This window comes from Paenibacillus sp. JT22N12 (genome assembly GCF_056269365.1).
The window spans coordinates 57,672-173,014 of record NZ_JBWDNU010000004.1; the positions used below are offsets into that span (position 1 = coordinate 57,672).

Genomic DNA, 115,343 nt, shown 5'->3' on the forward strand with positions numbered 1-115,343 from the left:
TGCTCTTTTTTAAACGCTGCCTTTTTCAGTTCCATATCCTTTTCAGCTTCAGCAATGGCCGTTTCTTTTGTGATCTCTGCACGACGCGCATGTTCATCATTTTGCGCTCTTTTTACAGCAGCTTCTTTATTGGCCTCCGCTTCGGCGATCTGTGCATCACGTTTGACAGCTGCAATACGGGGTTTACCAAGGGCATCAAGATAGCCGTTTTTGTCCCGTACATCCTTAATTGTGAAAGAGACAATGGTAAGACCCATTTTTTTCAAGTCGATGTGGGCTACCTCTTGCACCTCAGAAGCAAACTTCTTGCGGTCTTTGTAGATCTCCTCGACAGTCATGGATCCAAGAATCGAGCGAAGATGGCCCTCTAGAACTTCTTGTGCTTCAAGTCTGAGTGACTCAACGGGTTTACCAAGATACTGCTCGGCCGCCGAGAAGATATCTTCCATTGTCCCGCCGACTTTAATGATAGCGGTTGCATCCGCCATGATCGGTACCCCTTCCTCCGTGTAGACTTCAGGAGTCGAAACATCGATTTTATGCGAAAGCAGACTTATCGCCTGTGCCCGCTGGAAAATCGGTAAGACGAAGGTTCCGCCGCCACTTATGATCTTCACCCTACGTGGATTTGTAGAATCGGGATCAGATGAAATAACATTCCTATTGCCGAGATAGCTACCTGTTACGATCAGAGCCTGGTCTGGAGAGACTGTTTTGTATTTTGAAATAAAAGTCAAAAAACCCACAACAAGAATTAGAACCACTAACCCGCCACCAATAAGAATGGGCATCGACATTAAAAAACCTCCTCATAATCAATTTAATTTACTTACTTGATAGACACCTTCACTAGTGATAGTTACAACCACTACTCTCGTATTTACGGGTAAGTCTTCACCGTCAAAACTCGACGCTATCTGGTTGGACCGGGCAAGCTTCGCATTCATAAGAATCTCACCAAATCCTTTGGCAGGTACAAGAGAAACTACTGTAGCAATACTACCCACATGACTTGTACGAGAGATTGATGTGGAACTTTGTACCTTTCTCAATGGGACTATAACCAGAAAATGGATTATAATAGTGAAGCCAAACGATATTGTCGAAGTTAATATCCAATTTTCTATTATCAATCCCAGCCCTCCGAAGGTGACAAAGAGACAAGCGAGAGAGAATGTTTCCACCCCGATGTGACTTCCTAATTCAAACCCGAATAAGCCTAAGGCCACCAGAAGCACACCTATGACGAGACAAATAACATATAAGTCAATGATAACCACCCCTCAACTAAACTTTTAATTTATTCCCTATAATGTAAAATAAGAACATTCCTTTAATCTTCTCATAAAGTTGAGGTAAATGGCTTTCCAGAAAGCCCCCAGTTCCTTTACAGAAAACCTTATCATTAAAGATCTATTCTGGCATTAGGGGAGGTATGTATTTGTCCGAGTGGGAATCCATGATAATAAATCCAGACAACGATCAAATCCCATCACTGTTTCGCCCAACAAGATCATCGAGCAGTTGAAGGATGAACGTAAAAAAACCAGAATGAGCCCAGCCATTTGTAAGAAGGCTGGGCTCATTTGTTATTTACACTTGCGGGCTAAAACTTTATTTACACGCGTGTTGTCATGTGTGAGAGGAAGGGGCTGCGCCCCCTCCTGCTTGATCAGCTTTCTTGGCTGCGATTACAGATTCCAGATGCGGTACAGGATAACCGCCGCTTCAGCGCGGGTGAGCGATTCGTTTGGCGCAATCATGCCGTTCCTGCCGTTCACAACTCCGGATTTTACCAGACCTGCAGCGCTGTCTTTGGCGTAATCGGAAATGCTTGCCGCGTCAGGATAAGCGCCTAAGGTTCCGTTGGCATCGAGCTGCTTGCCGGCTGCCGCCAGCGCGCGTGTCGTCAGCACCATCATATCTTGACGGGAGATATTGCGGTTTGGTTTAAACGAATTGTCTTCAAAGCCAGTGGCGATTTCCAGCTCCTTTGCAATGACCAGCTCTTTATAATAATAGGCGGTTTTCTGGACATCGCTGAAGATCGCTTCGTTCTTGCCTGTACCTTGCAATTCAAGCGCTCTTACAAGGAGGGCGATGAAGTCCGCTCTCTTGATGGAAGCTGCAGGAGAGAAGATGTCCGCGGATGTTCCCTTGATGACCTCGCGGGCTGCCATGGCGTCAATCGCTTGCTTTGCCCATGGGACATTCTTCAGGTCTCCGAAGGATTTGATGACGGAGGTCACAGCATAGGTGCTGAAGTGGGTCGTTTGGAATACAACTGTTCCGGTTGCTGCCTCATATCGGCCGTTCGGGACCGATGTCACTTCGCCATTGTCAGCGATGTACCAAACGACAATCGAATCCGGTTTGCTGAGCTCTTCTGCTGTCGGCGTGTAAGGAACGGAGATCGTTACAGGCGCATTCGGGTTGTTCCAAGCGATGACTTTGTCACCGGCTACCACGCTCAGATCCAGTACCGGACGGTCACCGATCCGTTCTCGGACAACTGCATCCAGATTGACTGTCGAAGCCTTGGCTACGCGGATGGATACTTGCTCCGGATTCTCTGTCACATTGGACAGCATGTCGCCTGGAATTTCAATCGTTGCATGTTCTGTCTTCATCAACAGCACGAAGTTTTCTTGACCCTTCAAGCTTTGAGATGGCAATTGCACTTCATATGAATTTGCGTCCGCTTGCTTCGGCACTTCGATTACGATATGTTTCCTGCCGTTTGCTGCTGGAGCAGCCTGTTCAAGCGCGCTTTTCAGATTTTCGGCGAAAACGACGCCTGTTACTCGTCCGCCAACGTTCTTCACTTCAGGGTGGATCGTAACATTGCCATCTTTCGCCTCAACGCTTCCTGTTGATCGGTTAGATCCGTAGCCAATTGTGCCGCCCGGATTAACGGGATCAACCGGGTCAACGGGGTCAACGGGGTCAACGGGGTCAACGGGATCAACCGGATCAACGGGATTGCCGGGATTGCCAGTGAGGGTCAGTACGCCGTACACGGAAGTGTCCATATAACCATTGCCTGTCGTATCGTTCCATGCGGCAACGCTTTGACGGGCGCCGTCCTTGGCGTCATTGATCTGTAAGTCAAAACCCAGTTTCTTATCGGTTCCTGGCGTTGCCCTTTTGAACGGAATCTTCACTTCAACCGTGTAATTTGTACCGGAAACCTTGGTTGCCGATACGAAACCGTCTGCGATGCTTGTCGGATTGAATGAAGTCTCGTTGTCGAAGTTAACTCTGTATTGTCCATCGTCATCCTGATAGAACGATGTCTTTGCATTGTTTTCGTCCAGGAAAATTTCGATGGAATCCTGTTCATAGGCAGCTGCGTTAGTTTTGTCAAGCTGCGCGTCGCTAACCTGGATCAGTACATACAGGTTTTGATTATCCCAGAGAGCTTTTGCTGCTCCGGTCGCACCTTGCCACGCCATTTGATAGCGATTAACCGGTATTTCGGCCGCTTCGCTCCAAACAGCGTCAACAGAACCGTCAATTGAAGGCGTAGCAAAATTAGCGGTGGATTGTTTGGCTTCTGCCAATACAGGCGGATGCTCCTCCATAAATTTAACCGGATCGATTACACCGTAATAAGCCGGTTTGGCCTGCAGGTCCTTATTAAACAGCAGCGGATTGTTAGCAGCTCTCCAGCTTGAACTGTCGTCCAGCCCCCAGAAGGTCACACGCTTGATACTTGCCGCGTGGGCCTTGAAGACGTCAAACAGCTGAGCGTACAAGTAGCCCTGGGCATTCGCAAGCTGCTCGGGGAGCTGGTTGCTGCTGCCTGCCTGAATGTCAAGCTCGGTTATGCTTACTTCTACACCCAAGGAAATAAACTTCTCCAGGGACAATTTAACATTGTCCGGGTTCGTGTTTACATTGTAGTGCCCCTGCATGCCGACGCCGTCGATGAGGAGTTTGCCAGGGTGAGACAGCGCATACTTATCATTGATTTCTTTGACCATGCTGTAAATGGCCTGAGATTTACTTTGATTATCTTCGTTATAATCATTGTAATAAAGCTTGATATCCCATTCCGGATGCGCGTCCAGCACCTCTCTTGCCGCCAGAAACGCCTGCTCCACATAATCGGATCCGATGGCAGTAAACCAAGGGGATTGACGCAGCGAGGCTTTCCAATCCGATGGGTTGGACGGGTTATCATTCATCGCCTCGTTGACGACGTCCCAGGAGATCATCTTATTGCCGAAATGCTCCATGACCGTCTTGATATGGGTCCTCAAATTGACGAGAGCTTCATCCCTTCCCAAGGGGGAACCGTTGGATGTATTCATCCATGCAGGCGTCTGCTGATGCCATACCAGCACATGCCCATGCATCTGCAGTCCCTCGGTCAGAGCTGTATTCACCAACGCATCCGCGGAGGTAAAGGTAAAGTTGTCCTTCACAGACTGCAGCTGGTCCGGTTTCATCGCATTTTCTGCTGTGGCGGCATTGTGATGCATCTTGAGAAGCTCAAGTCTAACGCCTTCCAGATCATCCGACGATATCGCGTTTCCGATCAGGAACTCGTTTTGATAAGCATTCTTGATCGGAGTTAGATCTTTCTGTATGGCAATTGGGTCCGAGCCTGTACGTTCAAAGCTGATATCGTCGATATAGAAGGATGCTGTTCTATTATTGGAGCTTTCCACATAGATGGTCAAAAATTCGTTGCCTGCATTTGTATAACGGTATGTTCCTTCGAACTGAACCCAGCCGTCGCTGGTGCTGATTGTTTTTGGTGTAAGGTTAATATAACTGGGGCTGTTTTGACCAACCTGGGTGGACAGCTGGAGCTGCGAACTGGTAGGGGCGATCAGCTTAACCCAGAATGAAATTTTATATTCGGAGCCTATGTCGACATAATTCTCCACATGCAGTGTCGGCCCATGCCAGGCATCGGATCTGTTCTCTACTTTCAAAGCGTATGAACCGCCGTCGGTATGGTTGGCTTCATTAGTGACGGTAAGCGTTTCGGTGCCTGCACGGCCTTCAAAGCCATTTGCTGTTTGATCCTCGAAATTTATTGTGGCGAAGTCTAGAGCCGGTGGTCTGGGAGGTTCTTCTTCACCGCCGCCTGAGGATGCCTTCTCGGTGATTAATACATCTCCAATGTAAAACGGAACAGCGGCCCCGGCAGAGTTGGATTGAACGCGCAGGCTCGTATCTTTGCCGGTATCAACCGTAAACTCTTTAGTTAGGGTAAAAGCTTCTCCGGCTGCAAAATCTGCGCCCGCCAACCAGCCGTAGCTGCTCACCGTTTGAAGATAAGCTTGCGCGCCCTCAGGCACGACCACATCAGCGTCAACATAGCCGGTAACGGTTACCGTGTAGGTTTTACCGTGGGCCAGACCGATGTCGGCGAATTTGAAATCAGCCGCATCGTAGTCGTTGCTCCTATTGCTTACAGATAAAGCCGCTCCGTCCGCATTGCCGGCAAATACTTTACCAGTGGCCTGCGTCAGGCTGGCACTGCCTGATTGCGCAGCAGCTCCCGTGGCGCTTGCAAAGGTTTCGTGATATACCGTATCTGATTGTTCTTGCGGTGCAGGTCCGCCAACCATTGCAGCGAATTGGCTCAGGGTCGTGCTTTTCATCATATAGTGGCGGCCCATAGCGTAGTTCCCTTGATTCGGATAACCTACTTTAAAGGCATATTTGATGCTGTTCTCCTGTGCTGCTGCCTCTGCGTTCGCATTGAAGGCACCGTAGGGGTAAGCCAAAAGAACAGGGTCCTTGCCCGTGATATTCTTCAAATATGCATTCGCGGCGGCGATCTCGCCTGCAGCCTGCTTCTTGGTGATATTGCCCGTCCAAATCTCTCCGGATGCGCTATCCTCGCTGCCGTTATGCGTCTGGGAATGGTTCTGAAGACTGACACCGGGCTCTGCCGAAAGCGCTTGCAATTGCGCTGTCGTCATGCTGTAATCGCCGTTGATCCAATCGCTGACCACGAATTGAACGGATTTCATTCCGTATTGCCTCAACACCGGGAGTGCATGGGTAATGAAGTCAGGAGTCGCGTCATCGAATGTCAGCAGGATCGGCTTATCCGGGGACGGTTCTGTTCCTTCGAGGATATTGACATACTGTTCTGCAGACAAAGTGTCATAACCATTGTCGCTCAGGTATTTCATCTGTTTTGTGAAATGATCCACACTTGTATGAGTCCAGTCGTCCGTAGCATTATCGATAATCCGATGATACAATATTACGGGTATTTCCGGCGCTGCGGCTTCCGCGACCGGCGCGAGCCAGCCTGAAGGGACGAGCAAGGTTGCAGCGAGTAAGATCGAGAAGACCTGTTTGAGCTTTCTACTCATTGGATTACATTCCCCCTACAATAATTATTTAAGCATGTTAAGCGCTTACATTTCTTGGTCTGGTTCTCCTTTCCAGAGCTTTATTATATCGTGTATGTTTAAAACCTTTTACCAGAAGAACTATAGAATATACTGTACTTTTTAAATATTGAGTTGAAATGCCTTATAAAATAAGGTGAATTTGCTGATCCACGGCTCGTTGCCGCAGAGTATCTTCTGTGATGGCTGCTTTTTCATTTTTTGGAGGCCCTGAGCAGCTTGCACCAGATACATTCCTGTCAGACGATTATCAAGAGCTCAGTTATCAATCCAAATTAAATCGAGGAACCCCTCTGCAAACTGAAGGATAGAAAAAAGCAGCCTCTGTCCAAAAGGACAGAGGCTGCTTGGCTTCAAGGCTTAGGCCTGTATGTTTAAGGAAGCACATTGCCTGCCGCACGATAGATTTCGTACCATTCTTCGCGCGTCAGATAAATCTCGCTTGCTCTGCAGCAATCGATCAGCCGCTCTATGTTCATCGTACCGGTGACCGGCTGCATGTGTGCCGGATGACGCAGAAGCCACGCGATTGCGATGGTTGTATTGCTGACATCATATTTGCCTGCGATTTCATCGATCTTCTTATTCAACTCCGGGAACTTCTCGCTTCCGAGGAATACACCCTCAAAGAATCCGTATTGGAAAGGCGACCAAGGCTGGATGGTGATATCGTTCAGCCGGCAGAAATCAAGTATGCTGCCATCGCGGTTTATAGCTGAATCATTTTCCATGTTCACATTCACGCCATTGGAGATCATGTTGGCGTTGGTGATGCTGAGCTGCAGCTGGTTGGCCACAAGCGGCTGCTTCACAAACTTCTTCAGCAGCTGGATCTGTGTCGGGTTTTGATTGGAAACGCCGAAATGACGGACTTTACCCGAGCTTTCCAGAATATCGAAAGCCTTTGCCACCTCTTCCGGTTCCACCAGCGCGTCGGGGCGGTGAAGAAGCAGAATGTCCAGGTAATCGGTTTTGAGCCGCTTCAAGGCACCGTCCACCGATTCCAAAATATGCTCAAGGGAGAAGTCGAACGACCCCTTGCGAATGCCGCACTTGGACTGCAGGATGATTTTCTCGCGAATATCATCGTTCATATGGATGGCATCCGCGAATATTTCCTCGCATGCTCCACCGCCGTAAATATCCGCATGGTCGAAGAAATTCGCACCTTCTTCCAATGCTTTTTGGACAAAGCGTTCCGCCTCGGGCTTGTCCAGTGAATTAATACGCATGCAGCCGACTGCTACGACCGGCACCTCCAGAGTGCTGGTTCCCAGTTTCATTGTTTTCATGAATGAATTTCCTCCTCATTTTGCATGGTGACTCGCGTCCGGGATCTATGTAAGCTTCACGCGGATATTCTGCGTATCCTTTATTGATTGTGACACATTAGAACGGTAGTTATCAAGGGTGTGGGGATATTTTTAGCTGATGGGATGCCAACCGCTAGCGAAATTACAAACAATTCCATTACCTGGCGGGTAAATGGGGGTTTATTCAATTCCGATTGGTCTACCCGATCACCCTGTTCCTTGAAGGTAAGCCCCTGCGGCGGGAAAGAATGTTTGGTGAGGGCGGTACTTCTCTGCCAACTCCGAGAGAGTACCGTGTCCGGTGTTCTTTTTATTATGCTTCAAGCAGTTGGGCTGACTCCGATTGACAATCTGCCAGGGGAGTTATACATTAGTTTGGTGTAACGTTACACAAAAGTGGGAGGATGCATATGACTTTGCACATGGGATTGGACCAGGGGGGAAGCAAGACGGTTGCAGTCATCTTCGATACGCTGGGCCAGTTGATCTCCAAGGGGACGGGCTACGGCTCCTGCTTTTACTTCGATGGCCTGGAGCATGCGACGGAAGCTATTCGTCAAGCCGTCGAGGCGGCGTTGGAGCAGGCAGGCTGCAAGCTGGAAGATATCGATAGCGTGACGGCAGGCATTGCCGGCGTCAATTGGCTGGAGGAAGAGACGCTGATCCGATCCATGCTGGAGAGGGAATTGGACTGCTCCAAAGTAAAGGTGAGCAACGATTGTCTGATCGCGCTGCGGGCGGGAACGGATACGCCTGATTGCGCGATTATATGCGCCGGAACCGGTCTGAATGTGGCTATACGCAGCAGGGCAGGGGCGGAGCGGGTGTACAGCAGCTACATCGATGAAGACGATCAAGGCGGCAGGGGTCTGGGAAAACGTATCCATCGGGCGCTCTTCGATGCGGAGATCGGCAGGCTTCCTCCGACCGGCCTGACGCAGCGGGTGCTGGACTTTTATCAGCGCGAATCAGCCGAGCAGATTCTTTACGACCTGCCCCGGAACCGGTTGGGCAGGAGTGCCAAGGACATGACCTATCTGCTCTTTGAGCTTGCCGATCAGGGAGATGGAGTCGCTGTCGGTTTGGTAAGCAGCTTTGCCAGAAGCATCAGCCGGTATGTTACAGCGGGAATTATGCAATACGGCATGCAGGGGACCGGGCTGGATGTGGTTTTATCCGGCGGTCTGTTCAAGTCGAAATACCCGCTGCTCCTGGAAACAGTTATTGCGGAAATTAAAGCTGCCGCTCCGCAGGCGCAGATTGTGAATGCCGTCTATGAGCCGGTAATTGGTGCGGTTAAGGGCAGCCTGGAAGCCTTGTACCCTTCAGGCATTCCCTTCGGGGTGCTGGACAATTGTCACCAATCGGCGGAGCTATTCGGGCTGATTCGCCGCATTGAAGGGCAGTAGTATTTGACAATGGTTAAGGAGTTCTGCTAATTTAAATGTGAAACGTTACACACAGAAAAATATATAGAGAGGCGGCGTTTGTCATAACGATACGCGAAAATCAGGTCGTGCGTTTTATAGAGAAGCAGCAAGCCGCGCTTGTTTCATGCGATTGGGATTCCAGCCCGCCAGGCCCTCATGAGGTAATCGGCCGCACGTTGGTTTCTTTGATTTCCTCAGGCTCGGAGCGCGGGGCTTATATGGATTATTTCGGAGGCGCCGTCTATCCGGTGGATACCGGCTATGCTGTGGTGATGGAGGTTCTGGAGACCGGAAGCGAAGTGACGAATGTCCGGGCAGGCGATTCAGTTCTCGCTTTTACGCCACATCGCGCTTATAACCGGGTAAACGACGACGAGCTAATACCAATTCCTGCGGGAATGCTGCCTGAGCATGCGGTAATTGGCCGTTTTCCGGCGGTATCGATGACCTCGATGGTTCATACCCGGATCCGCCCGACGGAATCGGTGCTGGTGACGGGGCTCGGGGTAGTCGGTCTCATGTGCGCCCAGGTGATGCAGCATTGCGGCTATAAGGTCTATGCATTCGATCCCAATGAGAAGCGTAGGAATGTCGCATTGTCCTGTGGGCTGCGCCATGTGCATGCTTCCCTGGAGGACGTGCCTGAAGTGAAGGGGACGGCCGGTCTTGCCATGGAGTGCTCCGGCCGGGAAGAAGCGGTCTTTTCTCTGGTATCCAATCTGCGCAAAGGCGGGGAGCTGTACATTATAGGAGTGCCTTGGTATCGCTCCACCGATACATTCGCGCATGAACTGCTATTGAATATTTTTTATGGTTATATTCATGTATTCTCAGGCTGGGAGTGGTCGCTTCCGCGTAAGTCCCGGGAATTCGAGCCGAACAGCAATCATGGCAATATGGCGAAGGCGATGGAGTGGATCAGGGATGGCCTCATCAAGGTTGAAGGTATTTACAGCATGGAATCCCCTTCGAACTGCGCTGAGGTGTATGAACGTATTGTAAGCGGAACATTAAGCAGGACCTGTGTTGTTTTTGACTGGAGATAGAGGTAAGTCAGGGAACTCTATTTATTAGTTTTGCAAATGAATGGTAAAATAGGCAAAGGGAGATATCTATGACTCGCAAAGTAAAGGTAACGGTATGGTGCGAGCATAATCAAGATCGGTACGAGCCGGTAAGCCGGGTCTATCCGGATGGCATGCACCAGGCGATTGCCGAAGGCTTCTTGGAAGAGCATGCATTTGAGGTGCGCACGGCAACCCAGGATGAGCCGGAAAACGGTTTAAGCAGAGAGATTCTGGATCAGACCGATGTGCTCGTATGGTGGAGTCATCTGGATAACAACGAGCTGGACGACCGCCTGGCGTTTCCCCGTCTATTATCAGAAGGAAATCAGACTTGTTCTGCGCAATGCGGCGCATTGGCTGGCGCCGCAGCCGAATGCAGTCCACCGGCCGCCTGCGGGTGGATACCGGGAAGGCGCGCCGAAGGAGAATTTATCCCATAGAATATAGCTTTTATGCAAAGGGCAGCGATGCCTTGGCATAGAGACCGGAGGTAACATAATGGCAACAATTAAAGATGTGGCGGAAAGAGCGGGGCTGTCCGTAACGCTCGTGTCGCGTACTCTTAACAATCGCAAAGGAGTGAAGCCGGAGTCCAGAGCCAAAATTCTTCAGGCTATGCGTGAGCTCAATTACGTGCCTAACGGCTTGGCGCGGTCGCTTGTGCTGCAGAAGACCAACACTATCGGAATCGTGCTGGACAACCTGTTCTCGCCTTTCGTCGGGAAGCTGATTAAGGGATTGGAGAAAGGAGCCGCAGACTTTGACAAAGAGAACGCTTATAACGTCATGTACTGCAGCTCGAACGGGGATATCCAGAAGAAGCAAAGGCATCTCTCGTTTCTGACCCAAGGAAGGGTGGACGGGATTCTGATCTACGGAAGCCTTGTGTCCGATGACGAGATCATTATGAATTTGTCGCAGTCGGGCTTCCCCTTCATCCTGATCGAAAACGATCTGGAGGGAGTCGATGTCAACAAGGTTGTTATCGACAACGTCGATGGCGCTTATCAGGCGACTCAGCATCTCATTGAGCTTGGCCACCGCCGGATCGCCCATGTGACAGGAAACATCAACCTCAAAATCACGCTGGACCGGCTGAACGGCTACATGAGGGCACTTCAGGATGCTCAAATTCCGATTGATCCGTCTCTGATCGTCTATCCGGATTTCAGTGTGCCCTTCGAAGGCGAGACGTCCAGTGAAGCGCATGACGTATGGAGCACGAATACCTTCTTCAAATGCGGCTACGACAGCATCAAGGAGCTGGCGGGCCGCGCGGAGCGGCCGGATGCGGTGTTCTTCGCGACGGACATCTCCGCTTTCGGCGCGATCAAGGCGCTGGGGGAGATGGGCTTGTCCGTACCCGACGATATATCCATTATCGGATTTGACGATGAGCGGCCGGCGGATTTCGATTGTTATTTCGAGCCGATCAGCACGGTCAGACAGCCGCTGGAGCAAGCGGGATATACGGGGATCAAGCAAATGATCCATAGTTTGCTGCATCCGGAGGCGCCGAAGGAAAGAACCGTACTGAAAACGGAGCTGGTTATCCGCAACAGCTGCAAGGCGAAGCAGGCTTAAAGCCCGGTGAAAAAGAGTAAAACATCGACAATATACGCACCCGCCAGGCCCGTAAAAGGGGCAGGCGGGATTTTTCGCTGCCGTTTGTGTAACGTTTTCTAAAAAGGAATGATTATAAACGATGGTCCCTTGTGAAGAATTAATGCCGTTCAATGGGATTTCCCTGGGGCAGCAGAAAGTAACATAAGCTGATAATTACTAAGGATTCCCAGCCTTATTTCCGTTTAACACTGGCAAATGCCGCAGAAGAAACCGGAGAATAATTTTGATTTCATGTAAAAGTAAAGATTGACAAGGACCAACGAACCTGTTAATTTGAATGTGTAACGTTACACATTAGGAGATAAAGCGTCTCCATTACAGATTGTGACTGATTCAATATCACAGCTATGAGGTGCGAAATGAATGACAAATTGAGAAGAGCGATAGAAGAGAGCAACTACATACATGCTCCGATTCCATTTGATCCTTCAGAAGCGGCTGAAGTTCGTTTGGCCGCCAAGCCTGCCGTGACGAGCCGTCCGCTGAATATCACGGAATCGTTGAGTGGCTGGGAGCTGCAGGGGAAGTACGGGAATCTGGAGCTCAGCAGCGACTATAGCGGGAATGGCAAACAGACCTTATTGATGACAAGTCCCACCCGTATTGATACATGGGAACATGATTACGCGAGAATTTATGCCACTCCATCGATACTGCACCGCTTTGACCGCGAGGATTGGACGGCATACAACAGGATTTCATTCCAGGTCAGGCCTGAGTTGCCGGGCTTCAAGTTCGTCAGTCTCCATTTGCAGCTGATCAACAAGGGAGAGTTCCCGGTTCCGGATTTCTATTACCGCGAAGGCTGCCACAATATGAACCTGATCAACCATACATGGAATCAGGTCGTACTGGAAATCCCCAATATCGACCGCGATTGTATCACAGGCTTGTACTTTGGCTACGACATTGTCGGGAATGAGAACGAAGCAGCGACAACCGCCCGCTTTTACATCAAGGATATCGCCCTTGAAGTCATAGAAGCAGCGGATCCTTATAAAGGCTGGGAGGTTGAATCCGGGCGGATCTCCATATGCGGGAGCGGCTATCAGACAGGATCATCCAAGACGGCGATCGCCGGTAAAATGAAAACGGATACCTTCAAGCTTGTACAAGCCGGCACGGGAAAGGTCGTCCTGGAGAAGGAAATCCGGAAAGTTGCGAATGGAATGGCCGAATTCAGTGTCCTGGATTTCTCGGAGGTTCGGGAAAACGGGAACTATCTCATCGTAGCCGGGGACGAGGTGACGCGCGTTTTCCCGATCGGGGACCATGTCTGGGAGGACAGCGTCTGGAAGACGATCAATGTGTTCTTCTGCGAGCGGTGCGGCTTCGAGGTGCCGGGCGTGCACAAGTACTGCCACGGCAATGTGGTCAACAAGCACGGAGACAAAAGCGTGGTGGCCAATGGAGGCTGGCATGACGCGGCGGACATGTCACAGAACCTGACGAATACGGGCGAGGCGGTATATGCCTTCTTCGCAGCGGCCTTGAAATTCCGGGAGGATAAGCCTTTGTTCACAAGGCTTGTGGAGGAAGGCAAGTGGGGCCTGGAGTGGATGCTGAAGACACGGTTCGGGGACGGCTTCCGCACGATGGGAAGCGGGACCTCCGTTTGGACCAGCGGCATTCTGGGTGCGGAGGATCAGATTAATTCCGAAGCGCAGGATTTGGCGATCGAGAATTTCATGGCGGCGGGCGCCGAGGCATTGGCAGCGAAAGTGCTGAAGGACATCGATCCGCAGCAAAGCGCCTATTTGATCCGGGTTGCGGGCGAAGACTGGCAGAGTGCCTACGCGAAGATTGATCAGGAGCAGTACGTGGAAGCGATGGACCCTGCCCGGGTATCGTCGCCGCTGCTGCTATATGCGGCAGGCTGCTGGGCGGCCTGCGATTTGTATGAGGCGGGCGGAGATCCGTTCTACAAAGAGAAAGCGATTGAACTGGCTGCTCTCATTCTGAGCTGCCAGCAGCAGGAAATTCCGGACTGGGATATCCCGCTTACGGGCTTCTTCTACCGGGACACGGCTAAGCGGATCATTCAGCATTATAATCACCGCTCTCACGAGAATGAGCCGATTATGGCGCTGACGAAGTTGTGCGGGCTATTTCCGGAGGATCTGAACTGGATGAATTGGTATCACGCCGTTGTGCTGTACAGTGAATATTTGAAGCAGATATGCGGGCTGATGGAGCCCTACTTTGTAACACCGGCTTCCATCTATCATGAAGACGAAGCGATCGACGACCCGGAGCTGTTCCTGAAGCAGCAGCCTCATGCGGAGCAGCAGATGTTCGATGACTACCGCGAGCAGGTGCAGCAGGGAATCCGGCTGGGCGGAGGCTACTATCTCAGACGGATGCCGGTCTGGTTCAGCTTCCGGGGCAGCAATGCCATCGTGCTTGCAGGCGGCCATGCGGCAGCGCTCTCCGCGCATCTGCGCAATGACGGACAGCTCGCAGAGATTGCGCAGCGGCAGCTCGAATGGATTGTCGGCAAGAACCCGTTCAGACAGTCGATGATGATTGGAGAAGGGTATGATTACGCACAGCAGTACGTCTGCCTGCCCGGTGAATTAACCGGCTCGATGTGCGTTGGCATTCAAAGCTACCGCAATGAGGATATACCGTATTGGCCACATGCAAACAATGCCGTATACCGGGAGCTGTGGGTTCATCCCAGCATCCGGCATCTGCTCCTCGTTTCGCAAATTTCCGGTCCGGCGCGCGTTACCGGGTATCTGACATGGGAAGAGGGCGCGGAGGTATCGTTTCGGCATATTCAGAGCGGCAGCGTAACGACGGTTATGCCTGAATACCGCACAGGCAAGGTGGTTGTGAAGCTTCCGGCGGGCGAATACGAGACTTCCTATCAGGGGAAAAGCAAGCGCATAACCCTTCTGAGCGGCAAGGATTATGAATTGACGGCTCCATTCTACACGATTCAGTCCTCCTATACTGTGGAGGAAAACAAGGTTCACATCCATCTGACGGCAAGCGGGGCGGAGGCTGCCCGATTGGAGCTGAGGACCTCTAATGTGAAGCTTGCAGAATATGAGCTGCAGGTAAGCGCGGGAGCGTCAGTGACAATAACCGCTGAAATTATAAATCGCAAACAGCCTTGGCTGGCTCTGGTTATACCGGAGGGGCGCTTGGCGGATAAAGTGGAAATCCAGGGAGGCCAACCATGAAAATAACCATTATGCCGGATGAACAGCAATTCGATACCGCCAGCGCATGGAGAATCATCGCCCAAATCCTGCAGAAGCCCGATTCGGTTATCGGGCTCTCTACCGGCCAGACAACCGGGGGCATGCATCATATCGTATCCGAAATCTACCGGCAGTTCCCATTCGATGTGTCGCGTGTAACCTTCTTCAACGTAGATGAGCTGACGAACCTGGAACGGGAATACGCGGGAAGCTGCTACACAATGATTTATGAGCAGCTGGTCAAGCATCTGGGTATACCGGAGGACAACTTCATCATGCCTCCGACGCTGTCGGATAATTTTGAGGAAGAGTGCCGGATATTCGAGAACAGGCTGGCCAGCCGGGGCGGCGCGGATTTGCAGATGCTCGGAATCGGAATGAACGGCCATATCGGCATCAATCAACCGGGAACTCCATTTGAGAGCGATACCTGGGTATCGCCGATGGACCCTGATTTTGAAGCCCGTGTCCGCAGGGAAACAGGAGTATCCGCCGAGCACGAACTGGGCGGCCTGACCCGCGGGATAAAAAACATTATGCACACCCGCAAGCTGATTCTCATCGCCAAAGGGGCGCGGAAAGCGGAAATCATCGAGCAGGCCCTGCTCGGCCCGGTGACGACGGATATCCCCGCTTCGGTTGTGCAGCTTCATCCTAACTGCGAAGTGCTGCTGGACTCTGATGCGGCTTCCCGGATCCGGCGTGTATTTAACTAGGAGGAGATTGATATGGGCAAAACGGCTTATCTGATTCGGGATGATTACTATCACCCGAAGGAAATCATCGATCCGGCCATGGAGGCGGTATTGGACGAATCGCGATGGAATATCGTTCGAACCGACCGGGTACGCGACTTGTTCGATACGGAAGAGCCGATCGATCTGGTGCTGTTCTTCACGAACGGAAGACCGGCGGGAGAGACGGACTTATCCTATGAAGAGCAGGATCGGATTGTGGCTATGGTTGAAGAGGGCATGGGCGTTATGTTCGTCCATGCGGGCCTGGTATTAATCGAAGCCGACAGCCCCTTCTATCTTAAGCTTGGCTCCGGGCGCTTCATCGAGCACTCGCCCGACCATGTGCCGGTTACCACGATTCCCATCCGCAATGTGTCGCATCCGATATTGGAGGGGATAGACGCATTTACGGTCAGTGACGAGCATTATTACTGCCAGGTCGATACCTCCCGTACGGATATGCTTATGATGAGCACGTCCAAATATGTGACGACAGCTGGCGCATGGGCCCATACAGTAGGGTCCGGGCGAGTGGCGGGACTGATACCCGGACACACAAAGGAAGCGCTTACAAACCAACAAATGGTTAAACTGCTTATCAATGCCACGGAATGGTGCAGGCGTCAATCAGCACGCGGCCAATAAGGGGAGGTGAAGCTATCCATGCGTATTGCACTAGGTCTGTACTCTGTATTCCATGAGCTTCAATCCGATCTGGAATGGACGCTTGAGCGCGTTAAGGAGCTTGGATATGAAGGTGTGGAATTTTACGGCGAATTCACCCACCCGCCGGAGCGGATCAGGGAGCTTCTGAATCGTTATGAATTGACCCATTGCGGCTGGCATACGGAATGGAAGCTGCTTCAACCGGAAACTCTGCCTGCAACGGTCGATTACCATCTGAAAGCCGGTACACCCGCGGTAATCATACCCGCTCTCGGCGGGCCTTGGGAAATCGCCCATACGCTTGAGGAAGACAGTCCCGAGGTCTGGATTAAGCATGCGGAAGCCATGAATGCCCTGCATATTCAATTGCGGGAGCACGGCCTGCAGCTCGGCTATCATACGCATGCGCATGAATTTGCCACCAGTTATGGAGAAACGACGCCATGGGATTTGCTGCGCCGCTTTACGGATTCCGGCATTATTCTTGAAGTGGATACCGGCAATTGCGCGGAGGCGGGTGCGGATACGCCTCAGGTGCTGTCCGCCATCGCCGGGCGGCCGAAGCTCCTCCACTGTAAGCCGTTCTCCAGGAAAACGGGACTGGAGAGCTATATCGGGGAAGACGGCGATATGAACGATTGGCCGGCTATCCTGCGCGAAAGCGAACAGGCAGGCACGGAGTGGCTCATCGTCGAGCATGAATCCGAGCTTATGTACCCGCAATTGGATGGCGCCAGACGCTGCCTGGAAGGACTCCGGCGCTTTATCTAAAGGCAGGTGATCATCCGGCGGCGCAGGCGACAATAGTCTGGTGAAGCGTAAGCTGAAAGCTTCTTCTCAGAAGTACCCGGCAATGATGATAGATGAAGGTTCACCGCCTTGAGAGAATCGTCATTTATACATAAAAAATAAGGGGATGAAGTCGAACATGAAAAAAACACTGGTCGTACTATTAACATTCGTACTGGCAATTGCGCTTACGGCTTGTGGAGGATCAAGCGATAACGGGAACAATGCTTCCTCCGGGGCCAATAATCCTGCCAATGCCGGCACAAACGGATCTGATACGACGGAACCGGAAGCAAGCGCGGAACCGATCACACTGGAGTTCTGGACCTTGTCGCTCAAGCCGACATTTACGGATTATATCCAGGGCGTCATCGACAAATTCACGGAGCAGCATCCGAACATCACCATCGACTGGCAGGATCTGCCCCAGGATGCGATCCAGAATAAGCTGATTGCGGCAACAGCTGGCGGTAAAGCGCCGGATGTCGTGAACATCTGGTCCCAATTGGCGCTCACGTTGGCAGGCAAAGGTGCATTGGTCGATCTGAACAAGGAAGCGACTGATGATCAGAAGAGCATTTATGCTCCGACATTGCTGGATACGGCCAAGCTGGGAGACGGCATCTATGCCTTCCCATGGTACACGACGCCGTCCATTCAAATGTACAACAAAGAGCTCTACGATAAGGCGGGTCTTCAGCCTCCGAAAACATATGAAGACATGTTTGCGACTGCGAAGCAGATGAAAGATGCGACTGGCGCTTATATGGTTCTTCCGGATTCGCTGACGCAAATTCTGCTGATGAACAACATTCCGGTGCTTTCTGCCGACAAGAAGACGGCGGCCTTTAACACGCCTGAAACGCTTGCGCTGTTGAACAAATACAAAGAAGGAATTGATGGCGGTTATATCTCGAAGACGGGCTGGGATAGCTGGGACAGCCAAATCCAGCAGTTCTCTACAGGCAAGCTGGCATCCATCAGTACGGGTCCGCAAACGGTGAAAAGAATTAAAGACGAAGCGCCGAATATCTACAGTAACATGGGCATTGCAGACGCTATCGTAGGTTCCGCCAACATTACGCTCGGACCGGTGCAGGATCTGGTTGTGCCGACAGGCAGCAAGCATGTGCAGGAAGCGATCGCTTTCGCCAATTTCCTGACGAATGACGAGAATCAACTTGCCTTCTGCAAGCTGGTTCCGATTTTCCCAAGTACGATCAAAGCAGCCGCCGATCCATTCTTTACTTCGGATACCCAAACGATCGAAGGTCAGGCGAACGCGGCGGCAGCCAAATCCAGCGCGCATATGAGCGATGCGACGCTCGGCGTTGCCAATGACGACGAAGTGAAGAAAGAGATCGACACGATCTCGGAAGCGATATTCATGGCTAATGTGGAACCGCAGGTTGCGCTCGACAAGGCGGAGAAAAAAGTCAACGAGATGCTTGCTAAAAACAATAAATAAGGCAGCGGCGGAATTTGCCGGCGATCCCCGGATTTCCTTCCCTATCCTTCTCTTGGGATGGGGAAGCGGGGAGCTTGAATAGGGGAGAGGATCATTATGGGTTTCAGGCTCTCGAAACGAAAATGGAAGGAGACCGGCAAGGCTTATTTATTCATGGCTCCGGCTCTGATTCTGCTTGCCGTTTTCGTATTTTACCCAATCGTGTACAGCATACCATTGTCATTCTATGACTACTCCATCATCGGAGAGAAGAAATTCGTGGGCCTCGATAATTTCGAGAGAGCATTTCGCGATAGCGACTTTATCAAATCGTTATATAATTCAGCCATATTCGTATTGGTCGTTCCGCCGCTTCAAATTTTGTCGATTATCGTAGCCTCGATGGTTAACCGCAAAATAAAGGGAGTAAAGACGTTCCGGGTATTATTCTATCTCCCTGTCGTCACCTCCATGATGGCTGTAGGCATCATATGGAAGTTTATTTTGAATCCCGATGGCATCATTAATACGTTCCTGATCCATAATCATGTGATCGACGAACCCATCTATTTCCTGAACGATTCCCGTCTGGCGATGATTACGATTATGTTCGTTACCATCTGGCAGGGACTGGGTTACTATATGATGCTTTATTTGGCGGGACTGCAGTCGATCCCCGAGGATCTGGAGGAGGCGGCAACCATCGACGGGGCGAGCAAGCTCGTCAGCTTCATCCGGATCAAGGTTCCTTTGCTTAAGCCTTATATCTGGTTCTGTACGCTGACTTCCGTTATGGCGGCGGTTGGAGTGTTCGATGTGGTATTTGTTATGACTGGCGGCGGGCCTGACAAGGCGACGCTGGTGACCAATCTTTATTCTTACAACCAGGCGTTCCAGAATTTCGATTTCGGGTATTCCTCGGCGGTTGGTCTTGTTTTGGCGGTCGTTACATCCATCTTTAGCGCCATCGTGTTTGTGTACGGGAATAAAGGAGGTATGAGCCACAATGACTAACTCCACGACGGGCAAGCTGCAAAGCGGCAGGCGTGTAAGCCCATCATTCAAGGTCAGGGCGGGCAGCGCCGTTCTTTATCTCATTCTTATTCTGCTTGCGGTGCTGTGCGTAGGTCCGTTCCTGTGGCTGCTGAGCGCTTCGTTCAAGGTGAATGAGAATATTTACGAGCTGAATCTGTTCAGTCACATCACTCTCTCCAACTATACGGGCGTTATTACCTTTATGGGACTGCAAAAGTTTTTCTTCAACTCGGTCATTATCACGTTTGGCGGCATTTTCATTGATGTTGTTTGTTCCGCTTTATGCGCCTATGCGCTTGCCAAAATGGATTTCTACGGCAAGAAGATTGTGTTTACGGCACTCATCAGCGCCATGATTCTCCCCGCGGCGGCAGGACTTGTCGTCAACTATTTGACCATTTCAAGCCTGGGCATGCTGGGCACCTATATGGGTGTGATCCTGCCGGGAGGCGTGAGCGTATTCAGCATCATTCTGCTGCGGCAATCCTACCTGGGAGTGCCGCGTGAATTGATGGAGGCTTCCCGGATCGATGGGGCATCCGAGCTGCGGACCTGGGCAAGCGTTATGATTCCGGCGATCATGCCGTCCATCTCGACTGTCATTATCTTCGACTTTATTAACAAATGGAACGCGTTCCTGTGGCCAATGATCGTATTGGATGCCAAGCAGTATCCCATCGCGGCGGCGCTGCAGACGCTGAGCGGACAATTCAATTACAAATTTGGTTACGTGGCGGCGAGCACCTTTCTATCTATTGTTCCGGTCGTCATTATCTTTCTGATATTCCAGAAGTATTATCTCAATACGATTGCGGGAGCGATTAAATCCTAATGTATACGACAAATAAAAAGCTGGGCATTCATCATATTTGCCTGAAGACGCCGGATCTTGCCCGGACGGTGAAGTTCTATATGGAAGGTCTGGACGCCCGGTTTGTGGTGGAGTGGGGGAAGGATGGGGCTTCCGACCATGCTATTCTGGTTGATTTGGGGGATGGAGACTTTCTGGAGATATTCGAGTCGTCCGAGGATTTTGGAGAAGGCAAATGGCAGCATGTTGCCCTGCGAACCGAAGATATCGAGGAATCGGTGCGCAAAGCGGTGGAGGCCGGCGGCGTGGCCCGCTTTGCTCCGCAAGATGCCGACATTCATGCCCGTTCGGGCGAAATCGTCCGCATGCGGTTTTGCTTCGTTGATGCTCCTGGCGGGGAAGTGATCGAATTTATCCAGGACAAATAGTCCGGAGGCTGACGTCCGGCAATGCCGCGCTGTTTGCCCTCGAAGGCATTCTGGCGACGCTGTTCGTCCAGTTGGGCAACAATAACTCGAATCTGTTCGCGACCCGGATCGGAGCGACCGACTTTCAGATCAGCTTGGTTTCATCGCTTCCTCCGATTATGGGCATTCTCGTCCTTATTCCGAGCGCGCTCTTGATCGACCGGCTGGCTAACAAGCGGCCGGTGGTTATGTGGACCGCTTTTTTATTTGGACTCGTCTACTTTCTGATCGGACTGTCGCCGTTTATCGGGAATCACGCCATTATCATGTATTTATGCCTGCTGCCGCTGGCCAGTATTCCGCTCTCCATCTATATGTCCTCCTGGCAGGCCTACTTCTCGGATGTAATTCCAGAGGCAGGCAGAAACGCGGCCTATACGCTGAGAACCAAGCTGACCTTTGCGGTGGGGATTGTCGTTCCGCTGCTTGCGGGGTTTATTTTGTCCCAGGCGGCAGGGCAGCAGAAGATTCTCGTTCATCAAGCTTATTGCATGCTGTGCTTTCTCTTCGCCATTGGCCAGGTGCTCGTTCTTCGGCGAATTACCGGTGGGGATACAAGGCGGCAGGGTGTGCTGAAGTTCAAGGATTTCATGGATGCCTTCCGCAAGAGCCTTGCCAGTCGGCGGTTTATCGGTTTTCTGGTCGTGGCAGTCATTTTTCATATGGGTTGGCATTTGCAGTGGTCTTTATCTTTTCTGTCGCAAATCCGCTATCTTCAGGCTAACGAGGCTTGGTTGAGTTCGATCAACGTCGCCTCCGCGGCGGCCCAGTTTCTGTCGATCGGCTTGTGGAGCAGGCTGAATACGCGCAAAGGAATACGGTATACGCTTATTTACGGCATTGGTGGTTATATATTGGCTTCTGTTGCGATGATGCTGGCCTTGCAGCTGGACCCCGCGGTCGCGCGTCCTTTCTTCCTGATCGGCAATGCGATTGCCGGCTTTATCATTGGGGCCATGCAGTTGGCGCTGGTTCAGTGCCTGCTCGAAGCGATCCCGTCCGGCAACAGTACGATGAATATCTCCATCTATCATACGCTGATTATGCTAAGCAACGGTGTTATGCCGATTCTCGGCGTGAAAATATACGGAGCCCTGGGCTCGGATCGTCATGCGATGATACTCACCTTCGGTATTGCTTGTTCAGTGCTTCTGGCAGCCGCCGTGAGCGCATGGCTCAGGTGGCATCGGATGCGGTTTGTTCAAGCGCGGGCATAGGAGAAGAGAGTAGCTGGACAAGGTTATGCTTCGCTTCTTTTTGAGGCGGGGCGTTTTTTATTTGAATGACCCTTATACCCTTACGGAGTTGAAAAAATCAGAAGAGGCTATGACGGTTCCCCAGAAGGAGGATTGTCATAGCCTCTTCTGATTGCCACATATTAGTTGGTGCAGCTCATGTAACATTAAGGCTACTATTGTGTCAGATTAAATGTCAAAAAGGATAAACCTAACATGAAACGTGAAATAATATTTTATAAATCGATTGATATTTATGAAATAATCATTTATCATGTGATCAAGAGTTGTTACCGGTAAACAACGATTGTCATTTTTATCAATATTTAACACGCAGTTACTGAAAGTGGGGGTTTATATGCATGGTGGACTTGTAAGCATTAAGGAGGCTCTTCATTTGTTAAAGCCTCAGGAGCAGATAGTGGCCGATTTCATACTGGAGCATCCGGAACAAATCGTGAATCTCTCTGTTCAGAAGCTTGCAGAGCTTACGGGTGTCAGCGAGGCTACCATTGTCAGATTGTCACGTTCATTGCAATTCAAAGGGTTTCAGGATTTGAAAATGCGGATTGTGGCGGACCTGGCTCAAACCGCGCAGGCTTCAAAGGAAACAGATACTTATCAGGAAATTCAACCTAATAGCTCTGTATCCGCTTTAATTGACTCTATTTCACACAACAATGCCCAGTCCATTCAGGATACGCTGTCGGTACTGTCGGTCCAGGAAGTGGAGAAGGCTATAGAGTCCATCGGCAAGACGAGAAAAATTTGCATCTTCGGCGTTGGAGCATCAGCTGTAATTGCGCAGGATTTTATGCAAAAACTGACTCGTATCGACCGATGGTGCGAGGCTGCGTATGATTTTAACTCGCAGGCGACTTTGGCGGCAAATTTGAGGGCGGGGGATGTGGCGTTCGGTATCTCGTATTCGGGGCAGACGGAAGATATTATCGGCTCGCTCTCGATTGCACGGCAGAACGGAGCTACGATTATTACGCTAACCAAGTTCGGCAGCAATCCCGTATCTGATCTGGCGGATGTCCGGCTGTTTACCAGTTCATTAGAGAAGAGCATACGAAGCGGAGCGATGGCGTCTCGAATTACGCAATTAAATGTCATCGATATCCTGTTTGTGGGGATCGCTCAGCTGCAGTATGACGAAACGGTAGAATTGCTGGAGAGAACGAGAAAAGCGGTGAGCCGCTCTAAGCGCAATGGAAACAATAAATAAATTAATCAACCGGTGGGTTCAGGACAACCGGATTCCAGGCGCTGTACTGGATATCCGGTTCAAGGGCAGGCAGCGGGTTCAGGCTTCTTATGGAAGCGCTGAATTAACGACACTGTACGATGTGGCTTCGCTAACGAAAGTAGTCGTTACCCTGCCGGCTGTTATGAACCTGCTCCAAGCATCAAAGCTGTCGCTGAGTGATCCGGTACAGAAGTATATTCCGGAGTTCCGGCATGAGAAGGTTACAATCGGCCACTGTCTGCAGCATACTTCAGGGCTGCCTTCATCGCTGCCGGGTTACCGGGAGCGGTATGCCGCAAGAGATGTCAGGCAGGAAATTTTGTCTCAAGCACTTGATTTTGAACCAGGCGAACGTGTGCAATACAGCGATCTCGGAATGATACTCGCCGGATGGATGATCTCTCGCATATCCGGAAAAAGCCTGGATGTATTTGCAAAAGACGAAATATTCAAAAAATTAGGCATGGCTGATAGCTGCTTTAATCCGCCAGCGGCCTGGAAGGATCGGATTGCTCCAACGGAATGGGACGGCAGCAAGTACATCGCAGGTGAAGTGCATGATGAAACTTGTTATCGTCTCGGGGGAGTATCCGGAAGCGCAGGGTTATTCTCGTCAGCCGGGGATTTATCGCTTTATGCCCAGTGCTGGCTTTATCCTGAACGCTATTCGTTATTAACCAGGGGTTGGGTAGAATCTTGTACGAAATCTCCATTTGAGGGGCGGGGCATTGGCTGGCAGGTCCATGACGGCCGGGATTCGACGCTTGCTTGCGGACCGGGCTGGCCGATCGGGAGCTTCGGGCACACGGGTTTTACCGGAACCAGCCTTTGGATTGATCCTGTTCGGGAGATTACCGTTGTATTTCTTACAAATGCGGTTCATTACGGCAGGGATAATCCAATTAAACAGCTGAGACCCATCCTTCATGAAGCAGTAATGGCCTCATTAATAGATTAGGTAGCGGGAGAGGAAGCATGAAGATGAAACATTTATTTAGCCTGATAACCCTATTATTCATTACCACGTCTGTTGTTCTATCCGGTTGCGGCAGCAGCAATAACGCAAATAGCCCATCGTCCGAGAATTCTGCGGCAACTTCGGGATCATCCAATGGCGAAAAAGTGAAGCTGACCATGGGAAGCTGGCGAACAGAAGACAAGGCTGTTTATGAGAAAGTATTTGCGGAATTCAACAAACAGAATCCGAATATTGAAATTGAATTCGCTCCAACGAAAAGCACGGAATACAATACGGTGTTGAGCACTGCCTTGCAAACCGGCGAAGGTCCGGACATCATTCATCTGCGTCCATATGCGGCCGGAACATCGCTCGGCGATTCCGGTTTCATTGAGCCGATAAACGGCCTTCCTGGCCTGGATGCGTTCCCGGCTGATGTACTGACGGCATCTACGGGGAAAGACGGCAATATCTATGGTGTGCCCATGGCGCTAAACACAGTCGCAATTATGTACAACAAGAAGATCTTTAAAGACAATAGCGTTGAAGTGCCGACAACTTGGGATGATCTGATTAAGGTTTCCCAAACCCTGAAGGACAAGAAAGTAATTCCGTTCGGCTTCGGCGGGAAGGATGGCTGGATTCTCTCGATTACACAAGGTGTAATGGGTCCTGCAGGATATGGCGGTAACGACTTTACAAGCAAGCTGCTCAAAGGCGAGAAGAAATTTACGGATCCGGAATATGTGCAATCCCTGCAGCTAATGAAAGACTTGACCCCGTTTTTCCCTGATAAATTCATGGGTATAAGCTACGAGGATATGAGAACCCTGTTCGTAACGGAGCAGGCAGCTATGTATATTATGGGTGATTTTGACGTAGCGGTAATCCAATCGATGAATCCTGATCTGGAATTAGGGGTGTTTCCGGTTCCTCCCAAAGCGGCCGGCGGTAAACCAACCGTATCGACTTATGTAGATGGCTCCTATGCGGTCAATGCGAAATCAAAGCATAAAGAGGAAGCGAAAAAATTCCTCGAATTTGCAACAAGCAGCGAATTTGGCAATTTGTTCGCAAATGAAATGAAACGCGTGAGTCCGATTCCCGGGGTAACTGCCGATGATCCGATCATCGCCCAGTTCGCTGAATATGCCGGTACAATTTCGACTCCGTATTTGATGGTTACAAATTTCAACAGCGGCAACCCGACAACCAAGGTTACGCTTGAGAATTCTATGCAGGCCTTATATCTGAATAAGTTGAATGCAGAGCAAGTAGCGGAAGAGCTTCAGAAGAACGCGGATACCTGGTTTAAACCGTAAACCGGACCATCTGATTCGACATTGACGGCAAGCCCCGGAAGATAAAGTCCCGACATGTGGGGATATAAGTCCGCTGGCGGTGCTTACTTTTCGGGGCTGCCGCTTGTTCTATTCATGTTAGCGAGGTGTAAGCTTTTCTATGGCCGACAAACCGAAACGACTTCAACGAAACAGATGGTCCATTCATCTGTTCCCGATTCCAGCCCTCGCCATTTATTTGCTGTTCATTATTTATCCTATATGCGCAGCGTTCTCGTACAGCTTGTATGACTGGAAAGGCATTCAGCGGCTTGGTTTTATCGGACTTCAGAACTTTAAAAACTTATTTACGCTTGAGCCTTTCAATACGATGTTTTGGAATGCGATTGAACATAATGTCATCTATTTTGTCGTACAGATGGTTGTCCAGAACGGTATTGCCTTCCTTCTTGCCTATCTTGTGTTTCAGAAGATTAAAGGCTCGGGCTTTCTCAAAGTGGCTTATTTTCTGCCAAGGCTGTTATCCGTCATTGTGGTGGGGTTTTTATGGAAATTGATTTTAAATCCGACATATGGAACGGTTAACGTTCTTCTTGATAAATTGGGTTTGGATTCATGGACAATGGCCTGGCTGGGCGATCCGGGCACCGCTCTGCTCTCGATTATTTTCGTAAACTCCTGGTTCGGAGTCGGGTTGTCTCTGCTTATTTTTCTGGCGGGCCTGCAATCGATTCCTGTCGAGGTGATGGAAGCGTCCCGTCTGGACGGCGTCAGAGGACTCAAAATGATTCGCACCATCGTTCTTCCTTTGATGATTCAGCCCATTATTATGATTACGGTGCTTACCTTTATTCAATCCTTCGAGGCCTTTGAGCTTATCTATGCGATGCAGGGCTCGATGGGAGAACCGTACTATTCAACCGATACAATGGCTGTGTTCTTCTACCGTACGGCATTCGGGGGCTCATCCAGCGACTCGGTTGCTATCGGACTTGGTTCAGCGCTTGCTGTTGTCATGTTCGCAATTATTTCTATTATTTCAGCCGCTTTCCTGGCTCTGACAAGGAAGGTGAACCAGGTATGAGACCAAGCGTATCGCTTCGAGTTGTACAGTACGGAATCGGCTATCTGTTTGCTTTCCTGAGTCTGTATCCGGTGTTTCTTATGGTTTCCTCCTCATTAAAGACTACTATTGAGATATTCAAGAAACCTTTGGCATTTCCCGGGAAGCTGTCTTTTGCCGCTTATGCGAATCTGCTTGACCAGCTTCCATTCGGCAGGTTTTTATGGAACAGTATTTTCGTTTCGGGAATCAGTGTCCTTATTATTCTGATTTCATGCTCGTTGGCCTCCTATTATATTGCGCGAACGTTGTTTAAATGGAACGGGGCGCTAATGTTTATTTTTCTGCTGGGCATGATGATTCCCATCAAATTAGGAATTGTACCTTTATTTTTATTGATGCGGGATATCGGCTTCATCGATTCATCCTGGTCGCTCATCTCGATTTACAGCGCTATGGGAATTCCGCTTGGCGTTATGATTCTAACGGGATTCTTCCGAACGCTGCCCAGGGAGCTGGAGGAAGCGGCCAAGATCGATGGTTGTACCGATATGCAAATTCTGGGGCGTATTATCCTGCCGTTAATGCGTCCGGCACTGGGCACCGTCATGATAATTAATTTTGTAACCGCCTGGAATGATTTCTTCTTCCCGCTCATCTTTATCCAAAGTGAGATCAAGAAGACGATTCCTGTGGGAATGATGTCCCTGTTCGGTGAATATGCTTCCGATTGGAGCACTTTATTCGCAGGGCTTACGCTTGCTTCGCTGCCGATGATTGTCATATTCATCATTGCATCCAAGCAATTCATGGACGGGATGACGGCTGGTGCGGTCAAGTAAACACAACGACAGGGAAAGACTACAGGAGGAATGTTTTATGGACACATTGCAGCATCTTGTGACCGAGCAGCGCAATGAACGAACGCTTGACTTAAGCGAACTAAGCATCAAAGAGATTATTCATATCATGAATGATGAAGATGGCAAGGTTGCTGAAGCGGTTCGGCAAGCACTGCCTGAGATAGAGGCCGTTATCGCCAAGATTGTGAAGGCTTTGGAGCAGGGCGGCAGACTGGTCTATATTGGAGCCGGAACAAGCGGGAGATTGGGCGTACTTGACGCTTCCGAGATTCCGCCTACCTTTGGCGTCGATCCTCAAACCGTTGAGGCGTTGATTGCCGGCGGAGAAGGGGCATTCGTGACTGCCGTCGAAGGGGCCGAGGACGATGAGCATCAAGGCGCGCTTGATTTAGAGAGCAGACAATTGAATGCAAAAGATATTCTGGTCGGATTGGCCGCGAGCGGGAGAACGCCCTATGTCAAAGGTGCCTTGCAATATGCCAGGCAAATTGGTGCGTTTACCGCAGCGGTGGCCTGCAACAAGAATTCAATCCTGGGCAAGTATGCGGATATAGCCATTGAAGTGGAGGTCGGGCCTGAGGTCCTGACCGGCTCCACGCGGCTCAAGGCGGCAACCGCTCAGAAAATGATTCTTAATATGCTGACGACGACATCGATGATCAAAAGAGGCAAGGTTTATCAGAATTTAATGATTGATCTTCATGTGAGCAACCAGAAGCTGCAAGAGAGGGCGCGCAATATCTTGATGCAGGCAACAGGCGCAACGGCCGAAGAGGCGGAGCGCAAGCTGCTTGATGCCGGCAATCATGTGAAGACCGCAATCGTGATGATAGAAACGGGTTTAAGCAAGTCGGAGGCGTCTCGGTATCTTGAGGAGGCGAATGGCTTTGTCACCAAAGCAATTGCAGGAGCCCGGTCGGCGCAGGGCAGGTAGGTGGATGGACAAATGAAATACGTCATTGGAATTGATGGCGGAGGGACCAAGAGCATTTTGCATATGATGGATTTGGACGGCAATCAGCTGTTTGAGCTGCAGGGCGGGCCGACTAATATATATGCGACCAGCGTGGAAGAGGTTGAGCGGGAGCTGAGCGAGCTGCTTGACCATACGGCGGAGATCTCGGGACGGAGTATAGCTGATTGTGCCGCGCTTTGTCTTGGCAGTGCCGGTGTCGACCGCCCCTATGAGAAGCAGGTATTGAGCGGCGTGTTTGAAAAATGTGGGGTGACGGGCAGTCTTACCATTACTCATGACGCAGAGGCTGTGCTTGTTGCCGGAAGCGGGAAGCAAGAGGGAATCACGCTCGTATCAGGAACGGGATCGTTTGGATTCGCCCGGGATTTGAGCGGCAACCGCGCGCGTGCCGGCGGCTGGGGGCATCTGATCGGAGATGAAGGCGGCGGCTATGACATTGGCATTAATGCCATTAAAGCAGCTATCCGCAGCTATGATGGCCGTGAGGCTCCGACCCTGCTGCTCCCGATGATTATGAAGGAGATTGGCATCGAGCGGCCAGAGCTGTTCCTTCAATATGTGTATAAGACCGCAGGCAAGCCGCAGATTGCCTCGTTGGCCAAAGTTGTGTCCGAGGCTCATCTGGCGGGGGACGGCAGGGCGAAGCGGATTTTGGATGATGCGGTGAACGAGCTTTATTTGATGTCGGCAACACTCATTCATACGCTCCATTTTAAGAATCGGGACATAACGCTTGTGGCAAACGGGAGTGTTTTCACTCATATTCATTATGTGTATGAGAGGCTTGCGGAGCTCGTCCAGGCGGAGTTTCCCCGGATCACGGTCCTTAAGCCTGCCCGCAATGCGGCCTATGGGGCGGCGCTGATTGCCCTGCAATCGCTGCAGAAGTGCTAGGTTAGACATGGTATCGAATATAAACGGTGAAAAAACGGAGTCCTGTGATAGTGCAGCTCCGTTTTTTGCTGTGTATATATGAGCTGGCAGGCTGGGGTCAGGATGCTGTCCTACAGCTATTCAAGAAACGGGCCGTATTTCATTTCCAAAAGAGGAGCATATTTTACGTTGACAGACTTCTCACCCAGTGATAGCATCTATCAGAGGAAAAAGCGTGCGAGGGTCACGCATCGATATTTATATCATTCCTGCATATTGCCTAAAAGCGCAGCTCTTCTACGTGAAGGGTTTTTTTAAATATAAGCACGTATCACGAGGGAAGAAAGTGCAAAGCGGCCCAGAACGGGCACGGGCGCCAGCAAGCTTCTTCTTAATCCAACAAAAAGAATGTGATGAGTTGAATCAAGCCCAATTGAAAATCCGGACGCAGGGCTTCCTGGAGAAGCATTTGTCCGGAGAATCAATCGATTATCGTCAAATTATTGCCCTTTTCATTCCGATTCTGATTGATCAGGCCTTCATCGTATCTCTGAGCCTGGTGAATACCGCTATGATCAGCTCGTCAGGCGTGGCGGCGATCAGCGCGGTCAATATGATTGATTCGCTCAATATGTTTCTGATCGGGGTCTTCGTCGCCGTATCGACCGGAGGAACGGTTGTGGTTGCGCAGTATAAAGGAAACGGCAATGATTTGATGGTTTCCAAAGCTGCAGCCAGCTCCGTGTCCTCGGTTTCGTTGTTGGCCTTGACCATCAGTCTGTTTATCATCGTGTTTCACCATCCGGTTCTGAATCTGCTGTTCGGAGCGGCTTCAGAGGATGTATTCGCCAATGCCAAGGTTTATCTGGTCGGAAGCAGTATGTCCTATGTTGGAATTGCCATCGTGGAGGCGGTCTGCGGCGCGCTCAGGGGGATCGGGAAGAGCAGGGCTTCGCTGGGCCTTTCCTTGTTCATGAACTTAACTTACGTGCTGCTCAACATTGTTTTTATCAACTTCCTGCATATGGGTGTGCATGGAATGGTCATTGCGGTGAACATTGCCCGTTATCTGGCCGCAGTCTGCGCGATCCTCTTCTTGTTGAAGATGAGCACCACCCTGCACATTCAAATTCGGGATATGCTTCATGTGAATGCGGTCATGCTCAAGAGGATCCTGTTCGTCGGTCTTCCCTTTGCGGCGGAGCAGATGTTTTTCAATGGCGGAAAAATTTTAACCCAGGTATTCACTGTCGGTCTCGGCACTTTCGCCATCGCGACCAATGCCATCAGCGCTTCATTCGCCGGCTTGTCCCAAATTCCCTCCAATGCCTTGACCATTACGCTGATCACAGTGGTCGGTCAATGCATGGGGAGACGCAATATCGAGGACGCCCGCAAATTTACAAAATCGTTCCTCTGGCTGTCGTCTTTTGCCTTTATCCTGATGGGTTTAATCATTCTCCCCTTGTTTGGGCCGCTTGTCAGTTTGTTTCATCCGCCTGCCGAGATCGTGGACGATATCTTTACGATCGTGCTGATCAATATCATTGCCCAAATCCCGCTCTGGTCGATCAGCTTCATCATGCCGTCAGCGCTTCGGGCAGCAGGCGACTCAAGATTCACATCTATCGTCGCCATGCTGTCCATGTGGTTGTTCCGGATTGTGCTCGGTTATATTCTGGGCATTGTGCTGGACTTTGGAATTATCGGCATCTGGCTTGCTATGAACTGTGAATGGGGAGTGCGCGGTTCCATCTTCCTGTGGCGGTTTGCCGGGAAGAAGTGGTATCAGCACCGGTTGATCGACTGAGCCTCTCTCTTCATTATAAGAAGATAAAGTCCAGCTGAACGCTGGCGTCCATAACAAGCAGATGCCCGCTGTCCTGGCATAGTTCTTGGGGATTGCATCAAATGTACGCTGCCGCCGATTGATCGAAAGGGATGCCGAACAGGCGTCCCTTTTTTTGCAGCTTATAGAGTTTATAAGCTTCACTCCTATACTTGTTCTATAAAGTCTAAGGGAAGAAACCAACGGGGCCTTCAGAGGGCGGCGGAGCCGGTTCTTCTTGCTTATTATTCTGTCTCAAGTCTTTATTTTACACATATAGTAAGACGGAAGAGGTAAGCAAGCAGGGCGTGCACATAAATTCAATACGGTAAGGAAGAGGGGACGACAATGAAACAGGTCAGGGACACAATCTCCATTACGGAGCGTCTTGGAGCTCATAATTATCATCCGCTGCCAATCGTCATTGCCGAAGCGGAGGGCGTATGGGTCGAGGATCAGCAAGGGCGGCGGTATATGGATATGCTGAGCGGCTACTCCGCGCTGAATCAGGGACACAGGCATCCGCGGATTATCGAAGCTTTGAAGCGTCAGGCTGATCTCGTTACATTAACGTCGCGTGCCTTCTATAATGAGCCGCTGGCAGAGCTGATGGAGCTGGTGACAGAGCTGACCGGCAAAAATACGATGCTGCCGATGAACACGGGAGTGGAGGCGGTTGAGACTGCCGTCAAGGCAGCCCGCCGCTGGGGATACCGGGTGAAGGGGATTCCTGATAACCAGGCGGAAATTATCGTGTGCGAGGGCAACTTCCACGGACGTACGCTCGCCGCCACTTCGTTCTCCTCGGAGCCTGCATATCGCGAGCACTTCGGTCCGTTCCTTCCCGGCTTCAAGATCATTCCTTACGGGGATCTGGAGGCGCTTGAGAAGGCGATCACGCCGAATACGGCTGCGTTTCTGGTCGAGCCCATCCAAGGGGAAGCGGGGATCGTTATTCCGCCGGACGGCTATTTGCGGGGAGCGGCAGTGCTGTGCCGGGAGCGGGGCGTACTATTGATGGCCGACGAGATCCAGACAGGCTTCGGCCGCACCGGCAAGCGGTTCGCATGCGATTGGGAAGAGGTCGTTCCCGACGTTTACATCTTGGGCAAAGCTCTCGGAGGAGGCGTGTTCCCGGTATCGGCCGTTGCTGCGGACAGCAGCATCCTCGGCGTATTCGAGCCGGGCTCGCACGGCTCGACCTTCGGCGGCAATCCGCTTGCCAGCGCGGTTGCGGTTGCGGCACTGCGGGTAACGGAGGAAGAGCAGCTGGCGGATAGATCCTTGTCGCTCGGTGCAGATCTGCTTGCAAAGCTGAGACAGCTTCACCACCCCGACATCATCGATATCCGAGGCAGGGGCTTGTTCGTTGCGATTGAGACAGCCGGACCTGCGCGTCCCTATTGCGAGAGGCTGAAGCAGGCCGGGCTGCTGTGCAAGGAGACGCATGAGAAGGTTATCCGTCTCGCGCCTCCGCTTGTGATTTCGGAGGCTGATTTGCAATGGGCGGTGGAACGCATACGGCATGTTTTCGCTTCTTAAGGATTAGAGTTGCGGGATGGTTTCTTCAAGCATATCGGGTTGGAATTGATTTCCCTTCTGTGATAAGTTAATAAAGAGAGTCACGAAGGAAAGGATACTATCGAACATGTTCAATTTTGAACAGTTGTATATTGATTCGTCTTTTGTCCTGATCGAGAAGGAGATCTCCTTGACGGAAGTGCAGGTGCTGCTGGAACAAAACCGTTTTGTCGTCTTTATAGATAAGCTCGCGTATGTTGTAGCCGACAGTGAATCCGTACTGCTGGAACTATCGGATCCAAAGATGCAGCTGCGGGAATGGATCAAATTCACGAAATCTCCCGGATCGCCCATTTGTCCGTTGAATCGCCTTATGGAACTGGAACTGACTTCGGACAGGCCTGTCCTGATAGGAGAAAATCCGTCGGAGATTCGGGGCGTGACAACTGCCCGCAGGATCGCAGAATGCCTGATAGATGAGAAGCGGCGGTTAACCTCTTATTTTATCGCATTGGTCGAGACGGTCAATGAAGCTGTAACGGCAGTTGACCAAAAAGGAAAAGTGATCTATTGGAATCAGGCGGCAGAACAGGTTTACGGGATTCGCAAGGAAACGATCATCGGCAGGAAGATCGGCGAGCATTTTGACCAGGAGTCGATTATGCTCCAACGGGTATTGGATGAGGGGCGCCCCGTCCGGCAGGTTTATCATCAGCCGACCCCCGATACCCATGTGCTGATCAGCGCTTCCCCTATCATGGAAAACGGCAGGATCATTGGCGGTATCGCCACGGAACAGGACATTACCCGGATTGTCCGTTTGAACGAAGAGCTTTATTCCGCTGTTCCCGCAATGGTTGAGCAGGACCGGTCTTTTGCCGCCATTATCGGTTCGGGGATTATGTTTAAACGCGTTTTGGAGCTTGCGAAGAAATTCACCCGCGTTCATACGCCCGTTCTTTTGACAGGCGAAGCGGGATCTGGCAAAGAAATGCTGGCGCAGGCGATCCATGACGGAGCAGGGGGGAAGGACGCTTCCTTCCTTACGATTCATTGCGGAGCGCTTCCGGGAGGACTTCTGGAAACCGAATTGTTCGGTTATCAGGGAGGAGCGTTTACCAGTCAAGGCGACCAAGGGAAAGCGGGCAAGCTCGAACTGGCGGCGGGAGGTACCCTCCTGCTGAAGGATATCGACAAGATGCCGCCTCACATGCAGCTGAAGCTGCTGCAATTTATAAAAAGCGGCTCCTTCCTCCGGATCGGCGGGGAGGAAGCCGTTCGAGCGGATACCCGAATCATTGCGACGGCATCCGCCTCCTTGCAATCCCGGATGGAGGAGGGTTATTTTCTGGAGGAGCTGTATTATAAATTAAATGTGATGGGGATTGAAATGCCGCCCCTGCGTGAACGAATGGAGGACATTCCCGAGCTTGTCCAAGCGTTCTTGCGGGAATTTTCATTGCAGTACAATAAACTTATTCCCAAACCCGACAAGGATGTCATGACTGCGCTGATGAATTACGATTGGCCCGGAAACATAAGGGAACTGCGCAATGTCGTAGAACGAATTGTTGTACTCGGCGATGGCGGCGCCATATCGATAGAACATCTACCTCAAGGTTTGGTCTCGGAGCTCCAGCACGATAACGGCAGGATTGAAGAGGGAGATATTTTCCTGAAAGCGAGACTGACCGATCAGGAAGAGAATGCGATCATTTACGAAGCGCTGCACAAGGCTTACGGGAATAAAAGCGCAGCCGCCAAGCTGCTTGGTATTTCCAGAGGAACGCTTTATAACAAAATGAAGGAATACGGAATCAAGTTTTGAATGTAAGCTTGTGCTTGTTCCGGCAAAGAAGCCTGCCCCAAAAAGGGGGCAGGCTTCTTTGCGCTTGGCAGGGCATAGACTAAAGGATGGAAGTCTAATTATGCCGCGGAAAGACAGCATAGCGGCCGCGGTTTTATAGAAAGCGGTCAAACAAACTCATATACAAATATTGTATGACAATGTACAATAAAGATACAAAAGTGTTCAATATAGGACATATACTGAACAGTCTATAGTCGGACGGCATAATCTGATTTATCCTAATCATTTTGTTTGTACAATCCTCAAAAATAGGAGCGTGGGAAGATGAAAAACAGCATGAGTACTTCTTTTGTCAACGAACCGTTTACCGATTTCTCATTAGAGGAGAATCACCGTGCGATGAAAGCCGCCCTGGACAAAGTCAGGGGGCAGCTGGGCGGCGAATATCCGCTGTTCATCGGTGCCGAAAAGGTGATGACAGCAGAAAAAAACATCTCGATAAATCCGGGCAATCTGGATGAGGTCATCGGGCATGTGAGCAAAGCTTCGGTGGAATTGGTCGAGCGTGCTATGAACGCTGCGGTTGCGGCGTTCGAAAGCTGGAAAAAGACGCCTGCCGTCGAGCGTGCGCAATACCTTTTTGACGCAGCGGATTTAATGCGCCTGAGAAAACATGAATTTTCGGCTTTAATGGTATTGGAGGCGGGGAAGAACTGGCCGGAAGCCGATGCCGATACGGCGGAAGCCATCGATTTTCTGGATTTTTACGCAAGAGAAATGATTCGCTTGAGTGAAATCAATACGCTTCGGCCCTTGACGAAGCTCAGCGGGGAAACAAACAGGTTAACGTATATTCCGCTGGGGGTCGGCGCCATTATCCCTCCATGGAACTTTCCTTTGGCCATCCTGGCAGGGATGACATCCGCGGCAGTCGTATGCGGCAACACCGTCCTGCTGAAACCGGCAAGTCCTACCGCGGTTATTGCGCACAAGTTTGTGGCTTTAATGGAAGAGGTCGGATTGCCTGCGGGCGTCATCAATTTCGTTCCGGGCAGCGGGGCGGAAGTGGGCGATTATATCACCTCTCATCCGCAAACGCGATTCATTAATTTTACGGGCTCCAAGGAAGTTGGCTTGCGAATCAATCATATTGCTTCGGGGACGGCAGAAGGTCAAATCTGGATTAAACGCGTCGTAGCCGAGCTGGGCGGGAAGGACGGTATCGTTGTGGATGAGACGGCGGATTTGGATCAAGCCGCCTCCGCTATCGTCGCTTCGGCTTTCGGCTTCCAGGGACAGAAATGTTCGGCAGGCTCGCGCGCCATCGTCGTCAAATCCGTTTATGATCAAGTTTTGGAGAAAGTAGCCGATTTGACGAGAAAGCTGCAAATCGGGCTTCCGGAAGAGAATTACCCCGCAGGTCCGGTTATCGACCGCAAATCCTATGACAAGATTTTGGAATATATTGAAATCGGCAAGCAAGAAGGGCGGCTGGTCGTCGGCGGAGAAAAGGCGGAAGGCAACGGATTCTATATTCAACCGACCGTGTTCGCGGACGTCAAATCCGAAGCGCGTATCATGCAGGAGGAGATATTCGGTCCCGTTCTGGCGATTGCGGCAGCGGAGGATTGGAAAGAAGCGATCAACATGTATAACGATACGGAATACGGTTTGACAGGCTCTTTCTTTTCACGCGAAGAGCAGAGGATTTCCTGTGCGCTTGAAGAAATGCATTGCGGAAATTTGTATATCAACCGCAAATGCACGGGCGCTTTGGTAGGCGTTCACCCGTTCGGCGGCTTTAACATGTCGGGAACGGATTCCAAGGCGGGCGGCTATGATTATTTGCTTCAATTTACTCAGTCCAAACTGACATCCAGAAAAAACGAAGCTTAAATTCATCGGGTCTCCGGTGCGCCGAGACGAGTATGTGCGAAATGGCTATTATATTATTTTTATCTTCCCGGAACCATTAGCAAAGAAAGGCTGTTCTCCAGTGTTCGCAAGAACGCCGTGAGGGCAGCCTTTTTCATGGGGATATGGTTGTATCCCGGCGGGCCACAAAAATAAATTCATGAAATGGGTATTGGATTAGATCGACTTCTATTAAACAGGAATATCTTGGTTTAAAAGGAGTTGATAGATTTGGAGAAATTAACTCTCAGCTTGCTTGGCAGCGCCGGAGGTGTGGCCAAATCCATTCTTGCTATATTGGACAAATCGTTTCAGGACGCCGATGATCCCATCCACTCGTTTATCGGCAGTGTTCATATTCATTTGATCGATCTGAAGCAAAAGGAAATGGAGTACTACGAGCAATTCATTCCTCATCTGAAACACGCGGTTACCCTGCATCAGTTCGATTTGAAGGATTTGAGTCTGTTCCGTCAGCATTTGATCCAGACGAAGACGACGCTCGTCGTTGATATTTCCTGGGCAGACACAGTCGAAATGCTGGATTGCTGCAATGAAATGGGCATTCGATATATCAACACCGCGCTTGAAAATACAATGGTGGACGATAGCGAAGAGCTTGAAGGATTTACACTGTTGGAGCGGTATCGTATTTTTCAGGACAATAGAGAGCGTTTCACCAATACGAAGGCGATCATCGGCTCCGGAATGAATCCCGGCGTGGTGCAGTGGATGGCCCTCGAGATGATGAAACAGAATCCTGGCGAAGTGCCTCTCGGCTGCTATATCGTTGAGCATGACAACTCGTTCTTTAGCGATTTGACTCAGGTGAAGAAGAAGACGGTTTATACCACATGGTCCCCCGAATGTTTTTTGGATGAGGCGATATTGAACTATCCGATGTTTATGAAGCAGCATATGCCCCTTATTCTCTATAACGCTGTTTACGAGCTGGAGTTTAAAGTGGCGCTTGGAAGCAAGCAGTTTTACGGCTGTTTGATGCCGCATGAAGAGGTGATCACGCTTGGGAAAGCCTATGACATGGAGGTTGGCTTTATTTACCGGGTGAATGACCACACGACGGACCTGATCCGTGCCAATCTCGACAATGCGAACGATTTATGGAATTGGAACCATAAGGTGCTGGACCCTTTGGATGCCGCGCTGGAGGGTGAGGATCTGGTAGGCGTGCTGCTTGTTTATAAGGATAAGGAACAATACATGTACAATGTCATGAGCAATGCCGGCATTTTTTCCGAATACAAGACTAATGCCACTTATTTTCAGGTAGCATGCGGGATTTATGGGGCCATATCCGCGATGCTGCTTGATGATATTCCTGATGGTGTTTATTTTGTGGACGAACTGCTGCATCAAACAGATACCGGATATGGCACATACCTTTCGTATTATATGAAGGACTTTGTTACGGGTGAAAACAACGGATCGGACGGGCTTTTGCTGGATCGCATGAAAAAATGAGAGGGGTGAGATGAAAGAATGACGAATCATAAGTATTCGCTGACCGGCTATCACAAAGAAGAGAATGAGGAGCTGTGGTTATGGGACGATCTTCCCGAGCTCGATATGGAAATCGGATATAAAGTCGGATCGCTGCTCCACTATGAGCATTCCCCGTTTCAAGAAATCAGTATCGTCGAGACGAAGGCATTCGGACGTATGCTCGTTCTGGACGGGACCCCACAGGTTACCGCCAAAGACGGGTTTATCTATAACGAAATGATTACGCATATCGCGATGGCCGCTCATCCTAAACCCCAAAAAGTGGCCATGATTGGAGGCGGAGATTGCGGGCCGGCCCGCGAAGCGCTGAAGTATGAAAGTGTGCAGCAGATCGATGTGGTCGAAATTGACCCGAGAGTGATTGAAGTCTGCCGGACATGGATGACAAAAGAGACTGACCAGGAGCGGGAAGGGCTTATTCGAACGGTATTAAAGGACGGATATAAGTGGATTCAGGAGCAAAAAAATATGTATGACGTGCTTCTGGTGGACAGATCGGACCCCTATGGCCCGGCAGTCAGTCTATACAAGCCGCAATTTTATCAATATGTTTATGACAGCTTGACTGATGACGGGATTGCCGTATTTCAGTCCGGTTCTCCCTACTATTCGGGGATTCTAAAGAAGACAAGCAGCAGTCTGAAGAAGCTGTTCCCCATCGTGCACACGTATATCTGCTCGATCCCCTCGTTTCCCGGCGGAATTTGGAGCTTCACGATCGCTTCAAAAAAATGGGATCCCCTGGAGGCGGATTTGAGCGGGCTGCAGTGGCAGGATGCGAAATATATAAATCCTGAGATTTTCCAGGCGTCCTTTGCATTGCCCCAATATATAAAAAGTGCATTGGAAGAAAAATGAAAAGTCGGCTCTTCCATGAAGGAATAAACAAAGCCAGCCTGACTCCAGGCATGGCTTTTGCTTTCCCTGATCCGTCTTCTTCCGCCTTATCCGCCCATCCAGTCCCGCCGCAGCGTGAACAAATCCTTCAGCGCATCGGTAGACAGCTCGGTGATCCAGCCTTCGGAGGTCGTGATCACATTATCGCTAAGCTGCTGCTTGTTCTCCAGCATTTCGTCGATGCGCTCCTCCAGCGTTCCCAAAGAGATGAACTTGTGCACCTGGACATCCCTGGTCTGGCCCATCCGGTAGGCGCGGTCCGTAGCCTGATTCTCAACGGCGGGGTTCCACCAGCGGTCAAAATGAAAGACATGATTCGCCGCCGTCAGATTAAGGCCGACCCCGCCCGCCTTGATCGATAAAATAAACACATTGGGCTGTTCTTCAACCGGCAGTGTCCGGGACTGGAACTGGTCAATCATGCGGTCGCGGGCGGTTTTGGACGTGCTTCCGTTCAAATAGAGCACCGGCTCCTGAAGCTCCTGCATCAGCACCATTTGCATCAGCTGCCCCATGCCGACATATTGGGAGAAAATCAGGCAGCGCTCGCCCTCCTCCCTAACCTCCCTCACCATGGCGAGCAGGCGCTCCAGCTTGGAAGAACGGCTGATCAAGGTCTCCGTGTCCAATTGTCCGGCTTTGGCGGCAGACAGCTCCGGAAGCGTCTCCTTCGTCAGCAGCATCGGATGGTCGCAGAGCTGCTTGAGCTGCGTCAGCGCGGCGAGAATGGCGCCTTTGCGTTCAATTCCCTCCAGCTCCTTCATGCGTTCCATCAGCTGGTTCACGGTTTGGTCATACAGCGCCCCCTGTTCGGTGGTCAGGTGGATGTAAGTCTTCATCTCGTTCTTATCCGGCAGATCCAGCTGGATGGCCGGGTCCTTCTTCTTCCGGCGGAGCATGAAGGGCTTGACCAGCTTCTGCAGCTCCACGGTGCGCTGCTCATCCCGCTCCTTCTCGATGGGATTGCCGAACCGGTCGTTAAAGCTCCGCGGACTGCCCAGATAACCCGGGTTGATAAAATCATAAATCGACCAGAGCTCCGACAGCCGGTTCTCGATCGGCGTCCCGGTGAGCGCAATGCGGTGACGGGCCGGGAAGCTCCGGACGGCCGAGGACTGCTTGGTCTGGGCGTTCTTGATATTCTGGGCCTCATCCAGACAGATCGTCGACCAGGTGAAGGATTGCAGCAGCTCCTGATCCAGCGTTGACGTGGCGTAGGAGGTCAATACGATATCCGCCGCTCTGACTTCTTCATGAAACTCATCGCCGCCAAGCCGCCTGCCCCCATAATGGAGCACGACCTGCAGAGACGGAGCAAAGCGGCTTAATTCCTTCTGCCAGTTGCCGATTACCGAGGTGGGGCAAATAAGCAGAGACGGCCTGTAGTCGGCAGGATCGGCCGTCGTTTCCTTGAAATGCAGCAGATAAGCGATGAACTGCACGGTTTTACCCAGGCCCATGTCGTCCGCCAGACAGGCGCCAAGCCCGAAGCGCCGCAGAAAAGCAAGCCAGGCGTAGCCCTCATGCTGGTAGGGCCGCAGCTCCGCCCGTAAGCCCGCAGGCACGGCGAGCGTCGGCCACTGCGACTGCCGGCTGATTTGACTGATCAGCTTAATAAGATGCTCATTAAGCTCAACCTCAAGCTGAACCCGCTCCGCATGCCCTGGCTGATCCTCCGCTTCGCCGTCCTGCTCCCCGCCGACGCTTCCCAATAGATGCAGCTGCATGACATCCTGGAAGGACAAGCCCTGCTTGCCGTCCACACCCGCCATGAGCTTGCGGATTTGGGCCAGCAGAGCCGGATCCAGCGGGACCCATTGTCCGCGGAAGCGGACCAGCCGTTCATTGCGGGCGACGAGCTCGGCGAACTCCGCCTCGGTGAGGTCGGCGTCGCCGATCGCGATGCGCCAGTCAAAATCGACAAGCGAGTCCAGACCGAACAAGGAGCCGCCTGCACTTCCTGCACCGGAGCGGACCTTGGCACGGAGCCGGGGCTTATTCCGCCTGGCCGCTTCCCACCAGGCGGGAAGCAGCACCTGCCATCCGGCGTCGAGCAGCTGCTGGCTCTCCGCCGTCAGGAACTGCCAGGCCGCTTCATCGGCAAGCGGGCTGTTCAACAGGTCATCGCTGCTGCCAGATAGCCGATCCGCAGGCAGGATAACGCTTAGACGCGCCAGCCAGCCGGCCGAGCGGTCAGAGACATGAGCCGACCAGACAGCCGGCCAGGATCCGAGCGCTTCGCCATCCCGGGTCAGCCGCACTTGCGCGAGTATCGACGGATCCTCCTTGTCCTGCAGGACAAGCTTGAGACTCCATGAGGCGTCGTCCATGTCATCCTCCGGCTCAAGCAGCTGCAATAAAGGCCGGAATGGCGCGGTATCCGCCTTCCATCCGATGGCAATCAGCCACGCCCGTTCGTCCAGACCGGAGCCGGCCGCGCGGTCTTTGGCGAACAGAAGCGGGAATTCCCTGCGCAAATCGGCCGCAGTCGTTTCGGTTCCATAATAACGGTTAAATACCGCGGAAGAGAACGATGCGCGCAGTCCGTCCCTGAAGCCGTTATCGGCGCTGATCTGCCCAAGCGCCGACTGCGTCTCCTCATCCAATGCTTCCCGATCCCAGGTCCAATTGAGTTTTCCGGCCTGGAAGGCGGATAAGCCCGGTATATATTTCCTCTCCTCGATGCAGGCGGCAAGCATCGGGGCAAGCTCAATCAGCTGCGCCGCATCGCCCTCCCATACCCACTCGATATGCGCGAGCAGCTCGCGTTCGGCAAAGAAGGGAATGACAAACTCGGAGGGAAGGAGCACAAGCTCGATCCCCTGAACGGTCTGGACGGACAGCTCCGTTCCATAGAAGGAAGCCTCATGCCAGGCGAACAAGCGCTGTTTCAGGGATAAACCGGATATAAAATCATGATTGCCGCTTGATCCGTAAATAACCGCATCTCCATACGCGCTCAAGCTGATCTGGATGGTGATGGTGTCCATATAGATGCTCATGGAATCAGTTTTCCTTTCCGAAGCTCCTCCTGCAGCGCCCGAAGACGGCTGTGGCGGTCGGTGAATGCGCCCAGAAACAGTTCCCAGCGCGATTCCTGCTTCGTTTTTTTGTACAGCTTGAACAGTCTCTTGAGCAGCTTCACCGCTGCCTTGTAGCTGTCTCTGTTCTTCTGGATAATATATCGCTCCACAGCCTGATGGTAGAAGGGCAGGAGCATCTCCGGGGCATGCTTCTCAATAGGCTGAAACACGCTGACGCGAAAATCCAGCGGCTCCCTGCCGGCGCTGAGGTGATAATCCATCCACTCCCGCCATTTGGCATGCGCAAGCAGAGCTTCTTCATAGATATCCCGCGAATACGGAAGCATGCCGGCAAGCGTCTGCCACATCAACGGCTCCGAATCGGGCAGCTGCTCAAGAGCCGTCTCCCAGTAGACCGCATACTGCGTCAGGCCATCCCTGCGATAGCCGGTCAGCAGCGGGCTGATTTCGGCCAGCCAATCCACCAGGCGCTGCCACTGCTCCGCTTCGGCCAGATCGCTCAGGAAAGGATACAAATCATCGGGACGGACATCGAAGCCGGCGGCTGCCTCACGCAGCAGCTCCCAAGCCTCCTGATCCTGGCTCATCAGGAAATGCATCCGGCATCGAGCCAGCATCCAGGGAAGCTTGGAGAGGGCAGCGCCCAGCTCGGGAGCGGCAGTCTGGAGGGCATCTAATTCCTCTGCATACATTTTCGTATCGCCCCGGGCCGGGTGGAGCCAGTTCCTCCACAGCAGATCGTAGAGTCTGGAATAGTAATGGAGCTTCGGGGATTCCGTCAGCATCTGCCTGCGCAGATAGGCCAGCGTCCCTGCCATTCCACTCTGCGGCTCCTGCCCGGCCGTGCCGGCAAGCTCGCCTGACAGGATGCGCACAATCGCTTCCTGCACATCATCAGCGGCAACATGAGTGTGAAATCCCATATAGTAGGCGGACCACTGGCTCTGCGACTGCTTGATCAGCTTTCCAAGCACGAACAAGTGGGCATGCAATCCGAACAGCTGCTCCACAAGAGGGGGGAGCGGGGGCTTTATTTTACGGATAGAAGCCAATGCATCCTTCACATATTGACTGGTGTAGGTGTTGTCGGACAGCTCCGCGGTACATAGCTCAAACAGCTCATGCCACTCCGGAACGGACATGCTGTCAATTCGGCTTGCCTGCTCCATTAACTTGGCTTTGGCCTGGGCTTTTCTGTCATCGGAGGGATTCGGTTTGCGGCCGGCTGCAGCGGCAGAAGCTTTCCCTGGTTGTGCGGACGCTGCCGACGATCTCGCATTCGCGAGCGCCGGGATCGGCCTTTCCTGCAGGTCGGCATATTGCAGAAGCACGGCTACCATATGCTTGCAGCTGCCGTTGACCGGACAATCGCAGCGGCTTTCCGACAAGCTGTCCAGGTTGATTTTGACGTAATAATCCTCAGTTCCCTCAACTACGGCTTGAATATGCACGGCGTCGGGCATTTTAAAATCAAGGACGCGCTGCTGTTTGAAATATTGGAAACCGCGTTTGATCGTGATATCATCAAAATATTTGGCGGTGTTCTGAATGAGCTGCTCCCATTGCAGGTCATCTATGGTACCGGTTGGTTTCATGGTCGATTAATCTCCTGATAGAGTATAGTCTGGTAGGTAACTATTTTCTCTATTATATCAGGTACCCTTGGAAAATAAGAGCGATGCCGCATATTGGACGGTTGCGAAGCTAATACTTTGGAAATGCGGCAAGGTGGGCAGTTTAAAATCCATATGGTAAGGGAGGCGCCGGAATGGATCAAATGGGTCATCGGGATGTGCAGGGGAGGAAATTGGCTGCAGCTGCTTCGCATGAGGATATCCGGACTGCAACGCTTGCAATGGGATGCTTTTGGGGTCCGGAAGCCTTATTCGGCCATATGCCCGGCGTCGTCAGGACGCGCGTTGGCTATGCCGGAGGCACTTCGGAGTATCCATCGTACCGCCAGATGGGGGATCATACCGAAACGCTGCAAATTGATTATGATCCTGTTATTCTCCCGTTCGGAGAAATCCTGGATACGTTCTGGAACAACCATAATCCGATGAATATTAACGATTATAAAGGCCGCCAGTACATGTCCCTCTTATTCTATAACGATGAGAATGAGAGACAAACGATCCGGCAAGTCCTTGAGAAGCGCGGGGGACAGGGAAAAGGCGAGCCAGATACCGGGATTGCCCCATATTCCGGGTTTCACCTTGCTGAGGACAGACATCAGAAATATTATTTGAAAAGGTACCCGGATGCCATGGAAAAGCTGGGCACGCTCTATCCTTCCGGGACGGATCTGGCCAACTCGACGCTTGCGGCCCGCTTGAACGGATTGGCCAAAGGATATACGAATCTGGAACGGATCATCAGCGAGATCCGGGAGTGGCCTGACTATCCTGACGATAGGGAATTAATGATTAAGCTGATTAAGCATATACGATGGTAAATAAGGAAGAGCGCCGTGACAGATGGCGCTCTTTTTTATTTAAATAAGGGATGGTCAAATTTGTCCATGATATGTTCGTTTCGTTCTATCGACAGTGCGGGGCCGACTTTGGCATCATTAGATTCATCAATGATATCCGTATCACGGAAGGGGAGCTGGGATGTGATCAAGTTTGCCGGAATTGCCAATCCATATCGTGTGGGCGCTTACAGCGTGGAACGAAATGCAGCCGTGCTTCAGCGGTACCGCTATCTGCATGAAGGGCTGCTGCGGACCGCCGCGGGACAGCTGCCGGGCCGCGAGGACTGGAACTTGCGCATGGGCATGTGCAAGCATTTATACGAGGACGCCGAGGCGGCGGATCTGCTCCGCCGGCGCATTCCCGAGCTGCGGACATCCTCCGCCGTGCTGAGCAAGGAGCCTGATCCGCGGCTGACGCTGCTGATGGAGGAGCTCGTCCAGGCCAGGACCGATCTGGAGTGGGCAAGCGCGGTTTATGAGGTGATTAAGCCGGCGATGCTTGAGGCATTCCGCTTCCATCTGGACAATACGCAGCAGATCGTAGATCAGCCTACGATCCGGCTTCTACGTCAGGCGGCTGCCGATCTGGAAGCCCAGCTGGAATGGGCCGCTGCTCTTCTGGCAGATCTGCGCGCTCAAGCGGAGCAGGAAGGGGAGGAGCGGGAATTTTGCGGCGTCCTGCGCACCATGCTCCTGGCAGCCGGCGGAGTAGCAGGCGATTTGCCACGCTCTGCAGATGTGCCCAGACGCTGGCGCTCGGGCACCCCGTATGCGATTCCGGACAAGTCCAGAAGGGACCCGCGCCGGATGGGGCCGACCACCCTGGTCCGCACTGGCGTCGAGAATCCTCCTGCCGATCCCGTTCTGAACGAGCTGGTCATCAAAATGCGCGTCAGGCAGGAAGAGATGACGGCTTGCGATCTGATTGCCGGCGTGCTCTACACCCAGAGCAGCATGCCGTGGAGCTTCTATTATGATCTTGCCCGTCATATTTGGGACGAGGCCCGTCATGCGATGTTTGGCCAGGCTGCGCTGGAGGAGGACGGCTATGAATGGATGACCCGCCCGCAGTATACCTCCGACTATGACATCAATGCCGAGAAAATCCCTGCCGCCAAGTACGCCTGGCTCAGCATCGGGATTGAGGAGGGGGCCATGATTAGCCTTGGGAAGAAAAAGGAATACGAATGGTGCCGCGATGAGGCCAAGCATCCGCTGATGACGCAATTTCAGGATTACGACTGGGCAGACGAAGTCGTGCATGCCAATCTGGGCCGCAAATGGGCGCCTGATCTGATGGGCGAGCCCCTTGGCTTTGTGCGCGAAATCGCCCAGAAGGAGCTGGACCACTTCTGGGCAGAGGTCAGAAAGGCGGAGCAGCAGGCATGAACATCTATAGGATGCAAACATCCAGGATCGGATCTTTTGTAGCGGATCGGGTTCAGGAGCTTCTCGCAGCCAAGCCGGATGCCGTCATTGGCTTAACCACCGGAAATACCCCGCTTACAACGGGGATATATCAGGAGCTGGTCCGCAGAGAAAATGCGGGCAGCCTGGATTTTCAGCCATGCGTATTTGTGAATCCTGACGAGCAGATCGGCATTGCCCAGAATCATCCCGAGAGCTACAGCACATATATGAACCGGCATTTTTTTGACTCGATCACGCATACAGCCAAGAAGCGCTTCATTCCGGACGGAACGGCAGCGGACCCCGATGAGGAGTGTGAGAGGATGGAACGGTTTATCCAATCCTCCGGCGGCATTGACTACCAATTGATCGGCCTTGGCATCAACGGTCATATCTGCTTTATTGAGCCGGCTCCTTCCCTTCCTTCGCATAGCTTCGTGACACCGATCGCTCCAGTGAACCGGGAGCTGTACGCACCGCTGTTTGGTTCACTCGAAGCCGTACCAACGCATGCCGTAACATTCGGCTGGGGCACGGTCATGCGCTCGCGCAAGCTTTGTCTTGTCGCGGTCGGCGAGGGCAAAGCGGATATTGTCGCAAGGTCGCTCCTTGGGCCCATCACAACGGAGCTTCCGGCCACATTGGTGCAGCTGCATCCGGATGTTGATATTGTGCTGGACCACGCGGCCGCGAAGGTATTTGAGGAGCAGTATCAGTCGCGCGATATTTCAAATATACAAATTCGGCATCTGGGCTGAAACGGTTAAAATTTAATGCAAAGAGTTGAAACTTTTACGATGCAAAGAGTCATCCGGTAGTTTCATGTTAAGGTCAGTCCTGTCGTGGACTGGCCTTCTTTTATAGCTGCGCGCTCTTCTGATATTTCAAGCAGAGGGGCTTTGAAACAATGCCCGAAATACGGTGCAGCCGGTTATTCAAATTCAGAATGGATAAGCTTTCGTCTGATCCATAATTTATTATTTCAGAGGGTATTAATTTACGCTGAATTTAGTTAAAATGATTCAGACCAAAGTGATAACTGTACGGGCTTGAATATATGGAAATCAGGATGATCTTGCGTGAATACAAGACAGGATTGAGATTCAGCCGTACTTTGTTTAATGAATAAAGTAACTCGTTTACATCATCCGGGGGCGCTCCGCCACTGCTCCAGTAAGGTTATTCGGTGTTGGAGCGTCTGAAAAGCGGCGGTGAAGCGGTGCAAGCGGGTAAAACCCGCTTGGAACTAACTTCGAGCGGGTTGGGTGAGTACAGCGGCTGCTGTAGTCAGGTATATCCGTGCTGGAGCGTCAGAAAAGCGGTGGTGACTCGCTGCAAGCGGGTAAGACCCGCTTAGGACTCTTCGAGCGAGTGGATGTGTACAGCCAGCACTGTAGTCAAGGAAAGGCTGCATTATGTTTTCAGGAAAGCAAATCGTCATGAAGGATGGCTTACACATCACGCTATTTTTAAGGCAGGGAGAATGATCGTGGACAAACAGCTCGGGACACTTCGGGGACTGCAATTTTGGCTGTATGCGGCAAGCGGCGTGGCAACGCCGTTCCTGCCACTTTATTTTGCGGAGAAGGGCTACTCCTCTTCCCAGATCGGGGCGATGCTGATGGCGGGGCCGCTGATCGCTATTTTCTTTCAACCGATTTGGGGTTATGTCAGCGACCGGATGCAGACCGTTAAGAAGGTGGTCTTCCTGCTCTGGATTCTGACAATTCTCTTCAGCATCGGCCTGTTCGTCTCCGAGGCCTATGCCATGACGTTCATGTTCATTATACTGATGTATGTGTTCTTCCAGCCCTCCTTCCCGCTGCTGGACAGCATCACGATACAGGCGGTCGAACGGCGGGGAGCGACATACGGCTCGATTCGTCTGTTCGGTTCGCTGGGCTTCACGGCGATCGCGGTGGCAGGGGGCTATATATTGGAGGCTATGGGTGGAATTCAGCAGCTGGGCTACCTTTTCTGGGGAGTCTGGATTATCCCCATTCTGCTGCTGTTTCGTCTGAAGGACGAGCCCGCCGAGGGAGAACGTATGACGCTGCGTTCGATCCAGGGAATCTTCGGAAACAAGTCGTTTCTCTTATTCCTGCTTCTGGTCTTTGTCATTACAATTCCCCATCGCATGAACGATGCCATGTTTGGGTTGTACATGAAAGAAAATGGCGCTTCGGATACGCAGGTCGGCTGGGGGTTCGCGCTCTCCGCCATCGTGGAGCTCCCTGCCTTCCTGCTGCTCAGCCGGTACCTGAAGCGTATTCATGAATTTGTGCTTATTGGAATTGTCGGCATTCTCTATTCCATCCGCTGGCTGTTCTACGCCTGGGCTTCGGAGCCGTGGCAGATCCTGCTGCTGCAGGCGGGTGCTTCCGTAACCTTTGCGATTTTCTGGATATCCGCAGTACATTATACGGTGCGCGTGCTGCCCAGACAGCTGGGCGCCACCGGCCAATCGCTGCTGGCGATGGTCTTTCTCGGTCTGGCCGGCATGACGGGCGCTACCGTAGGGGGTTGGCTGAACGACAACTATGGCGGCTCCAGCATGTATTATTTTGCCGCTGTGGTGTCATTAATCGGCGGACTCGGCTTCCTCGCGGCCGAATATGCGGCAAGAATGAAGAAGCCTGCCCGAGCATAAAAGCTGTGCAGCTGCGATGTGAGTCTGCCATTGAGATGAGTGTTCGTTGAACGGGCTTCCTGAATGGAATCGCAGCAGGTAAAGACGCCTCCAAAACCACTAATGTCAGTAGGTGCGGGGGTGTCTTTTTTGCATATAAATTCAGCTCAGAGGGCGGTTCGAAATTGCAATTGTTCCTCAAGCCTCATAGAGCGCATGATGTTTAGCTCCAATAAATCTATATTGGGTTTGAAGGAAGAAATTCACCTGGTCGCCAGGGGAAGGCAGGAGCCGTTTTATCTTTTGCATGGTTCTGATTCAGTAGAATCGGTATCCGGTCTCTTATTTTTTATAGACAATCAAGGAGAACCGTCTCTGGCGAAAAAGCCTGTCATTATGCGGGATTTTCTTGGATGTGCGCAAGCGCGGGGGGAGAGGAATCAGTCTGCTGACCGCAGGTTTATCGATTTGCCAATCGCCTTAAGGCATATAACTTGTATATAATGATTTAAAGAAACGAATGCAGGGGCTGACCGCCCAGAGAAAGCTGACAACGAGGCAATGGTGGAATGACGCTGGAAAAACGACTGGATAAGTGAAGAGTTCATAATTTGGCGGAGGAACACGGCATGACCAACATTTTGCGTTTTTTGGGGAAATACAGGCTGGCAGCCGGCATGGCTGTCGTTATGGTGCTGGTTGAGCTGGCGGTGGAGCTGATTCAGCCTTATCTGATTTCGGTCATTATTGATGAAGGTATTTCGCAAAAGGATACGTCGGTGGTGCTGCTGTGGGGCGGAATATTGGTTGGAGGCTCGGTTGCCGCATTCATCGCAGGTATTCTGAGCTCTTTTTTTGCCTCGCATGCCAGTCAGGGGTTTGCGTTCGATGTCCGGGAGGCTCTCTACACCAAGGTGCAGGGATTCGCTTATCCGGTTTTTAACCGCTTTGCCACTTCTTCCCTCATTACCCGGTTAACGAATGATGTCACGCAGCTTCAGGATACGGTATTCATGGGACTAAGATTCATGCTGCGCATGCCGCTTGTGGTCATCGGGAGCATCATTATGGCGCTTGTCGTGCATGTACAGCTGGGATTCCTGCTCACCTTGACCGTTCCCGCGCTGCTCGTATTCGTCATCTGGATCATGAAGAGAGCTTCCGTTTTATTCAAAAGAGTCCAGATGAGACTGGATACGCTGAACCGCGTGATGCAGGAGAATTTGACCGGCATGCGGCTGATCCGTGTGTTTGTCCGGCGTAAGGAAGAGGCAGGCCGTTTTGCACGGCTGAGCCAGGAATTAATGGGGAGCACGGTCTCCGCTTTGCGTCTGACGGAGATTACCATGCCTTTTATTCTGCTGATCATGAACGCCGGCATTATTGCCGTGCTGTGGTTCGGGCATAAGCAAATAAGCATGGGGACGGCGACTGCGGGCGAGGTGGTGGCGGTAGTGAATTATTCGCTCCGAACGGCAGGTGCCCTGTCGGCCTTCTCCATGATTGTGGCGGCTTTCTCCAGAGCCCGGGCGTCTGCCCAGCGGGTTGATGAAGCGCTTAATACGGACAGCGAAGCGCCGGTCAGGTCGGGCCGAAAGCCCGAAGGGCTGTGTGAGGGGGGCGTGGAGTTCGAAAATGTCTCCTTCCAATACCCGCAATCGGAGGCTCGCGTGCTGGTGGACATTTCCTTCAAGGTGCGTCCGGGCGACACCGTAGCAATCCTGGGGGCTACAGGCTCGGGCAAATCCTCGCTGATGCAGCTTGTTCTGCGCCTTTATGAGGAAACCTCCGGGGTCGTCCGCATCGACGGCCGGGATGCCCGCGAGCTGGATATGGAATATTTGCACCGCTCCATCGGCTATGTGTCCCAGGAGGTGCTGCTGTTCTCGGGCACGATACGCGATAATATCGCTTGGGGCCTGGAGGACGCCAGTATGGAGCAGGTGATGGAGGCGGCCAGGCTGGCGCAAATTCACGAGACGATCGAGAGGCTGCCGGAACAGTACGATACCCTGCTCGGACAGAGAGGCATCAATCTCTCCGGAGGGCAAAAGCAAAGGCTGTCCATCGCCCGCGCCCTGATCCGCATGCCGGCTATTCTGCTCCTGGATGACAGCACCAGCGCCCTTGATGTAAGAACGGAAGCCGCCTTGCTGCAGGCGCTCAAAGGGATGTCCTGCACGACGCTCCTGATTACGCAGAAGATCAGCTCCACGATTGGGGCGGATCTGATTCTGCTGCTGGACGAGGGCAGTCTCATTGCGCAGGGAACCCACGGGCAGCTGATGGCCTGCGACTACTTGTACCGGCGTATTTATGAATCCCAATTCGGGAAGGAGGGGGCAGCCCATGTGGGAAGCTTTAAGTGAACCCTTCAGGTACCCCAGGCCGCGCGTGAAAGATGCCGTTCCCGACGCTTCTCCAGCGGGCAAGCGGGCCAAAGCCCAGGCAAAAGACTGGCAGGGAACGCTCAGTCGGATATGGCATTATCTGTCCCACCGCAGGGGACGGTTGTCACTGGTCATGCTGCTGGTTATTGCAAGCTGCGGGCTTACTCTGCTTGGTCCGTATCTGATCGGCATGGCGATTGACGATTATCTGGAGGGGCCGGGAGGCAGGCCATGGCTGCTGTTTCTGCTTGGATTGACCTGTGTCTACGTGCTTCAGTCCATTGTGGGCTGGCTGCAAAATATCTGGATGATCCAGATCGCCCAGGAAACCGTGCTGCGGATGCGCACCGATCTCTTCGCACAGCTGCACCGACTGCCGATTCCGTTCTTCGGGAGAAACCGGCAGGGCGATCTCATGAGCCGCATGACCAATGATATCGACAGCGTGAGCTCAACGCTCAACAGCTCGGCGATCCAGCTGTTATCCAGCGTGCTGATGCTGGCGGGCACGGTCATTGTCATGCTGCTGCTCAGTCCGCTGCTTACGCTGCTCACCTTTTTGGTGGTTCCGCTGATGGCGCTTGGCATGCGGTGGATTACGCGGCGGACAGGCGCGCTTTTCAGGGAGCGGCAGCGGAATTTGGGAGAATTGAACGGGTTTGTGGAAGAAACGCTGTCCGGCCAGCGGATTATCAAAGCGTTCTCCCAGGAAGAGCGGGTAATTCAAGAGTTCCATGAACGCAATGTGCGCATCAAGCATTCGGGTTTCTGGGCGCAGACCATATCGGGCTTCATTCCCAAGCTGATGAACGGGCTCAACAATCTAAGCTTTGCGATTATTGCCTGTGTCGGCGGAATATTGGCCATTCGGGGGGCGATAACCGTTGGGGTTATTATCGTTTTTGTCGAGTATGCCCGGCAGTTTACCAGACCTCTTAATGATCTGGCGAACCAGTGGAATACCCTCTTGTCCGCCATTGCAGGAGCAGAGCGGGTATTCGAAATCGTGGATGAACAGGAAGAAGATGTGGACGAGAGTACGGCGGTAGCGCTTGATGCGGTGGCAGGCGCGGTCGTCTTCCATAAGGTGTCCTTCGCTTATGAGGAGGGGAGAAATACGCTTAAGGAGATCAGCTTTGAAGCGAAGCCTGGCGAAACGATAGCGATCATCGGTCCCACCGGAGCCGGCAAGACGTCGCTTATTCAGCTGCTCTCCCGTTTCTATGATGCGAATGCGGGCACGATCACGCTAGACGGGCGGGATATCCGGACGATCCGGCGGGAAAGCCTCCGCTCCCATATGGCCTTTGTGCTGCAGGATTCCTTTCTGTTCGAAGGCACGATCCGCGACAATATACGGTATGGCAAGCTGGATGCCACCGACAGCCAGGTGGAGGAAGCCGCCAGACTCGCCAATGCCCATTCATTCATTATGCGGCTGTCCGGCGGATATGACCGGGTGCTGATTGCCGATGGCAGCGGCATTAGTCAGGGACAGCGCCAATTGCTTGCCATCGCACGCGCCATTCTGGCGGATCCGGCCATTCTCGTGCTGGATGAGGCGACCAGCAGCATCGATACCGTTTCCGAGATCAAAATCCAGGAGGGCTTGAAGCGGTTGATGGAGGGGCGAACGAGCTTCGTCATTGCCCACAGGCTGAACACGATCCGCGAGGCTGACCGCATCCTGGTGCTCAAGGATGGACGTCTGGTGGAGCAGGGACCTCATGAAGAGCTGCTGGGCCAGGAGGGGCTGTACAGCGAGCTGTTTCATGGACAGCTGGAGCAGTAAGCTGTGAGCAATGGATCCGGATATCACTGTTTGAAAAGAAGAGCGTCTTCCTGTCGGGGGGCGCTCCTTTTTGCGTGCAGTATCATAGCTAAGAAGTTGGTTGACGTTAGCTGCATGGCCAACAAGCCAAGTATACTCCGCCAGGATATGTGTGTAGGGCCCGGGAGGCAGCGTCCTGACTGGCTCTGCAAAAGATGTGTGTTCTAAAAAAGTTGTGGCTTGTGGGCATCCCCCGCCTGCTTTAGCATGGGAGTTGGCTGCAGCCGAAAGAGATTTGCATAAAGGCGGTAACGAAAAATGGAAAATACACTGGCCCGGAGGCGCGCGAAAGACCGCCGAAGACTGTTCGACCGAAAACGTCTTCTCATAAACGTCCCTTTATTCGTGATGTTTATCCCGATCATCGCGTACTTCCTCGTATTCAGGTACATCCCGATGCTCGGGCTCGTGATCGCCTTCAAAGACTATAATTTCACCGACGGGATATGGGGAAGTCCCTGGGTGGGACTGGACCATTTCAAGCTGCTGTTCTCCAATCCGAATATGCAGAACATCCTGCGCAATACGTTTATCCTCAGTCTTCTGCAAATCGTCGTCGGCTTCCCGTTTCCCATTCTGACGGCGCTGCTCATTCATGAGGCCCGTAAGCTGTGGTTCAAGAAAGCGGTCCAGACCGCGGTCTTTCTCCCGCACTTTCTGAACTGGGTTATCGTGGGGCAGATCGTGATTACGATTTTCTCCCAGCAGACGGGCATCGTCAACACGATGGTGGAGGCGCTGTTCGGCGAACCCTACGCCTTCCTGTACAATGAAGGCTCCTGGATCTCGATCTTCGTCGGGGCCGGTATCTGGAAGGGAGCCGGCTGGGGAGCGATTATTTATCTGGCGGCGCTCGCGGCCATCGATACGTCCCTGTATGAGGCGGCAAGTATGGATGGTGCCGGTAAATGGCGGCATATCTGGCATATTTCGCTTCCTTCGATCATCCCGACCATCGTGATCCAGCTGATCCTGACGATCGGCGGCGTGATGGAGGTCGGCTTTGATCAGGTGTACGTGCTTCAGAACTCGGTCGTATCCAGCATATCGGAGGTTATCTCCACCTGGAGCTACAAATCCGGAATCAACGGGGGGCAATTTAGCCTGGCGACGGCTCTTGGCCTGTTCGAATCACTCATTGGGCTGACACTGGTGCTGGTAACGAACTGGGTCGCCCGGCGCTACAATCAAGGATTATGGTAAGGCAGGTGGGACATAGATGAGAGATTCACGAGGAGAGAAACTATTTTATTCACTGAATGCCATTATTCTGTCGTTGTTTGCCCTCAGCTGCATTCTGCCGATGGTGCATCTGCTTGCCCTGTCGTTCAGCAATCAGGATGCGATTGTGTCGGGGCTGGTATCGCTGTGGCCGGTCGGCTTTACGGCTGTCGCCTACGACAAGCTGGTGAATGGTACCCAGATTGTGAAAGCACTCGGAAACAGCATTCAGATTACGCTGGTCGGCACGTTCCTGAATCTGCTGTTTACGCTGCTCTGCGCATACCCGCTGTCGCGGGGTTATATGTACGGCAGACGCTTCTTCACCCTGGCTATCGTCTTCACCATGCTGTTCTCCGGCGGTTTGATCCCGGGTTATCTGCTGGTCAAGTCGCTGGGACTGATCAATACCTACGGGGCGCTCTGGCTGCCGGGCCTGGTCAGCGTATACAATATGCTTGTCATGCGCACCTTCTTCATGGGGATTCCCGAGGAACTGGTGGAGGCAGCGCGAATCGACGGCTGCGGGGAGTGGAGGCTGCTGTTTCGGGTATTCCTTCCGCTGTCGCTGCCTGTCATCGTGGCGCTCGGTCTGTTCTATGGCGTCGGCCATTGGAACTCCTTCTTCAATGTCATGATGTTCATCAATTCGCCGGAAAAATTCAATCTCGCCGTGCTCGTCCAGCAGATGATTCAAAGTCAGTCGCTGCTTCAGGAGATCGGCACCATGTCTCCAGAGGATTTCGCTTCGATTACGCCGGAGTCCATCAAATCGGCGGGAGTTGTGGTCATGATTGTGCCGATGCTGATCCTTTATCCTTTCCTGCAAAGGTATTTCATCAAAGGGATTTTAATCGGGGCTATTAAAGGATAAAACCTTTTAACAGGAGAATTCATTGAATAGGGAGAGTGTCTCATGAAAGGTTATATGAGAAAAACGGCAGGCTGCACATTGTCGGGTCTGCTTGCTTTGACGGTCATCCTATCCGGCTGCTCCAGGGATGAGCCGGCATCTTCCGCCTCGGGCGAAACCGGCGGGGCCGGGAAATCGAAACCGTCGATTACCGTGTCGATGTATGACCGCGGCAATATTCCGCAGGATATCGGTACGGTGGATAATAATCTGTGGACCAAGTGGGTCAACGAAAACTCGGGAGTCAACGTGAAGTTCATTCCGGTGCCCAGATCCGACTCCGTTAAGAAATTCAACACACTGCTGGCCGCAGGCCAGGCGCCAGACCTGATACTGGATTACGACACGAACTTCCTCAACCAGCTGTACACACAGAAGCAGATTATGCCGCTCGATGATCTTATCGATCAATACAGCACGGACTACAAGCAGCTGCTGGAGCAATATCCGCTGCTTCGGACGCTCGGAACGAAGCCGGACGGCAAGCTTTATGGAATCGGGCGGGTTCTTGGCTACATTCCCGGCAACTTTCTGTTCATCCGTCAGGACTGGCTGGACAAGCTGGGTCTGAAGGTGCCGGAGACCGATGAAGAAGCTTTCGATATCATGAAAGCGTTTTCTGACAAGGATCCGGATGGCAACGGAAAAGCGGATACATTCGGTGCCAATCTGAGCGGCGCCGGCGGCGGCTGGGTCGACACCATGTTCCAGAATGTTTCCTGGGTTATCAATGACGGCAGTCTGGTGAGGGACTGGGAGCGGGCCGAAGCGGCAGCTTCCTACAAGAAGAGGATGTTCGAAGAAGGACTCGTTGACAAGGACTATCTGACGGACAATGTCGGCAAGAAATCGGAGCAGGATTTCCTCCAGGGCAAGACCGGGATCTACGGAGCGACGGGTAACGTGCATCTGATTTATACCCAGTATCAGACGCTCAAAAGCAATAATCCCGATGCCAGACTGATGGTTATCGCCGTTCCGCGCAGCAAATACGGCCAGTTCAGCCCCGGCTTCAATGCGCCGATACAAATGTCCGGTGTTGTGAATGCCAAAGCGGCTTCCCCCGAGGGGGTGATACAGCTTGTTGATTTCCTGAGCAGCGCATCCACAGTCAAAACGATGAAGTACGGCCTCGAGGGCGTTCATTACAAAATGGAGAATGGCAAGGAAGTCACCCTCGACAAAGATAAATATGATAAGGAGATCAGCTGGCTGGGCGATTTCCGGATGATCGGATCGCAGCATCTGATCAATGAATTTACCAAATATCTGGAGGATCTCGACCAGTCCAAGCCGCTGGACAAGGATGTTTATGACATGATGAAAAAAGCCTACAGTCTCTACATCTCCAAGGATCAGCCTATACCGGCGATTACGATGGACGGTTATATGCCGGGTCTGCCCGCAGACATGCTGTTCATCGCCAACAACGTGAACCAGCCGGTAACCGACCTGTGGAACAAGGCGATTGTCAGTGGCAAAGGTTATACGGTGGAGCAGGCCGCCGCCGATGCGAAATCGCTGTGGAAAAAGTCCGACGGCGAGAAGCTGGAGAAGTGGTATGCCGACTGGTATGCGGCCAATAAAGACAGTTGGGTATTCACCAAAGATCTTTACGATATGAAATTTTAATGGAATGAAAGACCTTCCCTACCGGCTGCGTATGACGCGATACCGGTAGGATCTTCGCCTTTACCGGAGATTGGCTCGGAAGGAAGGGGGATGCCGATGAAAACAAAATCGTGGTTTCAACGGCTGCTGTCCACGTATTTGCCGATATTTTATCTGGTCATTTTCTTCCTGATCTTCGTATTCTTCATGACCGTCAGCCAGATGTCGCGCCAGCAAACGGCCAAAGCCAACGACAGCTATGCCAAATATGTCATGCAGGCGCTGGAGTCTGCCCTGCAGAATATCGACCGGGTATTCTACAGGGAACTCGATACTGATCCCGATATCCAGGCATTCCTGTTCCGCAAAGACGACACTGGCGAAAGCGAATACCTGCTCAACAGCCGGCTGGCGAACAAGTTTAAAACCATGGGAGTCAGCTACCCGCTGATCCACTCCATCTATCTGTACCGGGACTCGGACCGCCGGGTACTGACCTCCAATGCGATTATGTCCAGCGACAACTTCGGTGATCACGAGTTCGCGGAGGAGCTGGCAGGCGGAGAAGCTCCCTATACATGGACGGGAGTGCGCGATTACAGGCTTTTCAGCTTCGATCCCCTCACTCCGGTTGTCTCGCTGGTCCGCAAGGTGCCTTTGCAGTACGAGAGCCGGGGGTTTCTCGTCATCAATGTCTCGGTCAGTGGAATTCGGGGCATGGTGGATGAGATGACAACTCAGAATGTCGGCTCAACGGCGGTATATGATGCTTCGGGCCGGGCGATCGTCGGTTCGGTGAACGGCAACCTGCAGGGTATGTCTTTGGTGAAATCCTCCTACATGATGTGGGAGGTGCGGACCGGCCTGATCGGCGGGTCGGCATACGGGGTAATTCTGAATTTCTTCTATGGCTGGATTGCGCTCGGCTTTGCGGTGATTCTGCTCGGAACGGTCGGGATCGTGTTCGTTACCCGGCGTTATACCTCGCCACTTGACGCCATAGTCCGGCGCATCAAGTCCTACTCCAAATCCAGATCGAAGGAGCTGGCGGTGATGGCCAGCGGCCAGCCGCAGTTCTTCGAGACGGCATTCGATCATCTGCTGGAAATGGCGAATTTGTACACCGATGTTCATCATGAGAATCTGGTTTACCGCAGAAAAACCTTCTTCATCGAGCTGGTTGGCGGGGAACGGAGAATCGACGCTTCTGCCTGGGAGGAAGAGACCGGAAGATTCGGAATGACGGCCGGTTTCCGGGAGCTTGGGATCGGCATTCTGGATATCGATAAATATCCCGGCTTCTGCGGAGCGTACAGCTATCAGGATCAGAATCTGATCAAGTTCGTCATCTCAAGCGTCGTGAAGGAAACGGCTGCCGAGATGCAAGTAGCTGTTTGGTCGGAATGGCTGGAGAACGAGCGGCTGACCGTGCTGTTCCGCACGGAAGAGCCAGAGCCTGGACTCCGCTCGGAGGTTGCCGTCTTGTGCGACAGAATCCGGCTCTGGATTCAGGATAATCTGGAGTATACGGTGACAATCGGGATCGGGTCAGTTGTGGAGGAGCTGGGAGACGTTCCGCGCTCCTTCGATGAAGCCGAGGAGGCACTGACTTATAAATCCTCTGCGGGTATGAACCGGATCATTGCTTATAGCGATACTGAGCGCGGTTTTCAACTGGATTCGTTTGTTTATTTGCAGCTGATCCGCAGCATTGCAGATTCTTTCAAGCTGAGAGATGCAGACTGGAAGATCAAGTTTGCCGAGCTGGTGGATCATATGCGAAGCCGGCTGTTTTTGCGCCAGGATATGGTCAATCTGCTGCAATACATGATTTTTCATATCTCCAAGGAGGTAGGGGACCTCCCCGTTCCTTACAAAGAGGCATGGGACCGGGTGACCCCGGAGCTGAGCGGCGTGCTGAAGGACTTCGACACGCTGGAGGACGTCCGGGAGCGGCTTGAAGCTCTGCTGGACGAGGCCGCCGCACGGTTTGAACAACTCCGTCCCGGCAAGCAAAATCAGGAACTGATTCGCAATGTCAAAGCTTACATCGAAGCTCATTATCACAGTCCTGATTTATCTCTGGGCTTGCTCAGCTCCGAATATGGCATCCATCAGAGCAATTTGAGCCGTTTGTTCAAGGAGGAAATCGGCGAGAATTTCGTCGACTATTTGGCCCGCATCCGGATTTTGCGGGCGAAGGAGCTGCTGCAGACGACCGTTGATTCCATCCAGGATATCGCGGGACGGGTGGGGTATCTGCATTACTTTTCCTTTAACCGGGTATTCAAAAAATTAATGGGCCTGACGCCGGGCGAATACCGCAGAAGCGCAGCGTCGGAACTGGAAGGCCGATAGGAGGCATACATGAATAAACATTGGCAGGCGCACTGGATCCGGCATCCGGAGTTTCAGGGCATGGCCCCGATCGGGCTGCTGCACAAGGAGGCAGATCCACAGCCTGGAAGCGTGCACCCTCCGGAGCTGAAGCATCATCATACCCTGTTCCGCAAAGAGATTGACCTGGCAGCGGGGCAACTGGAGAAGCTGGCGCTGGATATCAGCGCGGACGATTATTATAAGCTTTATATCAATGGAATATTTGTCGCGCAGGGTCCGGCCCAGGGATATCCGTTCCATTATCATTACAACCGGCTGGATGTCACTCCTTACATGGCGGTCGGGCGCAATGTCATCGCCGTCCATATATATTACCAGGGGCTGGTGAACCGGGCCTACAACAGCGGGGATTTGCGGCAGGGATTGATTGCCGAGCTGACGACGGCGGGCGAACCAGAGCCGCTTGCGGAAACGGACGAAAGCTGGCGCTGTGCGCGCACGATGGAATATGGCGCCGGGGACGCAGCCACGACCGGCTACGACACCCAATATATCGAGCATATCGACAGCCGCCTTGCCTTCCATGGCTGGCGCGCGGCGGGTTATGACGACTCCGGCTGGCTGGCGCCAGCCGCGCTCGGGCTGGAGCATACCGGTTACATGCTCTTCGAGCAGCCTACGCCTCCCGTGGAGGTATACCGGAAGAATCCAGCCCGGTTGCAGCGGATCGGGGCTGATCATTATCTGGTAGATTTCGGAGAGGAGATTACCGGCCAATTCACGATGAAGGCCCGCGGCGAAGCAGGAACGGTCGTTGAAATACGCTGCGGAGAAGAACAGGATGATGAGGGACATGTACGTTATGAAATGCGCTGCAGCTGCAATTACCGGGAACAATGGACCTTGTCCGGGCACGAGGACGAGCTGGAGCCTTTCGAATATAAGGCGTTCCGCTATGTGGAGGTCATCGGGCCGGACGGGGCTCTGGACGAGCAGACGTTCGCGGCTGTCGTGCGCCATTATCCGCTGAAAGACGCGCAGAGTGGCAGCTTCCGCTCGGAGGACCGCTTGTTAAGCGGCATCTGGGATATTTGCGGCCGGGCCGTCCGCAACTGCGCTCAGGAATCCTACGTGGATTGTCCAAGCCGGGAGAAGGGGCAGTATCTCGGGGACAATACCATTACCGGCCATGCGCATCTGTATGTGAGCGGCGATTCGCGTCTGGTCCGGAAGGCGCTTCGCGACTTTGCCTTAAGCACGGCGGTATGTCCGGGTATGATGGCGGTGGCGCCGGGGAACTTCATGCAGGAAATCGCAGACTTCTCCTGCCAATGGCCGATGCAGCTGCTCACCTATTACCGGCATACAGGGGATGCCGAATTCTTACGGGAGATGCTGCCTTATGCCGAAGGCATCGTCGAATATTTCCGGAAGTACCGCCGTGCGGACGGTCTGCTGGCCGATGTCAAGGACAAATGGAACCTCGTCGATTGGCCGGATAATCTGCGGGATGGCTACGACTTTCCGTTGACGCGTCCGGCAGGAGACGGCTGCCATAATGTGATCAACGCGCTCTATTACGGCTGCATGAAGACGGTGCAGGAGATCAAGGATGAGCTGCAGATGGATTATGAGGACTCGCTCCCGGCATTCAAAACCGCGTTTCTCGCAGCTTTCTACCGGCCGGAGAGCAGGCTGTTCGCGGATGCAGTGAACAGCGGGCACAGCTCGCTGCATGCGGTTGTGTTCCCTCTGCTGTTCGGACTGGCGCCGGAGGAAGCAGTGACTGCGCTCGTTGCCGAAATCCGCCGCAAACGGTTCAGCTGCGGCGTCTATATGGCCTATTTTGTACTGAAGGCGCTGGCCGGCGTGAGAGAATACCCTTTGATCTATGAGCTGATTACCGGAGATGACGAGCATTCCTGGAGCCAGATGCTTCGTGAGGGAGCGACCAGCTGCTTTGAGGCCTGGGGCAAGGACCAGAAATGGAATACCAGTCTGTGCCATGCCTGGGGCAGCGCGCCGATCCCCGTGGTCATCGAGGATATCATCGGCCTGAAGCCGGCGCGGCCGGGATGGGGAGAGGTTTCGTTTGAGCCGCAGCTGCCTCCGGGTATGAAGCCGTTTCATCTGCGCATCGCTGTCCCCGGAGGCACGGTAGAGGTGCGCTACGATGGCAAGGCTGCGGAGCTTGTACTCCCTGATCAAGCGGTGAGACGGCCGGCGGGCCGGTAAAGCCATAGATGTTTAAAGGTGAATATTCAAAGAATAAGGACGGGATGCCGACAGCCATGCGCTGGTCGGGTCACGTCCTTATCTTAGGGATGCTTGTTTCCTTTCCCACCCCGGAAGGTATCTTGGCTCATCATAACCAAAAACCAAAAAATTCTTGACGAATCGGAAAAAATAACCGTTATTTGATTTCCATTTTCTGCATAATCTCATCCGGTTCCCCGGCAATGAAATTACCGGAATGGGTTATGATTTGATCGTTCTGTTCCTTATTCTTGTTCAATGTATTTGGCTTGCAATGAGTATGAGGCTGCAGTCTGCTGCTCAGTCTCAATTATCCTGAATCCCGAGCGACAACGGAACATGATAACAAACGTACGTTGACGCTATCCCTCATAGGAATGGCAGCGGCAGTCCCGGAGCACTTGCATGCCCTGGGCGCTGCCGCTAATGCCACAATGCAACCCGTTTATGCCTGCAGACTGCACCGCACGGTCTTAACCTCGAATGGAGTGAACTTCAAGGAAATAGAGCAGTCGGCTCTTTGGAAGAGCCTTTCCGCAGTCAAGAATAAACAGCTCTATTTTATTGATACGGACAAGTACTACGGATCAGATATAACGACCATCCGCGAGACGATGAAAGAAGCTGCCGGTATGTTAACCAAGGGGCAGGCCCACTAAGGAGCCGGCAGCTCCTCCGGTGCGGGGAGGTTTTGTCGGCGGGGAGAGGCAGGAAACCACATTGCATAATCTGAGCAGAACGATCCGTGAGCGGAGAACCATACGTGACTTCAACGGCAAGAAGCTGGAGAAGGAAGTGGTGATGGAGCTGTTACGCGAAGCGGGCTGGGCACCTTTTCATTCCAGGAAGGAGCCCTGGCGGTTTATCCTTTTCCTGGGGGAGGGGCGCAAGAAATTTGCCGAAGCGGTGAAGCTGACCTATTCGAAGGAGTTTGTGGACCAATACGGAGAATGGGCCAAGAAGCAGTACTGCCATCTGATGCAGGCTCATCTGCTGGTTGTCATTAAAGCCGATCTCCGGCAAAAATACTGGGAAGACGCATTTTCAGCCGCGGCCGCGCTTATCCAGAACATCCAGCTGCTGGCATGGGAGCGGGAAATCGGTGTCGTCTGGAAAACGAATGAATACAATTGGGATCCCCAATTCCATAAAGCGGTTGGCCTCATGCCGGTGGAAAGAATCGTAGGCACGCTGCATCTGGGTTATTTCGACAAAATCCCCCGTCCCAAGCCCAGAACGCCCCTGGAGCAGCTGCTGACAGTTATTCAGGATTGACGGATATTAAAGTCCCAATTACTCGGCTATCAACCGGCCCCCATTCGTATAATTTCCACCCATGCAGAAGAACCTAATCCATAAATAATGGAAAAGGTGGTATCTCTCGCATGCTTCGCAAACAATCGTCATTCCGGGCCGCCCTGGCTGTCAGCATGACAATCCTGATCGCGTGGGGGACAGGCTGTGCCAAAGAGCATCTGGGGATGGATACCGCCAGTGCGCCGGGGCTGACCGTCCGGGCAGCCAATCTGAGGGTGGCGAATCATTCCACCTTCACGCATGTTCCTGTTTACAGAGAAACCGGCGGGCTGGTCTGGGTTCCCTTGAAGGAAAGCGCAGCCTCCATGAGTCTTGACGTGCATAAACTGGGCGGCCGCCTGGCGCTGGGGAATACGGATGCTGCCTATTGGCTGAAGGTGAATGACAAACAAGCTTTCTCTGGAGACAACATCATCACGCTGCCGCAGGCTCCCAAATTATTCAATGGCAAGCCGTATGTCACGACAGAGGCGTTATCATCATTGCTGGAAACTCCGGTGAATTGGAATGAAAAGGGATCGCAGATCATCATCACACCCATCGACGACCGCACCCGAATTCCACTCAAGCAGGTTGCCCCGCGGCGGGAGCAGATCAAGAGCTTCTCCGTATCGGTCGATAAAAGCGATTTAATTGAATATGCCAAAAAATATATGGGTACGCCTTACGATTTTGGCTCCAGCAGCTACAGCGAAACCCATAAATTCGATTGCTCTTCCTTCGTCCAGTATGTATACGGCCATTTTGGCGTCGATTTGCCAAGGACGGCAAAGGAGCAGTCGGAGATTGGGCAGACCGTGCCGGCCAGTCAGCTGCAGCAGGGGGATTTGATGTTCTTCTATACGCCCGGGAGGTTCGACACGAACCGTATCGTAGGACATGTGGGCATTTATATGGGCGGCGACCGGATTATCCAGACCTATGGCGATCCTGGGGTGACGATATCGGAGTTCGATAATTCTTGGAAGGAACGTTTTTTATTTGCCAAACGTGTCAGCGGCTAGCGCGGCGTACGGGAAATGAAGTCAGTGTTGAAATGAGAAGAGGGCTTAAGAGTAATTGCCGGGCTTCTGATGTGGATTTGCTTACAAAAAAGACGCCTCCATCTCCACCTGTACAGTGGTTATGGAGGCGTCTTTGCATGTTGTGGACGGTTCTCGGCCGGCTGGCTCCTTATTGTTTGCGGACAGCCTTATTCATGGAAGGTCTGTCGGTATTCTGATCTGAACGCAATTGAGCCGCAGGTTTTCCGGTTGACCGTACACGTGCAGAGAATAAACGCCGTTCGGACGTTATTGTTACGCAATTTCATTCGGTTTGTTCACCAGTCCGTTGTATCTTGCGATCGCTTCCTGCCATTTATCGGCCTCGGCCGGCTCGTAAGATTGCAGCGGAAAGGATCGTTTGACCAATTCCTTGCCCTCTTCAATGCTCCCGATTTCGCCGCCAGCCTGGAACTGAACGAGCAGATTGCCGATGGCGCTGGCTTCGACCGGACCTGCCCATACCGGGCGGCCGATGGCATTGGCAGTCAGCTGGCAGAGCAGCTCATTCTGAATGCCGCCGCCAACCATGTGCAGCCCGGAGAAATGCCTGCCGGTCAGCCGCTCGCATTGCTCCAGCACGATGTGATACCGCAAAGCAAGGCTCTCGAGAATACAGCGCGCCGTCTCGCCCTTGTCCCGGGGGACAGGCTGATCCGTTTCCTGACAGAAACGGTGGATTTCCAGCTCCATGTCCTTCGGATTCATGAAGCGAAGATCATCGGGATTGATCAGGCTGCGAAAAGCCTCTGCATTCCCGGCTTCCTTCGTCAGCTCCGCGAATGAAATATCCGAGCCAGTTTTGATCCATTTGCGCCTGCATTCCTGCAGAATCCACAGGCCCATAATGTTTTTGAGCAGCTGGAACGTATGGCCGACTCCGCCTTCGTTGGAAAATTCCAGCTCCCTGACCTCAGGCGTGAGCAGGGCGTCCGGAAGCTCCGTGCCAAGCAGGGACCATGTCCCACAGATCAGATATGCGAATGACGCTGAATCGGAGGGAACAGCCGCCGCGGCGGCTTCCGTATCATGTGAGCCGACCGCAATCGCCCGCATGGATGGAACGCCAAGCTCCTCGCAGATCGCGTCCGTCAATCGGCCAATCTCCGTACCCGGATGAACAGGGTCCAGAAACAGGTCCGACGGGATGCCTAGACGCTCCATCAGCGGCGTATTCCACGCACGCTCAGCCGGCCGGAACAGCTGGGTTGTCGTGGCCATGGTGAACTCGCAAGCCTTCTGTCCGGTCAGAAAATAGTTCAGCAGATCCGGCGTCAGCAGCAGCGTCTCTGCATGCTCCAGAGCGACAGACCCTGCCTTCTTCATCGCGTACAGCTGGTAAATCGTATTGAAAGGCATCAGCTGCAGTCCGCTCTCGCGGAACAGCTTATCTTCCCCGATCAATCCGCATACTTCCTCAATCAGTCCGGTCGTGTGCGGATCGCGGTAATGGTATGGGTTGGCCAGCAGCTCTCCATTGCGGTCCAGCAGGCCAAAGTCCACACCCCATGTGTCGATTCCGAAGCTTGCCGGCTCAAAGCCCTGCTGGCGGGCTTTGAGTATGCCGGTTTTGAGCTCTTTCAGGAGCATTAAAATATCCCAGTGCAGATGGGGGCCAACCTCCACCGGTTCATTGACGAACCGGTGGATCTCCGTAATCCGCAGCTGCTGGAGGCCGTTCTCCCCGGTGACCAGCTCACCGACAAGCGCTCTGCCGCTGCTCGCACCCAGATCAAAGGCCAACGCCGCAGGGGGCTTCTTCATACAAGGTCACCGCCTTCTTCAAGAGTAACTGACCGATTCATGCTTATTTCATCTGCTGAAGCAGCTTGATGCGGTAGTCCTCGCTCTCAAGCGAGGCAATTTCCTTGAATTCTTCATCCGTCAATACTTTCAGAGGACCGACGGCTCTTGCGCTCATGTAGATTTTGGCGCTTTCGTCGACGACCTGCGTCCGGTAGTAAGCCTCCCGCAGATTGCGTCCGGTTGTGACCAGTCCATGATTGCCTAGCAGAATGGAGCTTGCCTCGTTCACCTTATCGGCAACGGCAACAGCGAGCAGATCCGTTGTCGGCAGGACATAAGGAACATAAGCGGTTTTGCCGACAAGCGCCGCCTGGTCGGGGAACATGATCGGCAGCTCGGTCTCCACCAGGGTGAAGGCGATGCAGGAAGAAGGGTGTGTGTGCACAATAGCGCCGATGTCCGGATTCTTGCGGTAGCAGAACAGATGCATCAGCACCTCGGAGGACGGACGCAGTCCATTGTCTGTAATCTCCCCGGTCGGAATATCCACTTCGACCCACTGCTCCGGCGTGATTTCCTCAATGGCGAAGCCGCTCGGGGACAAATACATCTTGTCCCCGGCGCGCGCGCTGATATTTCCGCCCGGTCCTACAACCAGTCCGTTTACAACCGTTTTGACGGCATATTTGCAAAGCTCATTGCGTGTTTCCATGTTCTGCATGTTGGAATTCCCCTATCCGTGCTTATTTATAAAGCGGTCCAAAAGTTGCACACGCTCTGAAATCGGCGCTTTCCACACTTTCGGTGCCGAACATGCCCCATGTACGAGGACGGAAAATCTGATCCCCCGATACATTGTGCATGCTGACCGGGATGCGCAGCATCGAAGCAAGCGTCAGCAGGTCGGCGCCGATGTGGCCGTACGAGATCGATCCATGGTTCGCTCCCCAATGATCCATTACGGAATAAACGCTGGTGAACGCGCCCTCGCCGGTCAGGTTCGGCGCAAACCAGGTGGTCGGCCAGGTCGGGTCTGTACGGTCATCCAACGTTTTGTGAACATCTTCAGGCAGATCGACGGAGTAGCCTTCCGCGATTTGCAGTACAGGTCCGAGGCCCTTGACCAGATTAAGCCGCGACATCGTCATCGGCATGCCGCCGCGCGTCAGGAAGTCGCTGGAATACCCGCCTCCGCGGAAATATTCAACCGACGCCGGCCGCCAGGATGTAGCTTCCAGACACTTCTGCGCTTCTTCCTCGCTGATTTCCCAGTGCGGCTTCATGACAGGCTGGCCGTCCCGCTGCTGCTCCCCGGTTCCATCAAGCGTAGCAGAACCCGAGTTGATCAGGTGAAGCAGACCGCCAGCGGCTTTGCCATCCAGATCATGGCCGGTTACGCGTTTGACGGCGTCCGGACTCCAATAGGTGCGGACATCCGCAAAAATTTGCGCCGTATTGGTGAGCAGATAGCCAAACAGCATATTGACGCCGTTCAGGCTGTCGTTCTCCGTAGCGACCATAAATGGCGAGCGGATGCCGTTCCAGTCGAAGGAGCTGTTCAGGATCGCTTCCAGGAAGTCGCCATTAGGGAAATGGTCGGTCCATTGACGCTGGCCCTGGAATCCGGAGACAAGGGCATTATGTCCATTGGCTTCCTCGCCAAAGCCAAGCTCTGCAAGCTTCGGATTGCCGATCATCAGGTCTCTTGCGATAATCGTCATTTTGACGACCGTTTCCCAGTCCTGATCCTTCTGCTCGCGCGAGGTGCGGATGGCCTCAGGGTTGTTGTCCGGGCCTTCAATACAGTTCTCTTTGGTCCAGGCAAGCGCTTTCGCAAATTCCTCTTTATCATAGATCTCTTCATTGATGCGGCGCACGAATTCCGTCATGTCGATATATTCGTTTCTCATGCCAAGGTATTCCTGGAAGAAGCGGTCATCCACAATGGAGCCGGCGATGCCCATCGATACCGAGCCCATGGACAGATAGGATTTTCCGCGGATATTCGCGACGGTAAGTCCCGCTTTGGCAAAACGAATCAATTTTTCCTTCACGTCTTCCGGAATGACCGAATCGCCTTCGTCCTGAACGTCTTTCCCGTAAATGCCGAAAGCGGGGAGGCCCTTCTGCGCATGGGCGGACAATACAGCTGCCAGATAGACGGCTCCAGGACGTCCCGTTCCGTTGAAGCCCCATACCGCTTTGGGCAGCGAAGGGTCCGTATCCATCGTTTCGGTGCCATAACACCAGCATGGTGTAACGGTTATCGATAACCCTACACCGGCCTTTTTGAATTTATCCGCAGCTGCAGCCGCTTCTGCTACGCCACCGATGCAGGTATCGGCAATGACACATTCAACCGGCTCGCCGTTCGGATAACGGAGCTCGGACGAGAGCAGCTCTGCAACCGTTTTCGCTAAATTCATGGTTTGATCCTCAAGGGATTCGCGAACCCCTCTGCGTCTTCCGTCGATCGTCGGGCGAATGCCTATTTTAGGGAATCCATCTTTCCATCTGTGATCCAAAGTCATGATTAAACCATTCCTCTCCAGAATAAAATTGTTAAGGTTACCGATAACCTTAAATTAGCAACAAGCTTACTTGCTGTCAACCCTTTTCTTCGTTATGATAAAAATAGACAACGTAAAAAAAAGAGTTCGAAAAGTCCGCATTTCAGGATCGAGAAGGTTGGAAGAAGCTAGAGAATGGGGAGCGCAGCGTAGGCAAAACCTGCGTGAGCACCGGAATTCTCGGCTGAATTCAAAATTCGATGTGAGTTACTTCCTGAAATAGCTTCATCATCAAAAGTGGATTTTTTGAACAACCTCTTAAAGGAGTAAAGAAGCTTGACGACCATATATGATATAGCCAAGAAAGCCAATGTCTCGGCCATGACCGTTTCCAAGGTCATTAACAATACGGGAAGCATCAGCCAGAAGACGAAAGCCCGGATCAAGCGGGTGATGGAAGAGCTCAATTATGTGCCGAATCAGATGGCGAGGGGTCTTGTGCTCCAGCAGACGCGGCAGCTGTTCCTGCTAATTACAGACATCAACAATCCGTTCTATACAACGCTTTCCAGAGGAGCGGAGGATGCCGCCAAGGAGAAGGGGTACCGCCTTTCTTTTGGAAACAGCGATGAGAATATCGAGAAAGAGGGCGAGTACCTGGAGATTATTCTCGGTAATCGGGTCGCCGGGGTCTTGTTCTCGCCCGCGGGGGACCAGTCTGCCTCCCATCTGGAGACGCTTCAGCGACACAAGGTTCCCTTTGTCCTGCTGGACCGGGAAGTGCCGGGAATCGAGAGCGATGCGGTGATCGGGGACAGCCGGGAAGGGGCCAGGCGCATTGTTGAGCATTTTATCGAGAACGGGCACCGCCACATCGCGCTTATTAACGGCTCTCCCAGCATATCCAGCGCGCGCCTGCGGCATCAAGGCTACATCGAGGCTCATAAGCTGAATGATCTTCCCTTGCACGAAAACTATCACCTGGCTTTCGGCTACGGCTCCCGGACGGATCTGTCGGGGATAATGGATTGGCTCGACAGCTTGAATCCGCGTCCCACAGCCATTATGGCTGGCAATAACGTGCTTGCCGTCGAAGCGATTCGGGCGATTCAGGAAAGCGGCCTGCGGGTGCCGGAGGATATTTCGGTCGCCTGCTTCGACGATCTCGGGCCTTTCTGGCAGATCTCCCCGTTCCTGACCGTGGTTGCCCAGCAAGCCTATGAATTCGGGTATCTCGGGACCCAGCTGCTGATCGAACGCATCGAGAAGAAGGAAGAGGACCGTCCTTTCCGCAGAATCAATCTGCCAGTCGAGCTGATTTCCAGGAAGTCCGTTGCGAAGCTGGATGCAGGAACTTAGAGAGGTTTTGCAGTTAGTATCCGGGCGGCTGTAATAACCAACGTTCATGAGGGAGAGTTCGAAGCAATAAAGGAGCAGCCCAAGGCAGCTCCTTCTCTATTTCATGCATCGGTTCAACTGCTCATAAAAGTTTTCACGAATACCGGCCAGGATAATTCTATGATCGCATCCAGTATTTTTTTATGGTTTCTCCACCAGTTTTCCGAAGTACCTGGCAGCTGGAGAAGATATCCGACAACTTGAATGCTACAACTACCAAAAGAGACCGTCCCTTGACCATTTTTATGGCTTAAGGGACGGTCCTTTGTTCAAAATTTAGGAAAGGTTAGATTGATCTACGCTTTCCAGGCCTGCGGGTGATCATCCGATACATAGTCAACGGCAGCCGCATTGGCAATGACCTGATCAGCATCCTTGCAGCCGGGAATAACCGTTGTCACCGCAGGATGCTCCAGGCACCAGGCCAGAGCCCAGGATGCCATATTCACATGGGCGGGAACTTCATTCTTGCGGATTTCCTCCACTTCGCGGAGCAGACGCTCGCGATTCTCGACATCATGCCGATTGCGCACGTCATTGTCTGCAAACGAGGCCCCAGGCTTGTATTTGCCGCTCAGGTAGCCGCTTGCGAGCGGGACGCGGGCCAATACGCCGAGATCCTGCTGGATGCAGGAAGGGAATACTTCTTCCTCCGGCGCGCGATCCAGACGGTTGTAAACAACCTGAATGGCGCTTGATCCGACTCCGGTTGCCCGGGAGGTCTGATGAATGTTTTTATTGCTGCCTATAGAAATGCCAAGATGGCGGATTTTGCCTGCCTGCACCTGCTTGTCCAGGGTCGTCCAAAGCTCGTCGTTATCGAATTTGTCATCCGGTCCGGAATGGAATTGATACAGGTCGATATAGTCGGTTTGCAGCGACCGCAGCGACTCCTCCAGCTGCTTCAGCACATCGCCGACGGACCATTTGTCATCGCGGTCGAAATTCCGGTTGAAATGATGTCCGAATTTTGTCGCGACAATCCAGTCCTCCCGCCGGTGATCAGCCAGATATTGACCAATAAACCGTTCCGACGTATGGTCGCCGTAGCATTCAGCGGTATCGATCAGATTGATTCCGACCTCGCCTGCTTTGTCGAGAATGGAGTTAGCTTCATTCTGGTCATAGTTACGGCCCCATTCGCCTCCGAACTGCCATGTGCCCACGCCAACTACCGATACGCGCAAATCTGTCTTGCCCAGTCTTCTGTATTTCATCGTGTGCATCTCCTCCTACATAATCATGAAAGAACGGCTCTGTAATCGAACAAAACATACAGCTGGACTGCCTACAGTTATTCTAGACTTTGGAAAGAGAATAGGCAAGACACTAAGCAGGTCACAATGTTTTACCCTTTCTTCCGGGCCAGCGAAACCGCTGCACATGCTTCACCATCGTATCGTATATGATCGCCCACTGCCGCTCGTTCAACCGGCATACCGGCATGCCGCGGTCAACGCCGAGTCTCGCGGCCAGTTGCTTCAGCTGCGGCGGCGTGAAGATGCCGGTCAGCGCATCGTAAATGGGCCGCTCCGGATGCTTAAGCCCATATTCCGCAAACGCCGCAAATCGGCCGCAATGCTGGTGGTGAAGACATGGCTCCGGTTTCCGCCGAATGCTGAAGATGACCGAGTCTACGCTTGGCGGCGGCGAGAAATAACTTCTGGGCACGATCCTCACAAGCTCCATCTCATACCACATTCTCCAGGTCAGAACCCGCGGATGGCGGATCGTCTGCGCAGTTAATCCCTTGGCTGCCCCTTTATCCATAATAAGCACGGCTCTTTGCAGGGAGCTGCTCTGCGGATCAAGCAGCAGCTTCAATATGGGAGTCGTGAGAAAAAAAGGGATATTCGCCACAACCTGATAAGGCTCCCGCGGAAGCCGCATTTGCAGGAAGTCTTTCTCAATGACCGTTATATGAATGTGATTCTGTAATCTTCTGCGGAGGACCTGTGCAAGCCGGGGGTCATTCTCAACCGCCAGAATTCTGCGGGCTTGCTCCGCCAGCTGTATCGTGATGGCTCCAGCTCCAGCTCCGATATCCACCACTGTATCGCCGGCCCCTATCTTCGCCACTGCGATCATTTCTCCGATTACCCGTTTGTCCTGCAGAAAATGCTGCCCGTGAGCCTTGGGGACTGCCTTCTCCTGCAGCACTCCGGGATGCCTTTCGGTTCGTCTGTTCATTGTCATCCTCCGTTACCGTATAAAATAAAAAACACAGGCTGACTGCTGCCTGTGTTCTCGGTAACCGAAAGGTCATATGACGGCAGAATAAGCGCAAGGCTATTAGCGCCTGGCCTGCCGTATTCTGGTCTTTTACGAGGAGAACGGATAAGATGATGCCGGGAAGAAGGCGGGTCATGCCAGCTTTCCGGGCCTTATAGAATTTATTGCATTCCACTTCTTATAAATTTCCCTAAAATTCGAGTAAAGAGCTTGCTGCAGCCGCCAGAGGACGGCATCAGGGCAGCTTCTTCCCTCAGAAATACAGAGATTTATAAAGATGAAATTCATAAATCCGATAAGTTTATCGTTTCCATATCAATTCTCGTCTCATTAAAAAGGCGCACTGTACCGCCTTATTAGGGCGTACAGGTTCCTTCCCTCTAATCGTACCGGGAAAGAAACATCAACCGCCGCCCATGGCGGCTGGACATGCTTCTTCCCCAGAACCTGAAAATAGGGCAGACCACTTTCGAGTCCTCTGCACACAGGCAGAGCCTTTGGCATATTCAATTAGCCGCGCAAGGTTCGAACTCGAAAGTATTGGTCTACCACACGTAACCCTCCGTTCTTCTGGTTTCATTGATCAGGGCGCAGGAATGCCGATGCTTCTAAAGCGGCCTGCTATCGGGATAAGAAAGGACTGCCATATTTCTCAAAGTCGGCTGTTGTGCATTCCAGCTTAAGCCGCGTTCCCTCTTCCTCATAGCTCGTCGATTGAACCCATGCATGCTCATTAAAGTAGGAAACGACCTGACCTTGATCGAAAGGGATCAGCACCTCGCATTGAATATAATCCGTCAGCACATGGCCGCGGATGAGCGCAATGAGCTCGTCAATCCCGCTTTTTTGTTTCACGGAGAGGTACACGGCATCCTTTTGATCGGGGTAGGGAGTGCCTCCAATAGTCAGATCGGTCTTGTTGTAGGCGTAAATAACAGGAATATGATCTGCATCCAGTGCCTTCAATGTATCCTCTGTAACGGCAATCTGTTCGGGATAGGAAGGATTCGCATAATCCACCACATGAATGAGCAGATCCGCTTCGGCCACTTCCTCCAGTGTAGAACGGAACGCTTTGACCAGGTGATGGGGAAGACGGCTGACGAAGCCTACTGTATCCGTCAGCAGGAAAGCCCGGTGATCCGGCAGCTCGATGCGCCTTACGGACGTTTCCAGTGTGGCAAACAGCATATTTTGGGCGAGCACCAGTTTATCCGATTGCGGATTGTAGCGTTCCAGCAGGGCATTCATCAAGCTTGATTTGCCCGTATTGGTGTAACCGACCAGACAGACGACAGGAAGCTCGTTCTTCTGCCGCTTCTTGCGCTGCGTCTTGCGGCGGGCGACCAGCTTCGCAAGCTCCAGCTGCAGGGCGGTAATTCTGTCCTCAATGCTTCGGCGGTCAAGCTCCAGCTTGGTTTCACCGGAGCCTCTGTTTTTGAGTCCCGAGCCGCCGCCCTGCCTGCCCAGCGATTCCCGCATTCCGCTGAGGCGCGGAAGCATGTACTGCAGATGGGCGATTTCCACCTGAAGCTGGGCTTCCCGCGTTTTTGCGCGTTTCGCGAAAATATCCAGGATGAGCATGGTGCGGTCAAGTACTCTCCGCGACAAAGCCGCTTCCAGATTGCGAATCTGGGAGGGCGACAGCTCATCATTGCAGATGACGATAGCATTCTCATACCCGGCAATCAGAGCGGACAGCTCCTCCAGCTTGCCCTTTCCCATATAGTGGGAGGGGTTCGGGCGGGCGGCCTTCTGGTTCAGCTCCCCGACCACCTCAATCCCGCATGCGGCAGCAAGGCTGCCCAGTTCTTCCATAGCCGCTGCAAAATCCGGCTGGTTCTGCAAATGGATGCCGATTATGACGGCTTCTTGTTCGTATCGTTTCATTTTTCATCATCCTCCAAATTGAAAACAAAATAAAAACACAGGCATAAAGCTGCCTGTGTTTTCGGTAATTGGAAGAGAACTCCGGTAAGCCTGCAGGGAGACGAAGCTCCCCGCCTGATGGATTACTGGTCTTCGGGTAGGGTGAAAGGGGGACCTCTCATCGTGGAAACAAAAAATGTCTTATATCCACGAACAGCAGTCACGCCGCCATCCATTACCTATGAAGTTTTTTCCAAGGTAGCGCAAGGAAGGGGATCCCGCCGCCGATAAGACGGCATCAGCCGGCCTTTGCTTCTCCGATGTTCAAAAAAAGCCAACGCTCGCAAGCAGCTTTTTCTGAATGTATCGGGCAAAGGGCTGCCATCATCCCAGCGAATGGTATATCGCTGTATGAAGGCGGCCAGCCTTATGCCGCAGCAGGCGGCACGGGGCAGATCCTTCCTTGTGCCGTATATAGGGGTTACCTTGAAAAAAAGACAGACCTATCCGGAGTTCTCTGCACACAGGCAGAGCCTTTGGCACTATTCAATTCCAGCTGCGCCTAAAGACCAAATCCGGATAAAATCTATCACACGTAACCCTCCGTTCCATTTTAAGTAAGTTGATTCTAACATAAGAATGCAGTATTGACAAATGGTGGACCAGCCCGAAATACGGGTATTAATGATTTGTGGAGGCGGATAGGACTATAATGTAGGGAGTCAGACTGGCATAAGAGGTATTCAAAGGAGGCATATCAGGATGGATTTAGGATTAAACGGCAAAGTCGCTCTCGTCGCGGCATCCAGCAAAGGGCTGGGAAAAGCTTGTGCGGTGGAGCTTGCGCGTGAAGGGGCGCATGTCATGATCACCGGGCGCAAGGAGGCGGAGTTGCAGAAGGCCAAGCAGGAAATGGCGGGACTTGCGGGAGAGGTGGAATATCTCGTATGCGATATTACCAAAAGCGAAGATATTACCCGTACCGTTGAAGCTGCCGTTCAAAGATTCGGCAGGATCGATATCCTGATTAACAATGCAGGAGGGCCGCCTCCGGGCAGTGTAGAGTCGCTGACCGATGAGCAGTGGTACAAGTCGTTTGAATTGAATTTGCTCAGCTACATCCGTTTTATCCGTGAGGTTCTTCCTTATATGAAGGAACAGAAGAGCGGCAGAATCATCAATCTGGCCTCATCCTCGGTCAAACAGCCGATCCCGGGACTGCTATTATCCAATACATTCAGAACAGGCATTGTCGGACTCGCCAAAACCTTGTCTCTGGAGCTTGCTCCCTACAATATTCTGGTCAACACCGTGTCGCCCGGCAGGATCGCAACCGATCGGATCAAAGAGCTGGATGAAGACAAGGCGAAGAAGACGGGGAAGACGGTCGATCAGGTTGCGGAGGAAGCGCATAAAGGCATCCCTCTGGGGAGGGACGGTCAGGTGGAGGAGTTCGGCCGGACGGTCGCTTTTCTCGCTTCCGCCGCTTCCTCGTATACAACGGGTGTTTCCCTGTTGATCGATGGCGGGTCGGTCAAAGGCATTTAATGCTCACGGAGCCGACTCCAAATAAACAGAAGAAAAGCACCTTTCGTGCCACTATTCATGCGTGGAGACGAAGGTGCTTTTTCATAATGCAATGATGCGTATAATGAGGGGCTGAAATTCCCGGGATGATGCCTGGAATTCAGTACTTTGTTGTTTTAGAGCGTGAACACTTCTTATAGATAGGGTCTGGAAAACCCGGCTTCGCCCAACGCCGGCTATACGCCGCTTCTCTCGGCGGATATTTGAGCCGCCGCTTCGGGTTTGGCGGCTGATACGGGCGAATACGAAGAACGCTTGAAGGGTTTTTGCGACAGATAGAACAGCACGCCGGTGAACAGCACGCCGCCCACAAGATTGCCGACCAGCACCGGGATCTGATTCCATAGCCACCAATCCGCCATGCTTACATGGGCGCCCAGCATCATCCCTGCGGGGATGACGAACATATTGACCACCGCATGCTCAAAGCCCTGCGCGAAGAAGGTCAATACAGGCAGCCACATGGCCGCTATTTTGCCGATGGTGGATTTTGAGGTCATGGCCATCACTACGCCGAGCGTCACCATCCAGTTGCAGAGGACCGCTTTTACCGCCACCAGAATCATGCCTTGAGCGCCCATGCTTTTATAGCCAAGCGTCTTGGTTTCACTCGTTTTAATGAGCAGCTGGACAAGTGGATTGCCCATATCCGTCCCCATCTTGGTGGCCGACATGCCGTACAAAGCGGCATACACGGCGCACCCGATCAGATGGCCGGCGATGACCCAGCCGTAGTTGGCCAGCATACGGGGGAAGGTTGTCCTGCGCTCGATAACGGATAACGGAATGAGTGCGAAGCTGCCTGTCACAAGCTCCAGTCCAAGCAGCACGATAATCACGAAACCAACCGGGAAGACCAGAGCGCCCACAAGGCCCAGTGACGTTTGAGTTGTAGCTGTATAAGCCAATGTCGTGGCAAATGCCAGTATGGCGCCTCCGAGAAAGCCGCGGATGAGCATTTGCATCACAGTCAAATCTGCTTTGGCTGTACCGGAATCAATCATTGCCTCGAGAACTTCAGCGGGTTTAATGTAAGCCATTCCTGTTGTCCTCCTAAACCGTGATATAAACGGCTCCGCTCGCTTGATCGATTTCAGTCGGGTACGTGGTGACGCAGCCATCATCGGGCTCGCTCACCAATCCGCTGTTCAGATCGATTTTCCAATCATGAAGAGGGCAATGTACGACCGCGCCGCAAACCATTCCCTCCGACAGCAATCCGCCCTTGTGCGGGCAGCGGTTCTCTACAGCCAGCACGCTGCCGTCCGTCAGCTTGAATACTGCAATTTCCGTATCCTCCACCTTGATCGTGCGTGAGCCTCTCTCATCAATATCCGATACCTGGCCAATCAGCACCTTTGTCATATATGAACCTCCCTAATGTTTATGTGAGTTATGCAAACATGCAGCTGGCCGTACAAAGAGAGCGTCAGCGGCAGCAAGCCTGACGCTCTGAGCTTGCATCAGCGGCCGGGCCTTTTATTGCACCGGCTGTACACTGGAAATCGGCTCGAAATTTTTACGCAGATGATCGTTTTCAACAATTTCCTTCCATGGATCGGTAGTCAGGCTGAGCGTCTTCTCGATGCGCTCCACAAGCGCAAGCCGGTCTTCTTTGCTCTCCAGCGCTTTCTTGATGGACGCCAAGCCGACACGCTCCAGCCAGCCAGCCGTCCGCTCATTCCACTGGGCATTCTCGCGGTAATACTGCAGGTAAGCGCCAGTCCATTCCATGACCTCGTCTTCAGTCTTCACGGTGCCGAGCAGATCGCAGGCTCTTACCTTAACGCCTCCGTTGCCGCCGACATACAGCTCCCAGCCGCCGTCGATGGCCACAACCCCGAGATCCTTGATCGTCGCTTCCGCGCAGTTGCGGGGGCAGCCGGATACGGCGAGCTTCACCTTGGCCGGCGTATTCAAACGCTCAAAAGCCTTCTCCAGGCGGATGCCCATGCCGATGGCGTCCTGCGTGCCGAAGCGGCAGAAGGTCGAGCCGACGCAGGTTTTGACCGTCCGCAGCGTCTTGCCGTAGGCATGGCCTGATGCCATGTCCAGCTCCTCCCAGATCTTCGGGAGATCTTCCTTCTTCACGCCCAGCAGATCCAGGCGCTGACCGCCAGTGAATTTCACCATCGGCACGTCATATTTCTCGGCAACGGTGGCGATTTTCTTCAAGTCCGCCGGAGAAGTAACGCCTCCATAGATACGGGGGACAACGGAATACGTGCCGTCCTTCTGGATGTTGGCGTGGTAACGCTCATTGGTAAAACGGGATTCCTTCTCATCCACATATTCCTCAGGCCAGAGCATGCCCAGATAATAGTTCAGCGACGGCCGGCACTTGGAGCAGCCGTCCTTGTTATCCCAATCCAGCACATGCATCACTTCCTTGACGCTCATGAGCCGCATCGTTTTGATTCCCTCAACGATCTCGTCGCGGCTCAGCGTGGTGCAGCCGCAAATGCCTTCCTTGACAGGCTCGCCGATAGCGTCGCCTGCGTACAGATGCAGCAGTCCTTCGACCTCCGGCTTGCAGCCGCCGCAGGAAGCGGAAGCTTTGGTGCAGGCTTTGATTTGGCCCACGGTGCTGCAGCCCTTCGTTTGAATCGCCGCGGCGATGGTTCCCTTGGATACACCATTGCAGCCGCAGACGATTTCGTCGTCGGCCATGTCCGCAAGCCTGCTTCCGCCGCCAGACGACTGTCCCAGCATATCCGAAGAAATACCGAGCAGCAGCTCCTTCTCCCGGCCTGCAACAGACTCGCCCTTCTTAATGGAAGCGAATAAAGAAGCGCCGTCCGCAATGTCGCCGAATAATACCGCACCAACGAGCTTGCCGTCCTCAATGACAATCTTCTTGTAGGTGCCGGCCAAATCATCCTGTATCCGCAGCGCCCGCGTTCCCGGCGTCTCCGCAAAACGGCCTGCCGAGAATACGTCGACACCGGAAACCTTCAGCTTGGTGGATGTGACCGAGCCTGCATATCCTGAGGTTTCTACTCCCGCCAGGTGCTTGGCAAGCACGGCTCCCTGCTCATACAGAGGTGCAACAAGACCATAGGCAATGCCTCTATGCTCCGCGCATTCCCCGAGAGCATAGACATCGGGGATATTGGTCCGCATGTAATCATCCACGACAATGCCGCGGTTGATCTCGATGCCCGAGGCTTTGGCCAGGGCAATGTTGGGCCGGATGCCAACTGCCATGACAACCAGATCGGCGTCGACGCTGCTGCCGTCCGTGAACTGCAGCTCCTTCACCCGGCGTCTGCCTGTGATGGATGCCGAATGCTTATGCAGCAGAAACTTCATTCCCTGCGCTTCCAGCTCGCGCTGCAGCATTCTCGAGGCCGGCTCATCCAGCTGCCGCTCCATCAGGTATTTGTGAATATGGATAACCGATACATCCATTCCCAGATGCAGCAGGCCTCTGGCGGCTTCCAGTCCCAGCAGGCCTCCGCCGATGACGGCGGCTTTCCTATACTTCCTGGAAGCATCAAGCATCATTTCACAGTCGCGGATATCCCGGAACGCGATCACGCCTTCTTTGTCCGCTCCGGGAATCGGCAGCATGAAGGGATTTGAGCCAGTGGCGACCACAACGGCGTCATAATCCGTCTCCAAGCCCTTATCCGTTATTATTTTTTTGCGCTGCGTGTCGATCCTCGTTACTTTATGGCCGGTATGCAGCTGAATATGATTGTCCTTGTACCAGTCCCAGTCGTTGATAATGATTTCCTTCATATCCGCGCCGCCTGCCAGTACGGAGGACAGCATAATCCTGTTATAATTAGGATGGGGCTCTGCACCGAAAATCGTTATTTCATAGGCTTCCGGAGCAAGCTTCAGCAGATGCTCGATAGCGCGGACTCCTGCCATTCCGTTTCCGATAAGCACTAATTTTTTTGGAGTGGTCATCTGTGCCGCTCTCCTCTCAGTCTTGGTCTAAGGGTTAAAAAATCAGAAAAAGCCTGCTCCGCTCCAAAGGACATACGTACGCTCCTTTGAAAAACGAAGACAGGCTTCATTGCCGCTTCAACCGAATACATCGTTGTATCCGGGAATAATTTTAGGTTGTCGATAATCTAAATATACAACGGTCTTGATCTTCATGTCAATATACCTGACATAAAATATTGGCACATATTCATTATCGACATTTCCATCGAGGTTATGTTATAAATATTCACAATAACCTTGAAGAAGCTGATAATCGTCAAGTGTCGCATAGAAAGGAGCATTCATGCATGCGTTCTTTGCTGCTGATTAATAACCAGGCGATGCCGGTTGTGCCGGATCAATTGGATACGGCCATCGGCGAGCCTCTTCCCGATACGGTGTTGGAAGCGAACGGCTATTATATTCTGCATGCGCGCATTGAAGAACAAGCCATGCGGCAGATGGCGGATGCCGATGCCATTGTTCTGCATATCCCGCTGGGAGATATCAAAGCTTGTTTCCCAAAGCTGTCCGCTTCCAGGAAATTGCCAACATTCTGGTGGTGCGGCGCTTCTACCTCTTTTTTGTCCGCGGCATTCTGCGAGGACGATGTGCCGGTTGACGGCATTCTGACGCCCTCCATGAGCGAGCGCGAGCTGCACTGGGCGCTGCATTTCGGCTCCAAGCAGTGCATCGAGCGGCAGCAGTGGCAAAGCGAACGCAAGCAGCTGGAGGCCAGGCTTGAGGAACGCAAATGGATCGACATGGCGAAGGGAATTCTGTGCGACATCAAAAAAGTATCCGAGGCGGAAGCCTATGAACTGCTGCGCAAACAGGCCATGAATGAACGCAAACGATTGGTCGACGTTGCGACATCGATCGTCAAGGTCTATCAACTTTTGCAGGAGCAAAAATAAGGGGGCTTTACTTATGATCACAAAATTGCTGAAGGAAGTCGGACGGGGAAAACGTGGAGCCCGCGATTTAACCTATGATGAGGCTTATCAGGCAGCGGAGTGGATTATGAACCGTGAGGCTACTCCTGCGCAGATTGGCGCATTTTTCATGGCAGAGCGCATCAAGATGGAGAGCGTGGAGGAAATGGAAGCCTTCGTGGCCGTGTGCCGCAATCATGCTTACCGCTCGCCGGTCCAGCAGGGAATTGATTGTGCCGGTCCCTATGATGGACGGAAGAAGACCTTCTTCGCCACCTTCCCTGCCGCATTCGTTCTTGCTGCGGCCGGTCTGCCGGTCACACTGCACGGCGCAGCTTCTCTCCCTCCCAAATGGGGCGCAACCCTTCAGGATCTTCTCCTCGAAGCGGGGATTGATGCCGCTGCGTTGTCGCGTGAGCATATTACGCAGGCAGCCTCTCTTACCGGGATCCTGTTCGTGCCAGCGGAACAGTGGTGCCCGCCGCTCAAGGCGCTGCGTCCGCTGCGCGAAGAACTTGGCATGCGCACGGTGCTCAATACGGCCGAGAAGCTTGTTGATTACGCCTGCTCCCCCTTTTTGGTCTATGGAGTTTACCACAATACGGTCTTCGAGCGGATGTCGAAGCTGCTGCTTCATCTCGACTACAGCAAGGCCCTCATTGTACAGGGCTGCGAGGGCTCCGAGGATCTTTTTATCGAGCGGCCTACCCGCACTTACCTCGTCGAAAACGGGGAAGCTCACCTTCATGTCATCGATCCCGAAACCTATGGTCTTGACACCCCTGTTCCTGATGTGGAATGGACGGCTGCCGGGCAGCTCCATGCCGCTGAAGCGGTCCTCCAGGGCGGAGCTCATCTCGCCTTTTTCAATCAAGTCTTGCTCAATTCCGCCGTCAGACTTCAGCTCGCAGGCCGCTGCGAATCGGTAGAAGAAGGGTTGTATACATGCAAATCCATATTGGATAATGGGGCGGCATGGGATCTGTACAAATCGTGGAAAAATGCGATGAGGTCAAATAAAAATAGCGAGTCTGCTGAGGCAGTAACTTTTAAGTGAATGTCCAATAAATTAGTTGTGAATATGCAAATGTTTTAATTGCATCGGATTATATGCCGACTATTATTTTTATCTGGAATCACATAAGGCGACAAAAAAGAATTTTATCCAATTATGGGTATAATATCGAGGCTGGAAGGGGAAATTGATTGAAACGCCGAATAAGCTTTAAGGAAAGCTCAAGGAGGTGACAATTTTGGGAGAGAAAATGACGCACCGTATTATTGTCCATTTTAACGGCGGAGACAAAGTTGTGATCGGAACGAATGATGTGGATGACACGCTCGCTCAAATCCAGAAGCAAACCAGCGGCTGGCTGGAGCTGGATGGCAAAATCATTTATTTGAATAATGTGACCTATGTTGAAACGGATGAGCAGCGCGACCGCTCTGTATTGGGTTTTACTTAAATGAAACGTTAGACCAGGATTCGGATTGATCGGCATGAATATATGAAACCATAATAAAAGGCACCCTGCGGGTGTCTTTTTAAATATAAATAAATTTGGTCTGCGCCTGGTTCTCAAAAAATATCGTTTGACCCTGACATTAATGGCAGGGTTTATAATAATGCCAGCAGGTTATACAGGAGGTGTTTCCTTGAAGATAGGCGAGCTGTCGAAAGAGACCGGGGCGAGTATAAGGTCCATCCGGTATTATGAGCAGCAGGGTCTGATGGCGCCGGCGAGACTGCAGAACGGGTACCGGGAATACAACCGCTTGGCTGTCGAACAAGTGCAAACGATTCAGTTATACCTGTCGCTTGGTTTAAGTACGGAGCAGGTTGCGGGCTTTCTGCATTGTGTGATGAAGAATAAAGAAGAATTTTGCCGGGAAGTGCTGCCTGTCTATAAGGAGAAGCTCGCAGAAATTGATGAGCAGATCAAGCAGCTCACAGCAATCCGCTCAAATCTGGCGGAGCGGATTGCGTCCATTCACAAAGAAAATACGGAGGTGTCGATCGATCATGAGTCTGCAGACGATCAATAAAGTGGAATATGAGGAAATGATGGCGAAGAAAGGGGTAGTGGCCATCGAATTTGGAACGGCGTGGTGCCCTCCGTGCAAAACCTTGCTGCCCATATTGGATCAGCTGGCGGCCGGTTACGGGTCATCCGCTTCGATTGTGAAGGTCGATTGCGAGGAATCCCCGGAGCTTGCTGCTTCCTTCGGCATCATGGGCATGCCGACAGTCATTGTCTTCCGTGACGGAGAACCGGTTGACAAGCTGGTGGGGCTACGTCCGGGAGAAGCCTACAAAAGCATCATTGACCGTCTGCTGCAGGATCAGGCGGTATAAAGAAGAAATGTAATGCGCCCCGTTATGTTTCCTGTTATTCTATAAGCAAATGCATAAGATGAGGCGGATGAATCACGATGAATACCCAGGAAGTAATCAGTGCCGTTCTGGTAGGTCTTGTTGCGCTTATTCATATCTACATCCTGTATCTGGAGATGTTCTTATGGAATACGCCCAAGGGACTCAAGACCTTCGGGATGACCCAGCAGGTTGCGGATCATACGAAGCAGCTTGCGACCAATCAAGGCTTGTACAACGGCTTTTTGGCGGCAGGCTTGATATGGGGCTTATGCTATCCGGATGAAGCGGCGGGACGGCATATCCAAATGTTCTTCCTGATTTGCGTGCTTGCTGCGGGACTATTCGGGGGCATTACGGTGAAGCGCTCCATACTTGTTTTCCAGGCGCTGCCTGCTTTAGTGGCGCTGATTGTTCTTATTGCCGTGGCGTAAAACTCCTCTTTGCGGAGCTGGGTGCCGTTTGCTCCATGGAGAACGCAGCCTTTGCCCGCAATTGGATCCCTGTGGGCGATGTCCTCCTTGTTCATGAAATTAAGAACCGTCGGGCGGCTGCTTCGTCAGGAAGCGTGCCTGCCCCGGTGTCAGAAGCCCATCCGGCTGCTATTGCTGGCTGGGCTTCTTTTTATTTCTTTGTATGCATAAGGGGCATCCTGCGGGGATGTCTCTTTTTGTTTGCGGAGGTATAATAGCATATATAGAAAATGGATGACGTAGACCGGAAGGAGCCATGACATGTCCATCGGGGAATTGCGGGAGGATGAGCTGCTGCAGCGCCTGAGCGGGAATAGCGGCTATGAAGCGGTGCTGTTTCATACGGTGTTTTGCGGAACCTGCAAGCTTGCGGAGCGGATGCTGGAAATCGTCCAGGCGGTCGGGACAACCGTCCCTGTTCATAAGGTCAATATTAATTATGCGCCCGGACTGCGCGACAGCTGGAAAATATCAAGCGTCCCATGTCTGGTTCTGCTGCGCGGGGGAGAGCCGGTCCGTTTTGAATATACGATGAGGTCCGTTGATCATCTGTATGCTCTGCTGAAAGAGCTCGAAAGCAGCGCCGCGGAAAAAGAATAGGTTATCCAGACCGGAACAGGGCCAAGGTCGACGAGAAAACCATAGCCAAAGCCAATGCGGTTAGAATGAGGAAGCGTTAACGGCTGCCTTGGGTAAAGAGGTATCCATTGCGGTAATAATACGCATGAACCTGGAAAGATTCAAATAGGACGGAGGCGATTGCAAGTGAGGGAAACAGTGATGGAAGGCAATAGTTTTGTCGTGAGGGATGATGGCGCATCCGTAGCGGAAATCACATTCGTGCCAAGCGGAGATTCGTATATTATCGATCATACCTATGTATCCGAAGCTCTGCGCGGTCAGAAGATTGCGGAGGATCTGGTCAAACGGGTCGTGGAGCATGCCCGGGAAAATCATAAAATGATTGTTCCCGCCTGCTCTTATGCATTGGCCCAGTTCAAGCGGCGTAAGGAATATCAGGATATCTGGAAGCGGTAGCGATAACCTGGATAAACAGGGAAACTTTGATTGACATGAGCACCTCTTCTGCGGGTGCTTTTTGCGTGGACGATGATTTCAAGGAAAAACAAGGGTTTCCGCCTGCAGGGTGGAAATTATTATATCGTAGGGAGAGGGTATCAGGCATGGAAGGTTCAGCACAGGAAGCGGCGCAGTGGATGATCGAGGAAATTAAATTCAAAGGCAGTCTCCGGCAGGAGGATGCGATAACCCATGTCCGGACCCATTTTGGCGAGGAGCATGTTTTTGTGAATGAGCAGGGCAACGCCTCGCTCTCCAAGGATGTGAAGAAAGCCTTCCGCAAGCTGCACGGCGGCAAGGTGGCGTGGGATAGGGACGGTTTTTTCTGGGCGTGGACTTAAAAAGGTCATGACGCTAGCGAGCCTGTCCGAAGATAAGGGTTGCGCGAAGCAGTAACGTCCGAAAAAATTGTGGTAAAATAATGATTCTTCTGTAACCCGATAAAAACGTCTCCCGCCAAGGAGACATAAGGAGTACATAGATGGCAAAACAAAAATTTTACGTCGTCTGGGTTGGAAGAAAACCAGGCGTGTATACAAGCTGGACCGATTGTCAGAATCAGATCAATCAGTTTGAGGATGCAAAATATAAATCCTTCGAGACGAAGGCTTCGGCCGAGGAGGCCTTCAAAGCCGGCTGGAAGAAGCATTGGGGCCAAGGGAAGTCGGCGGGAAGCGGCAAGGGCTCATCTGCCCCCCGTACAGCGTATGCCGGAGGCGAGATTGACTATAACAGCATCTCGGTAGATGTCGGTACAAGCGGCAATCCCGGCCCGGTGGAGTATAAAGGGGTGGACACGCAGACAGGCGAGGTTATTTTCTCCTACGGTCCCATCAAGCGGGGAACGAACAACCTTGGCGAGTTTCTGGCTATTGTCCATGGCCTGGCTTATCTGCAGAAGCTTGGCAGCAGCAAGGTCGTGTACAGCGACTCGGTGAACGCGATCAAATGGGTGAAGCAGAAGGAAGTGTCTTCCACACTTGTGAGAGATGAGTCCACAGCGGAAATATGGACGTTGGTGGACCGGGCGGTCAGCTGGCTCAAAACCAATAAATACGACAATAAAGTGCTCAAATGGCAGACGAAGGAGTGGGGCGAGATTAAAGCGGATTACGGCAGGAAGTAGAGGCATTTGATAATCGACAGGATTTGGGGGATGCGTGATGTCAAAGGCTAACGGAGATGACCGGGATTTGTCGGGAAAATTCGATGCCGGGGAAGGCGTGCGGCTGAAGGACGGGACCGTGCTTCCGAAGCTCGGTCAGGGAACCTGGCATATGGGGGATCAGCCATCCCGGAGGAAAGAGGAGCTCCGCAGCTTAAGGCTGGGCGTGGAGCTTGGAATGAAGATGATCGATACGGCTGAAATGTACGGGGACGGACGCTCCGAATCCCTGATCGGTGAAGCGATTCAGGGAATCCGGGAGCAGGTATTTCTGGTATCCAAAGTGTATCCGCATCATGCCGGTCTGAGGCATATCGCCAGAAGCTGCGACAGCAGCCTCAAGAGGCTCGGAACAGATTCATTGGATCTGTATCTCCTTCACTGGAGGGGAAATGTCCGCTTGGCGAGACGATTGAAGGGATGGAGCGCTTAAAGGAAGCCGGGAAAATCCGCCGATGGGGCGTTTCCAATTTCGACACCCGTGATATGAAGGAGCTGCTGTCACTGGAGAACGGTGGTGAGTGCGCCGTGAATCAGGTGCTCTATCATCTGGGCTCGCGGGGGATCGAGTTTGATCTGCTGCCGCATGCGCAGAATAACGGAATACCGGTTACGGCCTATTGCCCTCTGGCTCAAGCGGGCACACTGAGGGATGGCTTGCTCCGCAGCGAGGCGGTTCGGGACATCGCGGACCAACATGGCATCAAGCCCTTTCAGCTGCTGCTTGCGTGGTGCATTCGGCATGATCACGTAATCGCTATACCCAAAGCCTCAACCGAGGAGCATGTACGGGAGAATGCGGCTGCGGCACTGGTAAAGCTCACGGATGAGGATCTGGCAAGGCTGGACCGTGCATTCCCGCCGCCTTCCCGCAAAATGCCTCTCGATATTGTGTAGCGGCTTGCATAGATGAGCTTTTCCTCATATACGGCATCGATTTGTGGTATAATAAGAATAACTATGCAAATTGATCATGAATGTAGAGAGGTTGCCAGCACATGAATGGATTTGAAGATCATAATATGAAAGTGAAGCGGACATTCAATGCAACAAGCAATGAAGTCGTGCTCACGCTTACGGAAGCTGGAAATACGTTAGGTCTTTCCAAGGACCAAATGAAGGTGTATGTCGACAAAAATAAGCTGACCAAGGTTCCGATCATGCGAAGCGTTCATAGGTATCTTCTGCTGAAAAGTGAAATAGATGAAATTATTGGCAATGGTTAGTTTCTACATGCGGATTATGTACCGGCATGCAGAATAAGATAGGAAAAAAGGCGCCTCTTTCCGAGGCGCCTTCTTTATTGAACTTATGGCATTATAAGGTTTAAAGGGAGAAGCTGACTTAGCCGCCTGAGGACGGGGAAGTTAGTTTTTCTTATTTGCGGCAGCTCTGCTGCTTTCGAAGAGAGCGAAGTAGAAATGGAGCTAGTTCCTGACGGCCGCGATCAGGAGGAAGATAGGGCGGCGGGTCTCATCCTGCATAGCAGGGTTATGGGCCAGCATTTCTTGAGTCGGTTGCGGCTCGGACAGTCTCATAATGCTGAAGCCTGCGTCTATCAGGGCGTTGATATGAGTGGCGATGGTCCGATGGTATTTGACGATATCGTTGTCCAGAAATCTGGCCTGCCGCAGTCCTTCATTCTGATAGTTGTCGACAGGCCAATGCATTCTCTCGCCCTGCGGACCGTAGTGCCAGTCTTGCGCCGCAAGCGCAGTGAAGACCGGATGTTCGACCGAAAGGATGAAAGCTCCTCCCGGCACAAGGCAGTGATGAATCCTCCGGCAGACGTTGTCGAAACGCTCGACATAATGGAGTGCAAGCGAGCTGATCACCACGTCGAATTCCCCTTCGGCAAAATCGATGTCTTCAATTGCGAGGCGGCGATACTCGATCCCTGGATCGCTGGTGCTGGCTCTTGCCTTCGCCAGCATATTCTCCGAAAGATCTACACCCACTACCGAGCGGGCATGCTGCTCGCGCGCATATCTGCTGTGCCAGCCAAACCCGCAGCCCAGATCGAGTACTCTCTTGTTCTGAAGCTCGGGCAGCATGGCGCGAAAAGCCGGCCATTCCCCTGCGGCCTCCAGTCCGCCAATGGAACGGGACATTTGACTGTATTTTGCATAGAATGATGAATCATCGTATTTGTTCTGCTTCATGATAGCTGATGCCTCCTCCGCTTTCCCTCAGTGTAACACTTCATTTTTCCGTCAAACAACAGTTTTCGCTAAGAAGATATCATGATGTCGGGACGGAGATGAAGGAGCTGTAGTTGACAATCATTATCAACAATTCTATAATAAATATTATACTAATTATAAATTAATAATAATTATTATTTATTCGATGCTCCTCATACTAATGGAGGTGTAAGTCTCATGACCAACAACAATTTGAATTCAGCGCTCAAGAAGCTCGAACAGCAAAACATTCATTTGTCCCCGCAGCGTCTGGCCGTTCTCGAATATTTATACTCCGCCGAAGGCTATCCCGGGGTAGAGGATATTTCAAGATCACTTGCTGGCAAGTATCGCAATTTGAATGCTTCAACAGTATATAATCATCTTCGGGTATTCAACAGGCTGGGGCTCGTCAAGGAAGTGACGATGGGAGATTCTTCGCGTCGTTACAGTTCAGCCAGCTAAATATGAGAGTAAGAAGAAACTAACTTCGCCGCCCGTTGGGGGCAAGGTGAGTTTCTTTCCATAAAAATATCAGAAAGGTGAGGCCAAGTATTACCCTTTCTGATATTTAAAAAAAAGCGTCTATCCGTATGTTGCGGATAGACGCCTTTTTCAATTAAACGCTGCTCAATCGAAATCCTTGTGATGCCATTCATCATCGGGGATATTCAAATCCTCGCCGGAGAAACGCTGTTCTGCAAAGGGCTCCGCCTCATTGTGAAATCCAAGCCGCTCCCAGTAGCCATGGCGGTCTTCGGTTATATATTCAATGCCGCGGATCCATTTGGCGCTTTTCCAGAAATAGAGAGAAGGGATAACAAGCCGCAGCGGCCAGCCGTGCTTGGGCGTAAGCGGTGCCCCTTGAAAGCTGTAGGCCAGCAGGGCGTTATCGGCCAATAGGGTTTGGGCAGGAAGGTTGGTTTCATAGTCATGGTCGGCGTGTATCATGGCAAATTCCGCCTGTGGCTTCACGTCAAGCGCCTTTAATAAGTCGCGGACAGAGATGCCCTCCCATTCCGTATCAAATTTCGACCAGCGTGTGACGCAATGAATATCTGCCTTGATCTGCGTTTTGGGCAGCTTCATCAGCTCGGCGTACGATATTTCCTTGACCTCATTCACTTCTCCGAAGATGCGCAGCGTCCAGGTGTCCAAGTCATAGCTTGGAACATCCCCTTCATGCAAAATGGGAAACCGGTCGGTCAGCACCTGACCTGGCGGCAGACGGTGGGCCAGCTCGGGCGGGACAGGCGGAAGCTGCATTTTCTTGATGCGATTTACTTTGTCGTGCATGTTGATCCTCCTTGGGGCAGGGTGCTGCAATCAGCTTACAGTAAGCCCTCCCTTGATAGTACAATAACCTTCTGTGAATGGGAAGAGGCCCGTCCAGTGAGAGCAGGCAGCAGGGCAGCAGCACAAAAACAGCCATCCTTTCGGATTGGAAAGGATGGCTGTTCCGCTTGTTATATGTGTCCGTGCACGCTGTTTGCGATGATTTCCGGAAGCTCCTGCTTCTGTGCGTGATAGGCTGCAGGCGTGAGACTTCCACGCTCCAGGCGGGCATCCAATTGCTCCGTCAGCTCGGCGATTTGCAGATCGATGATGCGCTGAACGTCTGCATCGTGGGCTGCTGCTATGTCGGCCAGCGAATTTCCATTGTATAAGGCTTCGTAGATTTCCTCATCGGAGGTCGCTCCTAGAAGCTTGCGAAAGTGATCGTCTGCTGCTGACGCCGGCTTGGGCGCTGCCAGCGGGGGGTACTTCATTTTGGTGCCGATCGCTCCGAGGGGGTCTGCACTGCTGGTATCGCTGCTCCAGAGGCTGCTTCCAACGGAGATGGCGAATGCCATGGTGCCCACTAAGATAAAACGTTTCGGACTCATTTGATTATCCTCGTTTCCAGCTCTTCTTGATGAAAGAGCTATAAAGGTGACAAGATCATTGTAGTCCCCATACCTTAAGACAAGCTGAACAATTATTTAAAGTTACCTAAAAGATTCATTAACATCATACTTTATATTCATGCTATACGCATACAGTTGAAGTATGATTACAGTAGATGAAATGCAGCCTGCGATTATGCTGCTTTTTTATTTTCGCGACCCGGCTAATCCTGTGATTCAAGACAGGCAGGCGGGCGTTATAACTTATCAGTATGAATCAAGAACGAGTCAAAAACCAATGATAAAGTGGGAGTGAACGATTTTGAAAATGAAGAAACTGCTTGTTTCCGTGCTGGGCTTATCCCTTCTGCTGCCTGCAATTACAAGTAACGCGGCCGCTCCGGTTACCCCTGTGAAGGCATCGGTCAACACGCCGGCAGCCGAGCTCCGGGCAACCCTGGATTACCTGCTCTCCGAACATTTCACTCTGGCGGTCAATGCATTGACCAAAGGCTATAGCAAATCCAAGGACGCGGCAGAGGCTTATCAAGCGCTGGACCAGAACGTGACGGATATGAAGCCTGTGATTGCTTCGATCTATGGGGCTGCCCGGGCGGCTGAATTCGTACGCATCTTCCGTGAACATAATACATACACCAATGACCTGATTAAATCCTCCCGTAATAATGACAAAGCGCTTCGCGGCAAGGTGGAAGGAGAAACGGCGAAGTTTGTTAAGGAATTTGCCGCTTTCCTGAACGCGGTCACTGCCGCCAAGCTCCCGAGAAAGACCGCGGAAGAGATGCTCCAGCTTCATGAGAATAAGGTTCAGAAAGCCTTTGATGAGTATGCGGCAGGAGATTACCAGGATGCTTACAAGGCATACCGTGAAGGCATTTATGAGGTGTTCAAGCTCAGCAAAGTCCTGTCCTCTGCGATCGCAGCCCAAATGCCGGATAAATATCAGCAGACTCGTGCAGACACAGAAGCAGCAGATCTGAGATCCCTGCTCAGCCGCTTGTTATCCGAGCATTTTGCGCTGTCTGCGTTGCAAATGCAGGAGCAGTTCGATACAAGAGGCGCATCCGATGCTTTACTTATTGCGGAAGCCGCCAATACCGAGGACTTGAACGTGGCCATGGCATCTGTATATGGTGCCGCTGACGGCATTGCATTTAAGAAAATTTGGGTCATTAATCATCTTAATGCCCAAAGCGATTATGTGAACGCTGTGAAAAACAAAAATACTCCGAATCTGGAGAATATAAAGTCGCGAATCGATGACAGCACGACCGAATTGGCTGCCTTCCTGGATACCGCCACCAATAAGAATCTGCCATTGGCTGCGGGACAGGCGGCGCTGCGCAAGCATGAAGGCCAGGTACAGCAGGTGTTCGATCAATATGCGGCAGGCAATTATAAAGGTGCCGCCAAAACAAGCCGCGAAGGGTTCAAATTCATGTTTGGCATAGGCAAGTCGCTCAGCAGTGCGATTGTTCTCCAATTTAATGAAAAGTATGCTGAAAATATGCCTGTCACTCCTCCGGATCCAAACCCTGTGCCGTCGTCACCTGCCGCGACTACGATCTGGATGAAGGTAAACAGTAAACAACTGAAGCTGAATGGTATCGTCTCGCAGATGGATACGACTCCCTTCGTATGGAACGGCCTTACATTCATCCCGCTCCGTTTTCTAAGCGACGGGATCGGCGCCGAAGCGGTATTCGATGCCAAAACCGGAATGATTACAGTGAAAGCCGACAAGGACGTGCTGAAGTTCTGGGTCGGCAAGGATTATATGACCGTTAACGGCGTTAATAAATCAGTTGGCACGAAAGTCATTGTGAAGGATGGCCGTACAGCCATTCCTCTCCGCTTCATTGGCGAACTGCTCGGTTGGGATGTCCATTATCAAAAATCGGACCAATCGATCACGTTGACCAAACCGATGAGCTGAACAACCCCAATAACGCATGCTAGAGAAGACCGCCGGTTCACGGCGGTCTTCTCTCCTCGCGTCCGCTTGTCCGGCACCAGATTTACCAAAGCTGAAACAATGAGCGCAGAAGGCTGCGTTTTTTGCGGTGGGATTGAAGATCCGGCAGATGGATCTCCTTGTCCAACGGGCGAGATCTGGTCCATTTATTCTCCAATTGTTGAACAGATTCCATGAGCTGATTTACAACCCGGTTCAGATCCTCAAGTTCCTTGCGGTGCTGCAGTACCTGTATGGACACGACATCATCGGCTTTCTGCGAAAGCAGGTGCTCCACCTGCTGAATGCGGAGCAGCACCTCATCGCTATACCCGGCCGCGCTGTCCATAACGGATTCGGGTTCAACAGCTTCCTTACAGGCCGCACTTTCCAGTTCAAGCTGATCGAGATTTTCCCCCTGATCGATCCTCTCCTTCATATAACGCAACCGTGAGATATCCTGATCGGTAAAAATATAATGTCCAAACCGGTCTTTTATGAAATGGGCAGGGAACATGGAGACCCATCGTTTCACGGTCGTCTGGCTGACTCCGAGCGCTGATGCTGCATCCTTCGTCTTTAAAACATCCATTACGATCACCCCGTTTTCGCTTAGTTATAGGGTATTCGTGTTGTGTACAGGTTCTCCCTGCATGGACGACAAAGGTAGTGTCCGTTCGATAAACAAAGTGCTTTTGCGAGCCAATCTGTGAAAGGGAGCGGATTATGGCTTGGGAATTTGCCCTTTGGCTTTGGCGATCACGTCGGATACTTTCTTCTCCAGATCGAGAATTTTTTTGTTCTGCTCCCCGAGCTGGCGCGCTGTCGTGACCATGGAATTAAGCGAAGCCAGCACGCCGCCTGCTGATTTTTGTTTGATCGCCTGGTTCAGGTTTTTGCCAAATTCGGTGATCAGCTTCTTGGGGGTGGACATGGCGCTTTTCTCCGCTGAGATGCGCGCTCTCAGGGGATCCGCCTCATCGAGGGTGGCGCGGATTTTTTTTGCTGTCTGCGAGGTGCTGTCCTTGACGGCCTTCAACGCGGATTCCTTGATTTTGATATCGGCGCGGGCAAGCTGTACGGCGGATTGAACGATATCAGCCTGGGAGCGGAGGATGGAGCTGTATGTTTTGCTGTTCAAGGCGCGTGCCGCTGAGATTTGTTTGTTGAGGGCCGTATACATGGTGAAGAGCGGCTCATATTTATCCCGGGTCTGCTTCACCTGCTCCTCCAGCTGGCTTCGTTTAACGGCGTTGATAGCCGTGATCTGCTTGCGGACCAGCGCTTCCGCGTCGCTGTTGGCCTTGTGCAAAAGGGTAACCGCGCTCTCGGTCTTGCTTGTTTCCGCCTGCACCTTCAGCAGCTCATTGTATTGGCTGGTTATTTTACCGCCTGATGTTTTGTCCGAGGCGGCAAGCTTATCCATTGCGGTCTTGGCGGTGGCGGACAATTTGAAGGCTGCTGCCATGACGGCATTGGGCACGGCTAATAGAAGCCCTGCGGTTAATAACAGAATCAGCATTTTCTTTAACATGATTAATACAATACCCCCTAAAATTTTATGGCCAAGGAGCCAGAATAGTCCCTCGGCAGGCATGCTTGCTTGCGCTTATAGCGGTGACAGCGCCCATAAGGACAACAAAAAAAAGCACCAGCAAGAAAGGCTGAACGCCTTTTCTTACCGGTGCTTCCGCTGTAAGAGTGACACTTCATAAAAGTTGTAGTTCGACTATACGTTAAGTCCGCGGCGCGTGTCAAGCTCTTAATTGGAGCGAATTCCTCATGCCGCTGCCCCGCGTGAATACCAGTCGATGACTAGAATGAAGGAGTCAAGGAGCCATAAGCGGCTTGATTTTGCTCCTATCCGGTTCATGGTGAGCCGTTTTTTCCTGAGCTCCAGGATGCAACAAAATTTGGAAAGAACACGTTTTTAACATGAATAATAAACACCCGATTTGCCATTATAAAGGGGGCGCAAGTATATGCGAATAGGAATGCTTATATTGCTTTCACTTGTCTTATTGATGTCCGGATGCGGGAATAACATGATCGACGTTGGAACAGCTCCCGACCCTGCTCCGCCGTCGAACGCCGGCAGTGTGAAGGCAGATCAAAAACAATCTGGCAGCCAGGCTTCGGAAGCGGAGCCTGAGGCACAATCCGGGCAAGCTCCCAAAGAGGAGGATTTCGAGGTAACAGTAAAAGTGATGGACGAAACGTTGAAAATCAACAAGAATATTGAGGTTGTTGCGGAATTGACAAATAAGTCCAGGCATAATATAAAGCTCCTGCACGCTTCGCCACTGATTCAGGTCCAAATCTATGATGAACAGAACAAACCGCTTATTAATGCCTTGCTTACAAATGATATCGGCATAATGGGCATATTAAAGCCAGGAGCCGTTTACAACCCCGACAGCAGCGCGTTTAATGGCGGGAAGAGGTTGATCAAGATCGACACTCCTGGAAGTTATAAACTGGTAGGAACAGCGTCTTTTTCGGTTGAGTTAAGCGGCGGAGAGCGAGAAGACTTCAAGCTCTCGTCAGAGCCCTTTGAATTCAATGTACCCCGGGAAGCTGCTGAAAGAGGATTAAAAAGCGAAGCAGGAGCTAGCGGAACAAACTGACCACCAGCGATATAATCATCATGCACACAAGTATTCCAAAAAAACAGTAGCCGATTATTCGTATGGGAACCGGCAGGTTCTGCATCCTAACCTGTTTGGGCGGCCCGCCTCCTTCAATTCTTTGGATGGGCAGCAATTTCTCGTCCACATATCCTTCTTGATAGAGGATCTCAGGGGCTGCCTGCGTTTCGTGGATCTGTTGAGGTGATTTTTCCATGGGCTTGCTCCTCTCGGATTTTCGGAAAATTCAGCTTTGTTTTATTATACCTGATTGTTGCTGTTTCCAAAGACAACAATAAAATCTCTGATAGCACCTCTCCGGGAGGTGCTATTTTTTATGAAAAGTTCCACCGTATACATTTTCAATCACACAATGAACATTTCGGCAAAACAGACATGTTAGAATAAAACAGAAAGCGCTATCATGAACAGCAAATGCAAGGGAGGCATATCGAATGTCCAAGATAGAGCCCGAGACGGGGAGAGCCGCGATCGCAGCACCGGCAGCGCAACCGGCAGGCGCCAAGCTTGCAGGGGGCCGGCTTAAAACCTCATTGTGGAAACGCATACAGCAGCATCGGACACTATACCTGCTGTTCATCCCCGTGTTCGCCTATTTCGTCGTATTCAAATACTGGCCGATACTACTCGCCTGGGTGGTAGCGTTCAAGGATCTGCAGCTGGGCTCGGGCGTCTTCGCCAGTCCCTGGATCGGCCTGCAGAATTTCAAGGATATCTTCCTGTCGCAGGAAATTCCCGGTGTCATCCGCAACACGGTCGAAATTAGTGTATTGCGGCTGGTCATTGGCTTTCTCCCTCCGATTATACTGGCCATTATGTTCCACGACATGATGAGCAAGCGGCTGAAAAAATGGCTGCAGACTCTGATTTATATTCCGCATTTCTTCTCGTGGGTCATCGTGTTTGGCGTCGTATTCGGTTTCTTCTCGGTAGGATACGGCTTCATTAACAATATGCTGCAGGCCTTCGGCTTCGAGCGTCATGAGTTTCTGCTGGATTCCTCCTGGTTCCGGCCCATTCTGATCAGCTCCGCGCTGTGGAAGGAAATCGGCTGGAGCACCATCATCTATCTGGCTGCGCTGTCGACTGTCGATGCCCAGCTGTATGAAGCGGCGGTTATCGATGGAGCGGGTCCGCTCAAGCGCATGCGGCATATCACCCTACCAAGCATTATGCCGGTCATGACCTTCGTGCTGTGCATCAATCTCGGGTTTCTGCTCAATGCCGGAGGGGAGCAAATCCTGCTGTTCTACAATGATGCCGTATTCGATACGGCGGATGTCATCGATACCTGGGTGTATCGTGAAGGTTTGGCGAGACTCCAGTTCAGTCTGGCTACCGCTGTCGGATTATTCCAATCGGTGATTGGGCTTGCGCTGGTTGTGATTTGCAATTATTTTGCCAAAAAGCTGTCCGGGCGCGGCATATGGTAGTCCTTAAACAAGCCGGATTGCTGCTGATTCCGCCCGTCTGCCGCCGCAGATATACAAACTGCCCTGCAAGCTCTGCACCAATCCTGAGGAGGACGAAGCATGTATAAATCCAAGGCGGAGAGAACCTATCAGATCATAATCCATGTCATCGTCATTCTCATCGTGGCATCGGCGGTATTTCCGCTCCTGTATGTGCTTGGCATGTCGCTCACCGGTCAGGTGGAAATGATGCGGCGCAACTACTTTGTAATCATTCCGCATGATCCGACATTCGCCGCTTATGAGCGTATTCTTTCGTCGCCGCTGATCTGGAAGTCCTTCGGGGTATCCATCTTCCGCAGCGTGGCAGGCACCGGTCTGATGCTTCTTCTGACGGTCGTCGGCGCTTATGTGTTGTCGGTCCGCACGCTGCCCGGCCGCACCATTATGCTGTTCCTCGTCGTTTCGACGATTCTCTTCAATGCCGGGCTGATCCCGACCTATCTGGTCGTCAAGCAGCTGGGGCTGATCGATTCCTTGTGGTCGCTTGTTCTGCTTTATCTGGTTGACAGCTTCGGCCTGCTGGTGATCAAGATCTTCATCGAGAACCTGCCGGATGGGCTGATCGAGGCCGGCAAGATTGACGGGGCTGGCGACCTGCAGATGCTTGTGCGCATCGTCATTCCGCTTGCTGCGCCTGCACTGGCCGCCATCGGCCTGTTCAATATCGTCTTCCACTGGAACAGCTGGTTTGACGCGATGGTCTATTTGAATGACGCAAGCCTGTTCCCGATGCAGCTTATTCTCAAAAATATGCTGACAGCCGCTTCAGGCGATGCGATGCAGTCGCTGATAATCAACGGAAGCGCCGTAACGCCGGAGTCGATGAAAATGGCTACGGTTATCGTGGGAACGCTGCCCATCCTGATGGTGTATCCGTTTCTGCAGAAGTATTTTGTGAAAGGTGTTTACATGGGGGCCGTTAAAGGCTGATTTGCGAAGGCGCCCATTCATATAATTAGTTGCTGGTGAAGCACCGCGGGCTTCTTGGCATAGATGACAACCACTATTTTACGAATGAAAAGGGGATATGGCATGTTCAGAAAAACAACCGCCATCACGATCTCGCTGCTGCTTGTTCTGACGCTGCTGCTGGCAGCATGCAGCAGCAATTCGAATAACGGTTCGACATCTACTGGCACGACCGACGAAACCACTGGAAACGGCGATAAACCGGAAAATGAAACAGGCAATGAGGGCGCGGCAGGCGGCGCTTCTGAAGAAGGTATAGTCAAGCCGGAGGACCTCAAGTATCCCGAAGCATTCCCGGATGTCCCCACTCCGGTCGATTACGACAAGAGCTATGCGTATGACGATATGAGCAAATCCTATACGATCGACATTATGCTTCAGGGCTTTATTAATCAGCCGGCTACCAAGGATATGATCAAGGAATTCTACGAGAAAACCTTCAATGTGAAGATTAATTTCACGAATCTGGCGCAGGAGGATCTGGTCAACAAGACCAATGTCCGCTTCGCGTCGGGCGACGCGCCGGACGTGGTGCTGCTGGGCGACAGACCGGTCGCCCAGGCGCTTTTCAAACAGGATCAGCTGCTTGACGCTACGCAGATGCTTCCCTACATGCCGCAAATGATGAAATATGTGACGGAGGAATACAGAAAATGGGCAACCGACGACGGCAAAATGATCGGGATCCCGCGTCTGCCGACGTTCCCGGATGTATGGGGCAACTTTATCCGCCAGGATTGGCTCGCCAAGCTGGGCATGCAAATGCCGAAGACGGCGGATGAGCTGTTCTCTTACGCCAAGGCGGTCACCGAGCAGGATCCGGACGGCAACGGCAAGGCGGACACCTGGTTCATGGGCGCTGCCGGCGCGGGACAGGGCTGGGGCATGATGGCCGGTCTCATCGACATGTTCGGTCATCGCAGCTGGAATGTGAAGGATGGCAAAATCAATCATCCGATGCTTGACGGAACAACGAAGGCATTCCTGGAATATGCCAAGAAGCTCAATGACAATAAGCTGCTGGCGCCGGATTGGTATACGATTCAATGGGAGCAGTTCAAGTCGTATACCCTCCAGAACAAAATCGGCATGGTCAACTATCCAGGCTGGAACCTGCTGCAGGAGCAGTACTCCGCTTCGCAGAACAATGCGGATACGATGAAGAACTGGGCGCCGATTCCGCCGCTCACCTCAGACATGAATGCTGAAGGCAAGCTCGGACCGGGCGGTACGCCAGGAGGCATTATCATTGTCTCGAAGAAGGTTGGCGACGACCCCGGCAAAATGAAACGAATTGCGCATTTCCTGGATGCGGTGCAGTATCCGAACAAATATTATTGGGTCGGCAACCAGGGAGGCGGACCGGAAATTTGGCCGGATTACACCAAGGTGACCAAGAATGACGACGGCACTTATTTCTATGATTCCGATATGGTGAAGCTGCAGAACGAAATGAAGCCTGAGCTCAAGGGCATGATGGATTGGCAATCGGTCGGTTATACGCTCATCTGGGAGCGTCACAAGTATTCCGCCGAATTCCCGTATAACGAACCGGGCGACAAATACCAGGATGAAGTCCGGGCATATCCGCGTGTGACCAATTACGATATGCTGCTCAATTTGGATGGGCCAACCACGAACCGGTTGCAGGATTTTGTGCAGAAAAATGAGATTTCCTTCGTGCTGGGCAAACGGAGCTTTGATGACTGGGATCAATATGTGGAGGAATGGAAGAAGGCAGGCGGCCAGATGCTGATTGATCAGGCTGCCGGGCAGCTGGGGGTAGAGAAGCCGTAGTCTGAAGTCTTATCGGACCAGGCACAATCAGTGCATACTTTAAACGTCCGATGAAAAAATCCGGCTGCTCATGCATTTCCCCCTGCTCCGCCAGTTAATCACCGGACTTTCAGAGGACTGGTGCTTGACCGGTTCCTCCTGCAAAGCTGACTCTATCATCGGACTTCTATGGATACCTGCCAACGCCTTGACCACCGGGCGGCGGCAGGTATACTTTGATTGTACGGCGGTGTCAGTCTGAAGGAAAGAAGGTGCAGGCCATGCGGCGAAGCGGACGAATCGGGGCGCGGACCAAGCTGCTCATCTGGCTGATTATGCCGAGTCTCATTCTGGAGGCGGCAGTCATCCTGCTCGCGCAGTCCAATACAACGTCCTTTCTGCGTCAGACGCAGGACAGCGCTCTGAACGGTATGGTCGTGCAGTCGGTAAGGTTAATGGAGAGCCAGATGAATGATCTGGTGCTCAATGTGCTTGGCATTGAGAATGACATCCTGTATGGGGAGAAGGGGCCGGCGGACTGGATCCGATCTATGGAGGCTGCTGCACAGACAAGGCCGGAGCTGGTCCGGGGCGTTGTCTATCTTCGCCATGACGGATTGATTGCCGGATATCCGGAGTATTTCTGGGACAGCTTCGGACAGAAGGAAATTGGCGTTATCCGGGGACAAAGCACGGATTCCAGGAATGGCGTCGTCTGGTCGGAGCCGTTCACATCAACCATGGGTTCAACGGGGCCGAACAGCCTCGTCAGCATCGTAACCAAGCAGGTTATTGATGAGGACGGCAAACAGGAAGGGGTATTGGCTTTTGTTACCGACGTGACCAGCATCGTGCAGCGGAGCGCCGCTTTTGCCGGCAGCTATGACACGCGCACGCTGCTTTATGACCGCAATGACAGGCTGATTTATTCCATCACGATTGTAGCGCGCAACAGCTATGAAACGCTGGAATACGCAGAACGAAATACGCAAACGCTTTCAACGGCCAAGGCGAACTTTGAGCAAAACGGGGAATATTACGTCATCTCCGACATGAATCAGGCTCCGTTCTGGAAGGTTGTCATCGTCGGCGATGTGAAGACGCTCGAAAATAAATACAGGCCGATCGTTCAATTCGCGATCATGATTCTGCTGCTTGGCTCGGCAGGACTTATTTTTCTATATATCGGCGTCTCCTGGTGGTTTACGAAACCCATTACTTCGCTTACCAAGGGCATCCGGCATATTGCCACAGGCCATCTGGATCATCAATTCGAGGTTGCGCGGCAGGATGAATTCGGGGAAATGGCGCGGGAATTCAACCGGATGATGCGCACCATTCAAGAGCTGATCGTGACGCTGAAGCAGACGGAGGAGCAGAAGAGGCAGGCAGATTTTCAAATGCTGCTCTCCCAGATCAACCCTCATTTTCTGTACAACACGCTCAATACGATCGATATTATGGTTGATTTCAAAAGCAGGGACGATATCCACCGCGTCATGGCGGTCCTGATCCGCCTGCTCAAATACGGACTGGACCGCACCCATGTTCTGCGGCGGCTGGACGAAGAGCTGACCTATGTGAAGGATTACCTGTACATCCAGTCCGTCCGTTACGAGGACCGCTTCGAATTCGCGGTGGAAGATCCGTCCCGGGAGCTTGCCGCTGTACCGGTATTGAAGCTGGTGCTGCAGCCGATTGTGGAAAATGCGGTTTTTCACGGTTTGCGCCCTCTCGTGGACAGGAAGGGAAAGCTGTCGGTCACGGTCAGACAATCGGGCAAGGATCTGGAAATCATCGTCGCGGATAATGGTGTAGGGATGAGCAAGGAGAAGATCGACGGTCTGCTGAGAAAAGGAGTCGGGGCAGACGGCGCTTCTCAAAGCAGCAGCAATCATATCGGGTTCCGCAATGTGCACGAACGGGTACAGCTGTACTATGGCCACGGATACGGATTATGGATCGAGAGCGATTCAGCAGCAGGCACGATCGTGACCGTCAGACTGAGGATGATTGAAACGGAGGATGGACCAGGTGGACCAAACCGTCAAATTACTGCTGGTTGATGATGAACCGCTTGCGCTCCGCCGGATTCGCGGATTTGAACTGGCCTCGCGCGGCTTCGAAATTGTGGGTGAAGCGGAGAACGGGCTTCAGGCGCTCCAATGTGTGAAACGGCTGAAACCGGATATTGTCGTTACGGATATTGGCATGCCTGTTATGGACGGACTGGAGCTGCTCCGGCAGCTTCAGCAGCAGCCCTCCCCGCCGAAGGTGGTGCTGCTGACCTGTTATGAGGATTTTGACAAGGTACAGCTGGCGCTGAGGTTTGGGGCGGGGGATTATTTGACGAAGGTGATGCTCAGCGAGGAAGAGTTTGTGGGTACCCTCCAGCGGACAGCTGCTTTGCTTCGCAAAGAGCATGTAGAGACCGAGCTTATTGTACGCATCCAGCTGCAGGAGCTGTTGTTGTTCCCTTCGGAGCATATGCTGCTGAGCCTGAAGCAGGCGGGCTTTGTCCATCCCGTTTATGCGCTTGCCGTTATCCGGACGGCGCTGCCGCTTCAGGAGGCGTGGTCAGAGGAGCTGTTCGGGCATGAGGAGGGGGAGGGGGATCAAGAGAGGAGGTACCTTCCGGTTCGGATGACACCGGACACTTGGTGCTTGTATTTCTATTCCACGCAGCGTGAAAATGATGCTTCCTTCTACGGATGGTACAGCAGGCAGTGCAGCCGGATCGAAGAAAAGCTTCACAGCAGCCCGGGTTTCGGCGATTATGTGGTCGCTGCCGGTCCGGTTTATCACAGGCCATGTGAATTGCCCCGCGCGTATCAGCAGGGGCTGGCACTATGCGACAGGGGCTTCTATGTTCCTTCAAGAGAAATTGTCAGGGAAGAGGAGGCTGTTGGTTTCACATGTTTTCCGCAGGAGCGCTTCCGTGTGCTGCTGGCGGAAATGGGCAATGCCGCCCGCCAGGTTGACGGCCCTCAGGCCGGAAATTTGCTAAGAGAGTGGGCGGACCAGATCGGTACAACGTGCCGGCCTGCGCCAGGCCAGGTCAGACAGATGGCACAGGCCATTCATGCGCAGCTGGAAGCCTTCGGGTGGGAGCAGCTTGGGGAGACTGGCAGCGAAGCGCTGCCGGAGAGATTCAAGCAGGCGGCCGAGACGGCGCTTCATGCTTCCGCTTTAATTGGTGCAGCAAGACAAACCGCCGACAGGCTGCTTCAGTGCCGCCCCTCTTCTTCATCTCCCGGACATATGCGCACGGAGATCCGTAAGGCCATTTCCTTGATAGCAAGCGATTATGCCCAGATCGAACTGGCGGAGACCGCGAGGCGCGTGAGTCTGAGCCCCAGCTGGTTCGCCGCGCTCTTCCGCACGGAAACCGGGCAAAGCTTCCATGACTATGTCCAGGAGGTCCGTCTGAATCAGGCGAGAGGGCTGTTGAGAACGACGGATTTGAAGGTGTATGAGGTTGCTGAGCGCGTTGGTATTCCGAATTCGCGATACTTCTCCCGGCTGTTCTCGGAGCATGTCGGCTTAACGCCGCTCGATTACCGCAAGAATGACCGGACAGTCCGTCTGGAGGGAAGGTGAATTTAGGAAGTCAGCCCGCCAGAATATGGTATAGTTATGGACGGATATGCAATTTTAAAAAGGCGGGGTAAAAGTGAATTTGTTTCCTGCGGCTACATAGCGGACACGATAAAGATGAAGTGGAAGGGCTTTGGGAGGCCTTTTTAAACGGCTACAGAGACATCAGGCCAATCAGTGGGAATGACGTGAAAGCCGTCCCGATATTTGTTGCGCTTCGACAGCTCTGGCTCTTTGGCTTATGCTTCAGTGAATCGAAATTTATAGGAGCGGCCGACTTTGACAATGGATTCATTAATAGCAAAATGGAATATTTCAGGAAGCTGGATTTCTCTTAAGAGTGGCGTCACAGCTTCTGATCCACGCTGACATCCTTGACATAAGTACGGATATCCAATAAAATTTACTCATTGGTACAAAAATAAAATCAGTGAGGGGGAGCTTGCAATGGCCAAGGGACGTCCCCGCGCGTTTAATATGCAGGAAGCGTTGGAACAAGCTATGCATTTGTTCTGGGAGAAGGGCTACGAGGGCACGACGTTATCTGATCTGACGTCAGCTATGGGGATCAACCGCCCCAGTTTGTACGCCGCTTTTGGCAACAAAGAGGAACTGTTTTATAAAGTTGTTGATCTTTATGTGGATGAAACATCGGGTGATTTTCTGGTGGCGCTTCGTGAAGCGAAAGGGCGAGATGCCATAGAGAAAGCATTGTACGGTGCGATTGTAACGTTTACGGAGGACAGCCACCCGCCAGGTTGTTTGACTGTTCACGGTGCGCTTTCCTGCGGAGAGGAAGCGGAGCCGATCCGTAAGGAACTGATTCAGCGCCGTGCGGCAACTGAGGCTGTGATCCGGCTGCGCATTGAGCGTGCTGAGGATGAAGGCGAATTGCCGGACGGCACCGATACTGCAGATCTGGGCCATTACTTTTCAACGGTACTCTTTGGTTTGGCTGTAGAAGCAGCCAGCGGGGCTTCCCGCGAGAAGCTGAACCGGGTTGTAGGACATGCGATGAAAGCCTGGCCGGCATCAGATTAGGAGCCTTACCTGGTGGTAATGATACCCGGGAGCCGCTATCGGAGAAAAGAAAACGCAGCCCTCTCTGCGCAAGAGAGGCTGCGTTTTCGATTTTTTTATCCGGAATAAGGGATTAGATCAAGTCCCGATCATCACAGCATATCAGTATCGATAATGCGCCAGTGGTATTTCAGGGTGCATTCCAGCTGCTCCTTATCCTTGAGGCGGAGCAGCTCGACGATTTTGCGGTGCTCGGAGTTTACCTCATTCATTACCGCAGCAAGCTTCTTCTTGTCTTCGCTGGAGTATGATTGCCGGACGAAGCCGTTCTTCAGGGATACCAGCATATCGATCAATATTGGATTGTCGGATTTATGGGTGTAGATTTCATGAAATTGGTATTGGTCCGCATGGTAATCGGTGAAATCAAGCCGGTTGATGTCATGATCCATTTTATTCACGAGCTTCTCCATCTCAATAAGTTCGGATTCCTGCAGATGATCTACGGCAAGTGTGGCGGCAAGTGCATCCAGGGTGCCGATAATGCGCGAGAAATCCAGCTTTTTTTTGGAATCAAAGGCTTTTACCGTAAAGCCCCTGCGGGGCAGATACTCCAGCAGATTATCGGAAGTCAGCTGAAATAAAGCTTCCCGTGTCGGAGTACGGCTGATATCCAGCTTCTTGCAGATCTCCGCTTCATTGATTTTTTGGTTGGGGAGCAGCGTGCCGTCCTGTATTTTTTGGGCAATGTAATTGTACACATGATCTTTGAGTGATTGATATTTTGGCGCTTGCATGCCAGTCTCCTTTTCGACCGAGATAAGTCTCTCCACAAGATTTCATCCAACAGTCTAGGTTATTATGGATATCATTTAGCAGAGATTTTCTATGGAAAACGCACATGGATCTGCAAGAACCAATTATGCTGTCAAGAAGCAATATACCCAATTCCCGCTAAAGGAGCATTTAATCGAATTATAGGTAATTGGGTCGAAAGATGGAAGGGATGAAACAATATTTACCTATATCTTATCATTGCTTTCCTAGTTGTTCAAGCAACCTTGCCCCCGCTATATGTAAGGTATCATAACATTGTAAGCGTTGTAAATCCTGCTAATGGGAGGGGTGAAAAATTATCTTGTGGACATAAAAGACTGGTGTTATAATAGTTTACGTAAACAGCGTATATTGTGCAATGTATATTGTATACAAATTTAATTGTTGAGCCTGACGGGGGACATATCGAGCAGAGCCAAACAAAGATTGGGAGAGATGAGAGAATGAAGAAGATGCTGTTATTGCTGGTTACGGTCATGGTAGTTCTAACCGCTTGCGGACAGAACGGAAATGGAACCGGGAACGGAAATACTTCCGGAAATGCTTCCGGAGAGACCAATGCCAGCGGTGGTAATGCCGCTCCTGCCCCAACAGAAGAGAAAACGAAGATTGTACTCGGAACAAGCGCCGACTATGCCCCATATGAATTTCATAAAACGATTGACGGCAAAGATACCATTGTCGGATTCGATATCTCCATTGCCAACGAAATTGCCAAGGATATGAATGCGGAGCTGGAAATCTCGGATATGGATTTTGACGGTTTGCTGCTGGCTCTGGACACAGGCAAGGTGGACATGGTTATCTCAGGTATGACGCCAACGGAAGAGCGTAAGAAGAATGTGGACTTCTCTGATCTTTACTATTTGGCCGAGCAAGGCATTCTGGTGAAAAAGGATCAGGCCGAGCAATATAAAACGCTGGATAACTTGAAAAACAAAAAAATCGGCGTTCAAAAAGGATCTATTCAAGAAGGGATCGCCCAAGAGATTGAGGGAGCAAAGCTTACATCATTGGCCAAAATTCCGGAAATTATTCTTGAATTGACGAGCGGACGCGTAGACGCGGTTATCCTTGAGAAACCCGTTGCGGACCAATATGTTCTGACACAATCCGACATAATCGTCTCTGACGTGAAGATTGAACAGTCTGCGGAAGAAGCCGGAGCGGCAATCGCGGTTAAGAAAGGCAACCAAGAGCTTGTTGACAGCATTAACGCTACGATTAAACGTTTGAAGGATGGCGGCGATATTGATCGTTTCGTCGTTGAAGCGAATGAGCTTGTCGGGGAATAACGAACGGACGGAGTCGAAGTTAAATGGATTTTGACTTTTCATTTCTGGCGGACCACTGGCGGACTTATCTGCATGGCGCCTGGTATACCCTCCAGCTGTCGTTCTTCGGCGTTCTCCTCGGAACCTTTCTTGGCGTGGGCTTTGCTCTGATGCGCATTTCGCGCATTTGGTCGCTGAAGTTCGTGGCATCGGCTTACATTGAAATTATCCGGGGAACGCCGATGCTGGTGCAGGTATTTATCATCTATTATGGTCTGACGGAATTCGGTATAAACCTGTCTCCCTTTATTGCCGGTATTGTTACTTTGACCATCAACAGTGCCGCCTATATGGCGGAGGTCTTCCGGGCGGGTATTGAGGCGATTGACAAAGGACAGACGGAGGCGGCACGGTCGCTTGGAATGACGCGGAGCATGACGATGCGTCTGATCGTGCTCCCCCAGGCTTTTCGCAATATGCTGCCGGCGATCGGCAATGAATTTATTGTCATCATTAAGGATTCTTCGTTGATTTCTTCAGTCGGTATTGCAGAGCTGATGTACAGCGCAAGAACGGTTCAAGGTGTTATATTCCAGCCGATGGAGCCGCTTCTAGTAGCTGCTGCAATCTACTTTGTCATGACATTCACGTTGTCCAAGCTGCTGGGCGCGTTGGAAAGAAGGCTGAGAAACCAATGATCAAGGTACAGGGATTACGCAAGTCGTTTGGAAAAAATGAGATCCTGAAGGGCATCGATACCGAGATTCGCAAGGGCGAGGTAGTCGTCATCATCGGTCCGAGCGGCTCCGGCAAAAGCACGTTTCTGCGCTGCCTGAACCGGCTGGAAGAACCGACTTCCGGCGAAATTCTGTTCGAGGACAGAAGGGTTACCGGCAAGCAGACGGATCTGAACGCAATCCGCCAGAAGATGGGGATGGTATTCCAGCATTTCAATCTGTTCCCGCATATGAGCGTAATGGACAATTTGACGCTTGCGCCGCGGAAGCTCAAGAAGATGTCCCCAAAGGAAGCCGAAGGCATTGCGGTTGAGCTGCTGCGCCGGGTGGGGCTGGAGGAAAAGCGCGGCGCGTATCCGGATAGTCTGTCAGGCGGACAGAAGCAGCGGATTGCCATCGCCCGTGCGCTTGCGATGCAGCCGGATGTTATGCTGTTCGATGAGCCGACCTCGGCCCTCGACCCGGAGATGGTCGGAGAAGTGCTGGATGTCATGAAGCAGATGGCGCAGGGCGGCATGACGATGACGATCGTTACCCATGAAATGGGCTTTGCCCGGGAAGTGGGGGACCGGCTGTTGTTTATGGATGGCGGGAAAATCGTGGAAGAGGGCGTTCCGAAGGAAGTGCTTCTACATCCGCAGCACCCGCGGACCAAGGAATTTTTGTCCAAGGTGCTTTGATTTTAACATAGCTGAAGATTTGCCATAATCCTGGAGAGTGATGCCGCAATCCGGGATTTTTTGAAGAAATCTATGAATATAGTATTTTGTATACATAATACAAGGGGGCTAATAATCAGATGGAGACCAAGGGATCACAGGCCGTAATGGAGCTGTCGGATCGCTACGGGGCACATAATTATCATCCGCTGCCCATTGTTATTTCACATGCGCGCGGGGTATGGGTAGAGGACCCTGAAGGAAACCGTTATATGGATATGCTGAGCGCTTATTCGGCGCTGAATCAAGGTCATCGCCACCCCAAAATCATAGCGGCCCTGAAGGAGCAGGCAGATAAAGTAACACTGACCTCCCGGGCTTTTCACAGCAGCACGCCGGGCTTGTTCTACGAGAAGCTTGCCCATTATACCGGGAAACCGAAAGTTCTAGCGATGAATACGGGGGCGGAAGCCGTGGAAACGGCGGTCAAAGCTGTAAGGCGCTGGGCTTACCGGCATAAGGGCGTGCCGCAGGATCAGGCGGAAATCATCGTGTGCGCGGGTAATTTTCACGGCCGCACCATTACAGTCACTTCTTTCTCGTCTTCGGAGGAGTACAAGAAGGATTTTGGACCGTTCACGCCAGGCTTCAAGCTTGTTCCTTATGGGGATATCGATGCGCTTAAACAGGCGATAACGCCGAATACGGCTGCATTTCTGGTTGAGCCTATTCAGGGAGAGGCGGGAATTGTAATTCCTCCTGCCGGATATTTGTCGCAAGCCAGCCAACTGTGCCGCGAGCATGGGGTTCTGTTTGTCGCCGACGAGATCCAGACTGGCTTCGGACGAACAGGGCGGCGCTTCGCCTGCGATTGGGAATCGGTCGTACCGGACATGTACATCATGGGCAAGGCGCTGGGGGGAGGCGTAATGCCGATTTCCGCCGTTGCCGCAAGCAATGAGATATTGGACGTATTCGAGCCGGGTTCGCATGGCTCGACCTTCGGCGGCAATCCGCTTGCTTGCGCAGTGGCCATTGCGGCTCTTGAGGTTCTGGAAGAGGAACAGCTCGTTGAACGCTCGGCGTCCCTGGGCAGCTATTTTGCCGAAAGGCTTACTGCGATCAATAGCCCGCATATCCGGGGAATCCGTGGACGGGGATTATTTATCGGAGTCGAGCTGGACAAGGCAGCCCGGCCGTTCTGCGAGGAGCTGATGCGGCATGGACTGCTCTGTAAGGAGACCCATGAGACGACCATCCGTTTTGCCCCTCCCCTGACCATTGAGAAAGAGGAGATTGACTGGGCCCTGGAACGTATCGAACATGTATTGACTTAAATCATAAACTTGAAGCTGAACATGCTCAAGCCATAAGGAGAGTGAGATTACGATGGAATTGAACCTGAACCGGCCTTCAATGAATTCGCAGAAGCAAGGCTCTGGAAGTGAACACAAGAAAGTGAGGCTTATCAGCGTTCCATTCTGGCTGGGAAGCGGCCGCGCCGGAACGGAGCTGGGTCCCGAAAGCATTATTAAAGCCGGGCTTGTGCGGAAAATCCGCAGTATGGATATTCACCTGGAGAGTGAACATGAGGTCGATTGTCCGATTAAACCGTTTTCGCAAGGAACGCCGTCCAAAATAAAATATCTTCCGGAAGTGATGGAAATGAGCGGCCTTGTTGGTGAACAGGTGTACCGCGCTGCCATTAATGATTCCTTCCCGCTTATTCTGGGCGGAGATCACAGCGTCGCCATTGGTTCGCTTGCAGGCTTGACGGGCCATTACAACAATCTCGGCGTCATTTGGTTCGACGCGCATGGCGACCTGAACACAGAGGAAACGACACCCTCGGGAAATCTGCACGGGATGGCGCTCGCAGTGGCTATCGGAAAATCCAATTTTAAGCTTACGGATATTCCGGGCGCAGGCTCGCTGATCAAGAAGGAGAATATTGTCATCGTCGGGGCAAGGGATCTTGATCCAGGCGAGAGGGAGCTTATACGCTCGGAAGGAATTACTGTTTTCTCCATGCATGAGATTGACCGGATGGGTATTGAGACGGTCGTCAAGAAAGCCATTGAAATTGCCGGGAATGGAACGGACGGCATTCATCTCAGCTTTGATATGGATTGTCTTGATCCGCAGGAGGCGGCAGGAGTCGGCACGCCTGTGCCGGGCGGGCTGAACTACCGGGAAGCGCATTTTGCGCTTGAGCTGCTATCGGAATCGCAGAGGGTTACATCGATGGACATCGTAGAAGTGAACCCGCTCCTTGATTATGACAGGCGTACGGCACGTCTTGCGGTGGAGCTGGCTTCCTCTCTGCTTGGCAAGCGAATCCTGTAAGCACGGAAGATGGGCAGCGGATGGAAGCGTTAATGCGGATACGCGGCAATCGCCACCCATGACCGGGAAGTTATTAAAGCGTCTGCTGCCTGGATAAAAGCAAATGATATTCATCAGGATCGTTTTGAATTTCAGATGCTGTACGGAATCGGCGAAGACCTGCAGAATCAGTTGACCAAGGAGGGCTTCAGAGTCAGGATCTATGTGCCCTATGGGGGAGACTGGTTCGGCTATTTCATGCGCAGGTTGGCGGAGAGGCCTGCGAATGTCTGGTTTGTATTAAAAAATATGTGGAAATAGGGGATTTCAGTATGCCGAAAAATGAGTTGTTTGCACCGTTCGTCAATGAACCGTTGACGGATTTCAGCAAGGAGGAGAACCGCAGGGCCATCACGGAGGCGATTGCAGGCGTGAAGTTGGAGCTTGGAAAGGAATATCCCCTTCATATTGGCGGCGAAGCGATAATGACGTCCGAGCGGATATTGTCAATGAATCCGGCGGATACCAGCCAGATAATCGGATCGGTGAGCAAGGCGAGCCGGGAACAGGCCGAACAGGCGATGCAGGCTTCGCTGGGGGCATTCGAATTGTGGAAACAAACGCCTGCAGAGGAACGGGCGGTACTACTGGTTCAGGCAGCGGGCCAGATGCGCGCGCGCAAGCATGAGTTTTCGGCCTGGCTGGTCATGGAATCAGGCAAGAACTGGGCGGAGGCTGATGCGGACACGGCAGAAGCGATTGATTTTATGGAGTATTATGCGCGAGAAATGGTCAAATTGGCGCAAACCAACGACAGACAGCCGCTGGTAGGGATAACCGGCGAGGATAACCGGCTGCATTATATACCGCTTGGGGTAGGCATTGTCATTCCGCCATGGAATTTTCCGCTTGCGATTTGCGCGGGAATGGCTTCAGCGGCAGTTGTCTCGGGGAACACGATCATTATGAAGCCTGCTTCCACGACGCCGGTCATTGCCTACAAGTTCTACGAGCTGATGGTGGAGGCGGGATTCCCGGCCGATGTCATTCAATATTTACCGGGAAGCGGCGCGGAAATTGGCGATTATTTGACAAGCCATCCCAAAACCCGATTTATCAGCTTTACAGGCTCGAAAGAAGTAGGGCTCCGCATAAACAAGCTGGCTGCCGAACAATCCGAAGGGCAAATTTGGATCAAAAGGGTCGTAGCGGAGATGGGAGGCAAGGACGGGATCGTTGTGGATGAGACTGCGGATCTTGATGCTGCGGCTGATGCCATTGTAGCGTCTGCCTTTGGTTTTCAGGGACAGAAGTGCTCCGCGGGCTCGCGTGCCATTATCGTGGAATCCGTCTATGACGAACTGACAGGCAAAATCGCGGAAAGGGCAGGGCGTCTGGCCATCGGCAGTCCTGAGGATAACGCGCCAATAGGTCCTGTTATCGACCGGAGCTCCTTCGAGCGTATTCTGGACTATATCGAGACGGGCAGAGCGGAAGGAAAGCTCCTCGTTGGCGGAGGACGCGGACCGGAAGGCGGTTATTTCATTCAGCCGACGGTGTTCTCGGACGTGGAGCCTGATGCGGCAGTTATGCAGGAGGAAATATTCGGACCGGTACTGGCTATCGCCAAAGCCAAGGATTGGCAGGATGCGATCCGCATCTATAACGATACGGAATTTGGCCTGACGGGAGCATTCTTCTCAACTGACGAAGGACGTATTGAAACGGCGCTGGAGCAGATCCATTGCGGGAATTTGTACATCAACCGCAAATGTACAGGGGCGCTTGTAGGTGTCCATCCATTTGGAGGCTTCAATATGTCAGGCACTGACTCCAAAGCCGGTGGACACGACTATTTGCTTCTGTTTACACAAGCGAAGCTGACTTCACGCAAAGTGTAGAAGGCAGGCCTTTTGAGACTTTATGTGATATTTAATGACATTAAAACTCGAATTTTTGGTTGAATGCACGAATCATGTCAGATATAGGGGAAGGAAATGCGATTTTCTCTATAAATCTACGGAATTTTACCAAAAATATGTTGTGAGGTTTCAAGGTCAATGTTATAATACTTAACGAATATAATATATTGTGTTATGTATATTGTATACATAATTAAAAGAAACCTATTCGGCTTAAGAGTAAAAGAACAGCCAGGCCGTTAGTGAATGGAGTGATGTTTAGCGGACATGAGGGCAGCGATGTTTTCTGGGGGAAGTTTTCGATCAAAGGCAGCACAGAAACGAACAGGTTCGTTGCCATGGTTCGTTGATTGAAGGCTTGCATTTTTGTGCACGTTTCGAGTCTATGAATCTTTCATCCGTTTTGTAGAAAAAAGGAGGAATACCATGTTTCGAAAGATGCTAGCAAAAAGAACGATTTCTCTGCTGTTGGTATTCATGCTGGCGATCTCGGCGTTTGTGCCGGCAGCAGCATATGCAGAAGAAACAGGCGGCGGGGAACCTGGAGTAGTCGTTGATTCTGGCGAAACTCCAACCGGAGAAGATACCCCTGCAGCTGATCCGGACGCTGTCACCGATCCGGAATCGGGTGATCCGGATAGCTCGGCGGATCCAGGTGACACGGTTACAGATCCATCGGCGGATCCGGACGGTGTACCAGCGGAGCAGACTGAGGACCAGCCGACGGATCAACCGCAGGATGTGCCACAGGATCAGCCGGTAGATGTTCCGACGGATGAACAAGCCGAACAGCCTGCTGACCAGCCAACGGATGAAATTGCAGACGAACAGGCGGACGAAGCGCAGTTGAAGGCTTTGGCGGCGCCAGTGCTTAACATACCGGAAGGACAGCCAGGATATGCGGCTTCACAATATCTGACTTACCTGGCGACAACCATCGGTACTCGTACTGCAGGCAGCCCGAAGGACCAAGAAGCTCGTGATTATATTAAAGGCGAGTTCGAGAAAATCGGCTTGCAGACAACCCTTCAACCTTTCACTTACACTCGCGGAGGAAATACCGTTAATACCAGCAATATCATTGCCGTCAAGCCTGGCAAGTCATCCAGGACGGTAATCGTCGGTGCGCATTATGATTCGGTTAGCTCAGGCGGAAGCATGGGCGCGGACGATAACGCATCGGGAATTGCGGTTTTATTGGAGGCTGCCAAGACGGTAGCGCTGAAGGATACGCCTTACACGATTAAATTCATCGCATTTGGCGCAGAGGAAGCAGGCCTGAGGGGCTCCAATTATTATGTATCCCAAATGACGGACGATGAGAAGAAGAACACAGTCGTCATGATCAACATGGATAGCCTTGCTGTCGGCGATTATATGTATATGTACGGCAGTGCAGGATTTTCGGGTTTTGCCCGTGACCAGGGTCTGGCTATTGCTAAGCGCCTGGGCCTGGACATGCAAACCAATCCCGGTCTAAACCCGGAGTATCCGGCGACGACAACCGGCGACTGGAGTGACCATGCTGCATTCGAAGACGCAGGTATTCCTTACGGCTACCTGGAAGCGACGAACTGGACCCTTGGCGAATTGGACGGCTATACCCAAACCGCGCTTGAGGGAGAAGTTTGGCATACCGGTAAAGACAAGCTTGATCATATTATTGAAACCTACCCTGGCAGGATTGAACAGCATCTAAGTACTTTTACCCAAGTGCTATCAACGCTGTTGATGGAAATCCAGGAGCCTCAGGAACAAAAGCTTACATTAAGCTCGAATGTTGCTTCCATGACTTATGAGAAGACAATCGACGTACAGTTCGAGCTGCCTTCCACAACCAAGGTAAGCGATCTAAAGTGGACATACGGAGACAAGCCGCTTACGGAATGGAAAAAATGGAGCACCACCGCTCCTGCAGGATACAAAGGCGATCCTTTTATCTCTGTCGTAGGAACACCTGTTGTTGAAGGCAATATCGTCAAAGCCAAAATCTTATTTGATAAGCTGTATGGAACGGATGATCTCTCCGGAAACTTCCGCTCCAGATATCCTGAGATGATCGCCACGAATAATCTGGCTGTCCTCGATAAAACAGGCAATGTCATTGGTTCTGCGCCAATTAAACTGAATCCATATGACTCTTATCATACGTATGATGAAATTAAACCGGAGATTGAAGCCATTACCGCAGCCGCACAATCAGACCGTTACATTGAAACCCGTGTACTGGGCAAGTCTGTTGAAGGCCGCGATATTTACTTCACGATATTGGCTAAAGATAAAGCTTCTGTTGACCAATATGTGAATGAGACTCTTCCACAAATGATTAACGATCCTAAGGGACTTCAAAACAAGATCAAAAGCGGCAAGATGACCAACTACAAGGTGCCGATTTGGCTGAATAATATTCATCCGGATGAAGCGCCAGGTATTGATGCTATCCTCAATATGTTTAGAACGATGTCCAAAGAAGACACGGTTGCGTATGAAACAACCGATGTCGCGGGTAAACCACAAACAGTAACGATTAATGTGGATCAGGCGCTGGACAACGTCATTTTCCTGATGAACTATACGGAAAATCCGGATGGCCGCTACCACAATGTCCGTCAGAATGCCAACGGATTTGACCTGAACCGCGACAATTCCTACCAGACACAACCGGAAACTCAAATCGTGGCAAGTGAAATTGCGAAATGGTCTCCGCTTTCCTTCCTGGATTTCCATGGATTTGTCAAAGATTTTCTGATTGAGCCGTGTACGCCACCGCATGATCCGAACTTCGAGTTCGATCTGCTGATCAACAGCATGGTTGACCAGGCCAACGCCATGGGCCGGGCTGGTGTAGCAAGCACGGAGGAAAGGATTCCGCACTACCATATTCCGTATGAAGAGGCCCGTAAAAAAGCAGAGGATCCAAACTATAAGCCAATTGCCAATGCAACTGGATGGGATGACGCTTCACCTGCTTATACCGCCGTATTTGCTATGCATCAAGGAGCTCTGGGTCATACGCTTGAAATTCCTAAGCTTAACGAAGACTCAGTAACCGCCCTCTACTCTGCTGCTTTGGCTTCGACCAAATATGTGCTGGACAACAAGAAACAGCTGTTCCTCAATCAACTGGAAGTGTACAAACGCGGCATTGAAGGAACGGACAGCTATTCGGTTGACAAATATTTGGTCAATGCAAAATACGAAGAAATCGGCAGACCACGCGATGGTGAAGAGAACTTCTTCCCTGAATATTATGTACTGCCGGTAGACAAAGGACTGCAAAAGAATTCGCTTGAAACCTACAAAATGGTGCAATACCTGCTTCATAACAGCGTCAAGGTAGAAAAATCTACTGCTCCGGTTACTGTAGGGGATAAGGTATATCCTGCCGGAAGCTATGTCGTCAATATGCATCAGGCCAAACGGGGGTATGCTAATCTGGTTCTGTATGACGGCATCGACGTATCCGATTTTAGCGAGATGTATGCGGATATCGTGCAGAGTTTCTCTTATATGAGAGGCTTCGACCGCTATATTGTCCGTGATGCAGGTGTATTCACTGGAAAAACAGATGAAGTAGAATCGGTGGAAATTCCGTCGACGACAGTTCCTGGCTATACATCTCATTATGTCATTCGCAACACCAATAATGAGGCTGTTCAAGCCGTTAATGAATTGATCGGCCAAGGAAAATCGGTTACCCTGCTGAATTACGGCGGAGAAGGCTATGAAATGGGCGATTTCCTTGTCTCCTATTCCAACCTTAAAACCGTGATGGAGAAATACCTGCTGGATGTCGTGCCGTTCGACGATAAAGGCAATAAAGACGGCAAGGTGCTTAAACCGGTGACTGTAGCCGCAACAGGCGTTCCTGCTTTCGCGCTCAAGGGTCTTGGCTTTAATGTTTCCACTGACCCTGCAGCAAGTGACGTCCTCGTAAATTCAACTGGAAGCAACAGTCTGATCAGCGCAGGGAAACCATACATCGGCTATGGAAGAACGGCCATGAATGGATTGAAGAGCTCCGGTTTGCTGCCTGGTTTCAATTTTGCAACGACCGGCAATGCGCATGAAGGATTGTTCAAATCAAATTTGGTACAAGACAACCTGATTACAGCTCCGTATAATGAAACGGATTATTTGTACACCGTATCGGGATCTTATATCACAGCTCTTCCTGAAGGAGCAAATGTATTCGCAACTGCAAGCTCGGATGAAGATTTCTTCATAGCCGGCTGGTGGCCGAATCATGATGTAATCAAAGGTCAAACAATGGGCTTCACCTATAAAAAAGATCTGGTCAATGTGACGGTGTTCGCCAATGAATTGACGAACCGTGCACATCCGCAGGCCCAATTCCGCCTGCTCTCGAATTCGATCTTTACCGCAGCTCCTCCAGCTGCCCCCGGATCTGTCGATGATGGAAATGGTGAGACACCTGAAAAACCGGAACCACCGGTGAACCCGCCAGTGGATCCTCCGGTAGAGCCTGGTGACAATGGAGACAACGGAGACATTCCATACTATCCGTACTATCCTGTAACTCCAACGCCTGATCAATCGGCACCGGCTGATCCAACACCAACTGAACCGACAACACCTATCGAACCAACGCAGCCTGTTGACGTTCCGGATTTCAAGGATCTCGGACCTGTAGCATCCTGGGCGCAAAGCGCGATCGAAAACCTGGCTGCCAAAGGCATCATCAATGGAGTGGATGGCGAGAATTTTGCTCCGCTGAAGCAAGTGACAAGAGCAGAATTCCTGACCATGCTTGTCCGTGCCTTTGATTTGACGGATGAGGAGGCGACGGTTTCCTTCACCGATGTGAAACCGGAAGCCTGGTATTACCGCTTCGTAGCCTCCGCCGTCAATGCGGGTGTGGTAAAAGGGGTTGGAACCGGTAAATTTGATCCTAACCGGCCAATTACCCGTGAAGAAATGGCAATTATGGCTGCTAATGTGCTGACTAATGCAAAAAATGTTGCTGTAAGCGATGCGGCGGCAGTATTGTCCAAATTCAAAGACAATGCCAAAATTGCTTCGTACGCCAAGGATTCAGTCGCACTATTGGCAGAAGCGGGTGTCATTAACGGCACAACAGCCGACACCTTTACACCGAAGGGCATTGCTAATCGTGCTCAAGCGGCAGTTATTATCAACAGAATGCTGGAACTGCTGTAAGATATGTTTGTTTTAAAGGAATGGGGGCTGCCTTCGAAGCAGCTCCTTTTCTTTTTGCAGCTAAGATCCCGGATCCAGAAGCAGGTACA

89 protein-coding genes and 2 pseudogenes (1 of these 91 only partly in view) are annotated in these 115,343 nt (G+C 52.1%); 70 read left to right on the forward strand and 21 right to left on the reverse strand.

The genetic code is table 11. From position 1 onward, the window contains the following. The 3 genes from AC0YOA_RS15965 to AC0YOA_RS15975 all read right to left on the reverse strand — a co-directional run. Positions 1-797, reverse strand: the 5' end (the start) of a protein-coding gene (locus AC0YOA_RS15965; protein WP_475787433.1) for a flotillin family protein. It extends 979 nt beyond the left edge of the window; only the first 797 of its 1,776 coding nucleotides appear in the window; it begins with the start codon at positions 795-797; the stop codon falls past the left edge of the window. Between the two features lie 894 nt (positions 798-1,691). Continuing rightward, positions 1,692-6,347, reverse strand: coding sequence for an endo-1,4-beta-xylanase (locus tag AC0YOA_RS15970; RefSeq protein ID WP_475787434.1), 4,656 nt, complete (start codon positions 6,345-6,347; stop codon positions 1,692-1,694). Positions 6,348-6,760: 413 nt separating this feature from the next. Further along, positions 6,761-7,678: an aldo/keto reductase gene (locus tag AC0YOA_RS15975; RefSeq protein ID WP_475771134.1), complete on the reverse strand. Its 918-nt coding sequence runs from the start codon at positions 7,676-7,678 to the stop codon at positions 6,761-6,763. Positions 7,679-8,109: 431 nt separating this feature from the next. Between AC0YOA_RS15975 and AC0YOA_RS15980 the strand changes: the two genes are divergently transcribed. The 26 genes from AC0YOA_RS15980 to speE all read left to right on the forward strand — a co-directional run bounded on the left by AC0YOA_RS15980 (position 8,110) and on the right by speE (position 38,962). Next, the gene (locus AC0YOA_RS15980) at positions 8,110-9,108 is read left to right on the forward strand and encodes an N-acetylglucosamine kinase (protein ID WP_475787435.1); all 999 of its coding nucleotides are present in this window, start codon (positions 8,110-8,112) and stop codon (positions 9,106-9,108) included. 107 nt (positions 9,109-9,215) lie between these two features. Next, the gene (locus AC0YOA_RS15985; RefSeq protein WP_475787436.1) at positions 9,216-10,175 is read left to right on the forward strand and encodes a zinc-binding dehydrogenase; all 960 of its coding nucleotides are present in this window, start codon (positions 9,216-9,218) and stop codon (positions 10,173-10,175) included. 68 nt (positions 10,176-10,243) lie between these two features. Further along, entirely contained in the window at positions 10,244-10,636 is a 393-nt protein-coding gene (locus tag AC0YOA_RS15990) for a type 1 glutamine amidotransferase family protein (protein ID WP_475787437.1), read from the forward strand. 58 nt (positions 10,637-10,694) lie between these two features. Continuing rightward, positions 10,695-11,780 carry a LacI family DNA-binding transcriptional regulator gene (locus tag AC0YOA_RS15995; protein WP_475787438.1) on the forward strand — a complete coding sequence of 362 codons (1,086 nt, stop codon included), beginning with the start codon at positions 10,695-10,697 and terminating at the stop codon, positions 11,778-11,780. A 401-nt stretch (positions 11,781-12,181) separates the two neighbouring features. Further along, positions 12,182-15,013, forward strand: a complete 2,832-nt coding sequence (locus tag AC0YOA_RS16000; RefSeq protein WP_475787439.1) for a glycoside hydrolase family 9 protein — start codon at positions 12,182-12,184, stop codon at positions 15,011-15,013. Beyond that, complete coding sequence (locus AC0YOA_RS16005; RefSeq protein ID WP_475787440.1) at positions 15,010-15,750, forward strand: 6-phosphogluconolactonase; 741 nt, start codon at positions 15,010-15,012, stop codon at positions 15,748-15,750. The genes AC0YOA_RS16000 and AC0YOA_RS16005 overlap by 4 nt, the downstream gene beginning before the upstream one ends. A gap of 12 nt (positions 15,751-15,762) precedes the next feature. Further along, entirely contained in the window at positions 15,763-16,416 is a 654-nt protein-coding gene (locus AC0YOA_RS16010; protein ID WP_475787441.1) for a ThuA domain-containing protein, read from the forward strand. An 18-nt stretch (positions 16,417-16,434) separates the two neighbouring features. Beyond that, complete coding sequence (locus tag AC0YOA_RS16015) at positions 16,435-17,208, forward strand: sugar phosphate isomerase/epimerase family protein (RefSeq protein WP_475787442.1); 774 nt, start codon at positions 16,435-16,437, stop codon at positions 17,206-17,208. A gap of 157 nt (positions 17,209-17,365) precedes the next feature. Continuing rightward, positions 17,366-18,694: an ABC transporter substrate-binding protein gene (locus AC0YOA_RS16020; RefSeq protein ID WP_475787443.1), complete on the forward strand. Its 1,329-nt coding sequence runs from the start codon at positions 17,366-17,368 to the stop codon at positions 18,692-18,694. 96 nt (positions 18,695-18,790) lie between these two features. Then, on the forward strand, positions 18,791-19,687 hold the full coding sequence (locus tag AC0YOA_RS16025; protein WP_475787444.1) for a carbohydrate ABC transporter permease: 897 nt from the start codon (positions 18,791-18,793) through the stop codon (positions 19,685-19,687). Further along, entirely contained in the window at positions 19,680-20,540 is an 861-nt protein-coding gene (locus AC0YOA_RS16030; protein ID WP_475787445.1) for a carbohydrate ABC transporter permease, read from the forward strand. The genes AC0YOA_RS16025 and AC0YOA_RS16030 overlap by 8 nt, the downstream gene beginning before the upstream one ends. After that, positions 20,540-20,947: a VOC family protein gene (locus AC0YOA_RS16035; protein WP_475787446.1), complete on the forward strand. Its 408-nt coding sequence runs from the start codon at positions 20,540-20,542 to the stop codon at positions 20,945-20,947. Before AC0YOA_RS16030 ends, AC0YOA_RS16035 begins: the two co-directional genes overlap by 1 nt. A gap of 71 nt (positions 20,948-21,018) precedes the next feature. Beyond that, complete coding sequence (locus AC0YOA_RS16040; protein ID WP_475787447.1) at positions 21,019-22,203, forward strand: MFS transporter; 1,185 nt, start codon at positions 21,019-21,021, stop codon at positions 22,201-22,203. 376 nt (positions 22,204-22,579) lie between these two features. Next, positions 22,580-23,452 carry a MurR/RpiR family transcriptional regulator gene (locus AC0YOA_RS16045; protein WP_210045057.1) on the forward strand — a complete coding sequence of 291 codons (873 nt, stop codon included), beginning with the start codon at positions 22,580-22,582 and terminating at the stop codon, positions 23,450-23,452. Next, positions 23,436-24,431: a serine hydrolase domain-containing protein gene (locus AC0YOA_RS16050; RefSeq protein WP_475787448.1), complete on the forward strand. Its 996-nt coding sequence runs from the start codon at positions 23,436-23,438 to the stop codon at positions 24,429-24,431. Before AC0YOA_RS16045 ends, AC0YOA_RS16050 begins: the two co-directional genes overlap by 17 nt. 23 nt (positions 24,432-24,454) lie before the next feature. Next, on the forward strand, positions 24,455-25,753 hold the full coding sequence (locus AC0YOA_RS16055; RefSeq protein ID WP_475787449.1) for an ABC transporter substrate-binding protein: 1,299 nt from the start codon (positions 24,455-24,457) through the stop codon (positions 25,751-25,753). Positions 25,754-25,892: 139 nt separating this feature from the next. Further along, entirely contained in the window at positions 25,893-26,816 is a 924-nt protein-coding gene (locus tag AC0YOA_RS16060) for a carbohydrate ABC transporter permease (RefSeq protein ID WP_210045054.1), read from the forward strand. Beyond that, positions 26,813-27,637 carry a carbohydrate ABC transporter permease gene (locus tag AC0YOA_RS16065; protein ID WP_475787450.1) on the forward strand — a complete coding sequence of 275 codons (825 nt, stop codon included), beginning with the start codon at positions 26,813-26,815 and terminating at the stop codon, positions 27,635-27,637. The genes AC0YOA_RS16060 and AC0YOA_RS16065 overlap by 4 nt, the downstream gene beginning before the upstream one ends. Before the next feature lie 37 nt (positions 27,638-27,674). After that, a complete protein-coding gene (gene murQ, locus AC0YOA_RS16070) occupies positions 27,675-28,592 on the forward strand; it encodes an N-acetylmuramic acid 6-phosphate etherase (protein WP_475787451.1) in 918 nt (305 codons plus the stop codon). Positions 28,593-28,604: 12 nt separating this feature from the next. Beyond that, complete coding sequence (locus AC0YOA_RS16075; RefSeq protein WP_475787452.1) at positions 28,605-29,528, forward strand: BadF/BadG/BcrA/BcrD ATPase family protein; 924 nt, start codon at positions 28,605-28,607, stop codon at positions 29,526-29,528. 397 nt (positions 29,529-29,925) lie between these two features. Beyond that, the gene (locus AC0YOA_RS16080) at positions 29,926-31,317 is read left to right on the forward strand and encodes an MATE family efflux transporter (protein ID WP_475787453.1); all 1,392 of its coding nucleotides are present in this window, start codon (positions 29,926-29,928) and stop codon (positions 31,315-31,317) included. Positions 31,318-31,683: 366 nt separating this feature from the next. Continuing rightward, positions 31,684-32,877, forward strand: a complete 1,194-nt coding sequence (locus AC0YOA_RS16085; RefSeq protein WP_475787454.1) for an ornithine--oxo-acid transaminase — start codon at positions 31,684-31,686, stop codon at positions 32,875-32,877. A gap of 106 nt (positions 32,878-32,983) precedes the next feature. Further along, positions 32,984-34,684 (forward strand): sigma-54 interaction domain-containing protein, encoded by a 1,701-nt coding sequence (locus AC0YOA_RS16090; protein ID WP_475787455.1) that lies wholly within the window; start codon positions 32,984-32,986, stop codon positions 34,682-34,684. Positions 34,685-34,990: 306 nt separating this feature from the next. Beyond that, a complete protein-coding gene (pruA, locus tag AC0YOA_RS16095) occupies positions 34,991-36,562 on the forward strand; it encodes an L-glutamate gamma-semialdehyde dehydrogenase (RefSeq protein ID WP_475787456.1) in 1,572 nt (523 codons plus the stop codon). 243 nt (positions 36,563-36,805) lie between these two features. Further along, positions 36,806-38,062: a Rossmann-fold NAD(P)-binding domain-containing protein gene (locus AC0YOA_RS16100; RefSeq protein WP_475787967.1), complete on the forward strand. Its 1,257-nt coding sequence runs from the start codon at positions 36,806-36,808 to the stop codon at positions 38,060-38,062. An 18-nt stretch (positions 38,063-38,080) separates the two neighbouring features. Next, positions 38,081-38,962: a polyamine aminopropyltransferase gene (speE, locus tag AC0YOA_RS16105; RefSeq protein ID WP_475787457.1), complete on the forward strand. Its 882-nt coding sequence runs from the start codon at positions 38,081-38,083 to the stop codon at positions 38,960-38,962. An 86-nt stretch (positions 38,963-39,048) separates the two neighbouring features. Here speE and AC0YOA_RS16110 read toward each other — a convergent pair whose 3' ends face one another. Beyond that, a complete protein-coding gene (locus AC0YOA_RS16110) occupies positions 39,049-42,003 on the reverse strand; it encodes a DEAD/DEAH box helicase (protein ID WP_475787458.1) in 2,955 nt (984 codons plus the stop codon). Next, positions 42,000-43,640 carry an SWIM zinc finger family protein gene (locus AC0YOA_RS16115; protein ID WP_475787459.1) on the reverse strand — a complete coding sequence of 547 codons (1,641 nt, stop codon included), beginning with the start codon at positions 43,638-43,640 and terminating at the stop codon, positions 42,000-42,002. Before AC0YOA_RS16115 ends, AC0YOA_RS16110 begins: the two co-directional genes overlap by 4 nt. 173 nt (positions 43,641-43,813) lie before the next feature. Between AC0YOA_RS16115 and AC0YOA_RS16120 the strand changes: the two genes are divergently transcribed. The 13 genes from AC0YOA_RS16120 (at position 43,814) to AC0YOA_RS16180 (ending at position 63,443) form a co-directional block, all read left to right on the forward strand. After that, positions 43,814-44,500: a peptide-methionine (S)-S-oxide reductase MsrA gene (locus AC0YOA_RS16120; RefSeq protein ID WP_475787460.1), complete on the forward strand. Its 687-nt coding sequence runs from the start codon at positions 43,814-43,816 to the stop codon at positions 44,498-44,500. 162 nt (positions 44,501-44,662) lie between these two features. Further along, a complete protein-coding gene (locus tag AC0YOA_RS16125; protein WP_475787461.1) occupies positions 44,663-45,910 on the forward strand; it encodes a hypothetical protein in 1,248 nt (415 codons plus the stop codon). Next, positions 45,907-46,689 carry a glucosamine-6-phosphate deaminase gene (locus AC0YOA_RS16130; protein ID WP_475787462.1) on the forward strand — a complete coding sequence of 261 codons (783 nt, stop codon included), beginning with the start codon at positions 45,907-45,909 and terminating at the stop codon, positions 46,687-46,689. The genes AC0YOA_RS16125 and AC0YOA_RS16130 overlap by 4 nt, the downstream gene beginning before the upstream one ends. 731 nt (positions 46,690-47,420) lie before the next feature. Then, positions 47,421-48,581, forward strand: coding sequence for an MFS transporter (locus AC0YOA_RS16135; RefSeq protein WP_379113778.1), 1,161 nt, complete (start codon positions 47,421-47,423; stop codon positions 48,579-48,581). Positions 48,582-49,189: 608 nt separating this feature from the next. Further along, the gene (locus tag AC0YOA_RS16140; protein ID WP_475787463.1) at positions 49,190-50,929 is read left to right on the forward strand and encodes an ABC transporter ATP-binding protein; all 1,740 of its coding nucleotides are present in this window, start codon (positions 49,190-49,192) and stop codon (positions 50,927-50,929) included. Next, positions 50,910-52,742, forward strand: a complete 1,833-nt coding sequence (locus tag AC0YOA_RS16145) for an ABC transporter ATP-binding protein (protein WP_475787464.1) — start codon at positions 50,910-50,912, stop codon at positions 52,740-52,742. Before AC0YOA_RS16140 ends, AC0YOA_RS16145 begins: the two co-directional genes overlap by 20 nt. Before the next feature lie 297 nt (positions 52,743-53,039). Continuing rightward, positions 53,040-53,984, forward strand: coding sequence for an ABC transporter permease (locus AC0YOA_RS16150; RefSeq protein WP_475787465.1), 945 nt, complete (start codon positions 53,040-53,042; stop codon positions 53,982-53,984). A gap of 16 nt (positions 53,985-54,000) precedes the next feature. Then, positions 54,001-54,876, forward strand: coding sequence for a carbohydrate ABC transporter permease (locus tag AC0YOA_RS16155; protein ID WP_210045030.1), 876 nt, complete (start codon positions 54,001-54,003; stop codon positions 54,874-54,876). A 42-nt stretch (positions 54,877-54,918) separates the two neighbouring features. After that, entirely contained in the window at positions 54,919-56,547 is a 1,629-nt protein-coding gene (locus tag AC0YOA_RS16160) for an extracellular solute-binding protein (protein WP_475787466.1), read from the forward strand. A gap of 96 nt (positions 56,548-56,643) precedes the next feature. Then, on the forward strand, positions 56,644-58,884 hold the full coding sequence (locus AC0YOA_RS16165) for a helix-turn-helix domain-containing protein (protein ID WP_475787467.1): 2,241 nt from the start codon (positions 56,644-56,646) through the stop codon (positions 58,882-58,884). A gap of 9 nt (positions 58,885-58,893) precedes the next feature. Then, positions 58,894-61,101, forward strand: a complete 2,208-nt coding sequence (locus AC0YOA_RS16170) for a family 78 glycoside hydrolase catalytic domain (RefSeq protein ID WP_475787468.1) — start codon at positions 58,894-58,896, stop codon at positions 61,099-61,101. A 699-nt stretch (positions 61,102-61,800) separates the two neighbouring features. Then, entirely contained in the window at positions 61,801-62,397 is a 597-nt protein-coding gene (locus tag AC0YOA_RS16175) for a nitroreductase family protein (RefSeq protein WP_475787469.1), read from the forward strand. Positions 62,398-62,507: 110 nt separating this feature from the next. Beyond that, a complete protein-coding gene (locus AC0YOA_RS16180) occupies positions 62,508-63,443 on the forward strand; it encodes a C40 family peptidase (protein WP_475787470.1) in 936 nt (311 codons plus the stop codon). Positions 63,444-63,737: 294 nt separating this feature from the next. On the opposite strand, the gene AC0YOA_RS16185 is transcribed toward AC0YOA_RS16180, so the two are convergent. The 3 genes from AC0YOA_RS16185 to AC0YOA_RS16195 are packed head-to-tail and all read right to left on the reverse strand — an operon-like array spanning position 63,738 to position 67,759. After that, complete coding sequence (locus tag AC0YOA_RS16185; protein ID WP_475787471.1) at positions 63,738-65,246, reverse strand: rhamnulokinase; 1,509 nt, start codon at positions 65,244-65,246, stop codon at positions 63,738-63,740. Positions 65,247-65,289: 43 nt separating this feature from the next. Then, positions 65,290-65,949: a class II aldolase/adducin family protein gene (locus tag AC0YOA_RS16190; protein WP_475787472.1), complete on the reverse strand. Its 660-nt coding sequence runs from the start codon at positions 65,947-65,949 to the stop codon at positions 65,290-65,292. Positions 65,950-65,971: 22 nt separating this feature from the next. Continuing rightward, the gene (locus AC0YOA_RS16195; RefSeq protein ID WP_475787473.1) at positions 65,972-67,759 is read right to left on the reverse strand and encodes an L-fucose isomerase; all 1,788 of its coding nucleotides are present in this window, start codon (positions 67,757-67,759) and stop codon (positions 65,972-65,974) included. 315 nt (positions 67,760-68,074) lie between these two features. Between AC0YOA_RS16195 and AC0YOA_RS16200 the strand changes: the two genes are divergently transcribed. Further along, positions 68,075-69,097, forward strand: coding sequence for a LacI family DNA-binding transcriptional regulator (locus AC0YOA_RS16200; protein WP_475787474.1), 1,023 nt, complete (start codon positions 68,075-68,077; stop codon positions 69,095-69,097). Positions 69,098-69,432: 335 nt separating this feature from the next. Here AC0YOA_RS16200 and AC0YOA_RS16205 read toward each other — a convergent pair whose 3' ends face one another. The 3 genes from AC0YOA_RS16205 to hflX form a co-directional block, all read right to left on the reverse strand. Next, the gene (locus AC0YOA_RS16205; protein ID WP_475787475.1) at positions 69,433-70,353 is read right to left on the reverse strand and encodes an aldo/keto reductase; all 921 of its coding nucleotides are present in this window, start codon (positions 70,351-70,353) and stop codon (positions 69,433-69,435) included. 121 nt (positions 70,354-70,474) lie between these two features. Continuing rightward, a complete protein-coding gene (erm, locus tag AC0YOA_RS16210) occupies positions 70,475-71,326 on the reverse strand; it encodes a 23S ribosomal RNA methyltransferase Erm (protein ID WP_475787476.1) in 852 nt (283 codons plus the stop codon). A 663-nt stretch (positions 71,327-71,989) separates the two neighbouring features. Continuing rightward, positions 71,990-73,258: a GTPase HflX gene (gene hflX / locus AC0YOA_RS16215; protein ID WP_475787477.1), complete on the reverse strand. Its 1,269-nt coding sequence runs from the start codon at positions 73,256-73,258 to the stop codon at positions 71,990-71,992. 741 nt (positions 73,259-73,999) lie between these two features. Between hflX and AC0YOA_RS16220 the strand changes: the two genes are divergently transcribed. Further along, positions 74,000-74,785: an SDR family oxidoreductase gene (locus AC0YOA_RS16220; protein ID WP_475787478.1), complete on the forward strand. Its 786-nt coding sequence runs from the start codon at positions 74,000-74,002 to the stop codon at positions 74,783-74,785. Between the two features lie 215 nt (positions 74,786-75,000). Here the strand turns inward: AC0YOA_RS16220 and AC0YOA_RS16225 are convergent, their stop codons facing one another. The 3 genes from AC0YOA_RS16225 to nirB all read right to left on the reverse strand — a co-directional run bounded on the left by AC0YOA_RS16225 (position 75,001) and on the right by nirB (position 78,742). Beyond that, positions 75,001-75,864 (reverse strand): formate/nitrite transporter family protein, encoded by an 864-nt coding sequence (locus AC0YOA_RS16225; RefSeq protein WP_475787479.1) that lies wholly within the window; start codon positions 75,862-75,864, stop codon positions 75,001-75,003. Between the two features lie 13 nt (positions 75,865-75,877). After that, positions 75,878-76,189 carry a nitrite reductase small subunit NirD gene (nirD, locus tag AC0YOA_RS16230; RefSeq protein ID WP_475787480.1) on the reverse strand — a complete coding sequence of 104 codons (312 nt, stop codon included), beginning with the start codon at positions 76,187-76,189 and terminating at the stop codon, positions 75,878-75,880. A 114-nt stretch (positions 76,190-76,303) separates the two neighbouring features. Continuing rightward, on the reverse strand, positions 76,304-78,742 hold the full coding sequence (gene nirB, locus AC0YOA_RS16235) for a nitrite reductase large subunit NirB (RefSeq protein WP_475787481.1): 2,439 nt from the start codon (positions 78,740-78,742) through the stop codon (positions 76,304-76,306). 329 nt (positions 78,743-79,071) lie between these two features. On the opposite strand from nirB, the gene AC0YOA_RS16240 reads away from it, so the two are divergent. The 12 genes and pseudogenes from AC0YOA_RS16240 to AC0YOA_RS16295 all read left to right on the forward strand — a co-directional run bounded on the left by AC0YOA_RS16240 (position 79,072) and on the right by AC0YOA_RS16295 (position 86,016). Then, a complete protein-coding gene (locus AC0YOA_RS16240) occupies positions 79,072-79,680 on the forward strand; it encodes an ANTAR domain-containing response regulator (RefSeq protein WP_475787482.1) in 609 nt (202 codons plus the stop codon). Positions 79,681-79,693: 13 nt separating this feature from the next. Further along, positions 79,694-80,755, forward strand: a complete 1,062-nt coding sequence (locus tag AC0YOA_RS16245) for an anthranilate phosphoribosyltransferase (protein ID WP_475787483.1) — start codon at positions 79,694-79,696, stop codon at positions 80,753-80,755. 196 nt (positions 80,756-80,951) lie between these two features. Beyond that, entirely contained in the window at positions 80,952-81,164 is a 213-nt protein-coding gene (locus tag AC0YOA_RS16250) for a hypothetical protein (protein WP_210045007.1), read from the forward strand. Positions 81,165-81,354: 190 nt separating this feature from the next. After that, on the forward strand, positions 81,355-81,744 hold the full coding sequence (locus tag AC0YOA_RS16255; RefSeq protein WP_475787484.1) for a MerR family transcriptional regulator: 390 nt from the start codon (positions 81,355-81,357) through the stop codon (positions 81,742-81,744). After that, positions 81,722-82,054: a thioredoxin family protein gene (locus tag AC0YOA_RS16260; RefSeq protein WP_475771176.1), complete on the forward strand. Its 333-nt coding sequence runs from the start codon at positions 81,722-81,724 to the stop codon at positions 82,052-82,054. The genes AC0YOA_RS16255 and AC0YOA_RS16260 overlap by 23 nt, the downstream gene beginning before the upstream one ends. Positions 82,055-82,131: 77 nt before the next feature. Then, positions 82,132-82,506, forward strand: a complete 375-nt coding sequence (locus tag AC0YOA_RS16265) for a DUF1304 domain-containing protein (protein WP_210045004.1) — start codon at positions 82,132-82,134, stop codon at positions 82,504-82,506. Positions 82,507-82,806: 300 nt separating this feature from the next. Then, positions 82,807-83,145 (forward strand): thioredoxin family protein, encoded by a 339-nt coding sequence (locus AC0YOA_RS16270; RefSeq protein WP_210045003.1) that lies wholly within the window; start codon positions 82,807-82,809, stop codon positions 83,143-83,145. Positions 83,146-83,310: 165 nt separating this feature from the next. Next, a complete protein-coding gene (locus AC0YOA_RS16275; protein WP_475771178.1) occupies positions 83,311-83,583 on the forward strand; it encodes a GNAT family N-acetyltransferase in 273 nt (90 codons plus the stop codon). A gap of 146 nt (positions 83,584-83,729) precedes the next feature. Further along, the gene (locus AC0YOA_RS16280) at positions 83,730-83,966 is read left to right on the forward strand and encodes a DUF6953 family protein (protein WP_475787485.1); all 237 of its coding nucleotides are present in this window, start codon (positions 83,730-83,732) and stop codon (positions 83,964-83,966) included. Positions 83,967-84,106: 140 nt separating this feature from the next. Continuing rightward, on the forward strand, positions 84,107-84,751 hold the full coding sequence (gene rnhA / locus AC0YOA_RS16285; RefSeq protein ID WP_475787486.1) for a ribonuclease H: 645 nt from the start codon (positions 84,107-84,109) through the stop codon (positions 84,749-84,751). A gap of 37 nt (positions 84,752-84,788) precedes the next feature. Next, positions 84,789-85,687 (forward strand): annotated as a pseudogene (locus AC0YOA_RS16290) (aldo/keto reductase). Between the two features lie 101 nt (positions 85,688-85,788). Then, positions 85,789-86,016 carry a DNA-binding protein gene (locus AC0YOA_RS16295; protein ID WP_210044998.1) on the forward strand — a complete coding sequence of 76 codons (228 nt, stop codon included), beginning with the start codon at positions 85,789-85,791 and terminating at the stop codon, positions 86,014-86,016. A gap of 201 nt (positions 86,017-86,217) precedes the next feature. Here the strand turns inward: AC0YOA_RS16295 and AC0YOA_RS16300 are convergent, their stop codons facing one another. Continuing rightward, entirely contained in the window at positions 86,218-86,952 is a 735-nt protein-coding gene (locus AC0YOA_RS16300) for a class I SAM-dependent methyltransferase (protein ID WP_475787487.1), read from the reverse strand. A gap of 219 nt (positions 86,953-87,171) precedes the next feature. Between AC0YOA_RS16300 and AC0YOA_RS16305 the strand changes: the two genes are divergently transcribed. Next, a complete protein-coding gene (locus AC0YOA_RS16305) occupies positions 87,172-87,438 on the forward strand; it encodes a Fur family transcriptional regulator (protein WP_475771183.1) in 267 nt (88 codons plus the stop codon). A 165-nt stretch (positions 87,439-87,603) separates the two neighbouring features. Here the strand turns inward: AC0YOA_RS16305 and AC0YOA_RS16310 are convergent, their stop codons facing one another. Together AC0YOA_RS16310 and AC0YOA_RS16315 are read right to left on the reverse strand one after the other, a co-directional pair. Further along, the gene (locus tag AC0YOA_RS16310; protein WP_475787488.1) at positions 87,604-88,269 is read right to left on the reverse strand and encodes a sulfite oxidase-like oxidoreductase; all 666 of its coding nucleotides are present in this window, start codon (positions 88,267-88,269) and stop codon (positions 87,604-87,606) included. Between the two features lie 170 nt (positions 88,270-88,439). Beyond that, on the reverse strand, positions 88,440-88,859 hold the full coding sequence (locus AC0YOA_RS16315; protein WP_475787489.1) for a hypothetical protein: 420 nt from the start codon (positions 88,857-88,859) through the stop codon (positions 88,440-88,442). Positions 88,860-89,187: 328 nt separating this feature from the next. On the opposite strand from AC0YOA_RS16315, the gene AC0YOA_RS16320 reads away from it, so the two are divergent. Beyond that, the gene (locus AC0YOA_RS16320) at positions 89,188-90,816 is read left to right on the forward strand and encodes a copper amine oxidase N-terminal domain-containing protein (RefSeq protein ID WP_475787968.1); all 1,629 of its coding nucleotides are present in this window, start codon (positions 89,188-89,190) and stop codon (positions 90,814-90,816) included. 82 nt (positions 90,817-90,898) lie between these two features. Here AC0YOA_RS16320 and AC0YOA_RS16325 read toward each other — a convergent pair whose 3' ends face one another. Both AC0YOA_RS16325 and AC0YOA_RS16330 read right to left on the reverse strand, forming a co-directional pair. Continuing rightward, a complete protein-coding gene (locus AC0YOA_RS16325; RefSeq protein WP_475787490.1) occupies positions 90,899-91,426 on the reverse strand; it encodes a MerR family transcriptional regulator in 528 nt (175 codons plus the stop codon). Positions 91,427-91,558: 132 nt separating this feature from the next. Then, a complete protein-coding gene (locus AC0YOA_RS16330; RefSeq protein ID WP_475787491.1) occupies positions 91,559-92,368 on the reverse strand; it encodes a hypothetical protein in 810 nt (269 codons plus the stop codon). A gap of 448 nt (positions 92,369-92,816) precedes the next feature. Between AC0YOA_RS16330 and AC0YOA_RS16335 the strand changes: the two genes are divergently transcribed. Further along, a complete protein-coding gene (locus AC0YOA_RS16335) occupies positions 92,817-93,461 on the forward strand; it encodes a hypothetical protein (protein ID WP_475787492.1) in 645 nt (214 codons plus the stop codon). On the opposite strand, the gene AC0YOA_RS16340 is transcribed toward AC0YOA_RS16335, so the two are convergent. Next, positions 93,445-93,678 (reverse strand): hypothetical protein, encoded by a 234-nt coding sequence (locus AC0YOA_RS16340; RefSeq protein ID WP_475787493.1) that lies wholly within the window; start codon positions 93,676-93,678, stop codon positions 93,445-93,447. The genes AC0YOA_RS16335 and AC0YOA_RS16340 overlap by 17 nt on opposite strands. A gap of 238 nt (positions 93,679-93,916) precedes the next feature. Between AC0YOA_RS16340 and AC0YOA_RS16345 the strand changes: the two genes are divergently transcribed. The 6 genes from AC0YOA_RS16345 to AC0YOA_RS16370 all read left to right on the forward strand — a co-directional run bounded on the left by AC0YOA_RS16345 (position 93,917) and on the right by AC0YOA_RS16370 (position 102,340). Continuing rightward, positions 93,917-94,915, forward strand: a complete 999-nt coding sequence (locus AC0YOA_RS16345) for an ABC transporter permease (RefSeq protein WP_475787494.1) — start codon at positions 93,917-93,919, stop codon at positions 94,913-94,915. Positions 94,916-95,014: 99 nt separating this feature from the next. After that, on the forward strand, positions 95,015-95,887 hold the full coding sequence (locus AC0YOA_RS16350) for a carbohydrate ABC transporter permease (protein ID WP_210044987.1): 873 nt from the start codon (positions 95,015-95,017) through the stop codon (positions 95,885-95,887). Between the two features lie 102 nt (positions 95,888-95,989). Then, positions 95,990-97,723 (forward strand): extracellular solute-binding protein, encoded by a 1,734-nt coding sequence (locus tag AC0YOA_RS16355; protein WP_475787495.1) that lies wholly within the window; start codon positions 95,990-95,992, stop codon positions 97,721-97,723. Positions 97,724-97,983: 260 nt separating this feature from the next. After that, positions 97,984-99,768, forward strand: a complete 1,785-nt coding sequence (locus AC0YOA_RS16360; RefSeq protein ID WP_475787496.1) for a sensor histidine kinase — start codon at positions 97,984-97,986, stop codon at positions 99,766-99,768. Continuing rightward, a complete protein-coding gene (locus AC0YOA_RS16365; RefSeq protein ID WP_475787497.1) occupies positions 99,737-101,302 on the forward strand; it encodes a response regulator in 1,566 nt (521 codons plus the stop codon). The genes AC0YOA_RS16360 and AC0YOA_RS16365 overlap by 32 nt, the downstream gene beginning before the upstream one ends. Positions 101,303-101,746: 444 nt before the next feature. Continuing rightward, the gene (locus AC0YOA_RS16370; protein ID WP_475787498.1) at positions 101,747-102,340 is read left to right on the forward strand and encodes a TetR/AcrR family transcriptional regulator; all 594 of its coding nucleotides are present in this window, start codon (positions 101,747-101,749) and stop codon (positions 102,338-102,340) included. A 131-nt stretch (positions 102,341-102,471) separates the two neighbouring features. On the opposite strand, the gene AC0YOA_RS16375 is transcribed toward AC0YOA_RS16370, so the two are convergent. After that, on the reverse strand, positions 102,472-103,116 hold the full coding sequence (locus AC0YOA_RS16375) for a GntR family transcriptional regulator (protein ID WP_475787499.1): 645 nt from the start codon (positions 103,114-103,116) through the stop codon (positions 102,472-102,474). A 483-nt stretch (positions 103,117-103,599) separates the two neighbouring features. Here AC0YOA_RS16375 and AC0YOA_RS16380 point away from each other — a divergent pair, with 483 nt between their 5' ends. The 8 genes and pseudogenes from AC0YOA_RS16380 to AC0YOA_RS16415 all read left to right on the forward strand — a co-directional run bounded on the left by AC0YOA_RS16380 (position 103,600) and on the right by AC0YOA_RS16415 (position 115,254). Beyond that, the gene (locus tag AC0YOA_RS16380; RefSeq protein WP_210044981.1) at positions 103,600-104,451 is read left to right on the forward strand and encodes a transporter substrate-binding domain-containing protein; all 852 of its coding nucleotides are present in this window, start codon (positions 103,600-103,602) and stop codon (positions 104,449-104,451) included. Between the two features lie 23 nt (positions 104,452-104,474). Next, on the forward strand, positions 104,475-105,128 hold the full coding sequence (locus AC0YOA_RS16385) for an amino acid ABC transporter permease (protein WP_475787500.1): 654 nt from the start codon (positions 104,475-104,477) through the stop codon (positions 105,126-105,128). Further along, complete coding sequence (locus tag AC0YOA_RS16390; RefSeq protein WP_475787501.1) at positions 105,125-105,847, forward strand: amino acid ABC transporter ATP-binding protein; 723 nt, start codon at positions 105,125-105,127, stop codon at positions 105,845-105,847. Before AC0YOA_RS16385 ends, AC0YOA_RS16390 begins: the two co-directional genes overlap by 4 nt. 119 nt (positions 105,848-105,966) lie before the next feature. Further along, positions 105,967-107,163 carry an ornithine--oxo-acid transaminase gene (locus tag AC0YOA_RS16395; protein WP_475787502.1) on the forward strand — a complete coding sequence of 399 codons (1,197 nt, stop codon included), beginning with the start codon at positions 105,967-105,969 and terminating at the stop codon, positions 107,161-107,163. A gap of 52 nt (positions 107,164-107,215) precedes the next feature. Next, the gene (gene rocF, locus AC0YOA_RS16400) at positions 107,216-108,172 is read left to right on the forward strand and encodes an arginase (RefSeq protein WP_379113766.1); all 957 of its coding nucleotides are present in this window, start codon (positions 107,216-107,218) and stop codon (positions 108,170-108,172) included. Between the two features lie 39 nt (positions 108,173-108,211). Further along, positions 108,212-108,472, forward strand: a pseudogene (locus tag AC0YOA_RS16405) (proline dehydrogenase family protein); the annotation flags it as partial. Positions 108,473-108,483: 11 nt separating this feature from the next. Continuing rightward, positions 108,484-110,052, forward strand: a complete 1,569-nt coding sequence (gene pruA / locus AC0YOA_RS16410) for an L-glutamate gamma-semialdehyde dehydrogenase (protein ID WP_475787503.1) — start codon at positions 108,484-108,486, stop codon at positions 110,050-110,052. 447 nt (positions 110,053-110,499) lie between these two features. Next, positions 110,500-115,254, forward strand: coding sequence for a M20/M25/M40 family metallo-hydrolase (locus tag AC0YOA_RS16415; protein WP_475787504.1), 4,755 nt, complete (start codon positions 110,500-110,502; stop codon positions 115,252-115,254). Positions 115,255-115,343: the final 89 nt, after the last annotated feature.

Coding starts and splice junctions, on each gene's coding strand:
- AC0YOA_RS16360 (WP_475787496.1), top strand. CDS start 97,984: ATGCGGCGAAGCGGACGAATCGGGGCGCGGACCAAGCTGCTCATCTGG.
- AC0YOA_RS16310 (WP_475787488.1), bottom strand. CDS start 88,269: ATGCACGACAAAGTAAATCGCATCAAGAAAATGCAGCTTCCGCCTGTC.
- AC0YOA_RS16305 (WP_475771183.1), top strand. CDS start 87,172: ATGACCAACAACAATTTGAATTCAGCGCTCAAGAAGCTCGAACAGCAA.
- AC0YOA_RS16300 (WP_475787487.1), bottom strand. CDS start 86,952: ATGAAGCAGAACAAATACGATGATTCATCATTCTATGCAAAATACAGT.
- AC0YOA_RS16355 (WP_475787495.1), top strand. CDS start 95,990: ATGTTCAGAAAAACAACCGCCATCACGATCTCGCTGCTGCTTGTTCTG.
- pruA (WP_475787456.1), top strand. CDS start 34,991: ATGAAAAACAGCATGAGTACTTCTTTTGTCAACGAACCGTTTACCGAT.
- AC0YOA_RS16240 (WP_475787482.1), top strand. CDS start 79,072: ATGCGTTCTTTGCTGCTGATTAATAACCAGGCGATGCCGGTTGTGCCG.
- AC0YOA_RS16020 (WP_475787443.1), top strand. CDS start 17,366: ATGAAAAAAACACTGGTCGTACTATTAACATTCGTACTGGCAATTGCG.
- AC0YOA_RS16000 (WP_475787439.1), top strand. CDS start 12,182: ATGAATGACAAATTGAGAAGAGCGATAGAAGAGAGCAACTACATACAT.
- AC0YOA_RS16340 (WP_475787493.1), bottom strand. CDS start 93,678: ATGGAAAAATCACCTCAACAGATCCACGAAACGCAGGCAGCCCCTGAG.
- AC0YOA_RS16335 (WP_475787492.1), top strand. CDS start 92,817: ATGCGAATAGGAATGCTTATATTGCTTTCACTTGTCTTATTGATGTCC.
- AC0YOA_RS16160 (WP_475787466.1), top strand. CDS start 54,919: ATGAAAGGTTATATGAGAAAAACGGCAGGCTGCACATTGTCGGGTCTG.
- AC0YOA_RS16005 (WP_475787440.1), top strand. CDS start 15,010: ATGAAAATAACCATTATGCCGGATGAACAGCAATTCGATACCGCCAGC.
- AC0YOA_RS16075 (WP_475787452.1), top strand. CDS start 28,605: ATGAAATACGTCATTGGAATTGATGGCGGAGGGACCAAGAGCATTTTG.
- AC0YOA_RS16385 (WP_475787500.1), top strand. CDS start 104,475: ATGGATTTTGACTTTTCATTTCTGGCGGACCACTGGCGGACTTATCTG.
- AC0YOA_RS16265 (WP_210045004.1), top strand. CDS start 82,132: ATGAATACCCAGGAAGTAATCAGTGCCGTTCTGGTAGGTCTTGTTGCG.
- AC0YOA_RS16195 (WP_475787473.1), bottom strand. CDS start 67,759: ATGACTTTGGATCACAGATGGAAAGATGGATTCCCTAAAATAGGCATT.
- AC0YOA_RS15990 (WP_475787437.1), top strand. CDS start 10,244: ATGACTCGCAAAGTAAAGGTAACGGTATGGTGCGAGCATAATCAAGAT.
- rnhA (WP_475787486.1), top strand. CDS start 84,107: ATGGCAAAACAAAAATTTTACGTCGTCTGGGTTGGAAGAAAACCAGGC.
- AC0YOA_RS16165 (WP_475787467.1), top strand. CDS start 56,644: ATGAAAACAAAATCGTGGTTTCAACGGCTGCTGTCCACGTATTTGCCG.
- AC0YOA_RS16015 (WP_475787442.1), top strand. CDS start 16,435: ATGCGTATTGCACTAGGTCTGTACTCTGTATTCCATGAGCTTCAATCC.
- AC0YOA_RS16270 (WP_210045003.1), top strand. CDS start 82,807: ATGTCCATCGGGGAATTGCGGGAGGATGAGCTGCTGCAGCGCCTGAGC.
- AC0YOA_RS16395 (WP_475787502.1), top strand. CDS start 105,967: ATGGAGACCAAGGGATCACAGGCCGTAATGGAGCTGTCGGATCGCTAC.
- AC0YOA_RS16345 (WP_475787494.1), top strand. CDS start 93,917: ATGTCCAAGATAGAGCCCGAGACGGGGAGAGCCGCGATCGCAGCACCG.
- AC0YOA_RS16320 (WP_475787968.1), top strand. CDS start 89,188: ATGAAGAAACTGCTTGTTTCCGTGCTGGGCTTATCCCTTCTGCTGCCT.
- AC0YOA_RS16225 (WP_475787479.1), bottom strand. CDS start 75,864: ATGGCTTACATTAAACCCGCTGAAGTTCTCGAGGCAATGATTGATTCC.
- hflX (WP_475787477.1), bottom strand. CDS start 73,258: ATGAAACGATACGAACAAGAAGCCGTCATAATCGGCATCCATTTGCAG.
- AC0YOA_RS16035 (WP_475787446.1), top strand. CDS start 20,540: ATGTATACGACAAATAAAAAGCTGGGCATTCATCATATTTGCCTGAAG.
- AC0YOA_RS16180 (WP_475787470.1), top strand. CDS start 62,508: ATGCTTCGCAAACAATCGTCATTCCGGGCCGCCCTGGCTGTCAGCATG.
- AC0YOA_RS16110 (WP_475787458.1), bottom strand. CDS start 42,003: ATGAGCATCTATATGGACACCATCACCATCCAGATCAGCTTGAGCGCG.
- AC0YOA_RS16155 (WP_210045030.1), top strand. CDS start 54,001: ATGAGAGATTCACGAGGAGAGAAACTATTTTATTCACTGAATGCCATT.
- murQ (WP_475787451.1), top strand. CDS start 27,675: ATGGACACATTGCAGCATCTTGTGACCGAGCAGCGCAATGAACGAACG.
- AC0YOA_RS15995 (WP_475787438.1), top strand. CDS start 10,695: ATGGCAACAATTAAAGATGTGGCGGAAAGAGCGGGGCTGTCCGTAACG.
- AC0YOA_RS16295 (WP_210044998.1), top strand. CDS start 85,789: ATGAATGGATTTGAAGATCATAATATGAAAGTGAAGCGGACATTCAAT.
- AC0YOA_RS16170 (WP_475787468.1), top strand. CDS start 58,894: ATGAATAAACATTGGCAGGCGCACTGGATCCGGCATCCGGAGTTTCAG.
- AC0YOA_RS16370 (WP_475787498.1), top strand. CDS start 101,747: ATGGCCAAGGGACGTCCCCGCGCGTTTAATATGCAGGAAGCGTTGGAA.
- AC0YOA_RS16150 (WP_475787465.1), top strand. CDS start 53,040: ATGGAAAATACACTGGCCCGGAGGCGCGCGAAAGACCGCCGAAGACTG.
- AC0YOA_RS16375 (WP_475787499.1), bottom strand. CDS start 103,116: ATGCAAGCGCCAAAATATCAATCACTCAAAGATCATGTGTACAATTAC.
- AC0YOA_RS15980 (WP_475787435.1), top strand. CDS start 8,110: ATGACTTTGCACATGGGATTGGACCAGGGGGGAAGCAAGACGGTTGCA.
- AC0YOA_RS16325 (WP_475787490.1), bottom strand. CDS start 91,426: ATGGATGTTTTAAAGACGAAGGATGCAGCATCAGCGCTCGGAGTCAGC.
- AC0YOA_RS16085 (WP_475787454.1), top strand. CDS start 31,684: ATGAAACAGGTCAGGGACACAATCTCCATTACGGAGCGTCTTGGAGCT.
- AC0YOA_RS16380 (WP_210044981.1), top strand. CDS start 103,600: ATGAAGAAGATGCTGTTATTGCTGGTTACGGTCATGGTAGTTCTAACC.
- AC0YOA_RS16145 (WP_475787464.1), top strand. CDS start 50,910: ATGTGGGAAGCTTTAAGTGAACCCTTCAGGTACCCCAGGCCGCGCGTG.
- nirD (WP_475787480.1), bottom strand. CDS start 76,189: ATGACAAAGGTGCTGATTGGCCAGGTATCGGATATTGATGAGAGAGGC.
- erm (WP_475787476.1), bottom strand. CDS start 71,326: ATGAACAGACGAACCGAAAGGCATCCCGGAGTGCTGCAGGAGAAGGCA.
- AC0YOA_RS16140 (WP_475787463.1), top strand. CDS start 49,190: ATGACCAACATTTTGCGTTTTTTGGGGAAATACAGGCTGGCAGCCGGC.
- AC0YOA_RS16065 (WP_475787450.1), top strand. CDS start 26,813: ATGAGACCAAGCGTATCGCTTCGAGTTGTACAGTACGGAATCGGCTAT.
- AC0YOA_RS16115 (WP_475787459.1), bottom strand. CDS start 43,640: ATGAAACCAACCGGTACCATAGATGACCTGCAATGGGAGCAGCTCATT.
- nirB (WP_475787481.1), bottom strand. CDS start 78,742: ATGACCACTCCAAAAAAATTAGTGCTTATCGGAAACGGAATGGCAGGA.
- AC0YOA_RS15970 (WP_475787434.1), bottom strand. CDS start 6,347: ATGAGTAGAAAGCTCAAACAGGTCTTCTCGATCTTACTCGCTGCAACC.
- AC0YOA_RS16185 (WP_475787471.1), bottom strand. CDS start 65,246: ATGAAGAAGCCCCCTGCGGCGTTGGCCTTTGATCTGGGTGCGAGCAGC.
- AC0YOA_RS16120 (WP_475787460.1), top strand. CDS start 43,814: ATGGATCAAATGGGTCATCGGGATGTGCAGGGGAGGAAATTGGCTGCA.
- AC0YOA_RS16190 (WP_475787472.1), bottom strand. CDS start 65,949: ATGCAGAACATGGAAACACGCAATGAGCTTTGCAAATATGCCGTCAAA.
- AC0YOA_RS16045 (WP_210045057.1), top strand. CDS start 22,580: ATGCATGGTGGACTTGTAAGCATTAAGGAGGCTCTTCATTTGTTAAAG.
- AC0YOA_RS16390 (WP_475787501.1), top strand. CDS start 105,125: ATGATCAAGGTACAGGGATTACGCAAGTCGTTTGGAAAAAATGAGATC.
- AC0YOA_RS15975 (WP_475771134.1), bottom strand. CDS start 7,678: ATGAAAACAATGAAACTGGGAACCAGCACTCTGGAGGTGCCGGTCGTA.
- AC0YOA_RS16260 (WP_475771176.1), top strand. CDS start 81,722: ATGAGTCTGCAGACGATCAATAAAGTGGAATATGAGGAAATGATGGCG.
- AC0YOA_RS16025 (WP_475787444.1), top strand. CDS start 18,791: ATGGGTTTCAGGCTCTCGAAACGAAAATGGAAGGAGACCGGCAAGGCT.
- AC0YOA_RS16050 (WP_475787448.1), top strand. CDS start 23,436: ATGGAAACAATAAATAAATTAATCAACCGGTGGGTTCAGGACAACCGG.
- AC0YOA_RS16415 (WP_475787504.1), top strand. CDS start 110,500: ATGTTTCGAAAGATGCTAGCAAAAAGAACGATTTCTCTGCTGTTGGTA.
- AC0YOA_RS16205 (WP_475787475.1), bottom strand. CDS start 70,353: ATGAAATACAGAAGACTGGGCAAGACAGATTTGCGCGTATCGGTAGTT.
- AC0YOA_RS16220 (WP_475787478.1), top strand. CDS start 74,000: ATGGATTTAGGATTAAACGGCAAAGTCGCTCTCGTCGCGGCATCCAGC.
- rocF (WP_379113766.1), top strand. CDS start 107,216: ATGGAATTGAACCTGAACCGGCCTTCAATGAATTCGCAGAAGCAAGGC.
- AC0YOA_RS16090 (WP_475787455.1), top strand. CDS start 32,984: ATGTTCAATTTTGAACAGTTGTATATTGATTCGTCTTTTGTCCTGATC.
- speE (WP_475787457.1), top strand. CDS start 38,081: ATGACGAATCATAAGTATTCGCTGACCGGCTATCACAAAGAAGAGAAT.
- AC0YOA_RS16130 (WP_475787462.1), top strand. CDS start 45,907: ATGAACATCTATAGGATGCAAACATCCAGGATCGGATCTTTTGTAGCG.
- AC0YOA_RS16055 (WP_475787449.1), top strand. CDS start 24,455: ATGAAACATTTATTTAGCCTGATAACCCTATTATTCATTACCACGTCT.
- AC0YOA_RS16060 (WP_210045054.1), top strand. CDS start 25,893: ATGGCCGACAAACCGAAACGACTTCAACGAAACAGATGGTCCATTCAT.
- pruA (WP_475787503.1), top strand. CDS start 108,484: ATGCCGAAAAATGAGTTGTTTGCACCGTTCGTCAATGAACCGTTGACG.
- AC0YOA_RS16245 (WP_475787483.1), top strand. CDS start 79,694: ATGATCACAAAATTGCTGAAGGAAGTCGGACGGGGAAAACGTGGAGCC.
- AC0YOA_RS16350 (WP_210044987.1), top strand. CDS start 95,015: ATGTATAAATCCAAGGCGGAGAGAACCTATCAGATCATAATCCATGTC.
- AC0YOA_RS16010 (WP_475787441.1), top strand. CDS start 15,763: ATGGGCAAAACGGCTTATCTGATTCGGGATGATTACTATCACCCGAAG.
- AC0YOA_RS16030 (WP_475787445.1), top strand. CDS start 19,680: ATGACTAACTCCACGACGGGCAAGCTGCAAAGCGGCAGGCGTGTAAGC.
- AC0YOA_RS16280 (WP_475787485.1), top strand. CDS start 83,730: ATGGAAGGTTCAGCACAGGAAGCGGCGCAGTGGATGATCGAGGAAATT.
- AC0YOA_RS16315 (WP_475787489.1), bottom strand. CDS start 88,859: ATGAGTCCGAAACGTTTTATCTTAGTGGGCACCATGGCATTCGCCATC.
- AC0YOA_RS16330 (WP_475787491.1), bottom strand. CDS start 92,368: ATGTTAAAGAAAATGCTGATTCTGTTATTAACCGCAGGGCTTCTATTA.